Origin of the sequence: Paenibacillus vietnamensis (genome assembly GCF_020169515.1) — a bacterium.
GTDB lineage: Bacteria > Bacillota > Bacilli > Paenibacillales > Paenibacillaceae > Pristimantibacillus > Pristimantibacillus vietnamensis.
Genome location: NZ_JAHMHW010000003.1, coordinates 1 through 115,343 on the forward strand (window position 1 = coordinate 1; position 115,343 = coordinate 115,343).

Annotated in this window: 60 protein-coding genes (1 of these 60 running past the window's edge); 8 read left to right on the forward strand and 52 right to left on the reverse strand. The window is 48.4% G+C overall.

Annotated features, from left to right (window positions below; translation table 11 throughout):
- The 11 genes from KP806_RS08325 to KP806_RS08375 form a co-directional block, all read right to left on the reverse strand.
- Nucleotides 1-214 (reverse strand): polysaccharide deacetylase family protein (locus KP806_RS08325; RefSeq protein ID WP_224723126.1); only part of this gene is annotated, 214 nt, incomplete at its 3' end.
- Nucleotides 215-371: 157 nt separating this feature from the next.
- A complete protein-coding gene (locus tag KP806_RS08330; RefSeq protein WP_397376377.1) occupies nucleotides 372-3,281 on the reverse strand; it encodes a WD40/YVTN/BNR-like repeat-containing protein in 2,910 nt (969 codons plus the stop codon).
- Between the two features lie 437 nt (nucleotides 3,282-3,718).
- Entirely contained in the window at nucleotides 3,719-4,690 is a 972-nt protein-coding gene (locus KP806_RS08335; RefSeq protein WP_224723128.1) for a polysaccharide deacetylase family protein, read from the reverse strand.
- Between the two features lie 428 nt (nucleotides 4,691-5,118).
- Nucleotides 5,119-7,863: an RICIN domain-containing protein gene (locus KP806_RS08340; RefSeq protein ID WP_318153516.1), complete on the reverse strand. Its 2,745-nt coding sequence runs from the start codon at nucleotides 7,861-7,863 to the stop codon at nucleotides 5,119-5,121.
- Between the two features lie 567 nt (nucleotides 7,864-8,430).
- Nucleotides 8,431-10,131 (reverse strand): ABC transporter substrate-binding protein, encoded by a 1,701-nt coding sequence (locus tag KP806_RS08345; RefSeq protein WP_224723129.1) that lies wholly within the window; start codon nucleotides 10,129-10,131, stop codon nucleotides 8,431-8,433.
- Nucleotides 10,132-10,199: 68 nt separating this feature from the next.
- Nucleotides 10,200-11,093 (reverse strand): carbohydrate ABC transporter permease, encoded by an 894-nt coding sequence (locus KP806_RS08350; RefSeq protein ID WP_224723130.1) that lies wholly within the window; start codon nucleotides 11,091-11,093, stop codon nucleotides 10,200-10,202.
- Between the two features lie 12 nt (nucleotides 11,094-11,105).
- Nucleotides 11,106-12,065: an ABC transporter permease gene (locus tag KP806_RS08355; RefSeq protein ID WP_224723131.1), complete on the reverse strand. Its 960-nt coding sequence runs from the start codon at nucleotides 12,063-12,065 to the stop codon at nucleotides 11,106-11,108.
- Between the two features lie 367 nt (nucleotides 12,066-12,432).
- On the reverse strand, nucleotides 12,433-13,437 hold the full coding sequence (locus tag KP806_RS08360) for an S-layer homology domain-containing protein (protein ID WP_224723132.1): 1,005 nt from the start codon (nucleotides 13,435-13,437) through the stop codon (nucleotides 12,433-12,435).
- Nucleotides 13,377-17,540, reverse strand: a complete 4,164-nt coding sequence (locus KP806_RS08365) for a glycoside hydrolase family 9 protein (protein WP_224723133.1) — start codon at nucleotides 17,538-17,540, stop codon at nucleotides 13,377-13,379. The genes KP806_RS08360 and KP806_RS08365 overlap by 61 nt, the downstream gene beginning before the upstream one ends.
- 245 nt (nucleotides 17,541-17,785) lie before the next feature.
- Nucleotides 17,786-20,806: a glycoside hydrolase family 9 protein gene (locus KP806_RS08370; protein ID WP_224723134.1), complete on the reverse strand. Its 3,021-nt coding sequence runs from the start codon at nucleotides 20,804-20,806 to the stop codon at nucleotides 17,786-17,788.
- Between the two features lie 265 nt (nucleotides 20,807-21,071).
- Nucleotides 21,072-21,944 carry an AraC family transcriptional regulator gene (locus KP806_RS08375; protein ID WP_224723136.1) on the reverse strand — a complete coding sequence of 291 codons (873 nt, stop codon included), beginning with the start codon at nucleotides 21,942-21,944 and terminating at the stop codon, nucleotides 21,072-21,074.
- 309 nt (nucleotides 21,945-22,253) lie between these two features.
- On the opposite strand from KP806_RS08375, the gene KP806_RS08380 reads away from it, so the two are divergent.
- Genes KP806_RS08380 through KP806_RS08390 form a run of 3 tightly spaced genes read left to right on the forward strand, consistent with a single transcriptional unit; the run spans nucleotide 22,254 to nucleotide 27,094 of the window.
- Nucleotides 22,254-24,029 (forward strand): sensor histidine kinase, encoded by a 1,776-nt coding sequence (locus KP806_RS08380; RefSeq protein WP_224723137.1) that lies wholly within the window; start codon nucleotides 22,254-22,256, stop codon nucleotides 24,027-24,029.
- Nucleotides 24,022-25,434 carry a response regulator transcription factor gene (locus tag KP806_RS08385; RefSeq protein WP_224723138.1) on the forward strand — a complete coding sequence of 471 codons (1,413 nt, stop codon included), beginning with the start codon at nucleotides 24,022-24,024 and terminating at the stop codon, nucleotides 25,432-25,434. Before KP806_RS08380 ends, KP806_RS08385 begins: the two co-directional genes overlap by 8 nt.
- A gap of 25 nt (nucleotides 25,435-25,459) precedes the next feature.
- Entirely contained in the window at nucleotides 25,460-27,094 is a 1,635-nt protein-coding gene (locus KP806_RS08390; protein ID WP_224723139.1) for an extracellular solute-binding protein, read from the forward strand.
- 173 nt (nucleotides 27,095-27,267) lie between these two features.
- On the opposite strand, the gene KP806_RS08395 is transcribed toward KP806_RS08390, so the two are convergent.
- The 27 genes from KP806_RS08395 to KP806_RS08525 all read right to left on the reverse strand — a co-directional run bounded on the left by KP806_RS08395 (nucleotide 27,268) and on the right by KP806_RS08525 (nucleotide 82,398).
- Entirely contained in the window at nucleotides 27,268-29,013 is a 1,746-nt protein-coding gene (locus tag KP806_RS08395) for an extracellular solute-binding protein (protein ID WP_224723140.1), read from the reverse strand.
- 129 nt (nucleotides 29,014-29,142) lie between these two features.
- Nucleotides 29,143-30,027: a carbohydrate ABC transporter permease gene (locus KP806_RS08400; RefSeq protein ID WP_224723141.1), complete on the reverse strand. Its 885-nt coding sequence runs from the start codon at nucleotides 30,025-30,027 to the stop codon at nucleotides 29,143-29,145.
- Between the two features lie 24 nt (nucleotides 30,028-30,051).
- A complete protein-coding gene (locus tag KP806_RS08405) occupies nucleotides 30,052-31,038 on the reverse strand; it encodes an ABC transporter permease (RefSeq protein ID WP_224723142.1) in 987 nt (328 codons plus the stop codon).
- Nucleotides 31,039-31,495: 457 nt separating this feature from the next.
- Nucleotides 31,496-32,413, reverse strand: coding sequence for a glycoside hydrolase family protein (locus tag KP806_RS08410; RefSeq protein ID WP_224723143.1), 918 nt, complete (start codon nucleotides 32,411-32,413; stop codon nucleotides 31,496-31,498).
- Entirely contained in the window at nucleotides 32,410-33,972 is a 1,563-nt protein-coding gene (locus tag KP806_RS08415) for a glycoside hydrolase family 43 protein (protein ID WP_224723144.1), read from the reverse strand. Before KP806_RS08415 ends, KP806_RS08410 begins: the two co-directional genes overlap by 4 nt.
- 251 nt (nucleotides 33,973-34,223) lie before the next feature.
- Nucleotides 34,224-38,378, reverse strand: coding sequence for a LamG-like jellyroll fold domain-containing protein (locus tag KP806_RS08420; RefSeq protein ID WP_224723145.1), 4,155 nt, complete (start codon nucleotides 38,376-38,378; stop codon nucleotides 34,224-34,226).
- A 157-nt stretch (nucleotides 38,379-38,535) separates the two neighbouring features.
- Nucleotides 38,536-45,507 (reverse strand): LamG-like jellyroll fold domain-containing protein, encoded by a 6,972-nt coding sequence (locus KP806_RS08425; protein ID WP_224723146.1) that lies wholly within the window; start codon nucleotides 45,505-45,507, stop codon nucleotides 38,536-38,538.
- Between the two features lie 178 nt (nucleotides 45,508-45,685).
- Nucleotides 45,686-47,314 (reverse strand): ABC transporter substrate-binding protein, encoded by a 1,629-nt coding sequence (locus tag KP806_RS08430; RefSeq protein WP_224723147.1) that lies wholly within the window; start codon nucleotides 47,312-47,314, stop codon nucleotides 45,686-45,688.
- A 55-nt stretch (nucleotides 47,315-47,369) separates the two neighbouring features.
- Nucleotides 47,370-48,251 carry a carbohydrate ABC transporter permease gene (locus KP806_RS08435; protein ID WP_224723148.1) on the reverse strand — a complete coding sequence of 294 codons (882 nt, stop codon included), beginning with the start codon at nucleotides 48,249-48,251 and terminating at the stop codon, nucleotides 47,370-47,372.
- 16 nt (nucleotides 48,252-48,267) lie between these two features.
- Complete coding sequence (locus KP806_RS08440; RefSeq protein ID WP_224723149.1) at nucleotides 48,268-49,248, reverse strand: ABC transporter permease; 981 nt, start codon at nucleotides 49,246-49,248, stop codon at nucleotides 48,268-48,270.
- Between the two features lie 238 nt (nucleotides 49,249-49,486).
- Nucleotides 49,487-56,287: an OmpL47-type beta-barrel domain-containing protein gene (locus KP806_RS08445; protein ID WP_224723150.1), complete on the reverse strand. Its 6,801-nt coding sequence runs from the start codon at nucleotides 56,285-56,287 to the stop codon at nucleotides 49,487-49,489.
- A gap of 152 nt (nucleotides 56,288-56,439) precedes the next feature.
- Nucleotides 56,440-58,065 carry a DUF3502 domain-containing protein gene (locus tag KP806_RS08450; protein ID WP_224723151.1) on the reverse strand — a complete coding sequence of 542 codons (1,626 nt, stop codon included), beginning with the start codon at nucleotides 58,063-58,065 and terminating at the stop codon, nucleotides 56,440-56,442.
- A 274-nt stretch (nucleotides 58,066-58,339) separates the two neighbouring features.
- Entirely contained in the window at nucleotides 58,340-60,643 is a 2,304-nt protein-coding gene (locus KP806_RS08455) for a helix-turn-helix domain-containing protein (protein ID WP_224723152.1), read from the reverse strand.
- A 251-nt stretch (nucleotides 60,644-60,894) separates the two neighbouring features.
- Nucleotides 60,895-62,340, reverse strand: a complete 1,446-nt coding sequence (locus KP806_RS08460) for a glycosyl hydrolase family 28 protein (RefSeq protein ID WP_224723153.1) — start codon at nucleotides 62,338-62,340, stop codon at nucleotides 60,895-60,897.
- Nucleotides 62,341-62,550: 210 nt separating this feature from the next.
- A complete protein-coding gene (locus KP806_RS08465; RefSeq protein ID WP_224723154.1) occupies nucleotides 62,551-64,233 on the reverse strand; it encodes an ABC transporter substrate-binding protein in 1,683 nt (560 codons plus the stop codon).
- A 28-nt stretch (nucleotides 64,234-64,261) separates the two neighbouring features.
- Nucleotides 64,262-65,839, reverse strand: coding sequence for a response regulator transcription factor (locus tag KP806_RS08470; RefSeq protein WP_224723155.1), 1,578 nt, complete (start codon nucleotides 65,837-65,839; stop codon nucleotides 64,262-64,264).
- Nucleotides 65,832-67,640 (reverse strand): sensor histidine kinase, encoded by a 1,809-nt coding sequence (locus KP806_RS08475; protein ID WP_224723156.1) that lies wholly within the window; start codon nucleotides 67,638-67,640, stop codon nucleotides 65,832-65,834. The genes KP806_RS08470 and KP806_RS08475 overlap by 8 nt, the downstream gene beginning before the upstream one ends.
- Before the next feature lie 680 nt (nucleotides 67,641-68,320).
- Nucleotides 68,321-69,598, reverse strand: a complete 1,278-nt coding sequence (locus tag KP806_RS08480; RefSeq protein WP_224723517.1) for an alpha-L-fucosidase — start codon at nucleotides 69,596-69,598, stop codon at nucleotides 68,321-68,323.
- A 43-nt stretch (nucleotides 69,599-69,641) separates the two neighbouring features.
- Nucleotides 69,642-70,586, reverse strand: coding sequence for a carbohydrate ABC transporter permease (locus tag KP806_RS08485; RefSeq protein WP_224723157.1), 945 nt, complete (start codon nucleotides 70,584-70,586; stop codon nucleotides 69,642-69,644).
- 13 nt (nucleotides 70,587-70,599) lie between these two features.
- Nucleotides 70,600-71,511 carry a carbohydrate ABC transporter permease gene (locus KP806_RS08490; protein WP_224723158.1) on the reverse strand — a complete coding sequence of 304 codons (912 nt, stop codon included), beginning with the start codon at nucleotides 71,509-71,511 and terminating at the stop codon, nucleotides 70,600-70,602.
- The gene (locus KP806_RS08495) at nucleotides 71,508-74,066 is read right to left on the reverse strand and encodes a DUF5696 domain-containing protein (protein WP_224723159.1); all 2,559 of its coding nucleotides are present in this window, start codon (nucleotides 74,064-74,066) and stop codon (nucleotides 71,508-71,510) included. Before KP806_RS08495 ends, KP806_RS08490 begins: the two co-directional genes overlap by 4 nt.
- Nucleotides 74,067-74,086: 20 nt before the next feature.
- Nucleotides 74,087-74,722, reverse strand: coding sequence for a YIP1 family protein (locus KP806_RS08500; RefSeq protein WP_397376369.1), 636 nt, complete (start codon nucleotides 74,720-74,722; stop codon nucleotides 74,087-74,089).
- Nucleotides 74,703-76,172, reverse strand: a complete 1,470-nt coding sequence (locus KP806_RS08505; protein ID WP_224723160.1) for an NHL repeat-containing protein — start codon at nucleotides 76,170-76,172, stop codon at nucleotides 74,703-74,705. The genes KP806_RS08500 and KP806_RS08505 overlap by 20 nt, the downstream gene beginning before the upstream one ends.
- Before the next feature lie 15 nt (nucleotides 76,173-76,187).
- Nucleotides 76,188-77,057 (reverse strand): carbohydrate ABC transporter permease, encoded by an 870-nt coding sequence (locus KP806_RS08510; RefSeq protein ID WP_224723161.1) that lies wholly within the window; start codon nucleotides 77,055-77,057, stop codon nucleotides 76,188-76,190.
- 8 nt (nucleotides 77,058-77,065) lie between these two features.
- Nucleotides 77,066-78,022 carry a carbohydrate ABC transporter permease gene (locus tag KP806_RS08515; RefSeq protein WP_224723162.1) on the reverse strand — a complete coding sequence of 319 codons (957 nt, stop codon included), beginning with the start codon at nucleotides 78,020-78,022 and terminating at the stop codon, nucleotides 77,066-77,068.
- A gap of 17 nt (nucleotides 78,023-78,039) precedes the next feature.
- A complete protein-coding gene (locus KP806_RS08520) occupies nucleotides 78,040-80,937 on the reverse strand; it encodes an extracellular solute-binding protein (protein WP_224723163.1) in 2,898 nt (965 codons plus the stop codon).
- Nucleotides 80,938-81,021: 84 nt separating this feature from the next.
- Entirely contained in the window at nucleotides 81,022-82,398 is a 1,377-nt protein-coding gene (locus KP806_RS08525) for an ABC transporter substrate-binding protein (protein WP_224723164.1), read from the reverse strand.
- 554 nt (nucleotides 82,399-82,952) lie between these two features.
- On the opposite strand from KP806_RS08525, the gene KP806_RS08530 reads away from it, so the two are divergent.
- Together KP806_RS08530 and KP806_RS08535 are read left to right on the forward strand one after the other, a co-directional pair.
- Complete coding sequence (locus KP806_RS08530) at nucleotides 82,953-83,813, forward strand: helix-turn-helix domain-containing protein (RefSeq protein WP_224723519.1); 861 nt, start codon at nucleotides 82,953-82,955, stop codon at nucleotides 83,811-83,813.
- Nucleotides 83,814-84,262: 449 nt separating this feature from the next.
- Nucleotides 84,263-85,159, forward strand: coding sequence for a phosphotransferase (locus KP806_RS08535; RefSeq protein WP_224723165.1), 897 nt, complete (start codon nucleotides 84,263-84,265; stop codon nucleotides 85,157-85,159).
- Between the two features lie 125 nt (nucleotides 85,160-85,284).
- Here the strand turns inward: KP806_RS08535 and KP806_RS08540 are convergent, their stop codons facing one another.
- Nucleotides 85,285-88,200: a glycoside hydrolase family 3 protein gene (locus KP806_RS08540; RefSeq protein ID WP_224723166.1), complete on the reverse strand. Its 2,916-nt coding sequence runs from the start codon at nucleotides 88,198-88,200 to the stop codon at nucleotides 85,285-85,287.
- A 763-nt stretch (nucleotides 88,201-88,963) separates the two neighbouring features.
- Here KP806_RS08540 and KP806_RS08545 point away from each other — a divergent pair.
- The 3 genes from KP806_RS08545 (at nucleotide 88,964) to KP806_RS08555 (ending at nucleotide 92,496) form a co-directional block, all read left to right on the forward strand.
- Nucleotides 88,964-90,619, forward strand: coding sequence for a type 2 periplasmic-binding domain-containing protein (locus KP806_RS08545; protein WP_224723167.1), 1,656 nt, complete (start codon nucleotides 88,964-88,966; stop codon nucleotides 90,617-90,619).
- Between the two features lie 83 nt (nucleotides 90,620-90,702).
- Nucleotides 90,703-91,593: an ABC transporter permease gene (locus KP806_RS08550; protein ID WP_224723168.1), complete on the forward strand. Its 891-nt coding sequence runs from the start codon at nucleotides 90,703-90,705 to the stop codon at nucleotides 91,591-91,593.
- Between the two features lie 12 nt (nucleotides 91,594-91,605).
- A complete protein-coding gene (locus tag KP806_RS08555) occupies nucleotides 91,606-92,496 on the forward strand; it encodes a carbohydrate ABC transporter permease (RefSeq protein WP_224723169.1) in 891 nt (296 codons plus the stop codon).
- Nucleotides 92,497-92,602: 106 nt separating this feature from the next.
- Here the strand turns inward: KP806_RS08555 and KP806_RS08560 are convergent, their stop codons facing one another.
- The 13 genes from KP806_RS08560 to KP806_RS08620 all read right to left on the reverse strand — a co-directional run.
- Nucleotides 92,603-94,357 carry a cache domain-containing sensor histidine kinase gene (locus KP806_RS08560; protein WP_224723170.1) on the reverse strand — a complete coding sequence of 585 codons (1,755 nt, stop codon included), beginning with the start codon at nucleotides 94,355-94,357 and terminating at the stop codon, nucleotides 92,603-92,605.
- A gap of 39 nt (nucleotides 94,358-94,396) precedes the next feature.
- Nucleotides 94,397-96,001: a response regulator transcription factor gene (locus tag KP806_RS08565; RefSeq protein WP_224723171.1), complete on the reverse strand. Its 1,605-nt coding sequence runs from the start codon at nucleotides 95,999-96,001 to the stop codon at nucleotides 94,397-94,399.
- 521 nt (nucleotides 96,002-96,522) lie between these two features.
- On the reverse strand, nucleotides 96,523-98,778 hold the full coding sequence (locus KP806_RS08570) for a glycoside hydrolase family protein (RefSeq protein ID WP_224723172.1): 2,256 nt from the start codon (nucleotides 98,776-98,778) through the stop codon (nucleotides 96,523-96,525).
- Nucleotides 98,779-98,781: 3 nt separating this feature from the next.
- On the reverse strand, nucleotides 98,782-100,311 hold the full coding sequence (locus KP806_RS08575) for a carboxylesterase/lipase family protein (RefSeq protein WP_224723173.1): 1,530 nt from the start codon (nucleotides 100,309-100,311) through the stop codon (nucleotides 98,782-98,784).
- Nucleotides 100,312-101,191: 880 nt separating this feature from the next.
- Nucleotides 101,192-102,142, reverse strand: a complete 951-nt coding sequence (locus KP806_RS08580) for an aminoglycoside phosphotransferase family protein (protein WP_224723174.1) — start codon at nucleotides 102,140-102,142, stop codon at nucleotides 101,192-101,194.
- Nucleotides 102,143-102,332: 190 nt separating this feature from the next.
- Complete coding sequence (locus KP806_RS08585) at nucleotides 102,333-103,220, reverse strand: aminoglycoside phosphotransferase family protein (RefSeq protein WP_224723175.1); 888 nt, start codon at nucleotides 103,218-103,220, stop codon at nucleotides 102,333-102,335.
- Nucleotides 103,221-103,618: 398 nt separating this feature from the next.
- Nucleotides 103,619-105,034, reverse strand: coding sequence for a family 43 glycosylhydrolase (locus KP806_RS08590; RefSeq protein WP_224723176.1), 1,416 nt, complete (start codon nucleotides 105,032-105,034; stop codon nucleotides 103,619-103,621).
- Nucleotides 105,035-105,076: 42 nt separating this feature from the next.
- Nucleotides 105,077-105,913: a carbohydrate ABC transporter permease gene (locus tag KP806_RS08595; RefSeq protein ID WP_263575644.1), complete on the reverse strand. Its 837-nt coding sequence runs from the start codon at nucleotides 105,911-105,913 to the stop codon at nucleotides 105,077-105,079.
- Nucleotides 105,914-106,003: 90 nt separating this feature from the next.
- The gene (locus KP806_RS08600; RefSeq protein ID WP_397376370.1) at nucleotides 106,004-106,963 is read right to left on the reverse strand and encodes an ABC transporter permease; all 960 of its coding nucleotides are present in this window, start codon (nucleotides 106,961-106,963) and stop codon (nucleotides 106,004-106,006) included.
- A gap of 110 nt (nucleotides 106,964-107,073) precedes the next feature.
- A complete protein-coding gene (locus KP806_RS08605) occupies nucleotides 107,074-108,777 on the reverse strand; it encodes an ABC transporter substrate-binding protein (protein ID WP_224723178.1) in 1,704 nt (567 codons plus the stop codon).
- A gap of 125 nt (nucleotides 108,778-108,902) precedes the next feature.
- Nucleotides 108,903-110,648, reverse strand: a complete 1,746-nt coding sequence (locus KP806_RS08610) for a sensor histidine kinase (RefSeq protein WP_224723179.1) — start codon at nucleotides 110,646-110,648, stop codon at nucleotides 108,903-108,905.
- A gap of 14 nt (nucleotides 110,649-110,662) precedes the next feature.
- Nucleotides 110,663-112,225, reverse strand: a complete 1,563-nt coding sequence (locus KP806_RS08615; protein ID WP_224723180.1) for a response regulator transcription factor — start codon at nucleotides 112,223-112,225, stop codon at nucleotides 110,663-110,665.
- Nucleotides 112,226-112,757: 532 nt separating this feature from the next.
- A protein-coding gene (locus KP806_RS08620; protein WP_224723181.1) for an Ig-like domain-containing protein crosses the window boundary here: on the reverse strand, nucleotides 112,758-115,343 show its 3' portion. It continues 1,125 nt past the right edge of the window; the window shows 2,586 of its 3,711 coding nt (coding positions 1,126-3,711); its start codon lies off the right edge, out of view; its stop codon occupies nucleotides 112,758-112,760.

The window sequence follows — 115,343 nt, forward strand, 5'->3', positions numbered from 1 at the left end:
CGTGGCCGCGAAATAAGTCCGCCGCTTCTTCGGCACTGATGTATCCTTCCTGGCCGAATTTGCCGGAATTCAGATGGAACGTTCCTTTGAGGCCATATCGGTTAAAAGCCTGCACCAGCCTCCTGTCTTGCTCGCGGCCATCGTCAAAACTAAGAACGACCGCCTTGCTAAGCCCTCCCGGAAACCGGTCGAATCGAATGCTCACGTTTCCCAATATAACTCCTCCTCGAGTGAGTACTGCATTACAACGATAATAACATACGACTAATAGTAGACCTTGATTTTCAAGACATGAAATAGCATGATATAGACATTGCACCTGAAATACCTCCTAACCATTCCGGTCGGAGGTATCCCGTTTCTGAAGAAGCTTACTTCTCTCCTTGATTATGAGGAACCGTAACGGTTGCAGATGCTTCCGTTACATTTCCCGCTTGATCTATCGCTCTATAAGTAACGCTGTAGACAAGAGGTTTTTTACCCTTCGCTTTTTTGGCCAGCAGCTTGAATTCCGCATCGAAAGTGCCGAATTCGGCTTCCTGTACCATGGTTTCGTAGCGGTCGACGGCTATGCTCGGCGTAATGGACAGCAATTCCACCTGTGACAGCTCAACATCCGTTTCAACGGTTGCCGTTACTTTAACCAGCTTGTTGTTGGCAGGCCACAAGGTTTCCTTATCCAGAACAACCTTCAGGGTAGGAGCAGTCGTATCAATGATCAAGCCTCTATACGCCCATTCCGACCAGGCGCCCCGATTATCCTTTACACGAACCCTAATCGACCAATTTCCGTCCGCCAGTCCATTCAACGTGTATGAACCGGATTCGCCCGCCAGTTCGCCGCTGTCCGCATCAACCGTCTCGAAGCCGTTGCTGGAGGCTTGAACCTGATAAGCGGCCTGAACGTCCGCATCGTCGGCGTCAAGGAACGTCCAGTCAAGCTGCGGACTGTTCAGATTGATCGCCTGTCCATCCTGATACGAGGTGATTGAGACGGTCGGATCCGAATTAGGCGTTGGCTCTGTCGCACCCTGTTTAATATCGCCGCGCACGATACCCATACCATTCGTTCCGATATAGACCCGGCCGTACACTTGTCCATCGCCCGTAATCGTCCCTCTTGCATTCGCGAATTGGTGCTGGTCGTCATTCATGCGGATCCAGCTCGCTCCTTCGTCCTCCGAACGGTAGAACCCGAACTTGCCGCCGTTTACTCTCAGACCGGCATAGATCGTTTTATACGTTTTGCCTGGCGCTTCTTTGCCGAAACCGACGGATACCGCCGCATCAACGCCCGCCAGCTTCTGGAAGCTCGCTCCCGAATCCGTCGAACGGAATAGTCCATTCTCGCTGGCAAGCCAGATATCGCCTTCAGCCGTAGGAGCAGCCTTGAACTTGCCGCTCAGATTTTGCGGCAATCCGGAAGCAGCCGTAGCGGTGAAGTTGGCGCCGCCGTCCGTGCTGACATAGAACGTCCCTTCATGGAACCCGTAGAATTTGTCCGGATTGATACGGTCCGAAGAGACGACGGAGCCTTGCGGAATGCCTGTTGATGGTATCCACGTCTGGCCAAGGTCGGTAGAGTAGCTTACCGGCCGGTCGCCGTTGCCATCCGGAGCCCATACGATCGTATCTCCGTTCGCGCTGACCGCGACCCATTCTCCGCTCGTATTGTCGCCGTCCGCCGACTCCCAGGCATTGGCTGCCGGCGTCCAGGTGACGCCGTTGTCTGTCGATACGCCCATCCGCGCGTCATGGTTCGATGCATGGCCGACGCGCACGATCAAGTTGGGATTCGTCTCTGCGTAGTCCAGATCGGTGCTTGATACGATATAAGGATTTGTGATCATTTGCGGCGCCTTATTCAGGTCTTCATGACGGAATCCACCGATATCGCCCATCGAGCTGATGAGCGGCGCCCCGGATGGAGGACTGATCAAGCCCAGAATCGCGGTCTCTTCAATTCCGTCCGCCATGACGGAGATCCCGATTTTCTCGCCCTTGTCGAAATCGGTAACGTTCTCGGAGCCGTACAGCGTCGCTCCGGTGCCGTACATGATCCGGTCGGAGTTGAACGGATCAATCTCCAGGTCGCCGATCATCCAGCCAAGAGTTGGCGAGGTTACCGGATCGGTCTCCGGATCACGCTGAACGCCCCAGTCAAGCCATGGCGCGATCGAATAATCGATGGTATACCGGTTGTCGCGCTTCGGATATTCGGTGAACTGCCACAGGTTCTTCCATGTTTGCCCGCCGTCTGTACTGCGATAAATGAATTGGTCCGGCCACCATTTGTTCATTGAGGCAACCATCAGCGTATCGGGATTTTGAGGGTCAACGGCGAGACCGCCGTACGGAAGTTCCGTATTGCCGGCTTCACTCGGGGTAATGTCCGTCCACTCGCCCGTCATCGTATTCAGCTTCCATACTGCGCCGGTGCCGGCGTCGTACGGTCCAATAGCCGAGTTGTACGTTACGTACAGCATACCGTTCGAACCCAGCGTTCCGTGGTGGGGCAGGTAGCCCTGATTCGGCTGGCCCGCTACCGGCTGCCAGGTCACGCCGCCGTCGACCGACTTATAAATGCTCGTCTGCGTATCCGCCAAGCCGACATAAATCGTCTGCGTTGCGTTGCCCGCAGAGCCCGTTGAAGGATCGAAAGTGATCCATACGGGGCCGACATTGCCGCCGTAGCTATCATTCACGTTGCCGACCGAAGTGAAGCTCTCCACCTTATTCCATGTCGCTCCATAGTCCTCGCTCTTCCACAATCCGTTCCCGTTGCGGGCTCCCAGATAGAGGATCCGGTTATCGTTCGGGTCGATAGCCAGACGTTCGCCCATGGAACGGCCGGGCATGTTGCCGCCGAATTTGAACGGCATTTCCGTCATCTCCCACGTTTGCCCGCGATCCTGGGAACGCAGGATGTAGCCGTTCGTATGCACCCAATCGTTCGAGTAGGTGCCGGCCGCAATATAGACGCGGTCCGGATCGACAGGGTCGGTAGCTATACTCTCTACGCCCGACAGGTTCCAGTCTTCCAGACTCAGCCATTCCAGCAGCTGAATCCATGTCTTGTTCTCTGGGTCCCAGCGATACGCGCCCCCCATGTCTGTGCGGGCATAGATGAGATCCTTCTCCTTCTCGTTGAAAATAATGCCCGGAATGAATCCGCCGCCGACGATCTTCACCCTGCCCCAATCATAGGCTTGCGTTGTCACCGGCACGGTGTCCGATTGTGGCTCATTCGTCAATTCAAGTGACTCTGCGCCAAAGGAGATCGTATAATTGCCATCTGCATCAGGTTGAATGGCTTGACCATTTTGCACAAGCTGGTAACCATCCCCGTCCTGCACCTTCACCTTTAGATTGACATTATCAGGGTAGTAGGCTGGAACATCCCAAGTATAACTGGTTCCTGTTGGAGTCGCATTTGGTGTAAGTTTTTCGATTGTTTTCTGCGCTCTCCAGTAGCTGCTCACCGTTCCGTATGGAGCGATCCAGATGCTGGATCGATTGGCATCCAAATAGTCAAACAATAAATTCATCTCATTCAGTGGCAAGGAAGTATTAGCACCAACATCATGTATCGTAAATACTGTCCAGGCACCTTGGCTTATTGCATTATCTACCATGTTCTTGTAGTCCGAATCGAATTTCCCTTCTCCCCATGAAAAATGGGAAGAGATATTCATCCAATTGGGTTTGTGGGATGGTTTCATAAAGTAAGTTCCGTCACCCCATCCCCCTCTTGCCGAAATGTGCGATCCCTCAGGTATTTGACGAGATATGGATCATTATTCGTGTAAGGATAAGCATAAGCTTTAACCGGTGTGTCCAGTTCTTGTTCTAACACGGTTTGAGCGCCGACTGTTTCATCGTAGCCTAAAGTATCGTCATACGTTTTTTCATGTGCTTGGGTTGGATTGGCACTTGGCAGATAGTGATGTTTGGAATGATTTCCAATTTCATGGCCATCCAAAGGGAGCTTTTTCCAATCATCTTTTCGGCTGCCCGTTACTGCAGTTTCCGTTACAAAAAACGTAGCATCCAAATCTTTTGCATCTAAAGCCGGGACCGCATAATCAAGCTGCGAATCACTTCCATCATCAAAGGTAAGAGATATTGCTGATTGTGCTCCATTCCAAGGCAAGACTGTTATTTGCGGTCCAGTGTACGGTTCGATGTATGTGAACTTAACGTTATTAATGTAGAATGCAGTATTTTCAGTACTTGTATTACAGGTAAATGTAATGGAGTTCCATTGTGTAAAATCAACCCCGGTCATATCAGAAAGAGGAATGGTAACGTGCTCCCAGGATCCATCGTACGGGGTTTGTATGTTTGCGGAATAATTATTAGTCCCATCGCTAACATTTATGACAAGAGCTTCGTCGCCAGCTTCTCCTTTTACCCAAAATTCCAAAGTATTGTAACTGGATACATCATGTTTGGCCCAATCCGTGTAAAAGGCCCCGTTCCAGCCACTTCCTGAAAGGACGAATTTCTGGGAGGCAACACCGGTGCTTCCAGGTACAACAGTGGAATCACTGCTTGCAGTTAGATTATTACTAGTACTGAAATTCACAACATACGGGGCTAATGACTCTGCTGATGCAGTCTGAGACACAATCGGTAATTGAGGGTAAAGAATTAAGAGAGCCAAGAATAATAAAAAAATTCTTTTCATTTGATGTTATTCCTTTCGTTTGTGCATCATTTGTTTGGTGAATCCACGCGACTTTTTTCTTGATTTCATCAAGCTAGTCTCCTTCTTCAATCGTTCGTTTTCTACTTGCGTTCATGCCGCTTGCGCTTGTTGAAACCAAATAAATGAAAACGTTTTCATTTTTAGATAATCACTCCTCTTTATCTCCGGTTGTTTTCTTACATAAATAATTTATCAATACGTTGAATAGTGAACCTTAATTTTTTGGACATGGTGTAGCATGATTTAGCCTTTCCGCTCACCTACAACCTGTAGTCGAGCACGGCGCCGCTCCAAGAATGCAGTCCGCATTCGGCTAGCAACCTTCCAGTGGATTTCCGTTGAAACAAATAGAAGGACCCTGTCAGCCATATATCAGGCCGACAAGGTCCTTCGCTAGCCGGTCACCGTTACTTCCGGATCAACTGCCATTTTTGTGCAGAACCGCCGGTATCGGTCCAAATCTGCACGTTGGTCCCGTTCGCCGTACCCGCTCCATTGACATCCAACGCCTTTCCGCTGTTCGAATCGATCAGCTTGAACGTGCCGTCGGCGTTTGCGATGATTCTCCACTTCTGATTCGCCCCGCCAAAGTATGTCCACTGCTGCACGTTAGTTCCGTTGGCGGTGCCGCTTCCGCTCACGTCCAGCGCTTTGCCGCTGTGTACAGCGATCAATCGGTACGTGTTGTCTCCGTTATCCGTGATCGTCCACTGTTGATTAGTTGTGCTGTTGTCCGTCCAGATATGCGCATTCGCGCCGTCTGCAGTGCTATTAGCAGCTACATCCAGCGCTTTGCCGCTGTTCGGATTGATCAGCGTATACGTTGCGCCCGAAATGATTGGATTACTCACCGACGTGTCGCCATATACGATGCCTCGTCCGTTTGTCCCGACATAGACGCGTCCGTATAGGTTCGGATCGCCTGTAATGGAAATCCCGGCTCGGCCGTATTGATGGTTGTTGTCGTTGATTCGCACCCACGTTGCGCCGCTGTCGATCGAGCGGAAGAAGCCTCTGACACCATCGATCTGAGCCGAAACATAGATCGCCGGATAACTCTGTCCAGGCGCCGCTTTTCCGAAGCCGACGCCATCGGCTTCCTGCACATTGGACAGCTTCGTGAACGATGCGCCCGAGTTCGTGGAGTGCCATAAGCCGTAGACGCCGCTATTGTCGCTGCCGCCTGCAAGCCAGATATCCCCTTCAACCCCCGGCAGTGCTTTGAAGTTAAGCCCGCCTTCGGCTGGAAGGCCGGTTGCGGCCGTCTGCGTGAACGTAGCGCCTCCGTCCGTGCTTACATAGAACTTCCCTGCCGATACCGCATAAAATTTGTTCGGGTTCACGCGATCCGCCGCTACCTTGGCGCCGTTGGGAACGACAGTGCTCTTGGTCCAGGAGCTTCCGTTCGTCTTGGAATAGTATACGCCGACATCCGATGTGCTCCATACAAGAGAGCTGTTATTGGCCGCAACCGCGATCATGCCGCCGCCAGTCGTTCCGGTCGGCTCCGAGCTCGGGTTGAACCAGTTCACGCCGCCGTCGGTCGACAACGCAATCGACTTGGCGTTGCTGTTTACGGAATGATTGGCTGAGCCTACTCGTGCAATAAAGCTGTTGTTCAATTGGGCAAAATCCAGGCTTGACGTGCTGTCCGGATTTTTCAGTATTTTCGCCGGCGCGGCCGTCAGGTCGCTGTGGCGGTAGCCCGATACGTCGCCGAGAGCGCTAATAAGAGGAGCGCCGGACCCTGGGCTGATCAGGTCGATAACGGCCGTTTCTTCGATATTTTTGGCCATGACGGAAATGTTGAATGTTCCGCCGGTATCCCAGTTCGTAAGATTGTTCGTGCCGTAAAGCGTAGCGCCTGTGCCGTACATCATACGGTTGGAGTTGAACGGATCAATCTCCAGATCGCCGATCATCCATCCGAGCTTCGGCGACGTTTCAGGCAGCGCAGCCGTAACCCCCCAATCCAGCCACGGCGCAGCCGAGATATCCATCGTATACTTGTTAACGCGGTTCGGATAACCGCCGTTGTAATCCCAGGCTCTCGACCAGGTTGCGCCGCTGTCCTTGCTGCGGTAGATGATCGCATCCGGATACCATGAATTAAGCGTCGCTACCATAACCGTACCCGGATTTTGGGCATCGACGGCCAGACCGCCGTAACCGAACGAGTTATCCGGGCTGCTGGACGGAACCGGGCTAATGTTCGTCCAGACGCCTGTCGCCGTATTGAACTTCCAAAGATCGCCCTTGGTGCCATCATACGGTCCAATGCCGTTGCTATAGGATATATACATGTTGCCGTCGGATGCCAGAACGCCATGATGCGGCAGGTAGCCGGTAGGCTGCCCAGGCACGGCCGACCACGTTGCGCCGCCGTCCGTACTGCGATAGACGCTGTTTCCGGTATCGGCAACCCCGACATAGATGGTCTGGGTTGCGTTTCCGGCTGTCCCGGTTCTCGAATCGAACGTGATCCAAGCCAGCCCCATGATATCGCCTTGGTAGTCGTGGCCCGGCACTTGAACATATGTTCCCGTATTCGTAAAGGAAGTCACTTTATTCCACGTTACGCCATAGTCCGTGCTTTTCCACAATCCGTTGCCGCTGCGGGCGCCGAAGAAGAGGATGCTGTTTTTGTTCGGGTCGATCGCCAAGCGTTCGCCCATCGAACGGCCCGGCATGTTGCCGCCGACCTTAAATGGCAGCTGCGTTTCCTGCCAAGTATTCCCTTTGTCGGTAGACCGCATGATGTAACCGTTGCTGGTTTCCCAGCCGTTGGTGTATGTACCGGCCGCAATATAAAGCCGGTTCGGTTCAACCGGATCCGTAGCAAGAGCGTCTACGCCCGTTTTGCCCCAATCGTCCCAACCGACATGGTCAAGCAGCGGAATCCAGCTTGAATCGGTCTGGTTCCAGCGGTAAACGCCGCCGATATCCGTCCGAGCGTAGATCAGGTTTTGTTCCTTTGCATTAAAAATAATTCCGGATATGAAGCCGCCGCCCGCACCCGTATTGACACTTTTCCATGTGTATGCCTCGCTGCTTGCCGCTTCAGCCGAGGGGTTTGTCCCGGCAAAAGCAGAGCCGATACAAATAAAGGCAAGAAGCATCATCCACATTCTCTTAAACATTCTTTGGTTCATTTGAATCCTCCCCGGTTTTAGTTAGGTTTAAATACAGCCGTTGCTGCGCTTCCGATCGAATCCGCTACGAATGCCTTGCCGGGAATTGTCGTCAACCAAGGGCCGTAATTACCGTCAAATCGGCGGTCGGCATCAGAAGTGAAGCGGACTTACATAAGGAAATGATTTGTTTGGTTAATCTACGCGACTTTCTCCTTCCTTTCATCAAGCTAGTCTCCTTCTTTAATCGTTTTCTTCTTGCGCTCATGACATTTGCCCTTGTTCATGATCCATGAAAACGTTTTCAACTATTAGCAACCACTCCTCCCTATCTAAGGTGTTTTCTTACATAACTACTTTATCAACAGGTTGAATAGTGAACCTTGATTTTTCGGACATGGTATAGCATGATTTGGTCTGGTTAAATTTGGAATTATTTCAGTGAAGACGAAAAAAGTACCAAGGCTTCATAAGGAAGCGGACCGGTATGAACGAATGCCCGTACCAGATCTTTGGAAGTTTATATTTATAACGAGAGAAGAGAGCCCACAACATGAGCTCTCTCCCTTCCTTGCACTTATACAAATCTTATTTCGACCAAAGCTCAACGCGGTCCTTAATCAATTTCGTTAACTCGGCATTCATTTTTGCTACGCCTGCATCCTCTAGATCTTTCAAGAAGGCGTCGTATACTTTATCAAAATCTTCCGGCTTCGCCAGAATCGCTTCCGGTATCCGTTTCTTCATAATATCCTGCGCTTTCTGGAAAATAACGTTCTCCTGGGAGCTCGCCTCGAACTGAAGCGTCCATGCCGCGCCGTATTTGCGTTCAGGGAACGCATCATCAGAAGGCCACAGATCCTTGTACGTCGTTGCGCCGTAAGCTGCCAGCGTCTTTTTGTCTTCTTCCGAGTAAGTTGTTTGAATCTGCTCAGGGAATGTCGTCGTGTAGTAGTTTCCGGACGGATCCTTCACGCCGTCCCCGTAACGGGCGGATAGGTTATAGTTGCCGATACCCGTTGTTTTCGTAAATGTGTTGTTATCGTTTGTTTTCTGCTCCAGCAGATCAGCAGGAATGACACGTTTGCCGTCTACCACATTGTAATGCTTGCCTTCAATCCCCCAGTTTAGAAGCACTTGGCCTTCATCGGAAGCAAGGTAGTCCAGGAATTTGATCAGACGAACCGGATCTTGAGCATCTTTTGTAATCCCAATTCCGAGAGCTGGAAGGTAACCAGTACCATGGAAGGAATGATCCTGATACGTTTCGTTCAATGTTACAGGGAAACGAGCGTATGTCGAAGAGAACTTGCCTTTGGCTTTCAAAGCGTTCTCCGCTTGGCCGTAATCCCATTGCTGGTCGATAAGACCCAGAACGCGGCCGGAAGCGATTTTTGCTTTGTACTGATCGTATTTTTGAATGAAGCTTTCCGGGTCTAGCAAGCCGATATCGTTCATGTGATTCAGCCAACGGAAGTATTCTCTTTCTTCAGGACGCTGGTAGTGCATGATTGCTTCATAAGTATCTTCGTTAATGAAGAACTCGCCATTGTCCGGAGCGCCGGTTGCAATGAACGCCGGGTTTGTTACGGAAATCAGAATTTGCCATTCCCCGCCGTTAAGAGACAAACCGATATTCGGTTGGCCGTCAGCAGTTGTCGGGTTTTTCTCAATATAAGCTTTGATTGCAGCTTCGTAATCCTTAACGGTTTTGATTTCCGGGTAGCCGGCTGCTTCAAGCACTTGGTGCTGCAATTGGAATCCGCTGCCTGAATCAAAGTACGTATGACCTACCCCGGTCAGCGAAAGCGTATAAATCGCGTCATCATCCTTGCTATAACTAAGACGGTTATAATATTCGCCGTAAACTTTTTTAATGTTGGGAGCATGCTCTTCGATCAATGGACGAAGGTCAAGCAAAGCGCCTGCATCAACCATTTTGTTTGTGCTGCCACCTGGCACAACCAGATCCGGATACTCATCACTTGCTATCATAAGTGCGAACATGTCATCGCTGGAACCGCCGACAGGGAATTCCGGTTTAATCGTAATGCCTGTTTTTTCTTTAATAAATTTGCCGATATCGGATTGCATGTCATCCCAGTTCGGGTTGTTACCGGTTGCCAAGCGAATCGTAATGGGCTCAGCTGGCTGCTCGTTTGTTGCATTTGTTGTTTCTGGCGTCGTTGTGTTTTTACCGCCTTCCGTATTCGAACTGCTGCATGCTGTGACGAATACGAATACGAGTGCCAACATCAGACTAAGTGCCATTTGCATCTTTCTTTTCATTGCGTAAAAGCCTCCCTTTTTGATGTGCGTGATTAGCATGTATATAACAGGAAACCTGCTATTACCAATTAGCTTTTTACTGCGCCAAGTGTCATTCCTTTGACAAAATATTTTTGAAGGAATGGATATACGAGCAAGATTGGTACGGTAACGACGATCGTAATCGCCATCTTAATGGATTCAGGCGATACCGCCGCCATCGCTTGCTGTGCGTTCGGGTCGCGGTAATCGCTGCCCGTCTGCGTAGATAACAGCACCTTCATCAGCTCGTACTGCAGCGTCGTATTTTCCGGATTCCTGTTATTGAACAAGTACGTATCAAACCAGGCATTCCAGTGTCCGACAGCAATGAACAATGCGATTGTCGCCAATACGGGTTGACAAAGCGGAAGAATAATTCTCCAAAATATAGTCCAATCATTTGCGCCGTCAATTTTCGCTGATTCTTGAAGCGCAAACGGAAGTCCGTCGATATACGAGCGGACAACGAACACGTTCCAAACGCTGAGCAGTGCAGGAATGATGTAAACGTAAAAGGTTCCGATCAAGCCTAAGTATTTCATCAACAGGAAGCCCGGAATGAGTCCGCCTGAGAAATACATCGTGAGAGCGAACACAACCGACATCCATCTTCTGGCCTGAAAATCAGGACGGCTTAACGTGTAAGCCATCATGGACGCTGCCACAACCCCGATTGCCGTACCGACTACCGTCCGAATGACGGAATTTTTAAAGCCGGTTACCAAGCCCTCATAGCCGAAAATCGTTTCATAATTTCTTAAGGTAAATTCTCGCGGGTAAATCGTCAGACCGCCTCGTATGGTATCCACCGAATCGTTAAATGAAATCGCGAGTACATTTAAAAATGGATATAAGGTTACAATAGTCACCATCGTCATGAATACATAGATGAAAATATCAAATATTTTATCGCCAATTTTTTTATGAACAGCTCCTTGCATATGCCGCGCCTCCTATATGACTGATTCTTTAGTGACTCTCTTATATATTCCGTTGGCGATAAACACTAATAGGATGCTGACTACGGAATTAAATATACCGATTGTCGTACCGTACGAATATCGGCTCATTTGAATACCGTACTTGAGCGCATACAGATCTAATACTTCAGAATAATCAGTTACCAGAGGGTTGCCGAGCAAGAACTGCTTTTCGAATCCAATACCGATTAAGTGTCCAATCGACAAGATGAAGAGCACCATGAAGGTTGTACGAATACCAGGCAGCGTGATATGCCACATCTTGCGGAATCGGCCTGCGCCGTCAACCGTTGACGCTTCGTAAAGCTCGGGATCGATGCCTGCCATCGCTGCCAGGAAAATAATCGAGTTCCAGCCCATTTCCTTCCACAAATCTGAAACGGTTACAATTCCCCAGAACAGATTGCCTTTAGCCATAAACTGAATAGGCTGGTCGATAATGTTAAGCCACATGAGCAATTGGTTCACCGCTCCGCCGTCTGTCGAAAGCATCTTATACACGAGTCCGGCTACGACAACCCATGAAACAAAGTGAGGCAAATACGAAATCGTTTGAACCGACCGTTTGAAAAGCTGACCTTTCATCTCATTTATCAATAATGCAAATATAACAGGAACCGTGAAGCCTACAATTAGTCCCATCGTACTCATGACCAGCGTATTTCGCAAAACAATATAAAATCTTTCATCTTGGAATAATTCTATGAAATTATCAAAGCCGACCCATTTCTGATCGAAAATGGAATCTTTCGGCTTGTAATTTTGAAAAGCGGTAAGCCAGCCCCATACAGGTACATAACTGAAAATAAAAATCCATATGACGAATGGAAGTGACATCATGTACAAATAACGCTGCTGGAATGCTTTGAACCAGAACCGGTTCCTATTGAGCGTTATCCTTGCTTTCTGCGGACCTTCTGTTAGCGGTTTCATCAATGCTCCTCCTAGCTTCGCATGCTTCCTCTTTAGATGTGATCGTCTACACTCTCTTATCTGTACACTTATCATAAACGATAGAGACCATTCTATTGTATCCGCTAAAATCGACCTAAAATCATATCAAAACATGCGTTTTCAAAAGCTTTCACGTACGGGCGCAATTTACGCATACGGCTCTTCATAACATCATTCATAGGATGGCTAGCCGTGGATAGCAAGGGAGAACGGGACGTTTCCTCCCTACGCAATAAGGGGCTATCCCAAAAGTAGAGTTAGCCTACTTTTGGGACAGCCCCTTCGTCTAACAAGAAATACCTCCGAACCATTCCGGTCGGAGGTATAACGTTTAGGGAAATGCAGCCTAGTTCATTAATCTGTGTATCATAACTGCAGCTTGCGCGCGTGTCAGCAGCTGCTTTGGATGAAGCGAGCCGTCATTCCCGCGGATCACGCCCGTTGCCGCCAATGCTGCGACGCTATCCGCAGCATAGGATGAAATGTCCTGACTATCGCGGAATTGCGCATTTGCCGCATCGCCCGGCGGCAATTCAATACCTGCTGCAGCCATTGCCCGTTGCGCCATTACGATCGCATCCTGGCGCGATATCGAATCATTCGGGCGGAACCGATTGTTCAGGTCGCCTTTCACGATCCCAAGCGCTTTCGCCATCGCAAGCGCTTCGCTGTAATACGACTCCGTATTCGTATCTACGAATGCCTCCGCTGTTGCCTGTTGGCCCTCTGCAGCGTTATCCAGCTCCAGGGCGCGCATCAGCATCAGCAAATAATCCGAGCGCTTAATATCAAGTTGAGGCTTGAAATGGTTATCGTCCATTCCATTAATAATTTCCCTTGCGGCCATTGCTTCAATATCGGATTGCGCCCATGCCACCCCTTCAATGTCCGCGAAGGTCTTGTTTACGAACGCCAATGCGAATACGCTAAAATGTGTAGTCGAAAATGTCACTTGACCGGTTGCCGGATCATATTTCCCATTCTTGATTGCATGGGCTTCGCCTTTCTCATCGATGTACCACACGACGATCTTATCCGGATGCTTAAGCTCCTCGGCGGGAGGCGTATACGGTGTTGTTATCGTAACCGGGGCTTCCTGATTTTTCCATGAAAGATTCTCCCCGTTGGACTGCACATTCAGCTCAAGGGCAAGCCGATCGCCGATTTTCTTTTGCATTTTGGCATTCAAGGCGCTTACGTCCGCTTTGCCAATGCTTACCGAAACCGTTTCGGTGTTAACGTCGGTTTTAGAGAGCATGCCGCTTGGAATCGTCATTTTGCCTACCGATGTTACAACTTCGTAGGTGATTTTCGATTTTGAATCCTGCAGCGCGCCGGTTGGGAGCTCCAACGCATAGCTTTTTGCATCACTTCAGAAATCTCGATCACGACGGTTTTTGCGCCATTTGTGCCCGATGCTGCGGCTTGCTCCTTCGCTTTATTCAAGCTGTCGGCATCGACCGTCGAGACAGCCGCATCCTTGCTTTCGTCCATGCGGGCTTTGACGAGGATAGCATTATCGGTAACGACTGGCTTGTCATTCTGTTGGTCGCCGGAACCAGCGCCCGGGCCTGGACCTGGACCTGGATCTGTGACAGTGCCTGTGCCTGTAACGCTTGTGCCGTTCTTGGTAATCGAGTACGTGACCACCTTGCCGCTCCAGAAGTGGAACGTCAAGTTCACAACTCCGTCATTCGTTTCCGAGAAGAATTTCGATGCAAGCCTGATACTTCCATTGGCGTAGTTAGGGCTGTATGCATCATAAATTTCTTTATACGAAGTCCAATTATGCGGACCGGCATTGCCGCCTTCGGCGTATTTAGCCTCCATCGTAGCGATTCGATCGCCGTTGAAGGCTGCAGGAATATCAAAGCCTTGTGGGGTTATTGTACCGGAAACGCTGGACAATGTCGGTGTATTATAATATATGACGTACGAGTTCCAAGCGGGACCCGAACTGAAATGAGCCGACAATACCGCTTTTTGGCCGAACTCGCCTGTAGCAAAACCAGATAGATAGCTTGCTTTAAGGGTTAACACGTTTCCGTCAACGGTATAGTCCGTGCCGGGAACCAGTGTTTGATCGCCATTCTTAAGCAAGACAAAGCTGTTCCCGTTCAGGTTCAAAGTGATCGATTGGTCGCCGACTTCCTCGTCGCTCTTGATGAATATCTGATCGAAAGACGTCGTTGAAGTACGGCCTGCCAGGCTGTGCATGATGATGTTGTATAGCTCCTGGTCTCTCCACTCATTGGTTGTACGGTTAAAGTACGAGCCGTTATCCCACCACATCGTCGCAATGCCCTTCGCCTGCGTAGCGTGGAGGAAGTATTCGAAATACTTGAGCATCTCTCCGCGCTCGACGGTTTCTCTGTTCTTATCGTGACCGAGTATTCCATATTCGCCTATGACAACGGGAATACCCTTTGATACGAAAGTATTATAGACATTGTTGACCATTGTATCGATATCGTTTTTCGTTTCGGCATTAAACGTTGTGAAGCCCGCGATGTTTACGGCAAACGGCCAGAAGCCGTAATAATGAACGGTAGTGATTATATTCGGGTCGTTCAAATTTTCTATCGTGGCTGCAAGAGAATCCACATAAACCTGGCCGTGATTCGTATACAACGTCGGAAGTACAAGCGGACGAAGCCCATTATTGCCGCCGGACTCTCTTACAATGTGGAAGAAGGCCTTATTGACTTCATTAAGCCACTCCAACTCCGTCTCTTCATCAACGTCATAATATTCCGGCTCATTGGCGCTCTCGAACATTAATTTGGTGTCATGATTCTTGAAGCGGTCGGCGATTTGCGTCCATGCGGCTTCGAATTGTTCCATCACCGCATCATGCTGCGCAGCCATCGTCGGCCTCATCCACTGCCATACGTCGTGAATATTGAGCATAACATAAAGACCCTCATCGAGCGCCATGTCGACCACTTCTTCAACGCGATCCAGGAACGCCGGATCAATCGTATAGTCAGGGCCGGCACTCATCCGCTGATTCCACGCAACAGGAATACGAATGCTCTTGAAGCCTTGCGCTTTAATTTCCTGGAGGAATTCCCTGGTTACGCGCGGATTGCCCCAGGCAGACTCGAAATCAGTTCCGATTGCCTCTAACGTGTTCCCCAGATTCCATCCGGGCTGCATCGCATTGACATAGGACTGCATTGGCGTTTCATCAGATTCAGACAACAACGCTACCAAGTACGTCAGAGGCGAGTTGTAATTCAAGGCTTGCTCATTGGTTTCCCAGTCGATAGAGGAACCGTTGTAAGCCTTGCCGCTGAAGGTATAACGACCGTTGTTGTTCGGACCGCCAGGCATGTAACCGTTCGGCATATCCAAGAGATTGTCGCCATTGTAAACTTCATGGATGGTTCTTGTCACACGGCGCTCCCCGTGACCGGTAATATAGCTCATCTGCAGCGGGTTTATCCCAAGCAGATAGTTCAGATTGCCGCTTGCTACCTTTCGGTCATCTTCATTATACAATCCCAGAAGGCGGCTGCCGATCGCGAGACCAACTGGAATGCCAGCATTATTGGAGTTCGCTCCCCAATAAAATCCATCCAGGGTGGAATTCCCCCACACCGATTTATTCCTATTGGCATTGATGATAATGTCACGCCATTGTCCAAATTTATCAGTGAACCATGTCTTGACTGCTGCGTTCGGTTGCTCCCCTGTCATGTAATGGTAGAATCCCATCCTATGCAAGGAGCCGATATTGTGCGAGAACGTTTCGCTCTCGAAAATAGGAGCGAATTTCAAGTAATTGGCGACGACGTAATCGTTATACACTTGCTCTCCGGTTGCCCGGTACAGCGTCGCTGCCGCATAGAAGCGGTCGTTCTCATCGCTGCTAGAGTTGTACGGGCCATCCGGCTGCGGGATGAACTCCGGATGCTCCTCCAGATACTCCCATCCGCGGATAGCGGCGGCCTTCATTGTCTCGGCATAATCCATCAACTCAGGGAAATCCTTCATGACGATATACGCATGAGCCAGAGCCCCAACTGCAGCGCCGGTGTGGAACGTCGGTATGAGTCTATTATCTGCAGTTCCATCCATGATATAGCGATCAGGTAAATGCTCCCGATTGACGAAAGCATAGAAGCCTCCTGTGGCCTCGTCCTGCATTTTAAGAATAAAATCCGTTTCAACCTTGATCTCGTCCAGCAGATCCGGGATGCCGTTTCCACTTTCCGGAATATTCATCGAATGATCCAGGAATTGGCTCGGAAAGCTCTCGTATGCCCAGAGGAGATCAGAGATGGCTGTCGCTCCTACTGTGACATATTTACCCATGTCGCCAGCATCCCACCATCCGCCAGAAACATCCTTCGTGACCGACGGATTGGATGAGAACGGAAGGTTCTGATCTTCCTTTCGATCGCCGGTCCTGGCGAAAATCCCTGCGTGTTCCGCTAATAGATCTTCATTGGCGCGCTGGAAGTAGAAGAACTTCTGCACATCTTTCAATAGAGTGCTATAAATGCTGCCATCGCCGATCCGGAAGGCAACGGAAGGTTCATCGACCCCATCCACAGTCAGCACATATTCGCCCGGTTCGTTCAGGCCGGAGAAGTCCGCCTTCAGCACCTTCTCCCCGGAGGAGGCATCATACGCTGAGACCAAGGATAGTTCGCCAGAGTGAGCGACGCTCATATCCGATGCCTTTTTCACCTGAAAAGGTGTGCCAGGTATAGCGGCCAGCTCATCGTAATAACCGCTCACCAGAGCGTATTTCTCGCCATCAACAATATAACCGACCTGATTCACTTTGATCGGAGCATAGCTTGCCGCCTTATCCGGCGATTTGATGGCAATATTGCTGATCCAGAACGATTTCGGATTTTCATCTCCGGTGAAGTTCAGCATCTGCACACTGGAACTACTGAAAATGCTGTTGGAATCAAAGATATCCTTTAGCGGAACAGAATAATGTTTCCATTCTGTTGTAAGTTCCTCTCCTACCGGAATCGATGCAGTCACAGAGGTTTGATGCGGATGCTCATCGTTATCCATAAAAAACTCTCCGTCGACCAGCCGCTCCGTAACGACATCAACAAATCCCACGGAGAAGGTTTCGCCGCCAACCGCTCCGACCGCATCGAACTCTAATGTGCCATTTTCGTACGGGCTTATATCCAACGTCTGCCAACCGTTTAAGATATAATTGACTCCCCAAGAGCTATCGACAGTGATTTTCCTCGCTGCCTTGCTCTGGTAGGTTACATCGGTTACCGTACTGCCGTAATTCCATGCGAAATCATTGATCGCGAGTTCCTTCAGCTTGTTCCAGTCCGCGCCTCCGGGAGGGAGAAACGGATCGTTGTCATCAGCTGCAACGGGAAACGCGTAGGTCAACAGAAGCGAAATGGACACCAATAAAGAAATAATTGATTTGGTGAATCCACGCGACTTTTTCCTTGTTTTCATCAAGCTAGTCTCCTTTTTTAACTGTTTTAATTTGTGAAAGCGTATCCATTTAGTCTTCAAAATGATTATATGACACAGCTTGATTATAAACCTTGATTTTCAGGTCAAAAAAACAGTAAGAAAACGACATATAAGGGCCCCTGCGTATTTTTGGTAAAAAACCACGACGGCACAATTATCTAGCAGGATGCCAGCGTTATCTATAAATATGATGGTTGCCGTTACAACCGCTAAGATCCAATAGATTACTGCAAAATAATAGAGTCTACATTCCAGCCCGAATCTCCGGCATCATGCTGGAGCTTCAATGTCGCGCCTGCAGGGATATTAACCGGTACGGTCACGCTAGTGTAGGCACCATTCCACCGGCCATTCCCGGTGAAGTTGATGGTCTTTGTCTTAACCACATTCACGTACATACTATACGTACCCGAGTTAATGGAAGCATATTTCACAGTAAGGCTGGTTGCAGCAGGAACATTGTTGAACTGAATGGCATTGCCATTCACATGAAGATACTCAACCGCTTGACCGCCTGACGCTGAGGAGTCATTGTAGACAGAAGCGAATCCCAGCCTAGTCGCCGTTTCCGCTTCAATTGGCGCAGGAGAAACCCGAATATGGTCAAGGTTAATGATTCCCGTATCGCCATTGTCATATTGATAAGCGATCGTATTGACGCCTGCATTTAATGTCACCGTTTCCGTTTGATTGCTCCATGTATCCCAGTTCGCAAGCAAAGGCAAGCTTGTCTGCTTGATTTTCGTTCCATTCACAATAAGACTCACTGAAGCCGGGTTGAAAGCGGCATTGCCGTAACGTGCGGTTACTTTGTAGTTCCCTGCAGCCGGAACGTTAACGGTAAAAGTCGCTTTCCCTCCAAAGTTCCAGAATCCATCCAGAAAGCCGCTGCCCGTGTATCCTGGATGATTGGTATTCACCTTAACCCCGCCAGACAGCTCCGCTTGTTCGGCTTCAAGCTGAATGGCTGTTCCATTCGAGTGGGACAACATCGCAACCAAGAAGGTTAGGGGCGAGTTGTAATTCAAGGCTTGCTCATTCGTTTCCCAGTCGATAGAAGAACTGTTGTAAGCCTTGCCGCTGAAGGTATAGCGTCCGTTGTTGTTCGGACCGCCAGGCATGTAACCGCTAGGCATCTCCAAGTTAAAGTCTCCGTTATAAATTTCATGAATCGTTTTTGCCACACGACGTTCTCCGTGCCCGGTAATATAGCTCAACTGAAGCGGATTAATTCCAAGCAGATAGTTCAGATTGTCAGCGGCTATCTTAAGATCATCCTCATTAAACAGACCGAGAAGGCGGCTGCCGATCGCGAGGCCAACCGGAACGCCGGCATTATTGGAGTTCGCTCCCCAATAAAAATCATCCTGGGTTGCATTCCCCCACACCGTTTTATTCCTATTGGCGTTGATGAGAATGTCACGCCATTGTACGAATTTATCGGTAAACCATGTCTTGACTGCGGCGTTCGGCTGATTCCCCATCATATAATGGTAGAATCCCATTCTATGCAAGGAGCCGATATTGTGCGAGAACGCTTCATCCTCGAAAATAGAACTGTACTCCAAATAATGAGCGACAACGTAATCGTTATACACTTGCCCTCCAGTTGCCCGGTACAGCGTCGCCGCCGCATAGAAGCGATCGTTCGCATCGCTGCTGGAGTTATAGGGACCATCCGGCTGCGGGATGAATTCCGGATGCTGCTCCAGATACTCCCATCCGCGTAGAGCCGCAGCCTTTAACGTATCGGCGTATGCCTCCAGCCCCGGAACATCCTTCATGACGATATACGCATGAGCCAGAGCGCCAACTGCAGCGCCGGTGTGGAACGTCGGTATGAGTCTATTATTTGCCGTTCCATCCTCGATATAGCGATCAGGTGAATGCTCTCGATTGACGAAAGCATAGAAGCCTCCTGTGGCCTCGTCCTGCATTTTAAGTATAAAATCCGTTTCAACCATGACCTCGTCAAGCAGATCCGGGATGCCGTTTCCGCTTTCCGGGATATTGAGCGAATGGTCCTGGAATTGGCCTGGAAAGCTCTCGTATGCCCAGAGGAGATCGGAGATGGCTGTCGCTCCCACTGTCACATATTTACCCAAGTCGCCGGCATCCCACCATCCGCCGGAAACATCCTTCGTGACCGACGGATTGGATGAGAACGGAAGGTTCTGATCTTCCTTTCGATCGCCGGTCCTGGCGAAAATCCCTGCGTGTTCCGCTAATAGATCTTCATTTGCGCGCTGGAAGTAGAAGAACTTCTGCACATCTTTCAAGAGAGTACTGTAAATGCTGCCATCGCCGATCTGGAAGGAAACAGAAGGCTCCGAGACCCCATCAACAGTCAGCATATATTCGCCTGATGCGGTTAAGCCGGAGAAGTCCGCCTTCAGCACCTTCTCCCCGGAGGGCGCATCATACGCTGAGACCAAGGATAGTTCGCCGGAGTAGGCAATGCTCCTATCCGATGCTTTTCTCACCTGAAAAGGAGTTCCGGGCATTGCGGTCAGCTCGTTGTAATAGCCGCTCACCAGCGCGTATTTCTCGCCGCCCAGAATATAACCGACCTGATTGACCTTGATCGGGGCGTAACTTGCCGCATTGTCCGGCGACTTGATGACGATGTTGCTGAGCCATAATGTCGCCGGGAAGTTATCCCCTTTAAATCTCAGCAATTGCACGCTGGATTCGTCGAAAATGCTATTGACATTCATGATGCTCTTCAACGGAATGGAATAATGCTTCCACCCAGTCGTAAGGCTCTCCGGAATGGAAATGTAAGTTTCCTCAGAGGTTTGATGCGGATGCTCATCATTATCCTTATAAAACTCTCCGCCTACCATCCTTTCCGTAACAACGTCCAAGAAGCCCACGGAGAAGGTTTCGCCACTGACCGCTCCGACCGCATCAAACTCCAATGTGCCATTTTCGTAATACGGACTCATATCCAAGGTTTGCCAACCGTTGAGAATATAGCTGGCCCCCCAGGATTCAGTGTTGGCAAACTTCTTCGCCGCCTTGCCCAAATAAGTTTCATCGGTTGTCTCGTTGCCGTGGCCATATCCATAATCATTGATCACGAGATCCTTTAGCTTGTTCCAATCCGCGCCACCGGGAGGCAGATAAGGATCCTCGTCGGCAGCTGTGGCGGGAAGCGCGCACAGCATCAGCACCAGTGAAACGGACATACATAAGGAAATGATTTGTTTGATGATGCGAAGCGGCTTTTTCTCTGTTCTCATCTTTATAGTCTCCTTTTTTAATCTTGGTTTCGTGAAAGCGCATACATTTATACTTGCAAGATTGATTATATTATACTACTTGATAGTAAACCTTAATTTTCATGTCAGGAAATAGTATGAATCGGACACGCAAGATCAAAAAATGAGAATAGCGGTGCAAGGATAGTCTCCCTAGCACCGCTATTATTAGTTTTTGACAGGTTTTCGATCAAGGCAGGCTGTCCTTTAAGTTTGTGATGCGGGAGTATTCACATCATATTTACTATTACAGTACCACCCTTCGTCCGTTTCTTTCGTGTTGATAAGATATCCGGCTCAATCTGTAAGCCTTGGGTGATTGCCCATAAGCACGAGTAAACTGACGGGTGAAATAATTACTGTCGTTAAACCCGCATTCGCCGGATATCTCCGAAATGGAGAGGTCAGTCTGAGTTAATAACGAACATGCGCGCTCCAATCGGATCGTCTGCAGATAAGAAATCGGCGTCATTTGATAATAGGTTTGGAAGATCCTGTTCAAGTGCCGGGCCGAAATGTCCGTTTGGGCTGCGATCTTCTCGATAGTAAGCGGCTCGTTATAATGATCTTCGATATAGGAGATCACATTCGTCAGATACATCTGATTTCTCGTCATCCCCTTCTCCGTAATGTCATACTGTCTGGACAAATTGACCACAAGCGACAAAAATTGAGAAATCAGCATTGCCTGGTACCCCTTAAGCTTCCTCTTATGTTCATCGATCATGGCTGAGATCAGCGATAAGACATATTTAAAGCTGGAAATGGATAAACTTAGCTTGCTGCTATAAGCATGCAAAATGCGATATTCACTTGAAGTCCGCAAATCCTGAGCGGCTGACGGCAGTATATCGTGACGGTACATAATATTGCAAATCTTAAAATTATTCGGATTCTTGTATGCATGGCCGGTCCCTTCATTCAAGACAATTACATCGCCCTTCTTAATGAAGAAGCTTTCGCTATTGACGATATGCGTGGCATTCCCTTCTAACACAATCACCATTTCAGTGAAGCCGTTATGCTTGTGTAGGTCTGTGTCCTCGTCGTGCCCGCCGTATTGGATAAAGAATGGGAAAGCCTCGTCCTTCGTAAACCATTCCAAATTAACGATCTTCATAATGTCACCCTCCCCTACCCAGACTCCCGTTAGGGAGTTCTTATAATTAGCCGATTATTATTCTTCTTTAGAATAGCGGAATAAACAATCTAGCTAGGAGTGAGGGTTGTTTCGACATTTAGAGCTTTGGATGGAGGTTATCAAACAAAATTCTTACCTTGAGCAACCGTTTTCTACCCTTTCAGCATCAAAGAAACCGAGTAAAGCTATCGTAGGAATATCCTTTTCATTGAATACGCACTCCATCTAATGTTATAATTTAATACGCTTACAATGAAGCATTCTCCTATGATTCCCGAAAGTGAGTAGATGCATAAGATGCCCGGATATCCCGTCAAACACGGTCGCATAGCCGTACGATCACTGCGGCGTACCCTTGTCATCTACCTGATGCTCGGCTGCCTTCTTCCGCTCGTTCTTGTCGGTATCCTTACCTACTCTTCCATATATTCTATTCTCTCGAACAAGATCAAAGGCGGAATCAGCGCTACCCTGATGCAGGAGGCCGCCAACCTCGAAAACGCTGTCATCAACCTGGATTTAGCATCCAAGCAGTTTGCGCTGGACGATCAGATCTCGAACGAGGTATCGGACTATCTGTCATTGAAGGATAACCAGCTTTATAACAAAGCCCAAATTATGGCCTCCATTAAGGAGAAGATGAATCTGGCCACCTTCACCAACCCTTATCTGGGCTTGACCGCCTATCTGGAGCTTGGGGAGCCCGGGAATGCCGAGTCGGTTCTCTTCACCAATCTGAACATCGGCAAGACCTTCAGCAGCAGTACACTGCCTGAATTCATCCGTTACAACGGGGCGGATTATTTCGGCCCCCATCCGACCCAATACGGCAGCAGGAGCAGCTTGGTCCTATCTGCTATGCGCGCCGTCAGCGATCCAGGCAACCGTCCCTTGTTCATCTATATGGAGACCCATTACAGTCTTATAGATAATATTTTGAACAAGCAATCTTACGGCATGAAGGTATCGCATGTCCTTGTCAACGGGAACAATCAGACAGTCTATGTTGAGGACCCGGAGCTGCCTCAGAATATAAGAGATGCCATCAGTCAAAATAAAATCGGTGACTACCAGTTCCTCTCGTCCCGCCATTTGTTCCGCTACGCCAGCAGCCAAGGCTGGCAGCTTATTGGAGTTGTCCATAATTCCACCTTCAACAGCGAAATTGTGGACTGGCTTAGGAACATGATCCTTGTGGCTCTGTCCACCCTGGTCTTCGCTGTGCTGTTGGCCTGGCTTATCTGGAGACACATAAACCGGCCACTGCGTAAGGTCAATGTGGAGATCGTCCGCATGGTCGAGAACCGCTCCAGTCAGGTCTCGTACACGAATGTCCAGGAGTTCAACTTCGTCCTCGAGAACTTCCAGGAGATGAAGGATCAGATCAACCGAATGATTCACACGGTGGAAACCAACGAGAAGGAGAAGGGCCGGTTCGAGGTGGAAAAGCTGCTTAGTCAGATCAATCCCCACTTTCTTCACAATACCTTGAATACGGTCCAATGGCTGGCCCGGATGAATGGCCAGCAGGACATCGACAAGCTGGTCACTCTCTTGATCAAGGTCCTTCACTACAACCTCGGCAAAAAAAGCCTGATCGTTACTGTAGCCGACGAAATCGACGCGTTGCGCAACTATATGGATCTGCAGCGCATACGGTATGATTGTGAATTCCATTACTCGCTGGACTCGGATGACGAAGCCCTTCATGTGGCGGTTCCCCGGTTCCTCCTGCAGCCGTTGGTGGAGAACGCTATCTATCATGGGACCGGTGACCAGGGCGGAAAGGTCGCTGTCACGATCCGGATCAAAGACGATAGTTGGGTGACGCTCCGGGTGGAGGACAACGGAACGGGGATGGATCAGGAGACGGCGGATCGGCTCCTTACGGATGATGAAGCGGGCAGGAAGCGGGGATTGGGCATCGGACTGTCCTATGTGCATCGGATGTTGAAGCGTTATTATGGCGATCAGATGAAGCTTGGCATAGTGAGCGAGCAGAATGTCGGAACGGTCATTACCATTCAGATACCCATAAGAAGGATGGAGGAATTCGATGATTAAAGCCGTTATAGTGGATGACGAGAAGCTGGTTCGCAAAGGGTTAATCTCCATGATCAACTGGTCGGCCTTAGGCATTGCCATCGTTGGGGAAGCAGCAGACGGTCCCTCCGCATTGAAGCTACTCCGGTCCACGCCGGTCGACCTGCTGTTCACGGATATCACAATGCCCGGAATGTCCGGCCTGGAGTTGATCCGGCAGACCCGGCTGCAATTCCCCCATGTTCGCTCAGTCGTACTGACCTGTCATCATGAATTCGATTATATTCAAGAAGCTCTGCGGCTCGGTGTGATCGATTACATCGTGAAGACGCTATTGGAAATGGAAAATGCGGACGACACCATCGCCCGAATCATCGAACGGTACCGTTGGGAGGAAGCCATTCGGGCGAGCACTTCAAACGGTTCCGCCGGAAGGATCATGCCGGCCTCCTCCGCCCTGGTCTTCCGTCCCTTGCTGCCGGAATCAGAGAAGAGTGAGTTGTTCGCTCTGTCTCCCGTACGGAACAATCCGTTCTTCGAGTGGGAGGAGGGTGGCATAGTGCCGCTGGTCCATCCCATGCCATCGGACGGATTGGTTAGGGAGCTGACCCGTACGATAAGAGCACGGTGGGAGATTACGCTGATTACGGGTCTCCAAGATGTTCCCCTGGAAGAGGTCAAGGAGACGGTGCGGCTGCATCTGAAGAACGCCCTGTTCTATCACAGCCAGTCCGGAACATTGGCCCAATTGGCCTACGGGAAGCTGATCGACTCTTCCCCCTCCCGTTCCGGGAATGACTCGGCTTCGGAGGAGGAGTGGCTGAACCGGCATCAGGACCTGCGCTGGGCCTTCTGCACAGAGGATTGGAGCCGCCTGATCGGCGAGGTGGAGGAACGCCGTCCTGGAGCAGACCTGCTGTTGGCGTTCGGCGAAGCCCTGTGCAGAGATTGGAAAGGCAGCTTATTCGACCAGACGGAAGCGGAGCATCTGCTCGAAGCCTCCCGCTCGTGTCGGAATTGGTCGGATTGGATGGTCTGGCTTAGACGGATCTCGGATCTTGCGAAGCGACGGATGCTGGATATGTCCCTATCCAAAGAGGTCATCCTATGCTTGATCCGGGCCATGATCTATATGAGACTCCATGCATACGATAAGATAAACCAGGCCGATGTAGCCGAACATGTGAACATGAGCCGCAGCTACTTCAGCCAATGCTTCTCCCGTTTCACCGGACAGCCTTTCAAGGACGTGCTGCGCATGATGCGGATGAAACGGGCCAAGGATTATCTGTTGGAGAGCGATACCCCGGTCTATGAGATCGCCATGTCCGTCGGCTTCGAGGATGACAAGTACTTCAGCAAGCTGTTCAGGGATCTGTTCGGCAAGTACCCCACTGAGTTTCGGATGGACGGGAAACCATTCTGAATAAGTTGTCGGGAGGAGAGTTCAAGTGAAAAGGCGTTGGTTTATTCTTATTTGCTTGCTTACCCTATTCATAAACGCATGTACAAACCACGCCGGGAATCCTCAGGATTCCTCCATTGACGCTGCGGCGGGGGAGCTTGCCTTCAGCAGAATGGTTGAACCGGTCACCCTGCGGGTTGGCATGCCGATCCCGGCGACCCTCAATAACCCGGTTGTCCGGTATATCGAAGAGTTGTCCAACGTCAAGGTCGTTCCCTCTTGGGAAGCGGAAGGGGCGGATTCCTATAATCAAATGGTCGAGCTGGCCATTGCCAGCAAAGATCTGCCGGACGCCATGATCGTAAACCGGAGCCAGCTTCGCAAGTTGATGGAGATGGACATGATCCAGGACCTGGACGCTGTCTATGAAACCTACGCTTCCAAGCTGGTTAAGGACATCTATGCTTCGGCGAACAATACCGCCCTGCAGGCATCCAGCATCGACGGCAAGCTCTATGGGCTGCCCAATGCGACCTTTGAATCCGATTCTCATTCCTTGCTCTGGGTACGCCAGGATTGGCTTGACAAGCTGCACCTTCCGACTCCCCGGACCTTGACCGATGTGGAGCAAATCGCCCAGGCTTTCATCAACATGGATCCTGACGGAGACGGGAAGGATAATACGATAGGACTGTGCGGCTATCGGAATATCGTCTACGGCAAGCATCCTGCGGTGTGCGGCTTTGACTCCATCTTCCACGCGTTCGGGGCTTTCCCGAAAAATTGGATCAAGGACTCCACAGGACGGATCCTCTATGGTTCCATCATGCCGGAGAACAAAAAGGCACTTTCCATGCTGGCGGATTGGTATAGGCAGGGACTCATCGATAATCGATTCGCCCTCAACAAGAATACCCATGAACCGATCGAATCGCACAAGACTGGACTGTTTTTCGGACCATGGTGGGCGCCTTATTGGCCATTGGGAGACTTCAACAGCATTGATCCGAGCGCCGATTGGAAAGCCTATCCGGTTCCCCTGAATGAGGATGGCAATTTCGTAACCCATATCGCTCCTGTCATGAACAGCTATCTGGTCGTGCGCAAGGGATACCCGCATCCTGAAGCCGTCGTCAAGGTTCTGAACATCGAAACCCGGCTGAATCGGAAGCAGGATCCCAATAAAGAAAAAGTAAAAAAACTGGAGGACGAGCTCCTCCGTGACGGGATTCAGTTGCGCAATTACTTCCCGATTGATCACCTCTTGGACTTCACTGATGCCATCGAGAAGCGATACATGGATGTCGAAAGTGTCCTCCAGGGTAAGAAGGATCCTGCTTCACTCGATGTAGAGTCGAAGCTCGTCTACGAAAGTATCGTTCAGGAGAGGGCTCACCCCAAGAGCAGCGTCTACAATAGTATAACAGCCTTGGCCTTCCAAACCGGCGTGAAGGCGCTGGTCACTACCCCAATGGTCAAAGTCCGGGGCGTATTCTACGACACGACAGATTCCATGCCCAATTACTGGGGTGAATTGGAGAAATTAGAAAACGATACCTTCCTCAAGATTGTCATGGGCGAGCTTCCGGTGGAAGCCTTCGACGATTACGTCAAGACCTGGTTGGATTCCGGCGGCGGCACGATCACCGACGAGGTGAAGTACGATGTAACGGGGAAGTAAGGAGAAGCTGCAAAAAGTAACAGCTCAGTGGCATATTCCCTCCTTAAGCGCTCCCCCACCCTCTTGCCGCAGCTTTTCGGGAACCGTAACTATTTGTATTTCAGGCGTCTGGCTTAGATAAAAAAAATTCCGCGAGCTTATGACGCTCGCGGAATTTGATCTTTACCGGACCATTACTTTTTCAAGGCCGCACCAACGGTTTTCTCGTAGTTATCGACCTGGAACTTAATGACATCATCGTAGCCCAAGCCTTTGGCTTTCGTTACCATAGCCTCTTTTAAGCTGGCAAACTCGTTATCGTCCTTCGCGAACATCATCTTCCAGGAATATTCCTTGATGACTTTGCCCACTTCAGCTTTCTTCTGCTTAATGTCGGACGGCTCCTCTGCTTTAGCTTGTTCGCTAAAGTATGGAGGCTGAACGGCTACTTTGTTGTTCTTGACCACGTAGTCTTTCATTGTCACTGCACCCATAGCTTCCCGCCAGCTCTTCGTGACCGGATCCGGTTTATTGTTCAGATAGGAGCTCCACATCGTGTAATCATACGGCTCCCCGGTTTCCGGATTGATCATGGACGTGGTGAGCGTACTGTTGTTGATTTTGTTTCCTCCGTCCGAGAACTTTCCGCCGCCGTATTCGGCAGGCATATCGACGGAGTTGGAAACCGCTTGGTATCCGAATTCTGTCAGGGTCGGCTTGCCATCTACGATATCCCAGGTCAAGCCTTTCGGACCTGCGGTGGCTTCCTGAACGCCCTCCGGCGAGTACAGCCAGTTCATGAATTGCATCACGCGCTCCGGATGTTTGGTTTTTGCCCCAATGACCCAGTGCCATGTGCCGCCATAAGGGTTATATCCGGAGGAAAAGACCTTCTCCTCGGTGAACGGCACGAACGCGAAGCCTTTGCCTGCGCTTAGGCGATCCTCGGTGTTGTAGCCATCAGTAAGCCAAGGGAATTGCGCGAAGAGAACTTGTCCGTCAGTGTACTTATTGACCACATCAGGAAACTTCTGCGTCAAAGAATCGGGATCAAGCAGCCCCATCTTATTCGCTTCAAAGAAAAATTTCAAACCTCTCATGTAGTAGCTGTCTTCGTCGAGCACGCCTTGCCATTTCGCTTCATCGGCCTTTGTCATCATCAGTTCGGCGATATTGAAGCCATCCCCTTCATTAAAGCCATAAAATTGGCCCATAGCCTTCACGTTTACTGACATCACGCCATCCCAGTCCGACCACAGCGAGAACCCATACACAGGCTTGCCGGAGTCGCTCTTCGGACTAAGCTCTTGCATTTGTTTGATAACGGCAAGGTAGTCTTCCAGCGTCTTGATTTCCGGGCTTCCCAGTTGTTGATATAAGTCCCAACGAAGCATCGGACCATACGTCATTTTGGCGCCTTCGCTCGGGCCGTCTCCGCTGCCGATGTTATTGCCGACAGCGTAAACAGCCGTGCCGCCGCCGTATTGCTTGCTGTTCGCTTCCAGCGATTCGCCGGCATATTCCTTAAGGGCCGGGCCGTATTTGTCCAGCAGGCCGTCCTTGTTCCAATCCAGCAGCAAGCCGGCTTTGATCGCATCCTTTATATCGATGGCGACCGCGATGTCGCCCAAGTCGCCAGCGGCCATCATCGTAGAAGCTTTTTGCTGTCCGCCGGATATAATGTTTAATTTGATGTTGAATTTATCTTTGACTAGCTTCGCAAACCAACCCGGCTGCTCACCTGCGTAGTTGGCCAGGTTCGAGAATACGTTCAGCGTGATCTCCGATTGCTGCGAAGGATCGGTACTTACTTCCGTTCCTGCGTTATTGCCTTTGTTGCTGCCCGAGTTGCTTCCCGCGGAGCCGCTGCATGCGGATAAGAATACAAACATGGCGATAATCGCGAAAGCAGCGGTTGTCCATTTCTTTCTTTTTGTCATGTGGTTGTTACCCTCCTTGTCATGTACCTGCAAAAACCTTCTCTTTCATTTTTCTAAGAATGCTGACTCCCATTTGATAAACTTCATGCGTACACCGACCCGCCTCACCCCCTTGCCAGCTCTTCCTATTTAACCCTTTACAGCCCCGATCATGATGCCTTTGACAAAGAATCGCTGGAAGAACGGGTAGACGAGCAGGATCGGAATGACGACAACCATTGAAATGGTCGTCCGAATCGACGTGGCCGTCTGTATATTGGCCAAGTTGGTATCGGAAGCCCCGGACTGCATAAGAGTGGCCAGCGATGTCGCTCCGTTGAAATAGCGGTACAGGATAAATTGCAGCGTAAACAGGTTCGAATCCGTGACCAGGAACAACGTGTCCTGGAACGAGTTCCACTGTCCGATAGCCGTGAAGATGGCGATCGTGGCTAGAATCGGCGTAATCAACGGCATGACGATCTTCCAGAAGATCGTCATATTGCCAGCTCCGTCGAGCTGAGCTGATTCCTGCAGGGAAATGGGCGTTGACTCGACAAACGTTTTGACCAGGATGATGAAAAACGGCGAGACGATCCCCGGCACCACGTAGGCAAGGAAATTGTTGAAGAGGCCAAGCTTAAGCATGATCAGGAACCATGGGATCAAGCCGGCATTAAAGTACATCGTGGCGATGAGGAATCGGTACCAGAACTTGCGCCCCCACATGGTTGGCTTCGAAAACAAGTAACCAAGAAATCCCGAAGCGGCCACGGTCAGCAACGTGCCGATCACCGTGCGTGCAAAGGATACAAACGTGGCTTGGCCCAGCCCGGGAATCTTGAACACTTCGATATAGTTGTTGAAATGAATCTCTTGGGGGTAGAACATAACGAGTCCTCTGCTGCTCAAGTCGTTGCTGCTGATGGTATTGATGAACAAATAATAGAACGGAAAGAAACAAGCTAAAGTAAATAAGGCAAACAGCGTATAGTTGATGATGTCAAAAATTGTAATCCTGTTATTAACCCCCATGTCGGTTCTCCTTCCTCGGTTGAATCAGATAACGCCTTCGCCGCGAACCAGCTTCGACAGGCTGTTGGCTGCAAACAACAAGATCAAGCTGACAATCGATTTCAGAATGCTGACTGCTGTCGCGAACCCGAAGTTGTTGTTCACAACACCAACGTTGTACACGTAAAGATCAAGCACCTCGATTTTGCTCATGTTCATCGCGTTCGAGAATACAAAATATTGCTCAAATCCATTATTGATAAAACCCGCGATCCCGAGTATGAGCAGCACGAAGAAGGTCGGCATAATCCCTGGAACCGTCACGTGCCACATCAGGCGGAAGCGGCCTGCTCCATCCACTCTCGCCGCTTCATACAATTCCGGATCGATGCCCGTAATCGCGGCAATGTACAAGATCGCTCCCCAGCCGAGGCCTTTCCATACCCCCCACAACGTCATAGACAGCCAAGTGTGGTTGTCCGATGCGAGAATATTGAGCGGCCGTTCGATCAGGCCCATGTTCATGAGCAGATTGTTCAGGAAGCCATTGTCAACCGAAAACAACATGAAGGCGAAGGAGTACACCAGCACCCAGCTGATAAAGTTTGGCAATGTCGTAAGCGTCTGGACGATTTTCTTAAAGGAAGGGCTCTTGATTTCCATCAAGAAAATCGCGAAGATAACCGGAAGAACCGAAGTCAGGATGCCAAGTGTGCTGATCGCGAACGTGTTTCGTAAGACCCTGAGAACTTCCTCCATTTGGTACGGATTTGACACCAACGAAGTAAACCATTGCAGGCCGACAAACTCGGTCTGGGACAATGGAATGCCAGGTCTGTAGTCATAGAAGGCGTAGATCCAGCCGTAAAGCGGCAAATAAGCGAACAAAAAGACGAGTACCAGAAATGGCAAAGCCATCAGGAACAATGTATATTTTTCTTTAAACCGAAACTGCTTCACCGCAGCTGTCGTATAAGCTTGGCCATTCAGCTTCGCTCCCATATTGCTCCCCCCGCTTAGTTGATTTGACATCTCAACAACAACTCCCTCGATATTTTTTTGTGTCCTCATCGAATGACAAAAAAGGATCGCTGTCTGGCTGCGCGATACGGATCTGACCACGCCAAAATGTAATCGCTTTCTTTTTTAAAGAATCAAATTCAGCGTCCGTTGTCGGCCATCATGCTAAACCCCGTATTCGCCGTGCTGACAATTCTACTCACACTCCCGATTTCTTATATTTCTCCTTCAATACGGATTATATATGATGTTATAACCCTAATCCTTGAATTTCGGGACAAAAAAATAGCATTAAACCGACTGCCTTCTACTCATCGACTTGGTACACTCCATATAATTCGTACGCAACGGGCAAAAGCCGCCTTACTACCAATCAAGTAGTCAGGCGGCTTTTGAAGAAAATGAACTTTATATTTGCTTCACTCTGAGTACCTCCATGTTAAAATCCCTTGCTATGAAAGTAGCATAATCAAGCTTCCGCTCCAAGCTTCAACTCAAACTCCATGTCACGGTCGCAGACCAGCACGCCGTTCACAACCTCCAGCTTGGCCGCCTGAATGGAGGAGCGGCGCCATCCATAATTGTTCGAATCCTCATGATGCCCACTCACACGGCCGGGATGAGTAAAATAAAAGATATACCCTTCTTCTCCATGCACGACCACATCCGCGTGAAGGCCGATCGTCCCGTCATCCTCCCGTTTGCCAGGCTGGTCGAGAATGAGGCCGTTTCGCTCCCATGTCATAAGATCATCGGAACGAAAAACACCTTGTCCTCTCCACTCGTCTACGATCATCCAATAATAGCCGCCCAGGCGGAAAACATTCGGCCCTTCGTGGCCTCTTTCGGTGATCACCGGACCAATAGGCTGCCACTCATACAGATCCTTGCTATCGGCAGCGTAAGTATGATTCCGCTGCTTAAACCACATTCGGAACGTGCCGTTCGGCAGCTGATACACACAGGCATCGATCACGTTCTCCTCACTAATGCCAAGCGTGGACTGGAACTCCCAACGAATAAGGTCGGGGCTTGTATGATGCCTGATACGAGCCTTGCCCGTCCAATCATCCGGTACGCCGTGGACGTAAGTGACATACATATGGTACAGCCCATCATGCCATATGATTTCCGGCGCCCAGAACGTATTTCTGCCCCATTCTGATTCGAGACCTTCCAGGATCCCCCGGTATAACCAGGTTGATCCGCCATCCGATGAAGAAGCAACACCGAGATCGGTGCCATGCACCCACCCGAATTTCGGCCCATCTTGCGTTGCGCGGCGGTTCGTATAGATCATCCACCACTCCTTGGCCTGCCGATTCCAAATAACTACAGGGTCCGCCGCTCCGTCATAGATCGGATCCCTAAATAATGGCGATTTCATTCCTTCTCCACTCCTCGCACCTCATGACCAAATTGGTCTACATCGATATAACCCTGCTCACTCTCGCAGTTAAAGCAGTATACCCCGATCCGATCTCCCCTGTAATTGCCCCATCCCAGCTGATACGCTTCTCCAAAGCTCGTGAATTGTACCCCATCGACACTATATTCGAACCGGCTGATTCCGTCTATGTTCCATACAGACCTTAACCAAATGGCGGTGCCCGTTATTTTTGGACCCCATACAATCGTTCCCGAGCTGTTGAACTTCAGGACCCTTGTCCCGTTCAGTTGTTGAACGCCAATCGTGCAATAGGTTTTCGCAAAATGGCAAAGGCCCGCTTCTTGTCCTTCCGCCATGCCATTGATCTCTATTTTCACCGTTGCCGCATTCTGAACGGTTCTAAACGATCTTTGCGAAAGGACGTTGCAGACGGTAAAAAAATTGTCCTTATCGATAGGTTGGCACGCATACAGACGCAAATAGCCGGGCCGTTCCGTTAACGACCACTTATCGGCTCTTGGCTGATGGTTCCATTCCCAATAAGGCTCAAGATCAGCTCTATCAAAATCGTCGTATGTGGAAAGAACCGTTGCGGGATACCCGTTAATAGGCTTCCTGCCTCCCCATACCATCTCTCCGACTCCGTCGCCGTCCGTATCTTCTCCGATGATCGGCCATCCGTCTACCCATGTTACAGGCAGCAAGTGAAGCGGTCTGCCTTCGTGTCCGCCCGTTCCTTGATGGCTTATGAAGTACCAATCCTCGGAAACCGTCTGGACAAGTCCTCCCTGATTCGGCTCCCGGTCTATTTCCTTTCCGTGTGTATGGATAATTTCCTTTTCCTCATAAGGACCATAAATATGCTCTGCCCTTAACATCATGACAACTCGGGCTTCACCGCCTTCCTGAGCGCGCACCTCGCTGTGGAAGAAATAGTAGGTTCCATTTATTTTGTAGAGCTTATTGGCTTCGCTCCCTTTGTATTGATGGATAATCCTATCGCTGTCATGCAACAGCTCTTTGCCGTCTTCACTAAGTTTCATTAAATGGATATGATAGTTATCGGCAAAATGAGTGGCAATCAGGTAGCCTTGTCCGTCATCGTCCCAGAATGGACAGCAATCGTCCCAGCCGGCGACCTCCCACACCCGATGAAGCGGCTCCCAAGGTCCAGCCGGATCGGATGCCGTGCTCATAAACAATCCTTCATCGGGCGTGAAGAAATATACCCAATATTTATTTTTATGGAATCGGATGGCGCCTGCCCAGACTCCTCTGCCGTAACGATTCATGCGGTCGTAATTGTATTCCGGGCCGATGCTTGTCAAATCTTGAACAACATGTCCGATCATGGCCCAATTCACGAGATCCTTGGAATGCAGCACCGCCATCCCCGGAGAGCAATGCAAGGTAGAGGAGATGGCGTAATAGTCATCCCCGACCCGAATGACATCCGGGTCGCTATAATCGCCGGGCAAAACAGGATTGACATAGGTACCGTCTCCCTGATCTCCCCAAGCTCCTTTCTTCGATAACAGATTGTAGTGATCCTCCATAAATAAAGTCTCCTTTCCATTCCTGGCTTCACATTATGCATAATATAATACTTTCTTCTTTTGACTTTAATATCATGTTTATGAGTGTTCAAGTTCGCATTATTTGAAAATGTCGATTTGATGCATTTTGAACCTGTCCAGACAATACAAATAGGGGTGCACAGCACCCCTATTCGCTATAGGATTAAGAAGTCAATGCAGGAGAAGGTAAGACGGGCTTACCTGCAAGCTCCCCTTCTCTTTCCCGCCTGTTACAAACCCGCCAGGGCAGCAATCTCGCCAGCAGAGAGAGCATGGTTATAGACCCGGAAGTCATCCACTCGCCCGTCTAGATACGGGTCGGAGGTATATTGGGAACGGCCGATCCAATTCTGAGTCGAAGCGCCCAGATCGGACGGTTTAATGTTCATCGACGTATTGCTCCCCACTTGGGCACCGTCAACATAGAGAGTGCCTGTGGATCCATTTAATGTGACGGCCACATGATGCCAGCCTCCCGTTGGCAAAGTCGACTGCCCATCAATGATTTGTTCGCTCGACCCGTTGTTCTTGATCGCAAAGCGGATTTTTCCATTCGCTCCGTTTTTTGGCGTGAGGAACATATTGGTCGAAGTTCCGGATCCGAAATCAAAAATCCGCGACCAGTTGTTAACGCTATCCAGATTCACCCAGGCCGCTATAGTGATGGTGTCGGCGCCGGAGACAACACCAGCTGGAAGAGCAATATAGCTGTTTGTTCCGTTAAGTTCCACTGCATTGCCGGCTTTGCCTGTCGTCCAGGCTGCGCCGCCATTCATCGTTCCATGTTTGAAATCACCTGATGCGTCTGCCACTGCAGTCCCGCCGGATTGATCAAATTTATACCAGGCGATCAGGTCGGGTGCTACCATCGCGGAGATCTCGTCGGCAGGAAGAGCTTGATCATAAATCCGGAAGTCATCCACTCGTCCGTCAAGATAGGGATCCGGGTACTGGGAACGGCCGATCCAATTCTGAGTGGTGGCGCCCAGATCGGACGGTTTGATGGTCATCGACGTATTGCTGCCCGCTTGAGCTCCATCAACATAGAGAGTGCCGGTCGAACCGGTTAACGTGATGGCCACATGATGCCAGCCTCCCGTCGGCAGCGCCGATTGGCCTTCAATGATTTGCTCACTCGAATTATTATTCTTGATCGCAAAGCGGATTTTGCCATTGGCTCCGTTTTTCGGCGAAAGGTACATGTAGGTAGAAGTTCCGGATCCGAAATCAAAAATGCGCGTCCAGTTGCTCGCCGTATCCAGATTCACCCAAGCGGCAATGGTAATCGTGTCGGTCCCGGAAATACTAACTTCAGGAAGCGCAATATAGCCGTTTGTTCCGTTAAGATCCGCCGCTCCTCCGAATTGACCTGCCGTCCAGGCTGCACCGCCATTGACTGTCGCGTTATTGCCGTTTCCGGATGCGTCTGCGGCTGTACTTCCGCTTGTTTCGTCGAATTTATACCATGATATGAGGCCCGCGACCGGCATACCATCGGTTGTTGCGGAAGCAATGGCCGACATGTCCGATTCTCCTATTGCATTCACTGCCGTTACCTTGATATGGTAGGCAGTAATCGGCTTTAATCCCAGGCTGGTATACGAGGTTCCTGTAATCACATGACTATTAACCTTTGTATAGACGGCATTCTCCGCCAAAGAATCGGCGATGTAAACATGATAACCCGTTGCTCCCGTTACTGCCGGCCAGCTTACGTTAATCGATCTATGGTCTGCTGTCGCAGCCGTCACACCTGTCGGTGCTGCCGTTACGGTTTCCAGGGTTTGTCCGTTCATTACACTCGTAACTTCAGATGAACTTATCGCGCGGTGATAGATTCTGAAATCATCCACTCGTCCGTCGAGATACGGGTCGGCGTATTGGGAGCGTCCGATCCAATTCTGCGTCGTTGCGCCCAAATCGGACGGTTTAATAGTCATCGACGTATTGCTTCCCACCCCAGCTCCATCAACATAAAGAGTGCCGGTCGAACCGTTTAACGTGACGGCCACATGATGCCAACCACCCGTTGCCAGCGCCGATTGGCCTTCAATGATTTGCTCGCTCGAATTATTGTTTTTGATCGCAAAGCGGATTTTGCCATTGGCTCCATTTTTCGGCGAAAGGTACATATAGGTAGAGGTCCCCGAACCAAAATCGAAAATGCGCGTCCAGTTGCTCGCCGTATCCAGATTCACCCACGCCGCAACGGTGATCGTGTCGGCACCTTCGACAACGCCGGCGGGAAGCGCAATATGGTCGTTTGTCCCGTCAAGAGCTACTGCGTTGCCTGTTTGCCCGGTTGTCCAGGCTGCGCCGCCATTTACTGTCCCGGTTTTGCCAAATCCAGATGCGTCTGCGGCCGAAGCTCCGCTCGTTTCGTCAAATTTATACCAGGCTTTTAAATGGGGGTCGACGATGACTTTTACGGTTGCATGATAAGCTTGCCCGTTATAGGTCGCCGTAATCGTAGCTGTGCCTGTGCTAATCCCGGTCACCAACCCTGCCGAATTGACGGCTGCCACAGCCGGGTCGGATGAAGCAAAGCTCGCTTGGCTGGTAAGAACCTGAATGCTTCGGTCCGGATGAATGACCCTTAGTACGGATTGATGCGTATGATTGACATTTAGCTCATAACTGCTTACATCGAAAGCCGGAACCCCGGTTCCTCCGGTTGCGGCCGATACAACGGCAAACGTTGATCCTCCGGATACACGGACCTTATAATAGTAAATCGTATTTGGAGTCAAGCTTGTATCGCTATAAGACATTGTTGTTATTGGAGCACTGTTTATCTGGGTATACGTTCCATTTTCTTCTGTGGATCTAAAGATGTTGTAACCGAGCGCGTCCGGTACAGCCGTCCATCTTAAGTTGATCGTATCCGAACCTGCCCCCGTTGCCGTCAATCCTGTAATATTATCCAGAATGATCCGGTTGCTGAGGCCATCGGCCTTGGCTGCATCAGGCGTGTACAGCAGCGACGCCAGCGGATAATCCTTTCCTGCAACCTCCGGCATTCTTGTTTCGTACGCATAGGCCAGGTATTTGAATTTTTCCTGGGTCATATCCTGCCCTTCGATATATTTATAATAGTTATATAACACACTTAGGAACGGGTCGATTCTGCCTCTTAAATACGGGTCAATCTTGTCAAAAATTTGACCGGCATAGGTTTGGTTTGCCACTGCCGGTGTCCATAGCACATCATAACCCAAATGATACTTCAGAGCATATGTTGTCCCTGCCAACAGGCGGTCATCGAGGAATTTAAATGGATTCACCGCATTAGCGGCCGTAGACATTGTTCCGTCTACCGGGTCAACCTTCGTACCCTGGGCGTAGATGGTCTGCGCCAATGTAGACAATCCGGCGATATTGGCATAAGAATGTCCTGCATCGCGGCCCATTTCCATTAACTGCACATGATAATCCGACGGATCCAATGGTTCTCCTGTCATTTCATTTGTCGTCATCCATCGCATTTCATGCTTGATCGAACCGTTTCTTCCTCCATCATCGCCTTGTGCATTCACTGTTGTTGCTTCTACAGCCTCCGCATACAGCTCCAGGTCATTCGTAAAGATCGCCCGCGCCATCGTTCCCATAACCGTAAACTGATGCTGGTTCATGAAGAAAGAATGAGCGTTATAAGTAATCGAGCAAAGATCCATCATATTGATAAAATTCTGAGTATCGGTTGACGTCCATTTCAGACTTCCCGTCGGCGTATCGGAATATCGCATAATCTCGGCAGCCGCCGCGAGCAAATAAGTCATCGTCGCAAATCGGAAGCTCGTATGAGGAGCAACAGACTGGATACCGGAATAAGCTCTGATGATATACATCGCACTGGAACGGTACGTCTCATCGCCGGTAATATACCACATAACCGCTTGTTTAAAAGCGACTAAGGCATCCGTATTCGCACGCGTTCCCACATAATCGCTTGGGTTTGCCCAATATTTCCCGTTTTCATCGGTAAAGGCCCATGGCCCGCGGATATTAACGAAAAGATCATTTCCGGCTTCATATAAGATTCTTGGATTCGGTTTGGATTGCGGGTCGGCGGCAAACGCCTCGAACGCCGTATTCCACGGCTCGTCCCCTGCTCTTACATGATCGCGCATATTGTCCAGATCAGCCAGCGACATGGCAATGCCCGGGTGATGGATCGTCGCCGATACCGTGTTCCCGTTTGCATCTGTATAGGAAGCATTCACATCGGCATTGACTGCTTGCGGTTTGTAAGATGTAATCAGCGGAGAAACAGCCGCTTCCGCTGTTTCCTTCCCTCCAAAACCAGTAAAAGTCATAACTAATGTAAAACAAAGAATACTGGAAACAACCTTCTTTGTAAGCGCCATCACTTGCGATAAGCCCATTTCATTTGCCTCCTTTTTTTACATTCATAGACTGTTTTTCTGATAACCTCCCACTTAGCTCTTACAGCTTAATGATGAGAGGCCCCTAACCTCAAAATCGAGATTGGGGCCTCTGGTCATGCTTTCGCCAGATGACACCCGAGAAATTTCGTTTGAGCTAGATCACGATCTGAGCCCAGCGGATCAGAATATCCGCTTGCTCTTGCGTGAAATATTTCCCGGTTTGGTCCGTTACCTGTTTGATATAGTCGGCCATCATGCTCTTCGCCGCGTCGGTTTTGCCGCTGGCGGCTGCAGCTTTGGCCTGATCGAGCTTTTGATTGTACGACTTAGCAACAGTTCCCCAACCCTTATAGCCGGTCATTTGCATAAAGGTGTTCGTCACGGACTTCAAGCTGTCAAACGTAACCTTCACCGTAAACGTATGGGAAGCTGTCGTTTGATTACCCGCCATGTCCTCCGCCGTGACCGTTGCCGTATTCTCATCCGCCGGCAGCGTATATGCCTTCGCTTGCACCAGCGGTTCCGCACACGGCGCACCGTATACGCTCGAGACAACATCGGTTGCGCTGCATGTAATGGTCACCATTTGGTCGATCGTGTACGACGCCTCGCCCGTTATCTGAACGACAGGAACGCTGCGGTCGATCTTGATCTCCAGCGTTTGCGCCTCTTCCGGTTCGACGGAACGGCGGTACATAACCTTATTCGTTCCCTCTCGGTCCAGGGTGACAGACTCGTTATACTCTGCCCAAGTGACCCCGCCGTCCAGGCTGTATTCTGCGATTGCCGCAGGAGACAGCGTGATCGTGACAGGGGAATTATACCAGCCGTTCTTGCCGTTTGGAGCTGCCGGATCTACGGATGCCGTTACATCCTTCCACTGCAGCCCTTTGAGAGCCTCAAACAGACTCGCGATTGCCGCATCGATCTCGGCCTGGGTTGCAGCTGCATTATTGTAGACCGATTGTGCATTCGATACTTCCGCTTGAAGCACTTGTACGCTCTCCTCTGTGTAGAGCTCGGCATTGACCTTCGCTGCTTCATCAAGCAGGATCGGAATTAACGTTTTGTCAATCCAGTTCGCTGTGTTATTCATGGCGGCTTTGACCTCGTCCGCGCTCAGGACGTAATTGTAGACGCGGAACTCGTCGATCATGCCGTTGAACAACGGATCGTTAAACTGGCTCTTGCCGATGTAATTTGCGCCCGGCTTGAAATCGCTCGGCTTGATCGTGAAATTGGTATTCGTTGCCTTTAATTCGCCGTTCACATAAAGCTTCGCCGTTTTGCTCCCAAGCGTAACCGCCACATGCACCCATTGGTTGCTTGCAAGCTTCGAGGTTTGAACGATCTGTTCGCCGCCGCCATTCTTGGCCGCGAATCGCAGCGTATTGTTGCCGGAGCTTGGCGAAAGGAACATATACTGATTCGTGTTGTTACCGAAGTCGAATATTCGTTGCCAGTTGCCGCCGCCTCTCCAATTAACCCAAGTTGCCAAGGTGATTTCACTGTAACCGGATAGGGCGTGTTCCGCCGGCAATGTCATGTAGCTGTCCGTACCATTCAAGTTGACAGCCTGACCAGTCTTGCCCTCGGAGTAACCAACGTTTCCATGAGCCGTTCCGTCATGTTTGCCGAATGTATTCTCCCCGTTGCCCTCGAATGAATATAGCGACAACGGCACTTGATTTAGCGAAGCTTCCGCCTGTGCAAGCTCGGCAGCAAGCTGCTCCTTGTCTGCTTCCGGCTTCGCCAATTCCGCTTCGATCCGCGTCACTTCCTTCATGTACAGGTAGTGGCTGCCCTGCGTATACCCTTTAGGCGGAATCACATTCAGCTTAACATTGAAATCTACGGTTTGGCTGGCCTCGAAGCTACCATTGCTGACCGTAAAGATCACCGGGTGGCTGCCGTAATCGGCCTGTCCCGGCGTCCAGGAGAGCACGCCGGTCGCTGCGTCGAAGGATGCGCCCGCAGGCAGATTCTCCGCATTGTACGTCAGTTTCGCGCCCGAAGGTTCGGATGCCTGCACCTGATAGGCGAGCGGCATCTTCGCAGTCACTTCAACAACCGGTTCAGCAGTGATTACCGGTAATCCTTTCACCGCAATCTTAACGGTTCTGGTAGTAGACAGTTCTCCGGATTTGACGGTAAAGGTCACTGGATGAACGCCGCCCTGTTCTTTGGCCGGCGTCCACGCGAATGTGCGCGTTTCCGCGTTGAAGGAAGCTCCTTCAGGCAGATCGGCCGCTCCATATTCGACACCTTCGATGCCGTTCATTTCTTTAACAGTAAATGTCAGTTGCTGCTCTGCAATGACGAGTTTGTCGCCGATCGGAGCAAGCACCGGCAGCCCTTCGATAAACTCCAGCCCTTCGAGCGCTTCCAGCAGGCTCGCCGCGGCCGCATCGATCTCCTCCTGGGCCGTATCGGCATTACCTGCCACCGACTCGGCATTCGTACGCGCCGCTTGGAAAGCATCGAAGCTTTCGGTTGTGTAATATTCGGCTACAATTTCAGCCGCATTAGCCAGCAAATGCTCCAGCAGCGTCTTGTCAATGCCGATCTCTAGAAACTCGATTTCTTCAAAGTTTACGAAGCCATTATGATCGTCATAGATGCGGATATAACGATATGGCGTCTTGTCCGGATTAAGGCCGGAATACCACTCATAAATCGACGCATTCGGAATCTTGTACAGATCGGTCCAATTCACTCCGTCATTCGAGCCCTTAAAGACGGTGCCGTTGACACGGCCCACATGCGTTCTTCTTGGCAGGTAGCGGAACGTATCCACCACTTTTTCGTTTCCTGCGCCAAAGTCCACGTCAACCCAGCTCTCTTTAGACCTGGTGTGGGCAATTGTATCGGGATTTCCATCAAATAAATACCATGCGTTCTGTTCTTCGGAGATGTTATCATTCTGCCAAAACTTCTCAGAGGCCCTGGCCATCGATGGTTGCATCTGAATCTTTGTCAGCAAAGTCCGAACCGAAACGAGCAGCTTCTTCGCATCGTAGATGTCGTCAATCAGCTGCGCCTCGTCAAATTCAGGCTTCATCATCTCCGCTTTAATACGATCCAATTCCTTATGGTACAGGTAGAAGCTCGCCTTTGTATAGTCGTAGGCCGGCATGCTCTCCGCATCCTCCAGCACCGTCGAAATCGGTTCCGCATCAACGGAAACAGTGGCCGAGAACGGCTGCGGGGAGCCGTCGTCATGAACGGCCAGCACCTTGTAATGCGCACTGCCATACCGTAAGACGTCCTGGAATGGCTTCGCTCTTGTACCTGTGAGAACCTCCTCCCAGGGGGAGCCGTCTTCCAGCTCGGTCGTGCCTGCCTTGAATACCGGATCGGTTAAGCTCGCCGCTTCATCATAGGTGCGGTATACGTTGAACCAGGAGGCTTGCTTCGGTTTCGTCCAATGCAAAGTGATTTGATCTTTATCTTTTTCGACAAACGGAATCACACTCTCTCTCGGCATAGCCGATACGGTTACTTCGCTGAATGCTGCCTCTAGAGTCGATACGAGTCCCGTATAATAAGCATATGGGAATAAACTTTCCGTCTTCGCGACATATTCCCAATCGACTCCATCTTTCGATACAAAAGCATGGGCGATCTGTGAGTTATGATGCCACAACAGCTTGATATAAGGATAATCATTGACATGATAACCTTTAAGTCCATGATTGAACGGACTTACAGGTTTACCGCCATTCCATACCACAAAGGATACTCGATTACGATCTTGCAATACCAGGTTCCCTTGGTCATCCGCGCCAAAATACAGATAACGGGAATTTTCAGAAAGCTCTTCCCTTAACATAATACCGCTGAGAGCGCCGCTATTCTGATCGATCCTGGCACTGATCGAGCTGTTTCCAACGGCTGTCTGATGGACAAAGTGGAAGGAGTCATTAATATTCCTTTTATAGATATTAAAATCGTCCCCTACTCCGAGACCTTTTCCATCCACATTCTGAATGGTAATCCCATCGCCGCTAACCGTTGCGCTGCCTTGGGTGGTGCCTATTAAATCCTGCTGCCATGGAGAAGCCAGATTTTTGGATGAGCCATCGCTCAGGTCAGCTTTTGCGCGCCATGACTCCCAACCTGATCCATGTTCATTCACGGCTGCCACTTTATAGTAATATTCTTTCCCGCCCACCACATCGGTATCTTTATAGTGATTGCCCGTTAACCCTTCTGCAATCACGGCATACGGACCCTGTTCGGTTTCAGAACGTTTGATGGTATACGTTTTTCCTCCGGCAGTCGTTTTCCATATAACATCTACACTACCATTTCCTTCAACCGCTTTGGCAAAATCAACATGATTTGGTTTTGGAGCCGGATCAAATTTGTTTGATAATTTGAGAATCATTCCTCTTTCAGGTCCAATGGTTACTTTGCCATTGAGTACCGGAATAGTTGTTTTAGATACAAAATCGAAGATCTCATTTCCTGTATAATCGGAAGGCAGCTCCACCTCAAAGGAACGTTCATTTCCGTATTCAGCACGAGTGGTATTCGTGAGGATGAAATACTCCCCATATCTTGCAGCCATTAAATCCGTCAAAGTTGAATAGGGATGATCGACTTCAAAATTGTCCCGGACTACTGTACCAACCCCTGGCTGATACGCAATGGGCAATATTTCACCTGCCAGGGCTTGAGGCGCGAATCCTTTGACTGGCGGTTCTCCTCGCTGGAAATAGACATCCATATCATGCGATCTGATGTAGTAATCTTCATATTGCAATTGATTATTGTGAGCGATCTGCACTAGTCGCACATACTCAGGTGTGACAATATGAAGATTTCCAGTTCCCGGAAATGCCGCGTTATTCTTCGATAGCGACCCGAACATTCTAAAGTCCCCATCTCGCATGGAGATGAAATTATTATCTACATCGATCCATGCAAACTGTTCATAGTCCTCCGGATTCACACCTAATGCGGCAATCTCTTGTTCTGTATAATAATCAAAATCGGTCTGAGGAAGGACAACCCCGGCCTTAACATCATTAAATTTTGCATAGTCCTTCCGGGTGTTGAAAATATAGTCATAGGTTTCACGCAGATTGAAATCCCTCGAATTCAAATCGCCCAGTAAGCGATTATCCATCTTCATCTGCTGTACGGCCCCTACCGTATATCTGGCATAGTCCCAATACTTCTCCCATTCCGGACCGCTATAGCGTTCTTCATGATCCGCCATATATTTTTCCAAATAAGCATAGGACGTGCCATATCCGAGCATTCTGGCGCCATAAGCAGGAGTTCTGGAAGGCATTCCCCCATTTCGAGCATCTATAGGAGCATTCATCGCGATAAGTCTTTTGCCCTCATCATCCAGGTCTTGAATTCGAGTCCATAATCGACCATAAAAGCTGTTAAGAGCTTGTTTCAGAAGTTCATCATTGACTTCTTCATCCCCAGGCTGATCCAAGGTTCGATAGAAGTATTCCAAAATATAATTGGCTACTTCCCCATAAATACCTACATAGTGATTTTCTCTTCCCAATCCGCCTTGGGTGAAATTTGTATGCTGATCTCCATAAGGCTTGCGTCGTACAACATGACCATCTTCATCCAATTTGCTTTTTGCAAGCCCTTTGCCGACAATATGTACATAATCATCGGTAAAGACAGCTGAACCATCATGAGCAAACAAAGAATGATAGAGATCTAGTTCTTCCCCATTAGGACCTACCAGTACTTCTTCTCCCAACCAGGGTCTTATTCCAAATATTTCATATAAAATTTGATGACTGCGCTCTTTCCCTTCATAGAATTCCGACCCTACCATCCTGAGCCCTTCATGAGCTTTCCATGCGCCTTCGTACGTATAGAACACCTGATTCGTAATATACGATTGTCTGGAACGGGCGAAATCAAAATTCGCTTTCAACACCCGTTCCCAAGCCATTCTTCGGGTTAATGGTTCACCGTTCCACCCTGCGCTGGCAAGAGAAAATTCTCCTTCAACCGTTCCTGTAGCAAAGGGTTGATCCAGAAAGGCATTGTAAGCTTCTTCCCCTAACACTTCTTCGTCAAAGATCAGGTTTTCCGCAAGATACAACGCCTCGCCTAATTCGCCATAAAAGCCGCCCCAATCCCCCTGGTGTCCTCCGCGAAGCACCAGTCTTGTATTTCCATAATAGTTTTTCGTATGAACGTCAATGGCTTGAAACATACGCATTAACGCTTCACGTTTCGCTTCCGGGGTTTTCATGGGAGATATGTCATCTTTCAAGACCATGGCATAATACCGAAGAGCATTTGTGTATTTCGCGATATTTAACGTGTTGTTCGGATTATTGCCAAGATGGTTATAATGATTCATAAAGGTGGTAATGGGTTCTTGGTTTAACTGTGCAATCTTTGCTTCAATTTCCTCAAAGGAATCACCGGATTTCAGTACGGTCTCCGGTCCCTGACCTTCTTTAAATTTATACCCTTGCACTTCATCTTCTACATCAATATAAGCCTGGGTATGGGTGTAACCGGTATAGTACCCCCTTGACGGTTGTTCTACCTTCCCCCATGGAATCGTTGTATTGATTGTGATTTCAACGATTTCCTTCCCTCTCGTTGACTCCAGAGGTAGCACAATGGTGCTGTATATAAATTGATTCGGTGCTCGTTCGCCGCCTAACAGAGGTGAATAATCTCCCCCTTTGAAATACCCGATCTGTTCGCCATTGATCACAATTTGTGCTCGAGAAGGCATCGTCTCATTTCCTGCAAACTTCGCCGTAAAGTAATTTTGCAAATACGGGTCCACTTTCATGGAAAAGGTTAAAAAACCTCCAGTTTCTGAAGCAGGCATACGCGGCTCAGATACTCTGGCATCTTCCCCTAAAAAGCCGGTGATCACGCTCGTAAATTCGCCTCTGAAATTGTGAGCGCTTTCGGAATCAGCATTACCGAAATCGATTTTGTCCAAAATACCTTTAGCAGGTTCAGACTGTGCGGGTTCAGGTTGCGTATCTTCATTAGCAGCGTATACACGATTGTTCGTCACGGGAACGAGCAATTGCAATAGCATGACTGCCGCCAGACAGACGGCCAGGGCACGCGCCGCCCAGGCTGCTTTCTTGTTCTGCAAAACCATAGGTAATGTCCTCTCCTTAAATAAATTTTTTACTGTTGCTTCTTGTCCCAATCTTGCTTCGTATAAGCTCGAATTGTCTCACCCCCTTTCGGATAAAAGTACATTAGGAACACCTAAAGATTTGATTTAGCTAAATCTCTAGATGTTCCTAATTTATCGTGATGTAAATTCCGATATTTTAATTCTTTTGAGCAAGGAATGCGTTGATTTGATTCTTCAATTCTTCTTTAATTTTTTCTACACCTGAAGCCTTCAAATCCTTATTCATATTCGCCAAATTCTCTTCAACATCGCCAAAACCGGATAATAAGAATGGAAGATACTTGTCCATAACGGTGTTGACTTTGGCAAATTCATTTTTTACAGGCTCTTGATCAAATGTAAATCCTGCCAATACATGCTTCTGATACGTATCCGGCTTATATTGATATGCATAATATTGTTGAAGCTGCTCCGGCAATCCTGCAGGAATTCTGATCAATGTCGGATTCCAGGTCAACTGGTAACCAGGGAACGCGTAATTTTTAGCCGGATCGACTCCATCCGGAATCTTCCACTCCTTATCTCCTACAGCCTCCCAGTTTTTACCTTCGATACCGTACGTAAATAAGTCATTGTTCTCCTGGCTGGAGAAAATCCAATCCAGGAATTCCATGGTTCTGTCAATTTTCTTAGAATTGGCAGGTATTGCTATGAAGTTCCACGCCTTGCCATCCGTAGATTGCGTTCCAGGCGCCATTTCCTGATTGTTCTTCATGATCGGCCAGAAACCGATTTCCGAATTCGGATCTTTTGCCTTTTGCTCGGCTTCTTTCCCCTTGAAACTACCTAAAGTAATGTATCCTGCAGCTTCTGGCTTCCCTGTTCCAGTCGTGTTTGTCAAGGTATCTGCCGGTATAAATTTGTTAAATCGCTTCGCTTGATTAAACTGGTTCATCAGATACTTTAGACCGTATTCGGGATGAAAGTTTGCCCATTCGGATGCCGGATCGCCATAAGCTGCCACACCCGCAACGGATTTTCCGTCATCGGCAATTTGAACGTAAACGAAGTTTCTCTTCGGATTTCCGATTCCGGTAAATGGAAATACTTTCCCCTCCAGCTGTTGGGCATTGATATCGGTAAATAGTTTGAAGAAAGCCATATTTCCATAATTTCCAAACGGGATCATGTCTTTTTCGTTTTCTTTCACTTTTTCAAGGAAGTTATACAAATCGTCATAGCTGCCGATCTCATCCATTCCATACTTCTTTAACAAATCTTTTCTGTACCATACACCTTCCATGTCCATGAAAGAGTTAGTAACCGGAATAGCATAGGTTTTGCCAAAGATCTTATTATCATTGATATACTCTTCTGAGAAAGCCTTTTGAAGTCCAGGATATTTGGGGTTATTAAAGTATTCGCTTAAATCTGCCAATACGCCGTCTTTGGCAAATTTATTCAATTCCCACGGGACAAAAAGGTCGACGTCTTCTCCCGATGTCATCCATAATTGATGTTTTGTTCCATAGTCGGCAACCGGTGTGAATGTAACATTCAAGGTCGTATTAAGTGTATCCTTCGTCCGTTTCTCAAACTCCCTAAAGGCCGGATCGACATCGCGATAATGACCGTTTTCATTCCCGAAGAAACGAATATTAAGCGTAACCGGATCCTTCTGTGTTGCGGGTTCAGTACCTTCTGTCGCATTGCTGGTAGGCGCAGTGCTTTCAGCCGGCTTGTTTGGCGCCTGGCTGCTGCATCCAACGAATAAAGTAGCAAGCATCGTTACAGCAAGCAGTACAACAGAAAACTTTTTGTTCATGTTACTTCCTCCCTTTTATTATTCAATCATCTATACTAAACCGCTTTTTGCGGGTTTAGCCCTTTACAGCTCCAACTACTAATCCCTTAACAAAGTACTTTTGCACAAATGGATAAACAAATATAATAGGACCTGTAGTGACTACGGCTGTAGCCATTTTGACCGTATTTTTTGGGGCAACATAGTTAACCACAGCTCCTTGCATATAATCCATTTGATACATAAAGTCCACTTCTCTCAATACCTTCATGATCAGATATTGCAAGGAGTACAGATCTTTATCGTTAATATATAGGGTGGCTTCAAACCATTTGTTCCAGAAACCGAGTCCATAAAACAATCCGATTGTTGCCAGTGCAGGTTTTGCCAATGGAAGGATGATTTTAAATAAAATATAGATGTCATTCGCTCCATCTATTTTGGCGGACTCCGCGAGCGAATCCGGTATTTGATTGAAGAAATTTCTTAACAGAAACATATTAAACGGATTAATCAACGCCGGTACAATATAAACCAGGATATTATCGCTTAAACCTAAATATTTGGAGATAAGAAGATACGAAGGTATCAAACCTCCGTTAAACAGCATCGTAAAAAAGACGAAAAAAGCAAATTTGTTTCTGTGAGTAAACGTTTTGACGGAAAGGGCATAAGCCATAGCGCTGGTAAGGATCAGGCAAAGGAATGTACCCACAACCGTGAAAATGATCGTTGTCTTGTAAGCGGTGAATATGGTGTTATCCTGAAATATGACCTCGTAAGCAAATAACGAGAAATCTTTTGGAATAAGAGAAAAACCGGTCAATTGTACAGCTTTTTCGCCTGACAGGGAGCTTGATATAATAAGGATAAAAGGCACAATGCAAAATATTGAAAATATGGCCATGAAAACATAAGAAAATGTATCTATTGCTTTATTCTCCACGCTGCTTTTCATTTTCAATCTCCTTCCTTTAAAAAATGGCAGAATCCGAATCATATTTCCTGGCAAAATAATTCGCTACAAATACGATGACTAAACCTACAAGGGATTGATAAAATCCGATTGCAGCAGTCATGCTTATTTCATTCATTTGCCTGAGCATTCGGAATACATAAGTGTCAATGACATCGGTCGTGTGATACAAATTAGGGTTGTCGCCTACAATCGCATAAATCATTCCCAGATCCCCGTGGAATATGCCTCCGATGCCAAATAAGGTCAAAAGAACAGCTGTTGATCTAAGCTGCGGCACGGTAATCTTTGTAATACACTGCAACCGGCTGGCTCCGTCAATTTTGGCAGCTTCATACATACTCTGGTCCATGCCTGCTATAGCAGCCAAATAGATCACGGAGCCGAAACCCGCATCTTTCCATATTTTTAAAACAACCAGTATGCCGACCCATAAATCCGGATTGGAATAAAAACTGATTTCCTGTCCTTCTTGAATGAAACCAAACGTTTTTAAAATGGCATTAATAAATCCTACATCCGTCGACAATAATGCAAAAACAAACATCGACACTAATGTCCAGGAAATAAAATGCGGCAGAATGACAACAGATTGTGTCACTTTCTTATAACGCTTGGATCTGATTTCTGATAAAACAATGGCAATCAGGATCGCAAAAAACAACCCGGTAAAAAGAAACAAGATGTTTAAATACACGGTGTTCCAGGTTACGACCAGCCAATCCTTTGAGGAGAAGAAATACTCGAAATTTTTCAGACCCACAAATTCACTTTTAAAAAGTCCTTTCATCACATTAAAGTCTTGAAAAGCTACGATGATTCCTACCATCGGCAGGTATGAGAAAATCACAAAAAATAAAACACCTGGTAAAACCAATAGGTACAAATAGAAATTTTGTTTCACATCTGATAGGAAGCTCTTTTTTTTCTTCTTCATCACGACACTGTCTGCTTTATTATTGCTCAAAGCTACACTCACATTTATCATTCTCCTTTATGCAACGATTGCAGGCCTTGCCCTTATGACTTTAATACCAAGCTTATGAGTGTTCAAGTTCTCGTTTCGTCAAAATACCGGTTTGATGGTTTTTGAACCTGTTCAAAAACACACGGCAACGTATCCCGATGCTTTTTGAACTTACTCCCACCCGCTGCCAAGCGCAAAAAAAGAGAAGCAGACATGTATCCTGCTTCTCCTCCGATAAAATAAGTTCTAATTAATGCTTGCCTGATTGATCATGAGTCACCGTTACGGTTGCCGTTACTACCGTTTTGTTGCCCGCTTTGTCGGTAACTGTGTACGTGATGGTGTAGATGCTTCCTCTTTCCGCACGTACGCTGAATGAAGTGGCGGCTGTGCCGAAATCGGCCTGAATGTCGCCGCCTCTGCCGCTATCCGGCAGATTGCTCGTGATGGAGGTCAACACCACCGATTCGATCCCTGAACCGTCGTCGCTCGAAAGCAAAGTGGCATTGATCGGTACCATCTTATGATTCGGCGGCCAGATCATCGTCTTGTCCAACTGGACGGATAATGCAGGGGCTGTCTTATCCACTTTGAACTCAATCGTTTTGAGCTGTTCTACATTGCCGGCTGCATCCTTACTGCGGTAGCTGAGCTTATAAACTCCATCACCAAAGGAAGGAATGGAACCGGTGTATACCATCCACTCGCCGTCATTGACCTGATACTCCGTTATTACAGCTCCCCCGGCTGGATCGGCGGATACCGATAAGCTTACGGTAACATCCGTAGTGTACCAGCTGTTCTTGCCGGTAGGCTGGGCAGGGCTTAACGCTGCCGTGGTGACAGGTGCATTGTTCCAAATGTTGCCTACAACCGTGCTGGTTACATTCGATACATTGCCTACAGCGTCCGTTCCTCTTGCGTATACCGTATCATTCTCCTGAACAACAACGGGCTCCGTATAAGCTTCCCACTGGCCGCTATCGCCAACTTTATACTCTTTCACCACCGCATCGTCCGGATAGGTGATCGTTACGGTTACACCTTGATTGGTCAGAGCTTCGGTATCTACAGCCAAGATTGCATCAGCAGGCGGCATACGGTCGATATTGCCAACCGCATATTGGGTGATGTTTGAGACATTGCCCGCAGCATCCGTACTTCTTGCATACACCGTACTGTTTTCGGAGATCGCTACAGGAGCGCCGTAAGCGGTCCAAACGCCGGTCTCGCCAACCTTATACTCCTTCACTGCAGCATCGACCGGATAAGTGACCGTTACGGTTACATCCTGGTTCGTCGGCGCTGTAATATCGGTGGACAATACGGCGTCCGCAGGCGGCGTCCTGTCGATATTGCTGACCGTATAGCTGATCACATTCGATACATTGCCCACAAAGTCCTTACTCTGTGCATACACAATAACATTGTCGGATACGGTGACAGGTGATTCGTACGCTGTCCATGTGCCGTTCTCGCCAATTTTGTACTCCTTGACCGTCGCGTTGTCCGGGTAGCTGATCGTCAAGGTAACATTGCCGCTGGTCGGGTCTGTCATGTCAGCTGTGAAAATAGCGTCCGAAGGTGCTGTCTTATAGATGTTGCTGACCGTGTAGCTCGCAACTTCGGAGATGTTGCCTGCGGCATCCGCACTTCTTGCATACACCGTTGTGTTGTCGGATACCGTTACAGGAGCAGTGTAAACGGTCCATTCACCGTTATCGCCCACTTTGTACTCCTTCACCGCCGCGTCAAGCGGATAGTAGATCGTCACTGAGACATCTTGGTTGGTCGGCGCTGTAATATCTGCATACAAACCGGCCGCATCAGGCGAAGTCGTATCGTCGATGTTTACAGTAAGAGTATGGCGCTGCTCCTCATTGCCTGCCCAGTCCACGCTCCAATAAACGATCGTATGCTCTCCATCGGTGGTTAACGTAACCGTATTACCTTCTTGCTGCGTGCCGCCGTCAACGGTGTAATAAGTTGCCGCAACACCTGAGCTGTTATCTGCGGCATTGAGGTTTATCGTTGTACCTATGACAACCGAACCCTGAGGAGCATCATCCGTTGTGACCGGAGGCGTCACGTCTGCCGGTTTCACGACCCCATGGAATCTGACTTCTGCCATATTCCCATACCAAGTGTTTGCATTATAAATTTTAATATAACGATAAGGAACTTTACTGCTTACTTCAAAGGTTTGCCAATTCGGTGTAGATACCGCCGGAGTGGTGAGAGTCGTCCATGTCGTATTATCATTAGAGCCTTGGACTACTGCCCCGCGAATTCTGTCATACAAAGTTCTTCCGAGCAATTCTACACTCGAAAGCGTAGCTTGATTGCCTGCTTTAAATTCAAAGATAATGTAGCTTCCCGCTCCGGAGTTGTTGCCAATACGGAAGTCGGAACCCGTGCCAACATTGCTGTCAAACAAGTAATTCACCTGCTGCAAGGTTTGCGCGGCAGTTCTTCCTGAAGTGGAATCAATCAAATTTGCGATGCTGGTGACATTTTTAATCACATCCGACTCATCTACAACGTAAAGAGAAGTGTTGTCTGTTGTTTGAGTAGCCGGATAACCTTCCGTTCCATCTTGTTTATTGTAATTAATGTTGAATTTAACAGGGCCTGCTTCCACTCCTTGATTTAAGGTCGCCGTAGCCGTCCAGTTGATATTGTCAGTCGAAGATACAACTGCGTCCTGGCCTTGAATCGCGACTTTTACGTCTTTAATTGGATCTTTGGCTACAATCGCTAGTTTTACTGTGTTGCCGTGCACGATCCTGTTCACAATACTTTGAGGCGAACTGATCGAAGCCGATTGGATTCTGATCAGCGATTCATATTTTCCATGGAATCTCACCTCGGCCATATTGCCAAACCACGCATTGCCATTGTAAATTCGGATATAACGATACGGGACATTACCGCTGACCGGCAACGTCTGCCAATCCGGTGTAGAAACTGCTGCATTCGTGAGTGTCGTCCAGGTCGTATTATCGTTGGAGCCCTGAACCACTGCACCGTTTATTCGAGCAACTTGATCTTGTCTTGCTAGCAGTTCCACATTCGAAAGCGTAACTTGATTGCCTTCCTTAAAGTCAAAGGTGATATAGCTTCCGGAGCCGGAGTTGTTGCTTCCAATACGGAAGTCGGAACTCGAATTTGCATTGTTGTCAAACAGATAATTCACCTGTTGCAGGGTCGTTGCTGCAGTTCTTCCTGAAGTAGAGTCAATTAAATTGGCGATACTTGTTACATTGCCAATCAAATCAGACTCATCAACAAGGAACAGTGTCGAGTTATCTGTAGTACTGTGAATAGGGAATCCGACCGCTCCATCCTGCTGGTTGTAAGTAATGGCGAAATTTACTGTGCCTGTTGCTGTGCCTTGATTCAAGGTCGCTTCTGCTGTCCAGTTGATATGGTCAGTAGAAGTAACCGTCGCGGCCAAGCCTTGAATCGTGACATTGACGTTATGGATCGCTTCTTTGGATGTGAAGGCCAATTTGACCGTGTTGCCCGGAACAATCCTATTTTTGACGCTCTGAGCCGAACTGATCGAAGACGACGCGATCTGGCTCAGGGACTTCACAGCGCCATGGAGTCTTACTTCCGCCATATTGCCGTACCACGTATTCGCATTGTAAATCCGGATATAACGGTACCCTTTCGTATCGCTAACCTTCAACATCTGCCAATCCGCAGTAGATGCCGCTGCTTTGGTGAGAGTCGTCCACGTCGTATTATCGTTGGAGCCCTGAACCACTGTACCGCCTAGTCGAGCAACTTGATCTTGTCTTGCAAGCAGCTCTACATTCGAAAGCGTCGCTTGATTGCCTTCCCTGAAGTCAAAGGTCATGTAGCTTCCCGCTCCAGAGCCGTTCAACCGGAACTCGGAAGCCGTACTTGAATTGTTGTCAAATAGATAACTCGCTTGTTTTAAAGTATCTGCCGCGCTATAACCAATCAAATTGGCGAGGCTGGCCGCATTCGTAATCAAATCCGAATCATCGGCAGCGAACAGCTTGGAACCATCGGTTGTGCCATATAGGGTATCTCCGTTCGTTCCGTTCTGTTTGGTATAATCGACACTAACTTTCACATCGCCGATTTGATCTTGGCCGGTCAAAATTGCCGTAGCCGTCCAGTTGATATGGTCGGTCGTACTGACCGTGGCATCCTGACCTTGAATGTTGACCTTTACGTCTTGGATCGCTTCTTTGGCCTTGATGGATACTTTAATTGTATGGCCTAATGCAACCCTGCCGTTAAGAGCCTGATCCGAACTTAAGGAAACCGATTGAAGCTTGTTGCCGATTTCATGACGCGTTCCATAGATGTCAAAATCGCGCATTTCCAGGAGATTAACCACATTCCCGCGAAGAACATCGGGCAGCGGTTTGATCATTTCCAATTTGATATAACGGTATTTCTCATTTTGGTAGGCAGGATCCGCATCAAGGGTATGATAAGCTTGCGTATACTGGGTGACTCCCGGTGTCAGACGTGTCCAGTTCACCTTATCATTGGATCCGTATACCGTGGAGTTGGCGAGACGATCTACGAAGATATTGCTCTTGAACCCAAACTTCGTAACTGAAACCTTATAATCGGGACCGAAATCCAGCAAATGATACAAATGCGGCGGCGACCCCTGCGCCAGACCAAACCAAGCGCCGCTTTCCCAATCACCATCATTTACATAAATGGCATCTTTACCAAAGGTGGACCATGCTACAACCTTGGACCAAGGCATACCGAAATCAGTCAAAGGCGTCACTAATGCCAGACCATCGACTGCAGCCCTTAGCGCTTGCAATTGCTTATCGAAATCCACTTCGGACGCTGTGTTAATCAGACTCAACGTATCGTTATGAATCGTGTGGAAATGGTTAAGCGTTGCTTCCACGTAAACTTGGTTTTGATTATAGGACGAAGTGATAGCTTGTACTGCGGAAGCACGGTCGCTGCTTACGATAATGTTGACATTTTTGGCCGAAACGGCAGTGCCGTCCGTAGCCGCAACGATAACGGAATAATTCCCCGCCTCTGTAGGATGCCAGGAAAATGCGCCTGTATGGGCATCGATCGGAAGCCCTTGGGAATTATTCTGGAGCTCATACGCAATTACATCCGTGCTGCTTGCATCCGTAGCAGACAAATCTACATTCACGGTCGCTCCTACATAGGTATAGATCTTCAAATCCGAGCTTCCAGCTTTGAATACCGGCGGTGTCAGATTCGTATCTGCCGCCGCATCAACGGAGTCTATATCGACGGTAACACCGTTGGTACCTTTAACCGTCATAAAGACCATATCGCCAAAGCCCCCGGCCAGCACTACATATTTCCACTCCCCCTTTGTATCGGGAAGGGTGAAGATCGAACCGTTCCAATCAAAAGTGGCTACGCCATTGGTTCGAATCTTGAATCCGAAGGGTCCCGAACCGGCAGCGCCTGCAAAGCTGAGAACAGCTATTTGACTTCCTTCTTGCGTTGCATTAAATCGGATGAATCGGGTATCGCCCTCTTGCATAGTAGCCGAATTGTTGTCAAGATTCGTGTACCGGTCTTCCAGATGCAGAGTTTTTCCGTTTGTTTGATCCTGAGGAATAAATTTTGCCGCATCAGCCTCAGCCTCTTGAGGCAAATAGAGCCAGAAGTCATTGCCTGCATCCTTATTGCGCCAGCCATCGGGAGTTGACGGGAGTTTCTTGGTAAAGGCTTCATAATAATACGGTGCAATTTGGGACACATCTTCATGTTTTACATACGTATAGTAGGAATAAAAATCCCAGAAGTTAGCAGTTGAAAACCTTCCCCAGTAACCATGTGCAATTGTATTATAAGTATCTCTTATATATCCACCCATACCAATGTTATCAGGGTCGCCGCCGGTAATGGCGTATGCCTGCGGTGTCCATGGCGTATCATAACCGAGCATGAACTGCCAAAAATAGTCGGCTGCCGCCAAAAGTCGATGATTCAGGAACTCCATGATATCGACTGCATTGTCCGCAGTAGACGGGGTTCCGGCTACCGGGTCTACTTTGGTTCCCTGGGCGTGAATCAACCGGGTAATGATGGCCGCGTTGGTTAAATCGCCGCCACCATGTGCTTGGTCCCTGCCCATCTCCATATGCTGAACGTGAGGTTCTACCGGCGTTCCTTCCCCGACTATCGTTCCCGGCTTTTGTTCCTCCGTTACCCACCGGAACAGCGCCTTAATCGATCCGTTGAAGCCTTGGTCATTAGCTGTACGGTTAACGGTAAACCATTCAATAGCCTCATTGTATCGCTCGCGGTTGCCGGTAAAGATGTACCCGGATATAGCTCCAATGAGCGGATAATTATGCTGGTTCATAAAATGGTGTTGGCTATGCAGCAATGTTTCCGTTATCGGAATGATAAGATTATTGGTTAATTTAGCTGTATCTTGATCTGTCCAAGCCAGTGATTCTGTTTGCGTGCTTGTATACCTCATGATCTCCGCTGCCATGAGCATTCGGTTAAGAGGTATTCCTGCGTGAATATGAGCATCTGAATAGTACTTGTATTTCGCAGGATCCATCTGTTCCCAAATACGGATAATCATCATTGCATTGGCACGGTATACTTCATCGCCGGTCACATAATACATAACCGCCTGTGCATATGCCTTTATGCTATCTGCAATAAACCTTCCTTGAATACCCTGACTGTCGAAATAATCAGCGCTTGGCGTCTTGCCATCGCCGCTGTTGCTTGACGTAACCGTCTTCGAAGCTTCAGCAGCCGGGAGCAGCATGGTATTAAAATAGTACGTCCAAGGCTGCGCTCCTGCTCTGACCTTCGATCTAAGGTTTGCAAGAAGCTCCTTGGTCAGTCCGACACCGGGATGAGTAAATCCGGCTTCATCGGTTACTGGAGTAATCTCCGGCAGATAATCTGTAAAAATCGATGTTGTTTCCGCCTTAACGGTTACCGGCAAAGCGATTAGAAGCATCTGTGCTATCATTACAATGGCTGTAACAAGGGATAACACTCTTCTTCCCTTCTGTTTCATCTGTAATCACCCTTTCATGTTGCTAGGAAATTAAAGCGTTTTCAAATTTGTTTGATTATATAAGATTCGCATAGCCGGCATCTATCTAGGTTAGAAACATCTATAGATTTGATTTGCCTAAATCTATAGATGTTCCTGATTTTACTTAAATTTTATTTTTGAGCGAGGAAGGTATTAATTTGATTCTTCAATTCCTCTTTAATCTTATCTACACCTGAATCCTTCAAATCCTTATTCATCTTCGCCAAATTATCTTCAACTTCGCCAAAACCGGACAATAAGAATGGAAGATACTTATCCATAACGGTGTTGCATTTGGCCATTTCATTTTTTACAGGCTCCGGATCAAATGTAAATCCTGCCAATACATGCTTCTGATACGTATCCGGCTTAAATTGATATTCATAATATTGTCGGATCTGCTCCGGCAATCCCGCAGGAATTCTGGTTAATGTCGGATTCCAGGTCAACTGGTAACCAGGGAACGAGTAATTTTTAGCCGGATCGACTCCATCCGGAATCTTCCACTCCTTATCCCCCACAGCTTCCCAGTTTTTACCTTCGATACCGTAAGTGAATAAGTCATTGTTCTCCTGGCTGGAGAAAACCCAATCCAGGAATTCCATGGTTCTGTCAATTTTTTTGGAAGAAGCAGGTATAGCCATGAAATTCCATGCCTTGCCATCTGTAGATTGCGTCCCAGGCGCCATTTCCTGATTGTTCTTGAAGATCGGCCAGAAACCAATCTCCGCATTCGGATCTTTTGCCTTTTCTCCGGCTTCAATTCCCTTGAAACCATTTATTGTACCGTATCCGGCAGCGGCTGACTTTCCTGTTCCAGTCGTGTTTGTCAAGGTATCTGCCGGAATAAATTGGTTAAATCGCTTCGCTTGATTAAACTGGTTCATCAGATAATTCAGACCGTATTCGGGATGAAAGTTTGCCCATTCGGATGCCGGATCGCCATAAGCTGCCACACCTGCAACGGATTTCCCATCATCGGCGATTTGAACGTAAACGAAATTTTTCTTCGGATTACCTTGGCCGGTAAATGGAAATACTTTCCCCTCCAGCTGTTGTGCATTGATATCGGTAAATAGTTTGAAGAAAGCCGTATTTCCATAGTTCCCAAACGGGACCATGTCTTTTTCGTTTTCTTTCACTTTTTCAAGGTAGTTGTACAAATCGTCATAACTGCTGATATCGTTCATTCCATACTTCTTTAACAAATCTTTTCTGTACCATACACCTTCCATATCCATGAAAGAGTTTGTAACCGGAATAGCATAGGTTTTGCCAAAGATCTTATTATCATTGATATACTCTTCTGAGAAAGCCTTTTGAAGTCCGGGATATTTGGGATTGTTAAAGTATTCGCCTAAATCTGCCAATACACCGTCTTTGGCGAATTTAGCCAAATCCCACGGGATAAAGAGGTCGATGTCTTCTCCCGATGTCATCCATAATTGATGTTTTGTCATATAGTCGGCAGCCGGTGTCCATACCACATTCAATTTCGTATTAAGCGTATCCTGCGTCCGTTTCTCAAACTCTCTAAAAGCCGGATCGACATCGCGATAATGCCCGTTCTCATTCCCGAAGAAACGAATATTAAGCGTTACCGGATCCTTCTTTGTTGCGGGTTCAGTACCTTCTGTCGCATTGTTGTTAGGCGCAGTGCTTTCTGCTGGCTCGCTTGTTTGCTTGCTGCTGCATCCAACAAATAATGTAGCAAGCATCATTACAGCAAGCAGGGTTACTAAAAACTTTTTGTTCATTTTCTTTCTCCCCTTTTTACCTAAATATATTTCTCGGCTCTCGTCGTGGTAACACTGAAAGCCCTTTCTCTTTTGACTTTAATACCCCATTTATGAGTGTTCAAGTTCTCGTTTAATCAAACTGCCGATTTGATGGTTTTTGAACCTGTTCAAAAACACACTGCAACGGATCCCGATGCCATTTGAACTCAGCGGTTTACAGGATAAAAAACCGACAGCTTAGATGACTGCTTCAACAAGTCAATTCCGCTGTCGGCTCTTTATCTCTTACACTTTACCCATTCGAACTTTGCTTGCTTTGACTCCCATTATCAAGGACACTCATTCTATAATTCTCCGGGGTTCTGCCAAAGTGTTTTTTAAATACGGTAAAGAAGTGCTTGCTATTCTCTGGATAGCCAACCAATTCAGCAATCCTGCTGACAGGATCATCCGTTTCAATTAGAAGTCTCTGCGCTTCTGACATCCTGCATTGTGTAATATAATCCGACAACGATATACCCGTTATCTCTTTAAATATAGACCTGACATAATTAGGAGACAGCTCTACATGCTTTGCTACTGTATCCGTTGATATATTCATACTGCCATAATGCTTTCCGACATAATCTTTAATTTTATTCGCAATAAGGGTTTTTACATTTTCTTTAGAATCATTGCCTTTTGTCTCTACAAATTTGGAACAGAGTGAATAGAGATACGTTTTTATTTCCTCCAACGTTTCGCAAGTCTGGATCTCAGAAACAAGCACCTTTATGCTGTATTCTCCATTCTCAATACTAGTCTTGGCTAAACCGCTTAGTGTCCTTGTAAGCAACACGGCTAACTGCAACACCGTTATTTGTATTTCATCCGCACTAGATAAAGCAAGCCTTTCAAAAAACTCATTAAGGCTTGTGTCAATTTTTCTTAAATTGCGCTCTTTTATGGCTTCGATCATTTTCTTCTCAATATCATAAGGATATTCATGGAGATCATTATGATTTCGTTCAGCTATATCGCTAAATTCTATGACTGCTTTTCTACCGAATATGATTCGGTAATTCGAAGCTGCCAGCGCATTCTGGAAGGATTTGTTTACCCCCTCAACTCCTTCTACAATATCACCTATACCCGCAGATACCGATATCTTCAGATATTTGTCTACTTTATCTTGTATTTCCGTTGTCGTATCGATTAGTTTACTCACAATCTCGTCACTTCTATTCTTTACATTTAAAATAATACTTACATAATCATGTCCGTTATCAATACCCTCTACCTTAAATCGTTTTTCCCTAAAGAATTCAATTGCAATGTTAAGAATTGCAAATTTCACTAATCTTACGTCTTTCGACCATTTACCTGAAAGAACATTTTCAAGTGCATCCATTTTAAGTACAAGGGTCAAAAAGAATGGATCGTCAAAACTTATCCCGCATTCCATCATATAATCTTTGTCGTAGATTTTTTTGTCCATTTCCCCATCAACTAATTTCCCTAAAAATGTCTTCTTCTTGTCATTCAACAATCTGGTTGAATCCAGTCTGTATTTATGAAGCAATTTTCTAAAGGGATTATAGATACTTGATGTAAAAAATACAGCTAAAATGATCCCTGCAAGTATGAAAATAATCGTTACAATCAATAATGTCTTTTGCATAGAATATGCCGACGATAATAGCTTGCTATATTCGCCAATGCCTATAAATATCAAGCCTAAATGCTTTGCTTTCACATAACTGACAAGTGATTCCTTATCATTAATCTTCGTTATAAAACTGCCTTTTTCATTGTTAGACTGCATGATTTGTTTCGCATAGCTTTCATTGGCAAGATTTTTATTGATCATAGAAGTGTCATCATGAGATAATACATTACCGTCTTTATACATGATCAATACTTGATTAAGATCTCCGGCACTTCCACTGGTAACCATCTGCTGTAGGATTCTTTCATTTAAATTAATGACTAACGACGATTCAACTTCACCATTATTTGAAGAGTTTGCAAGAACCAAGGTCAAGAAATTTTCGCTTATATTTTTATTATTTATTACATAATCCACTTTTCTTGTGAAATATTCATCAGAAACGTTACGTTTTGAATTCCTCAGAATATGGATTATATCTTGATCCAAAAAATCAGTTGTCGACTGAATCCCTTCTCCAACCTCAGATATATTGAATATTACCCTGTCAGCCTTTGAATTATAAATATAAATGGAGCGAATAAGCGGATTTGACTTCACATATTGCCTTAATTTCTTTAATACATCTTGATCGGCAAATGCATCTATTTTATCAGCATACAAACCGTAATTAAGATCACTATCCAGACTATCATTAAATAAATGATAAAAGTTATAATAAACATTTATGAGCATTAGATCTGCAATATAATAAGATTGCGATATAAAATTTTCAGAGGTTTGGCTAACTTGCTCTATACTTTTATTGCTGTAGGTACGAAAGATGACAAAGGAAAAAACGGATAATAGCACGATAACAATAACTAAATAGGATGATAAGATTTTTATCAATAAAGTATTTCTTCTATAGAGACGTTTTAGCCTTCCCCCTACACGTTCTGTTTTCAATTTGCAGACCCCCTCGAAGTATATTCTCTCTGTCTCGTCGATATATGGGGAGAACGTCCTGGGAACAGCGATTTTGTATAACGCGCCATACAAAAGGCAGTCCCCCAGTTTGCCCAAGTTTCAACCGCTATTATTATAACTCAAGTATAACAGTTAAAATTCATTCGCTCCATTTTTTCGGCTCCAGAACATATTGGTTGAAGTTCCGGAGCCGAAATCAAAAGGGTAAAAGCGTCATTGGGGTCTGTGGATCAAGATTCTTTACGGAACTGAATGCCATGGGCGTGATCGTTGATGTCGAAATGCCCCTGCTCCGCATCCAGAATCAACTCGCCGTTTATCCTCAGATTGGTGAAGGTGACACCTTCCACACTCCGTTCACGGTCGAACCCGTAAATTCGGTTTTTGTTTTCATTTCTTCCATTATAGGTCACATTACGGAAATGAATGTTCTCAATTCGTTTACCGGAAACGGGGTTATATTTCTCGTTCCATACCACACGGATGTCCAGCAGCTGGCCCAGCTCAAAATCCTCTACACGGATGTTGTCAAATGTGACGTTCCGCACTGTGTTATTATCGCCGACATTTATATTCATGGCTCCCCAATAACCGGGCTGGGGCTCATGATGCTCCAAAATATCGATATTGCTGAATTGGATATCCTCAATCAAGTCGCCTCCCCGTCGGTAGTCCCCATGTCCGCCAATATTCATCGCATGGGCTACGTCAGCCCAAAGGACGGAGTCTTTGACACTTACGCAGCGTGAATCCCCTTTATAATCCCAACGGCTGCCGTAAACGGCAATGCAATCGTCGGACGTCCGCAGGAACACATCCTCGATCTCGATATGCGAGCTGGACATCATGTCGATGCCGTCGCACCACCCCCGCGTGCTGAAGGATTTGAAGTTGCGGATACGGATATGCTCGGACTTGCCGATATATATGCTGTAGTGAGGCGGGTCCAGCAGCACGATTCCTTCCACCGTGATATGGTTCGAATAAGTGATCCGCACACCTCGGAAAGCGGAAAACCGGTGGAAATCGGATAAATACAACACGCCTCTGCCACGAATCGTGACATCCTGCACATGGTCGCAGACAAGTGAGCCGACGACAATGGCGCCCCCGGCGATATAGACGGTTTTCCCGGACGGAATGCGGAAGATCGTCTCCTCCAGATAGTGCATCCCCGGCCCAAAATAGATGACTTCCGGCGCTGTACCTCCTGGCTCCTTCGGACTGTCGGCCAACTGATAAATATCCTCCATCCTATGAATAGCCGGCTTCAGGAACAGCACAGTCGAGTCTTCCGGCTTCGGCGGATTGTCCTCCGGGGCATTGGCGAAAAGATGCAAATTGCTAAACCGGTCCCCGTTTACTTCAATGGACAGCTTGCACGGTTCATTTAAACGGAAGGTTATTGCCGCTCCCTCTATCTTGAACGGAATTTGTTTCGAAAGAGGCCGGATGACGACTTGCTGTACGACTTCCTTCCGGCTCTCGACCCTTACCTCCACCGTTCCTTCCATATCGAAAAAGGCCATGGAGGCCTGTCTGACATTGTGCATATCCACCTTCGCTTCATACACGAAGAGCGGCTGCCAGCTCTCCCCCGGAATGCGGACGCTAACCTCAAAATCATCCCGGCCTACCGCCCCTTCGGGCGCCTCCCAAATTTTTAAAAAGCTCAACGAAGTTCTCCTCCTTGAAAATTGTTCCTTTCATCTTAATAGCATATTTGGGACTGTTCAAGTTCACGTTTTATCAAAATGCCGATTTGATGATTTTTGAACCTGTTCAAAAAAACACTGGAGCATATCCCGATGCTATTTGAACTGTTGACAGGATAATCCGTTTCAATGAGAAGTCTCTGCTTCGCCCCGCCGCTAAGTGAATGCAGCTTATTCATTCCAAAGCTTCACGCGATCCTTCACCAGCTTCGTAAACTCTTCGTTCAGCTTCTCGACGCCCGCTTTCTCCAGCTCCTTCATGAAGTCGTCCCATATGGCGTCGAATTGTTCCGGCTCTGCCAGAATCGCTTGGGTAATGCGCCTCTTCATAATATCCTGGCACTTTTGGAAGATGACATTCGCTTCAGATCCGGTCTCCATGTTGATGTTCCATGCCGCTCCCCACGGTCTGATCGGGAATTCTTCCTCGGACGGCCACAGATCCTTGTAGCTTTTGATATGGTAAGCCGCCAGTGTCTCCCTATCCGCCTGGGTGTATTCCTTCTCGATTTGTTCCGGGAAGACAGTGGTGTAATAGTTGCCCGTTGGGTCCTTCACGCCGTCACCGTAGCTCGGTCCAAATCGGTACATATCTATGCCGGTCGTTTTTCTAAAGTTCCAGTTGTCATTGACTTTCCTATTCAGAATATTTTCCGGAATGACGCGTTTGCCGTTTTCCACCTTGTAATGCTTGCCTTCGATTCCCCAGTTGAGTAGTACTTGTCCTTCATCGGACGCCAGAAAATTGAGAAACTTGATGATGCGAACCGGATCTTTGGCGCTCTTCGTGATCGAGATGCCGATCCCCGCCAAATATCCGTAGCTCTGGAAGTCATGCCTTTTGTAGGTTTCATTCAAGGTAACCGGGAAGTTGGCGTAGGTTTGGTCGAACTTGCCTTCCTTCCTCAATTCCGCTACTTCTCCGGCGAAATCCCAATCCATATCGATGATTCCCAGAACGCGTCCGCTGGCAATCTTCGCCTTGTACTGATCATACTTCTGGACGAAGCTCTCCGTTTCCAGCAAGCCGATGTCGTGCATATGGTTCAGCCATCGGAAGTATTCCTTCTCTTCCAGGCGCAGGTAATGGAGCTTCGCCTCATAAGTATCCGGATCGATATAAAATTCGCCTTCATCCGGCTCCCCAGTCGTTGCGACAGCCGGGTTGGTTACGCTAATCAAAAATTGCCATTCCCCTCCGTTCAGGGACAAGGGAATGATCGGTTGACCGTCGGCCGTGGTCTTGTGTTTGTCATAATAAGCTTTGAGAGCATTCTCGTAATCCTGTACCGTCTTGATCTGTGGATAGTTCAGCTCCTTCAGCACGGCGTGCTGCAGCCTGAAGCCGCCTCCTGCGCTGAAGTAGGTTTGGTTTACAGGTGCTGTCGGCAGGACGTATATACCATGGTCGTCATTACTCCAGCGCAAACGTTTCATGTATTCGCCATAGACCTTTTTGATATTCGGCGCATGCTCTTCAATGAGCGGCGTCAAGTCGATCAATGCTCCGGCATCCTTCAGCTTGCCCGCGCTGACTTTGGCCAAAACCATGTCCGGATACTCGTTTCTTGCCACCATTAACTCGAACATTTCCGTGTCAGTGATGTTTATCGGGAATTGCGCTTTGATCGAGATGCCGGTTTTTTCCGTTATGAGCTTGCCGACTTCGCTTTGCATGTCGTCCCATAAAGTGTTGAGGTCGCCAGATGCTAAAGTGATTGTCATGGGTGTGAGTTCTTTGCTCGACGATGCATCAGGACTGCTTGAGCTATCGGAGTCCAAGCTGCAACCGGCGGCAACAAGAAGTGCTCCGAACATGATAAGACATGCCGCTTTTTTATTTCTGGCTTTCATGAAATGCCGCCCCCTGCTCTAAAAAAAACTATGATGTTTCCAATGAAACGGCCTCAGCTTTGGGAGGAGCTCCTTTGATTGAAGATGGGGAAGCTCCTACATATTTCTTGAATTTGCTATGGAAATAACCCACATTGGGATAACCTACGAGCTCCGAAACCTCATAGACCTTGTGTCCTTCCTTAAGAAGGCGGCTCGCTTGCTGAATTCGGACCTTGTCCAAGTAGGTATGGAACGAGTCACCCGTATGCTGCTTGAACATTCTGCCCAAATATCCTTTGTTGTAATTGTACAGCTCAGCCATCGTCTCCAGCTTTAGATTTTCATAATAATGCCGCTGAACAAAATCCATCACTTGCTTGATCACCGGCAGACTGCCGTTCACCCCCAGCTTTCCTGCCAGTTCGGCGAGCTGGGAATGAGCGGCGTTCATCGCCCTATCGTAGTGGGTGTGCTGATTAAGCTCAGAAAGCAGAGGCGCATAGTCCTGGATATTGACGCTCTGATGGAGGACTGACAATTTGCTTAGCGCAACGGACAACACTTTGGTCAAGCCAGACTTGATCGCGGTTTCGGAAGAATCGTAAGCCGCAAGCGCCCTCCCCGCTTCCTCAAGCGTCTCCGCCACTCCTTCGCGTCTGCCGAGATCCAGCATATAGAACAACTTGGTTGCGAGCGCCTCCAAATTCGGCGGAGCATGACGGTTCGGCTCCGTCGCAGAATGGCTCAAGACTGGTTCCGTCACTAAGTGGATCTGTCCTTCGGCAAGCAGAAAACGGTTTTTCAACAATCCCAAAGCACTCTCGTACGATTGACGGATATCCGCAAGTTCATAGACAATTCGTCCAGCGGCGGCAGTGAAGCACAGTTGAGGCCCACACGACTCTTTCAGAAGCCGGGTCCATTCGCTTTTGGTGTCGGGCCGGTTCAGATCTACCTTCGGCAGGAATCCGATATACGGGCCGGTCTGAAACCCGTACCCGAGGCTCGCCTGCTCCGCGGCTTCCAGCCATTTCTTCTTGACGCATTCCAGATACGCAGGTCCTGCGTTAGAGTTGTCCTCCGCTTCAACCAACAGAATCTGCCTGGATTTCCCTGCGAAGCTGGTTAAGGGTACCAGTTCGCTTTCCAGCTCCTGAGCGTCTGCCGGATCAGCCGCGATCAACTTGAGGATCAGTTCCTCCCGCAGCGCGTCGGCATGGAATTCGGATAATTTTGCGCGACCTGACAACTGATCCAGTTTGGTTCTGATGCGCAGCAGTTCCTCCCTTAGCTCCTCTACATCGATCGGTTTGAGCACATAGCCGCTCACATCCATCTCGATGGCTTGCTTGGCGTAGGCAAAGTCGGCGTATCCGCTCAGGATAAGAAATTGGCACTCCCTATCCGTCTTGCGAATTTCGCGGATCGCTTGAAGACCATCCATGCGCGGCATCCGGATATCAATGACGATCAGTTCAGGAGAAAGCTCCTGATGGAGGTCAACCGCCTTTCTTCCGTTTGAGACGTCTCCCACCACGCAGAAGCCAAGCGCTCCCCAATCGACAATTTTCAGAAGCCCCTGCCGGATTGCCGGTTCGTCGTCGACCACTAGCACTTTATACATGCAAATTCCCTCCCAACGGTATGGAAAATGTTATGCGCGTACCGGATCCCGGCGGGCATTCCAGCTTTAGCCCGAATCCTTCTCCGTAAGTCAGAATAAGGCGCTGATGCACGTTGCGGAGTCCTATCCGATGCTCCTCGGCATCTTCCATATCCTGAAATGAACGCTCAATTTCCCGCAATTTGTTTTCCGGTATGCCGCACCCGTTATCCTCTACCGTAATCACTACCCGATCCGACTCTACACGAGTATCGATGATGACATTGCCCCTTTCTTCGACCTCCTCCAGCCCGTGTACCACAGCATTTTCTACTAGAGGTTGAATAATGAGCGGAGGAATCTCCACTCTCTTTGCCAAATGATCCAGATGGAGCTTGTAGGTCAAACGTTCGTCGTCGAAACGGAATTTCTGAAGTTCCAAATAGCAGCGCACAATATCAAGCTCTTCCTGGAGCGTGATCTTGCGGTCACCGATTTCAATGCTGCGCCTCATCAGTTTCCCCAAGAGATGCACGACATTGGAAATTTCTGCATCCCCCTTCAAAAACGCTTTCATTCGGATGGACTCCAGCGCATTGAACAGAAAGTGCGGGTTGATTTGACTCGCCATCATCTTCAGTTTGATGTCTCGCTGCCGAAGCTCCAGCAAGTTTTTCTGTATATGGGACTCTCTCACTTCTTCCATCAGGCTCCGGATGCTGGCAAGCATATGGTTGAACTGTTTGGATAACGCGCCTATTTCATCGTTTCCATCCACATCCGACTTCACGTGAAGATTACCCATGGATACTTTGTTCAACACTTTATTAAGCAGAAGCAGTCTGCGGGACAAAAAGGATGAGGTGAAGTAAATTAGTACGAATGCGATGGTCAAACTGGCCGCAATGATAGTGAACCCCAGCCTGCTGACCCGATTTGCGTCGTTCACGATGCTGTCGATCGTAAAGACCGAAACGACTTTGAGCCCGTTCCGGCTATATGGCGGAACCACCTCCTCCACCACAATCTTCGAGGGCTTCCCCTCATAATTAAACTCATAAGCGCCAGCCGGTTTATCGCTTAGATCCTTGGCGAAATTCATGCTGTCGATATTCCGGCCGACCCATTGCGGCTGTTTAGCAGCGACAATTAAGCCCTTCGCATCAAAAATCATCGTATCGAACGGTTCCTCGCTTAAAATCCCATTAAGTTCATCCTGGTCCATATTGATGACCAGTACTCCGTAGGAACGATGCAGCGGAAAATCAATCCTGCGAATGAGGCTGAGATAAGGGCGATTTTCCTTCGTCTCGTCCGTGATGTAAAGCCAACTGATGGACGAACTGGATTTATCCAACGCTTCCTGATACCAGTCCGAGTTCTTGACAGACTCATCCGCGTTTAGAAAGTCCCAGTTGCTCATCTTCATCGGCAGATCTGTATAGAAGCGGATGTTATAAATTTCCTTATATAACTGCACGTAATCCCGGAAATAGCGAAAATCCCAATAGGCTGTAACCATGTCGAATTTCGTCTCATATCGGGAATTTACCAAATTGGATAACCTGTCGTCGACTTGCATTTTATTCGATATTTCAATCGGCATCCGAACAATGTCCGTTACATGCTTCTTGATCTTATCCACGTTGTTCATAGTTTGCTGTGTAGCCTGGTCTAGTACGTTCTGGCGGTAGGAAGCCGTCAAGATAATGCCTACGAGAAGAACCGGGATGAACACCACGATCACGATGGAAATGATCATTTTGTTCTTGAGACGGATATTGTTCGTTTTCCTAACCGCGGCGAGGAGCTTGCTTCCCATTTCATACTCCTTTCGGATGCTTAAGTAAATCCTTGGCAGCGCTTACAACACGAATCTTACGAATGAGACTAAACTATAATCCTTGTCAAAATTATACCTTAAAAATACTCTTTTAAAAATAACATTTCAATCGCCAATGTTTAGTGGTCCACGATCATAACGTCCATTAAAAAAATTGTACAAGGAATATTCCTGGTAGATGATGTTCGCGAAAAACTAATGAGTTTGCCAGCTTAAAAGAGGCTATGGTATCGAAGGCCTAGGCTACGACGTTGTAATTAAGTTCCGGGTCGATAATTACGAAAAAGCGGTTGGCGCGGCTCTTGAAAAAGTAATGGACCAGGAAATAGCTTTCGTAAAAATCAAATACCGTGAGCATAACTGGCTCACGGTTTTTTTCATCAGCCGCAGTCTGGTTGAACTGGTTTTACCAATGACAAGCAATTCCCGTTTTTTATTCAATATGGCGGGCATGAAGAGGATTTTGCGCTTCATATTTGTCATTAATGAGGGTAACCCATACCAACGTAAACCCTCATGATTTTATAATTTGCAATACGGACTTTCCCCCAAGGCCTATAGACAGAATAAGCGATGACTCATACCTTGGTACGAATTGAAGAAAAGCCGGCTTACGTGTTTCATGCAGCCGGCTTTGTTATTTATTTATATCCCGCGCTTCATTCTTGAATTTCCAGCCTGACTACGGTATCGAGCGGCTCCCATTTCTCCTTCGGAACTCGAATTTCTATCCCCTGTTCGTTCTGCACGAAAGGAATCTCGCTGCCGTCGAGCAACCGGCAACGCGCGATTCGCTGTTCAAACGGCAGCAGCCCGATGTTTTCGAATGCCTGCATGTCTTGCACATGTAAATAAAGATCATTTCCTCTTTGGGTCATCCCGTAGATATGATCAACCGGCTCGATCGGTCCCGCTGTCGTCCCATAGATGGCTTCGCCGTTCTTCCGCATAAACGCGCCGATTTGCTTGAGCCGTTCGACCTGGCTTGAGGGGATCTCCCCTTCCGGATTCGGAGTAACATTCAATAGCACATTTCCTCCGCGGACGAAACAATCTATCATAATCTTGATGATTTCTTCCAGCGGCATCACCTGTTCCTTTGGATCATAGGACCAATGTGTGCCGATGGAAAAACATTTCTCCCAATCGATCGGAAGGATGTTCCCGGTGATCGCGTGCGTGCCTTCGTCGCATTGAAAATCGCCGGTCCATCCGGACCGCGGATTGATCACGCAAGTCGGCTGATGACGCCGAACCATCCCGTTCAGCTCCACCGGCTCCCAGAACCAGGCCGCATCGGCATCCGTTCCTGCATGCGCCAGCCATCCCCCATCATACCATAGAATGTCGATTTGCCCGTACCGGGTGGTCAGCTCCTCGATCTGAGCGTAGCATTGCTTCTTCATCAGCGCCGCATTATCGGCAAGCTTCACTGGCTCGAAGTAGCCCGGAAACCGCCAATCCATTGGCGAATAATACAAGCCGACGCGCAGTCCGGCGTTCCGGAAGGCGTCCGTGTATTCTTTCACGAAATCGCGATTGGCCGCTGCGTGCATGCTGTCGAAGCGTCCGTAGCTGCCAGGGCTGTCCCACAGCGCGAATCCATCGTGATGCCGGGTGACCATGACTGAATAGCGCATGCCCGCTTCACGGGCAAGTTGTGCCATTCGCTCCGGGTTCCAATGCAGCGGGTTGAACCTCTCAGCCAGCTTCGCGTATTCGTCAGCTGGGATCTTCTCGTTGAACATGGCCCATTCGCCGCGTCCCAGAATCGAATAAAGTCCCCAGTGGAAGAACAGACCGAGCTTCGCAACGCGCCACCATTGCATATCCTCTTCGCTCAACTTTAGCCCCGGCGCTTTAACGCCGTCCAGGCTTTTGAGCCGGATGCTGCTCTTCAACATGGACGCAAGCTCCGCCCCGCTTCGTTCTTTCATTACCAAGTCGGTACTCCTCCTTTTTAACGAATGATCGAAATGTTTAGCCGACAATGCCTGTGCGCTCGATCCCTTCAACGAAATACCTTTGCACAAAGAAATAAATGATAATTAGCGGCAATATAGCCAACAGAATGCCTGTATCCTGCACCATGCTTAAATAGAAAGGATCTGCCTGGGAGGAACCTCCGCTAACAAGACTGTTCAGGTTGTATGGCAAGGCAGACAGCTGCACAGACATGACCTTGCCTGATGACAGATACGTTGTCGTAAAGAAGCTGTCGTTCCATTGCCACACGAACGAAAAGAGCAGCACGGTGATAATCGCCGGGATCGCGTTTGGGAGCATAATTCGGGAAAACGTCCTTCCGACCCCTGCGCCATCGATATAGGCGGCTTCCTCGACCTCTTTCGGAATTCCCCGGAAAAATTGTCTGAATATAAAAATATAAAGTCCCGCCTTCAGCGAGTTGGCTGTCAAGGCTGTCAGTATGAACGGCCAGTAGGTATTCAGCAAATTGGCGGATTTGCCCGTAAGCAATGGAATGAGCCCCATCAGCGTAAAATCCTTCAGATTGAGATAAAGGGGGATGAGAATCGTCGAAGGCGGAACCAATATGGTCAGAATGACTCCGGCAAACAGCAGATTGCTTCCTTTAAATTTCAGCCTTGCAAATCCGTAGCCAGCCAAAGCGCATGTTATCGCGGTAAGAATTGTAGTGGAGATCGACAGCGCAAAGGTATTGACCAAGGTTTCCCAGTAATCCATAATCTTGATCGCTTGCTTGAAATTATCCCAAGTAAAGTGGATGGGAATCCACACCACGATCGGCGAATATAGATCCTCCTTATCTTTAATCGCTGTCGAAACTTTTTGCAAAATCGGATACAAAATCAAAAACGACAGCCCTGCAATCAATACAAGACGGACGAATGACCAAATCCATTTTTTCCAGGACTCTACCGATAACAGTCGGGAATTGTGCACTCGTACATCCCCCCTAATCATAATAAAAAACTTTCCTCGATATCAGATAGGTGCTTACCAGCAAGATTAGAGCAACGGCCAGAAAGTAAATCGTTGCCATTGCCGAGCTAAGACCGAAGTTAAAAGCGGAAAAACCGGTATCCAGAATCAAGTCCGTTATTTCGTTGGTGGAAACCGAATCTACAATGGTATAAATCACATTGACCAGAATAAGCGGACTGACCATCGGAAACGTAATCTTCCAGAAGGCCTCATAGCCGGTTGCCCCTTCCATCTTGGAGGCTTCGTACAGCTGCGGCGAGATGGTCTGGATTCCCGCGAGGAAGATCAGAATCTGAACGCCCGATTGGCTGACAATCTGATAGATACGGTCAACGGAACCTGTGAGGTAATTGACGATCCATTCGCTAACCCCGGCTTGCAGCATCAGCTTCTCCAATTCAAAGCTCTGTAACGAACGAACGACCTTAGCCCCTGAACTTGCATCGCTTATCGCTTGCACCAAACTTGTGCTCTCCAGATTCATAATAACGCCGGAAACCAGTATGACGGGAAGGAAGAAGATCGCCCGGGCAGCGGATCTTCCGATGAATTTCTGGTTCAGCAGCACCGCCAGAAATAAACTGAAAATGACGATCAGCGGAATATTGACCACGATATTCACGATCGATTCAGTCAAAGCGCGGTTGAAGCTTGTGTTTATCGTTAAGGCTTCCACGTAGTTTTTGAATCCAATGTATTTAACCGTGATCCCTTCCGAATTGGCCGTTATCGAGCTGAAGCTGAATCGCAATGAACTCAACAAAGGGACAAAGAAAAAGAGAAAAAATCCAAGCACCCATGGTAAAACGTAAAGCAAACCCCATAGTGCCTTTTTTTCCGTGTAAGACCTTTTCAACATCCGAGGTTTAAGTATGGATTTCATTTTTGTACACCACCCGTTACATAGCCTCCAGCTTCGACGTTTAGGCCATCCGCCTGTACCATTGATCGATTGTAGTTCACAATGACATAGATACCGTTCTCATAAACGGTTTTGAAGACGCCGTCGCTTAACTTCTCGTGCGAGATTATCTTCCGGTTCTGCACTTTGCCCAAAACTTCATTCACATTCCCATAGATCTGTGCAGCCTGATCCAGCCATTGCTCGTAATGAACGGCGTACAAGTCATCGTAATCCGTATCCTTTACTTTATAATTCGGTTCATGAATCCATTTGAAGTAAACGCCGGAGCCATATTCCAGACACTTCAATATATACTGGTTCATGTCGGTGTAATTCGACAGATTATAAGGCATGCCCGTATAATCGATATATCCGCGAACGACCATTTGATAGAATGGAATTTCTTCGTCTTCAATCTTGAATCCGCTATTCGTCATCGGCGCATTCGTAATATCCGTAACGTATGGAAACGCATAGGCATTGCCGCCATTCGCCATAATCTCTAGATTCTGTTCGCGAATCTTGGTCAGCGCCTGTTCCGATATCGTTTCGGATTCCGTTCGGTCGATCTGATCGTTTGTCCGATAGTCGGTGTTCAACCGGCTGCCCAGATCCTGCAGCGATATCCCTTCAAGACGATAGTCGTCCAGTTCGTTCAGCATGGAATCCACAACATTCAAAATATAACGCGGCGATACGACATAGGACGGAGCTTTGCTGCGGTCGCGCTGATTCAAGACCGGTTCAATCGGGTAGATCTTGGCAGGATCTCCCCTTAATGTTCTGGAAGCCTCCTTTGTTACATCAAAACCATCGCTTGTACGCGCCTCTGCGATGTAGACGTCCGGGAAAAAGGAAAGGTGCTTGTCCCGAGCGAAGGAAATAAATTCCTGAAGCGCTTTGCTCCCTCCTACCGCTCTATCGACCGAAACCTGATCCGGAACCTGATGATCAAGTCCTTTATTAAACCAACCTGAATACTGAAGCTTAATATTGCGAATATTGCGGTTCTGCACCTGATTTACGATATCCTCTGCCTGTTTAAAGGTTGTCAGAGGTTCGAGCGCTTTATAGGGAATCCCCGCCGCATGCTTATTTTTGGCGATGCTTCCTATCAGCTGCAAATAAAACGGCGCATCCCATCCGGAATTTGATTCGCTTGCCGACTTCGGTTCGGGAAGTCCATGCGTTTTGATCAAATACTGTTGATAGTACTGCGCCATCCCGGAATAAGTAGCTTCATCCCCGCTCAGAAAAGCGTAACGGATCGTAAAGTCCGATTTTGTCGGATTCTCTTGATACCTGGGCAAGGAACGTTCCTGTCCGTTCGCGTCCAGGGAAACCTCGTCCTTATTGACCACATAAAAGCTTGGATAAATGTAATTATAGCTATTCAGCCTGCCGCTTACATCAGCATGAACGCTTGCAACGGAATCGCCTTCTTCAATAATGCCGAGAAAGGCTCCATCCCTGCGGATCATTCCGAATACCGGCAATCTGGCTTTTTCTTCCCAGACGCCGTCATTGGCATTATCCATCGTTAGATCGGATCCATAGATCCTTTGTTCGTATGACGAATAATTAATTTTTCCATTGTTGAAATGAATGAGCGCTCCGGATCCGTCCGGTACAAATAAGGAACCTTCTGACTCTTCTCCTTCTGCGCCGAAGAAACCAAGAACCGATATCGTGTTGATCGGATACTCATCTGAGTAATGAATGCCGGATGCCGGCACTTTGACCACGAGACTATCGCCATCCAAGGTATACTCGATCGAGGCAAGGAATATACGCGGTTCGGGTTTGGTTTGCTCCAGCTGCAGCGCCTCGAGATCCTTCCGGAAATCTTCATCCGTATAGCCGGCATCTTCGAATGCCTGGAGAGTCCGTTTCAGTTGAATCCCGGCCAGAGATTCATTTCGCACATACACAGAAGGGTCAGTGTCCTCTTTGTAGGCAATCATCAGCGCACGCTGTCCCGTTTTATCCACTTTCCCCTTAAGTTCCTCTAAGCGCGCTTTCGTCAGCTTGCTTGGAATATCGTCAGCCGTTTTTTCGTCCGTTCCGAATTGATAAGTCACTCTGATGCCATTTGCAATGTTTTCGAATTTGACTTGCTTATGAATAACGCTATCCGTATAGGAGTTGACCGAGCTGAGCTGGCCGAACGCGTTATGGAAATCGAGTTTCAATTGAGCGGATAATAAATCCTTGTTAATTCCTGTCGCCAGTTGATCGGAATCTCGCTCCGGCGGGTTGCTGTACCATACTTCTCCGCTGCTTTTATCGAGGACGGCAATAACGCCCGACTGATCGTCTGCGAATAATTGCAGACGATTATTGGCTGCAACACCTTTCATATCCGCGACTCGAGGATCCGTGAAGGAAACGGCCAAAGCCGCTCCCTTAACAAATTCTTCTGCAACAGTACGATTTGCCGCCGTTTGTTTGTCAGAACCGGAGCCCGCACACCCGGCAGTCATTATTCCGATCAGGAACAACGAAGTCAGCAAGGCATATCTTTTCAAATTCATGGCTGCGCATGCCTCCTTCCTTAGCTTCTCAGGTCAATTTCTTGGTAAATAATTGTTACAAATGATGAGATTTGCTGAATCAGGCTGAAGAACAGCAAGCACAAGAACGCCAGAAACCCCATGGCGACAACCGATAACAGAAGGGTGCCTATAGTTTTTGAAGGCGTAAATTGATGAACCGTCATATTCCCGACAAACAACAGATACATGGACCAAATGACGGCGACGCTGTTCGAGAAATAGTAGAAGCTCGTCTCCTGGATCGAAATGACGTTGCTTAACCAAATCCACGGAAATGGGATAATGACCATAGGAATGAAGGCAAAGCATGTTGATGTGAAAATTTCGACAAATTTCCCTTCCCCGTCCATCAAGGTCGTGAGCGACCAATTGGCCACGCACCAGAACAACACCGGAAGCAGCACGTATAGAACCTCCATCAAGCTGTTCATGTCAGCGGGATTGTATATATGAACGAGGAATCCGCTATACTGGCTGCTCATGATATTGGTGACAACCATGAGGAACAAGATCAAGAAGGAAACGATCAGATTGGTTTTCTTGTTCCATTCGTACTTCAAATCCCAATAGCCGTTAAAAGGGTGTAAAATCAGATAGAATGGGTATTTAAGCATTTCACTGTTCAATTGCGGCACGTTTCCTTCCCCCTTTCCATTGCCGGAGCTTCCTGAACGCGATCGTGCCGAGCGCCATCAAGACAATGCCAGTCATGATCGCAGGGAAGTATTCGCGCAGCACTTCCTTGCGATAGAGCAGGAATGCCTTTGAATAGTTCGGCTGATCCTTGCTTCGCTTAAAATATTGCATCGCCTCTGCGTATTCGCCTTTCCGAAGCAGCGCTTTGCCGATCCCGGCATAGGCGAATTCCAGGTTGGCGTTCATATTGATCGACTTCTGGAATAATGCGAAGGCCGCTTCTTCATCGCCCTTGTAGTAGCTTCGAACAGCTTCGTTGAGGGTCCGGCCGTATTCCGTTGTCTCGAATAAAGTGATTTCCCCGAGCGCCTTATCCAGGACGAGAAAATGATCCCCTACTCGCTCGATGGCTGACGGCGTGTTGAATTGTCCCAGCCGATTGCCCAGACCGCCGAATACATACATGAAATGTCCGTCGCCGTTGTATGTGAATATCCGTCCGCGCCTGGAATCAAGCACCGAATAGATTTCACTGTCCGCGACATCGATGTCAATCAATCTCGAAGAGTCCATCTGAGACGTGGCAGCGATGTCACCGCGCGGGCTGAAATAACCCGTTCGCCTCAAAATATCGTTCCCCTGGGCATTTAATTTCTTGATCGTATCGCCAAACCTGTCGCCGTTTGTCGCATAAATAAATCCTTCATCGTTAATATCCAGGTTCGTGAATTCCGTAGGCGTAAACATGACCATCCGGCTCCGCTGGGCGCGGGTAGACAGCCGTTTCCATAACAATTCGGCCGGATCGATCCTTACGCGGTTCGCGCCGATGAACGTCGAAAATTCGCCATTTGCGTTAAATTCCATAAACCCGTCAAATACGCCGGCGGCCATGACATAAATCCGCTGGGCCTTATCGACAACGACACGAGCAGGTTGGAACTGAAACTTATCTTGAAATAGCTCGGACTCAGGATTCTCGATCACCTTCACAAGCTTACCATTCGAATCGAGGTGGACAATTCTTTTATTTCCCGTATCAGCGACGTATATATGCTTGTCTTCGGTTACAAACAGGCCCTGCGGGCTCATAAACTTAGCGGGCTCCTCGCTCCCCTCGAAGGAATCGATGATTCGAACCGGCTTGAAGCTCGCATCCATCACCACGATTCGATTATTGCCGGAGTCCAGCACATAAATTTGCTTGTCTGCCGTAACGTGCATATCGTTCGGTTCCTTGAATGGTCCGACTCCCAGACTGTCGCCATTCAAGATAGCCGTTGCCCGATAGGCGGCAGGCGAGGCGACAGTATCTCCCCAGTAGGAATAATTATAGGATGCGGGAGTTTCATCGGCATGAACGATCGCGCTTCCCATTCCCATGCTTAGCAAACAGATGAGCGTCGTGATGACAAATGTCCTTGCTTTATAGATGATGCTGCTCAACATCGCGTCTCATCCTTTCTACTCTTTCATCCCGGAGGTCGCCATCGTCTGCATGACGCTGCTCTGCGAGATGATAAAGAGCGTAATCGGAACGATCATCAAGAGAAGGGCGACCGCCGCTCCAACGCCTGCGCGGGCGATTCCGCCTGCCGAGATTTGGCCAAGCGCGTAATGGAGCGTCTTCAGGTTCTCGCTATAAATGAAGTTGCCTCCGTCGGTCCCCCATAATGCGGGGAACTGCAAAATCATTAGCGTCAGCCATGCGGGCTTCACGTTCGGCATGACGATGCTCCAATAAATCCGGTATTCGTTCGCTCCGTCGATTTTGGCCGCTTCCAGCAGCGCATCCGGAATCTGTTCCATGAATTGCTTCATGAGGAACAGTCCGAGAGGGAAGGCGAGAGACGGCACGATAACCGAGGCATGCGTATTGATCCATCCGAGCCAGGACATGACCACATAGTTCGGAATCGCAGTAACATGTCCCGAGAACATCAGAGACAAAATGACGATAGAGAACAGAGTCCCCGATCCCCAGAATCGGTATTTCGCCAGAGGATAGGCCGCCGCAGACGCCAGCAATATATGGCCAGCCGTCCCGGCGATCGTGATAAACAGGGTGTTGGCAATATAGCGGGACAGCGGCACCCATGAGTTTCCCATCAGGGCGAACAGGTCAAAGAAGTTGTCCAGCGTCGGATTATTGACCAGAAACCGCGGCGGGAAAATAAACAGTTCGTCAAGCGGCTTGAATGCATTGCTGACCGCATAGATGAGCGGAAGCGCCATAAACGCGCCGAAAACGGCAAGCAGCGCGAACAGTAAAAAACTGACGGCAAAGGATCGGTTTAACTGCCTGGGGGCCCGGAATACAGCTAGCATCCTCATAACCAATTTTATTCACCTACCTTTCGCAACAGTTTTTGCGTCAACTTATTGGAGCCGATCATAATGCAGAAGAGCAGTGTCGCGATAGCAGATGCATAACCCATCTCGAAGCGGATTGTGCCGAAGTCCATCAAGTGCGTTACGATGGTATGCCCCGCGTAGTTAACGCTTGGAAATCCGGCTAGCGCGATCGATATGTCGGCGACCGCAAGCGAGCCTGTAATCTGCATAACGGCTCCGAACATCAACTGTGGCCGCATGGAAGGCAGTGTGATGAACCATAGCTCCTGCCAGCGGTTCTTGATGCCATCTACGGCTCCTGCTTCGATCAGCGAACGGTCGATCGTCTGAAGACCGGCGATGAAGGCCAGGAAGCTGGTCCCCAGGCTAAGCCACAACTGGACGATGATGATAATAGCCAGAATATATTGTTCGTTCGAAAGCCATTGAATCGGTTCGAGAATAAAACCGAATCTCATGAGGAACCCGTTCAAATAACCGTAGCTGTCTCCAGAGAATACGATCAGCCAAATAAAGAATACGTTCCCCGAAATGGACGGCGCATAAAACACAAGGGTCATAAACGCTCTGACCTTGGGCGACAGTTCATTGATAATCCAGGCAAACAGGAAACACGCGATATAGCTGACTGGACCGGTCACGACTGCGAACATGAACGTATTCTTCAGGGCGATCATGAACACATCGTCGCCCAGGAACAATCGGGAGTAATTCTGCCAACCTACGAATCTCGGAAACTCCAGCATGTTAAAATAAAAGAAACTGAGTGCCAGCGAGATGACGACTGGAATGACTGTAAACGTGAAGAAGATCAGCATGTACGGACTCATCAGCAAATAGTAATGCTTGTTTTTTCGAAGCTCTCGGGCAACATTGGCGAGTCGTGACGGCTTCTTTGCCTGGATGAGGCTCGACGCGGCATGACGGTTTGCTTCTGCTTGCATCGGCTTCCACCCCCTAACTAATTCTGCAGATTGAATTCCTGCCGCTTGAGTGCGATTTCGTCATTCATGTACAAAATATAATCCGAGAGGGCTTCGCGCGGATTCTCACTCTCGTTCACGACGCGACGGAAGGCGTTATCCAGATGCCTGCCGGTGAAATACCCGCCCGGCACTTGAGGGATACCCCTCACCCATTGCCATTGGCGTTCAAGATTGTTGAAATCCTTGACCGGCCATGGCAGCTGCTCCAACGCTTCGATGTTGGCTGTCGGATATCGCGCAGCCTCGCCGAGCAACCCTTCCAGCTCTCGTCCGTAAGCGATTTGGGTATCCTTGTCCGTCCACCACTTCATGAATGACCACGCCGCGTCCTTGTCGCGGGCATTATCCAGCATCATGACCGCGGTCGTATGGCTGGCGACCTCATGACTTACGGAGCCGTCCTCGCGCTCGGTGCCGGGTACGATGGTAAAGTCCCACAACCCTTTGATCTCCGGCGCCAGAACCGTCAGCATATTGTACGTTGTATAATCGGCAATACCGATAGGCATCTCGCCAGTCCGGAACCGATTAGCGAAATCCGCTTGCAGCGGAAATTTGTAGTTCGTATAAAATTGCGTCCAACGCTTGAAAACCTGCATGGAAATCTCGGAGTCGAGTGCGCTCTTCCTGTCATTGTCCCGGTAGAATTCGCCGCCGTTCTGGTAGAGCAGCATGGCGAATGCCGCATTCGGAACCAGAGTTGCATTGTTCGTAGCCGATTCGATCGGCAAGTAAAACTCCATGTTGTGCTTCTGCAGCACCGAAATCATATTATACACATCCTGCCATGTCTTCGGAGGCTCCAAGTCCAGCTCTTTGAGAATATCCTTGCGATAGAAGAGCATCGGGAAAGTCTGCTGCTCCGGCAGCGCATATACCCCTTCGTCATAGGTGTAAGGAGTTATGGCGCTATCGCGGAACCTTGCGGCGACTTCCTCGAAATCCGGGAAAGCAGTCAAATCGGCGGCGGCGTTCCTCATCGCATAATTGACAGGGACATCTTCGCCGGCCTGCAAGGCAACATCAGGTCCTTCACCAGCCAGGACAGCCGGAAGCAGGATGCTGCCCGGAACGAGCCGTAAATTTACCGAGATGTTCGTCTCGGGCGTAAACGTGTCGTCAATCAACGCTTTCAATACCTGCGCCTGGTCCCTTCCCGTCGTTACCCAAACCGTAACGGAACGCCCGCTTTCTTCCGTGCTGCCGATACTATCGTAGTCTTCGGTATAAGAGGCGGCGTAAGCGCCTAGCTCGTGCTTGACCTTCTCGAGCAAAGTCGCTTTCGCTCTCGGAAGCTTGCTGTCCGGAGACGCGACGATAAGATAATCGAGCGTAAGCGGCTGTTCGCGCACGGTCAGAATCCACGTGCCAAGTCCGCCGACATTCACCTTGAAGGAGTTCAGTCGGTTCGCGATCGTTTCTGGCTTCTCCGCCATTTCGTTCAACTGCCTTACCATCGTATGAAGAATGGCGACTTTATCGCTTCTCTCCCCTGTCGATTGTTCGAGATACTCCGCCACGGCCTGGATATTGCCAGCTTGTTCCCGAAAAGCATCGATCATGCCGGGAATCCGCTTCTCCAATTGATAATCGCGGTTAGGGTCCGGCGTATTTGAGATCATTAACAAAATTTTTCGATACATTTCGTTAAGCTTCAGCACGCTCGACTCGATCGTCTCTATAAGCGGAGCGAGCTCGCCGAGCGAGACCGCCATACGAATGGTATGTTTCCCTTTCGTCAGATGGAACAGGTAAGGCTCAGCCCCTCCCAGCACATCTGTCTGCCATTCCATATTGAAGTCGAATCGCGTCCGCTTCATTTCCTGGAATGGATATTTGCCATCGATCATGATGCTGCGCGTCGCATAGACGCCCCGCAGCTGATCCTGTTTGCGCTTCAGCGCAATCTGGTACAACCCATCGTCTTCCACTTCGAATTCCCATTCCATCCACTGCCCCGGCAGCTTCCAGTTAAGGCCCCCAATCGCGTTGACCCGAATTTTCGAAGCGCTGTACGGCGTGACCGCAGGGCTTGACCGATCGGAAAGCGGATAAAGCGTAGGGGAAGATTTTAAGGTCGCATCCTCAGCCTGAATCACTATGAATTGACCCTCGGCGGCTGCAGCTCCCTCGGCTTCATATTCGGCTTTCCGTTCTTCATAGGTTTTTGTCTCCGGTTCCTGGTATAACTCGATATAGTCGATAGCCATCGGTTCCCTCAAGGAAGTCAATGAAACGGTCTGAACCCCTTCGCTGAAATAAAACAAATAGGGCTCGTCATTGTAACCTTCGCTGTCCTCGAAGGATGCGATTTGCCAAGCAGGTTTCTCTATCTGCCTCGGGCGCAAATCGTTTCCGCGATTGTCCCGCTCGATTTCGTCTTCGCGATTGCCCCAATATCGATCGAACAATAAAATTTCGGCTTCTTTAAAAGGCACTTCCTGATTGATCGCGAACTCCCTCTCGATAGCGGAGCTTTTCCCCTCCATAGGAAAATAATGAATTCGAACATGGTATAGACCCGGTTGATCGACCTGGACCCTCCAACTAATCGTGCCCGACTCGGGCGTCAACACAGCTTGACCTTGCAGGCCTTGAAATCCATCCGAAAGCTCAAAGCCGTCCCCTTCGAGTGCGGCATATTGCTCGCCTTCGATTCGGATTTCCGCCGCCGGTCTGTCTGCGTCTGAGTAGCGTTTCATATAGGCGCCATATCCGTCATTTGCATCAGAATCCGTTACCGCTGCAAAATCGCTAATAGCCTGAACATCGCCGTTGCCTTTTTGGTTTGATGAGTAGAGAGCCCATATGGACAAACCTAAAACAATAAAAACAAGTATCCACTTCACTAATTTCTGGCGTCTGACGCTCAATTCTGCTCCCCTCCCGCGGCAAGAGTGAAATTCAAACAGTCCACATTGTTAAAAGAGATGCGGACTGTTTGATCACTTCAATCGTTATTTCTTATAGACTTCATCGATTGCCGCCTGGAAAGGCGTTTTATAAGTCTCGATGACAGTAGATACGGATTGGCCTTTGTTAATCTCGTCAGCGAACTCATAATAAGGCATACTTGGGAAAGTGCTCATATTGTCAAGATAAAATCTGTTCGTCCCTAATCGAACATTATTGATATCGTCTTCGTTGGTAAACATCGACTCGTACCAGCCTTGGAGAGGGAAATCGTAAATCGTTTCGTAATCTTCGATCTTCTCCCAGATATATATAAGCTGCTCAGGATTTGGAACCGCTTTCGGAATAACCATAGCCCCTGGGTTGGTATCAGGCGTATAGAAGACAGAGCCATTCGGACCTTTAGGGAATGGAATAAAGCCGATATCGAAGTCCTTCATGTCGTTCTTTAAGCCGCTGGCCTCATAAACTCCGCTAAAATACAACAATGTGTTGCCTTGACGGAAAAATTGGCTTGGCTCCGTCCAATCGCCGCCCTCTGAAGGTCTGACAATTTTTTCGGTTGACAGTCTGGACATGAAATTCAATGCCTCGACGGTTTTGGGATCATCCAGATTCTGCTTATCCTCTTTCGTCAAGCTCGCTTCGTTAGAAGCAAGCGCCGCATCCAGAACCCCGGCACCTGCCAATCCCCATGTATCGAGCTTTCCATCGTTATTCGTATCCTTATTAGCCTCTTTGACCACTTGAATGAACGTTTCCCAGTTCCAATTATCTTCATCAACATATTCTTGAAGCGGCTTCATACCGAGATTGTTCATCAACGTACGATTGTAGAAGAATCCGGTCGCCCCCCCTGGATACCCGCCAAAACCATAACCTTTCCCGTTATAGTTCATGATTCTGTTTGTTACATCCGGGTCGAATACCTTGTCATTTTTGGTATACTCGTCAACCGGCCACAACAGATCTTGACTTGCAAGTGCAGGAATGGTGTACGATCTGCTTACAGCGATAATATCGCCTACCGGTTCGCCGGCAAGGAGCGATGCCGTAACCTTCTTCTGGTACTCGGCGCCATCGATGACGACATATTCGACCTCGAAGTTATGTTTTTTCTTTAAAGCCTCCAGGTTCTTTTTCCTTTGGATATTATCCGGGTTGTCTTCCCCGATTTCCAAACTCCAGAAGTTTACTATTTTAATGACTCTGCCGCCCATATCGAAATCCATCTCCGGCGTTTCCTTGGAATCTCCCGCGCCTTCTTCAGCGTCATTCGTCGCAGCCGGATCGTTTGATGGCTCTTCGGTAGCTGCATTGGTGCTTCCAGGATTGTTACCGCCATTGCTTCCGCTGCTGCAAGCCGCTAATGAAAATATCAACATCAGACTAACAAGCAACATAATCAGTTTTTTGTTCATTTTCATCCCCCTGAAATTGTAATGTAATTGCTATCACTTTGATGCAATGTTAATGATACAGTTTAAAGCTGAACCAACTACACCATTCCCCATGTGCTGCTAACCCTTCCGCACCTATCACCTCCTGGCCGCTTCAACTTCACCGAATGCAGTTGAAAGCGGTATCAAATCCAATGCACATCGCGCATAGAACGAAATCCACATCGTGTTCCTCCTTGTTCCTTTAAAATCATATTGTAAAAAATTAATGCAAACCTTCATTTTCTAGACATGGGTATAGCATGATTTAGTCATTTTCCAGTTATCCTGAATCCGTGATATCAAATAGCCATATCTGTACATGAAAATCTGTACCGGAAGTCTTAAATAACGATTTTTAATATGGTTTTTCGTACATTTTTGGCTGTATGATCAGCCATCTTACATGGTTACAATAGAAATGTTACCGCATACATTTAACACAGAAAAAGGGGTGTTGTTGGATGTCAAACGGGCGAGGAAGTACGTTGAAATCGAACTGCATGAACAAGCTGCCGTCAATTAAAGGCGATATCCTGGATAGCGTTTATTTGGACTGGTTTACCAATGACGAGCAATTTCCGTTTTTTATTCAATATGGCGGGCACGAAGAGAATACGCCTCTTCATAAGCATGATGACTTCACCGAACTCGTGATTGTATTGAACGGGAACGCTACGCATATTGTTAATTCTGAAACTTATTTTATTAAAAAGGGGAACGTATTTGTCATTAACGGTCCTACCTATCATGCTTACCAAAATCCTCATGAATTTAAAATTTGCAATATTATGTTTCGTCCCGAAATACTTCGGAGCGCCGGTCCGGATTTAAGGGCCTCCAAAGGCTTTCAGTCACTTTTTGTTTTAGAACCGTTTTATCGCAATATTCATTCTTTTCAAAGCGGGCTTAGTTTGTCGATTCCAAGCACGGAACACGTCGCATCGATTATCTCCGACATGATCCATGAATTTAACAAAAAGCATCAGGGCTATCAGACGATGCTCATTTCCCGGTTTATGGAGCTTGTCGTCTATTTGTCCAGACAATATGACAATCAGGAGAATGGCACAGACAGCAATCTGATGCATTTGGCGAATGCAATCTCCTATATTGAAGATCATTATCTTGAGCCTCTTACTCTGGAGGATATCGCGGCTAGATCCAATATTTCGGTTCGGCATCTGAATCGGATTTTTCAATCTTATTATCAAACGACTCCTATTTCATACCTGCAGCGACTTCGTTTGGAGCGCGCGCGTGTGCTGCTCAGGCAAAGCGGAATCCCTATCACAAAAATCTCATACGAATGCGGATTTAACGATAGCAATTATTTCACACGTCAGTTTTCCAAAGCCTACGGACTATCCCCCAAGGCCTTTAGACTGAGTCAGTGATTTGATTTTTATATTAGGTTTACGTTACAAATTACATGAGGCGCCCCGGAATATGTTGTCAATAAAAACATATACCGGGGCGTCCTTTTAGGCTCAGCTGGAATATTAAGTTTAAAGCACATGCCTTGATATCACATCTGCCGTCAGGTCGTGTGGCAACCCATTCATAGATCGGACCTCTACTGAAGGCAAGTAGGTAGTCATAAACCTGCCCCCTCCCAATAATAACGGGTCAACCCAATGTAGGTCCTCTCGTTCATTTGATGAGGAACGCGATGACGATGCGATTCAAAAAATTCTCTTCCTACCCGATTGGCCGTAAAATGCTCCTGATTCTCCTTAAGATCCATCGGATAAAGTTTGCCGGCAAGCAGCAACTCTTGTTTGTAACGGGTAACCGGTCTGAATAGTTTATAGTATCGAAAAAACGCTTAGGGGGATTGGAATATTTGAACTTAGAAGAACAAGTGCGTATGATTCCTTCATTTCTGAACAAGACAGTTAAGTTCGAGCAGCTTAACGGCGGTCTTTCTAACGAAACCTATAAGTTAACTTGCGAAGGAAAGTGTTATGTGCTACGTGTTTTTGGGCAGCAAACCGATTATCTTAATTTTTCCCGGAACTCCGAGATTGAGGTAATGCAATCCTTTCATAAAGTTATACATAGTCCTTCGGTCCTTTATGTGGATCCAAATAAAACCTATGTGTTGCTTGAGTATATCGAGGGGAAATCGCTAACCGGGGAGGACTTACGCGATGCTGCGTTGATCAAACGGATTATTGAGCGTTTGAAAAACATTCACGACTCGGTTGATATCTCTGCCGAAGCGTCAAGACCATGTACGCCTTATCAGTTGGTCGAAAGTTATTTGCGTGGAGCTGAGAAGTTACAGGTCAAACAGCCGGAAGGCTTAACCCAGGTACTAATACAAATGGAACAGATCAACTACCGCCGCAGTCTCGATAAAAAGTATAATCAGCGGTTTTGCCACAATGACTACTACCTCTGTAATCTCCTCTGGTCTCCCCCACGCAAGGAATTGTATGTCTTAGATTGGGAGTTATGCGGTGTTGGTGACATCTTTTTCGATCTCGCAGCGATACCATTTACAAATCGTTTTACCGTACAGCAGGAGAAGAATTGGTTGCAATTGTACTTCGGCTACTATGAAGAGGAGCAATATGCGATCTTACAAGATATGAAGTATATGAATATGCTGCGGGAATGCTCCTGGGGGCTGCTCCATAGTGGACTTGCTATGAAGCAGGTAAATAATAGCTTTGATTATTACAAGCACGCTAAGCATGTGATCGAGCGGCTGCTGCAAGGATTTAATCAGTTTTAGAGCTCCCCTTACAGTAAGTTCCTTCTATTAGGAACTTACTGTAGAGGATTCGTTACTATCCGAATCATATTTAATTCCCTATCTAGGCCCGAAAAAAGCGGATTTCCCCGGAACCTTTCTTTCATTTAATGGGCCATCATTCGGAACCAACCGAGAGACACTGGCCCATCCAGAACTAGGTAGACGTCGCGCCGACCGGAGGCGCCCGTCAGCCCGCAAGAAAGGCTTCGCCAGTCCTGTTCTCCGCCAGCCGAAATCTTGCACTTACCTGCGATTGGACCGTCCGGACCATCCAGACGAACTTCAACCGCTGCATTCTCCGAGGCGGCGGCACGAAGCTCGACCGCGGAGATGCCTGCACCGAGTTCAGCGTCATGGAACGCAAGCCACCCCCTATCGCCGTTTACGGCTGCGGCGCTTCCGCCTTCGATGCATTCACCTAGATGAATGCCTTGATACGAATCGTAATTTGCAGCCCGAGTTACCTTCGTAAGGTCACGCGGCGGAATCGTCTCCCCGGCGACTGTAAGGCGACCTTCAAGCCGTAAATCTGCAGAGGAAGCGCCGAGCATGACCGAATACGTTCCGCTTTCCAGGCAGAATCGGTCGCGCGTTACATCCCAGATGGCCAGCGATTCGAGCTGCAGCTGGAACGTCACCTCCGCAGACTCTCCCGGAGCCAGAGCGATGCGTTTGAAGTCCGCCAGCTGAAGGCGCGGGCGCTTGACCCGCGAGGCCTCTGCACGTACATAAAGCTGCACGACCTCTTCACCCTCAAAGTCGCTTATGTTCGTCACACGGCAGGAAACCATGGCTGCCGTGTCGTTCCCGGCCACAACGCGGTTCGGCGACAACTGCAAGGCTTCGTAACGGAATTCGCTGTACGAAAGACCGTGTCCAAACGGATATAGCGGTTCGCCTTCAAAATATTGATACGTTCGGCCGCCATAGATAATGTCGTAGTCCATGAATGGCGGAAGCTGATCGACGGACTTGTACCAGGTCATGTTCACGCGGCCTGCGGGATTGATATCGCCAAACAGAACATCCGCAACAGCGCGGCCGAGCTCTTGACCCGCATGGGACGTGTAGATAATCGCCTTCGCCTTCTCCTGTAAAGCGTTCAAGGCGAACGGGTAGCTGCCGACGACCACAACAATCGTGTTCGGGTTCTCCTCAATTACCGCAAGCGCCAGCTTTTCCTGCGATTCCGACAGCGTGATATTGGGCCGGTCCATCGTCTCCTTGCCGTTGATCAGGGGATGATTGCCGACAAACACGATCGCCGCATCGGCGCCGCGAGCCGATTCTACAGCCGCGTCCAAGCCGCTCGACACGCGTTCAAACTCGAACGTGTCGGCATGCGTTCCAACAACCGAAATCCCCGCCTCCGCAGCGCCTCCGACGTTAATATCGTTCGCGGTCTCAGCCGCCAGACCGTCTCCGACAAGCAGTACACCTGTCTCATCATCAACCGTTACAGGCGTTCCGTTCCAGGTCGAGAAGGTAAGTAGGGAACTGCCCTGATCTACAGGTCGTATCTGGAACACTTCTTTCGTAAACCACTCCCAAATCCGATGAGCCGACGCTTGCAGGTTCTTGTCGTCCGTTGTCATATAGAGGTTATTACGCAGCGCAATTAATGTATGGCTGCCACAGCCCCAGTCCGATATCTCGAAAATGTCGCCTTCTTCAGCCCTCTCCGCTTGGGCGGCGAGTGTGGCCTTTGATTCGTCGCTGAGCCGGACATACTGCCCGCTACGAGCAGCCTTCATGCGCACACGATCAGTGCCGGCGGAGTATGACGTTTCAGCGCCTTTCCCTTCCGCCGCAAGCCTCTCGCGGATTCCCTGCAGCGGGGTAACCGCATAAGGCAATGTGCCGCTGTACCAGTCGCGGTAAACGACATCGGCGAGCGGGCCGATGACGGCAACCTTGCTCAGCTTGTCAGCCTGCAGCGGCAGCGTCTGCCCTTCATTCTTAAGCAGTACGACAGCTTTCTGCGCCGCCTCCCTTGCCAACTCCGCGTGCTCTGGATGGAGAATCGCCGATTCATCGATCGCAGCATACGGATTCCGTTCCGACGGGTCGAACTCCCCGAGCCGGAAACGGACGCGAAACGTGTTCCGAAGAGCGGTATCAAGATCATTTTCTGTCAATAGCCCGTCTTTTAGCGCCTCGCGAATCGCTGCCGTCACCACTGCTGCTTCGTCCGTAATGCTGTCGATTCCTCCGTCCCGGATCGACCGGGCCACCGCTTCCTTCAGCGTCTCCACGTAATGATGATCCCTCACCGTGCCCGTTACGTCGAAAGCATCGCTGACGACAAAGCCGTTCATTCCCCACTCGCGCTTAACGATGTCGATCACGTACCGGCTAAGGTTCGCCGGCACTCCGTTGATCGCATTGTATGCCGTCATCATGGACAAGGCTCCGCCTTCTTTGAACGGGATCTCGAACGCCTTCAAGTAATACTCGCGCAGGTTGCGCGGATCGAGGCTGACAGATGTATCGCCTCTTCCTGCCTCATTATTGTTGCCGATAAAATGCTTCAGCGTGGCAACCGCCTTCAAGTAAAAAGGATGATCCCCCTGAATGCCTTGCGAGAGTGCGGCGGCTAGTCTGCCGGCCAAAACCGGGTCCTCGCCATACGCTTCTTCCGTCCGGCCCCACCTGGGGTCGCGCTCCATGTCGACCGTCGGCGCCCACAGCGTCAAGCCGTTAAGATTCGGATTCTGCTTGTAAAAGCCGCGAGCTTCGTCCCCAATTGCGCCGCCGATTCTCTTAAGCAACTCGCTATCCCACGTACAAGCGAGACCGATCGGCTGAGGATAACTCGTCGCTTCCCCAAGCCAAGCCATGCCGTGTGCCGCCTCCGTGCCATGCTTGTACGCCTGTACGCCCAGGCGATCTATTGCGATCTGGTACTGTGGCATAAGCCCGATTTTCTCATCCAATGTCAGTTGGGCGATCAGGTCGTTCACACGCTCCTCGAGAGGCAAATCGGGATTCCAATAAAGGCAGGTCTTTTCTATTGTCATGTTCTCACGCTCCTTGGACTTACTATAAATGATACTTATTCCACCATCATCGACCTGCTCGGATACTTTCTACCCGAACCAGGCCAGCAGCCAGCATTCCCCTACTCCAATCTGCGCCGGGCTGCTTGCCTGCATTTGCCCGATTTTTCTTTGAATAACAAACTTGCTCTGACGGTGTGACAGACAATCCACATTACTCCTCTGCTGTAAGCATTCATCTAGTATTTTAGTTCAAGAATGACAAACTTACCTCGATTTTTTGGTCTTAAAATAGCATTATAAGGACACTTTATTTCGCGAACCCTGGTGATAACTGGTTCTCTTTTCGTACGGATGTGGTCAAGAAACAAAAAGTGTTGTGTTTCCACTGCAACAGAAAACTAGACCGTCTCAATCTCCAGCGAATCGGTCAGCAGCTTCTCGTCATCCACAATTATCAAGCTTAACATTACAGCATTCCTCCCATATCGTAATTCGTTGCGGAAGTTGGTGACAAGAAAGCAGACTTTTCAGCCCTTTCGTTTCCTAGTAGGATGTTTTGAGGGCGTTTTTTTTTCGCGACAGACCTCAACGGAAAGTAAAAAAAGAACACAACACAGTAAAATTAATGCACACGCTTCAATTCATTTTTCAGCGGTAAAAACAACAAAGAGTAAAAAATGTAGAGCCTACTCGTCAATAACGTTCATATCGAATTGATTTGCGATCGTTTACTATTAAGGTATAAGTCATCCTTGACTACAAGCCAAATGGGGGTAATAGTATGGCAAAGAAAATGACAAGATTTATTCTCTTTTTATGCATCACGTCCGCTTTACTAACAGCGTGCAGCAACGCGGTCAACAGCAATAATAACTCGGCAGGCACAGGTTCTAGCGGCAATAAAGCAACGGCTGCCAATGAGGTAGATCCAGCCAATCCAGCATTTAGCGCTTACAAAGAACCAGTAACGATTCATACCGTGACATCAGAATACTCTTCCGCAAAATATCCGAAGGGTGACGATATTACCAATAACGTGTGGACCAGAAGGTATAAAGAAAAATTCAATGTCGAGGTCGTAACGGACTGGGTCAGTGACGAATACGACACGAAGCTGAACTTGGCCATCTCGTCAAACGACCTTCCAGACGTGTTCAGAGTCAATGCCTCCCAATTACAGCAATTAATCGAAGCGGATATGGTCATGGACCTCTCGGAGGTGTTCGATACATATGCTTCGGAGCGCCTCAAAGGCTACATGGAGGCCGATCCGGACAGCTCCGAATCAGGCAAGAAAGACGGCAAGCTGTACGGTATCCCCCAATTGCATTGGGGATTAATCGACCAGCCAGACTTCGTCTGGATACGGAACGACTGGAAGGAAGAGCTGGGAATTGAAGATCCGAAATCCGTGGATGACATTAAGAATATCGCGTTGAAATTTATGGAGAAGCACGGCGGTTACGGCATCGCAGTCGACCAAACGCTGGATTATCTAAATCTGCTTGCCGTCGCCTGGAACGCCCATCCGGATATGTGGATCGAGGATGGGAGCGGAAAACTCGTATACGGCTCCGTCCAGCCTGAAATGAAGGATGCGCTGGCCGAGTGGGCCGAGTGGTACAAGCAGGGCATTATCGATCCCGAGTTCCCGATTAAGGACTTCAGCGCGATGAACGCCGATGTCGTCGCCGGCAAGGTCGGCGTGCAGCCATACTTCCAGTGGTGGGGCTATAACCCCGGTGTGGATACGGTGTCGAACCTGGGTAAGGACGCCATCTTTTATCCCTACGCTATTCCGTCGGTGGACGGTGGGGAAGCGAAGCAGTCGATCTTCTTCGCGAACGGCAACTATACCGTCGTCAAAAAGGGCTTTAAGCACCCGGAGGCCGTCTTCAAGCTTCTTAATGACTACGCCTATATCGTCGACGAAGGTGTCGGTAAAGAGTCCAAGGAAACGCTATCCGCCCTGCTGGACAACGATATCGCGCACGTCGTCGGCGCCTTCCGAGTTCTCAATCCGAACTCTGACTATGAGCAATTCGAGGCTGTAACGGCAACGTTGCAGTCGAAAGATATTAGCGACCTGACGACCGCGGGTATGCTGCAGAAGTATAACAACAGTGTCAAGTTCATGACGGATGCAACACCAGGTGCCGTTGGCGATTTCTTGCAGCAAGGAGCACCGAAGTCCGCTTACGGTCTTGCCAAACAAACACTGGACAACCAGAATTACATCAAAACTGCACTGTGGGGAGCTACTCCGGAGGCACTCGCCAGCTACGGCACGACCTTGGACGACATCCTGACAGAGGGCTTCACCAAGATTATCATGGGTAACGAAAACATCGATTATTTCGATACGGTCATCAAGAACTGGCAAACAGCCGGCGGAGATGCGGCCACCGAAGCAGTGAACGAAGCGTACGGGAAGTAAGCATTCTCTTTATGCAGGGGGCGAGGCTATTCTCTCCCCCTTTTATGTTATGGAAATTAATTCCTATAAACGGAGGGACACGGATGTTGAACAAATTAAGACAGCAGAGCCATTACCATCTCATGCTGATTCCGAGCATCGTCTTGGTCTTCATCTTTAGCTACATCCCCTTATATGGCCTGGTCATTGCGTTCCAGAAATATAATCCCGGCCTTGGCTTCAACTCGCCTTGGGTCGGGTGGGATAATTTCGCTCATGTATTTAATCAACCTAACTTCGTACGGACGATCTGGAATACGCTTTACATGTCCGTCTTTAAAATCATCGGCGGTATCTTTGTACCTGTCTTATTCGCCTTGTTGCTAAACGAGATTGCGCATCGAGCTGTCAAACGCACGTTCCAGACACTCGTATATATTCCGAATTTCCTGTCATGGGTTATCATGGCCGGCATTCTGCTTGACATTCTGAGCTCCGATGGCATCGTCAACACGTTCCTGGGCATATTCGGAATCCAGCCTATTTCATTCCTGGGCAGTCCTTCCCTCTTCCCATGGACCATGATCGTAAGCGATATCTGGAAGGGCTTCGGCTTCGGTACTGTTGTCTACTTAGCCGCCTTGACCAGCATCGATCCAGGACTTTACGAGGCCGCGATGATCGACGGCGCTAAACGCTGGAAGCAAACGATCTACATTACGCTGCCGCTTCTGATGCCGACAATTGTCCTGATGACGGTCCTATCGCTCGGCAATGTGCTCAACGCGGGTTTCGATCAGATTTATAACCTATATTCCCCTGTTGTGTATCAGAGCGGCGATATTATCGATACCTATGTCTACCGCCTTGGAATCCAGCAGGCCCAATATTCGATCGGAGCCGCCGTCGGATTGTTCAAGTCCGTCATCTCCTGCATCATGGTCGCCTTGTCCTATATCCTGGCCTATAGAGTCGCCGGCTACCGAATCTTCTAAGGAGGTATCTTCATGATTCATGACAAAAGTATCGAAAGACGCTTGTTCCATTTTTTTAACTACACGATTCTGATGTTAACCTCATTGCTTTGCATTCTGCCTTTCATCAACCTGCTGGCCGTATCCTTCAGCAGCAGCGCAGCCGTATCGGCAGGCAATGTAGCGTTCTGGCCGGTCAATTTTACGACGAAGGCCTATGAATTCGCGTTGGATGGAGGCGAGTTTTTCCCCTCCCTGTGGATAGCCGTAAAACGGGTCGTGCTCGGGACGGCTGTGAATCTCATCTTAATGGTGCTGACCGCTTACCCGCTTTCCAAGTCGAAGCAAAAGCTGTCTGGGCGCAATGTATATATGGGCTTCTTCATATTTACGATGCTGTTTAACGGAGGACTGATCCCAACATACCTCGTCGTAGTCAAAACAGGTCTGATCGATTCCATCTGGTCGCTAATCCTGCCAGGGGCGCTCCCTGTCTTCAGCATGGTTATTCTCATGAATTTTATTAAAGGCTTACCGGAGGAAATCGAAGAATCCGCAGTCATCGACGGTGCCAGTCCCTTGCAGATTCTGGTCCGCGTCCTGCTCCCGCTCCTGAAACCGGCACTCGCAACGGTCGGCTTGTTTAGTATCGTCGGTCATTGGAACTCGTGGTTCGACGGCATCATCTATATGAATGATCCCGCGAATTATCCGCTGCAGAGTTACCTGCAGACACTTCTGCTAAGCTTTGAGCAGATCATGCTTAAGTCGGGAACTGACTATACCCAGCTGCTCTCAATGATGAACGCCCGAACCGGACGCGCGGCCCAAATGTTTTTGGGTGCCATCCCGATATTACTGGTCTATCCGTTCCTGCAGAAGTACTTTACCAAGGGCTTGGTGCTCGGCAGTGTCAAAGGATAAACAAAAGGCTTGCAGCGTTGGCTGCAAGCCTTTTGTTATCATTCACTTCATCTTTCGAAGCCGCCACACCATACTCCGGAAATCGTGCGCCCTCCTCACCGGCACGTTATGCCCCTTCCTGCAGCTCCGAGATAACGGGCAACAGTATGGTAAAGACCGCACCTTCACCCAGCTTGCTCTCCGCTCGAATCCCGTAAGACTGGCCGAAATGAAGCTGGATGCGCCGCTGTACATTATACATGCCGATTCCCTTCGTTCCTCCCGCTTCCAGCCCGCTTTCCACCAGGCTCCGAATCGTTTCCTCATCCATGCCTACGCCGTTATCGCGAACCTCAATGGCAATGTCGCTGCCTTGGCGTTGTATCCGGATCGCAATTTCGCCATCCTCTTCACGCTCCGCAAGACCGTGGAAGATCGCATTTTCGATAATAGGCTGCAAAATCATCTTGGGCATACGATAGTCTAGCAGCCTGTCGTCAATCTCGTATTTCATCTGTATGCAGTCGTAGTACCTGACGTTCTGAATCGTCACGTAATTCGCGATATTGTTCAGCTCTTCCCGAATGGTTACTAAGGTTCCATCGAACCTGGCCGCATACCGGAGCATCGAGATCAACGCCTCGGTCATGTCAACAATCTTGTCGGCCCTCTGCATGGACGCGATCCATTTAACCGAACCGAGCGTATTGTAAAGGAAATGAGGATTGATCTGGGAATGAAGCGCACGCATTTCGGCGGCTGCCTTGTCGATCTCCTCCTGCTGGACTCTCTCGACCAGTCTTTTCAATTCGTACGACATTTTGTTGAACCTCGTGGACAGGTGTCCGATCTCATCCCGGGACCGTATATGCTCGACTTGTTCGAAACGCCCCTTCTCCACTAAGCTAATATTGTTAATCAGCCTCCTGATGGGACGGGTAATGACATTGGACAGAAAGATCGATATAATCGCAGCAAAGAGGGACATTACAATCGCTAATGTAACAAGGTTGCGGCTCAATATCTCCCCCTCCGCAGTAAGCTCCTCCAAGGGCATGTACAAGTATGTGGTCCATTGTTGCTGGCTAAGCGGACTGGTCACGACGACATTCGTCGATTCGTCAGGGCGGACGTTATCGCGGAACAAGGTACCGATCAACCGCTTGTTCACGTTATAAACGATTTTGTCATCACCGTCGACGATCATGAACCTCGAACGAAGCGCTTCTTGCAAGTTGCTATTCACAATCTCGATGAATTTGATGTCAATGCTCACAACCATGATCCCCAAGAGTCTTCCTGTCGTCACATCGTAGATTTTCCGAGCGTGCGAGACAGCCAATCCTTTGTTCTTAAGCTGCTTGTCGATTCGGGTCGTCAGCGTAACGGTTCTCTCCTTCGTGTGCATAAACCGTTTGAACCACAATTCATTAGCCGCTTTATAGTGGGTATCGATAGGTTGATTAGGGCTGACGAACAGATCAGACCCGCCGTTCAAATTATACAGATAGATAGAGAACACGCGATCCTTCATCATGATGTAATTCATGAGAATATTGTAGGCAGCATTCTCGTTCTGCTCACTGCCGTCCCGAAGGAAATCCTGGATCGGATAACTCCCGTCGAGCGTTGCGGACATGCTGCTGCTCAGCCCATTGCTGGCAATGAGTGATATCTTCTCGATCTCCTTTAAATATTCGTCGATGCGGATATTCGTTTGTTTGGCCAGATCGTTCAGCAGTTTTGTGTAATTATGCTCCAATAACCTTTCGGAGGAATAGTAGGAATTAATGGTCATCACGAGAACCGGAAGAATGATCACCGTCAGACAAATAATCATCATTTTCGTTTTAATACGAACGGATTGGATACGTCGCCACATCCTTTACCTCTATCCTCGGATCAACTCCGAACGGGGCTGCTACTCCCGATATTCCTCTGGGGTGAAGCCCGTTATTTTCTTGAAGATTTTGCTGAAATACGTGTAATTATGATAACCGACCTTATCAGCCACCTCGAACACTCTTAGCTTCCCGCCCTTCAGGTAAGCCTTTGCATGTTCAATCCGGACGCGGGTCAAGCATGAGATAAAGTTCTCCCCTCGCTCTAGCTTGAAGATGCGGCTGAGATAGGACGGATTAACATTGATTTGGCTGGCTACGCTCTGCAACGAAATATCCTCTGCATAATTCTTGCTGATAATATCGGCCGCGATGTCCGCATATGTGCGCTCCTCCATGAAGCGAGCGTCGTATTCCAAACAAGAGCTGATGTAAGCTGACACGCTGCGATGAATATCCTCCCAGCTCTCCCCTTTCAGTACCGATTCATAAGGCGACTTCTCGGCGAAAGGGGGTCGGGGTCGCTTCGCAGCCCATGACAACCGCGCATGGACGGATTCCATCAGCAGGATATATTTCTCGCGAACGCTGCTCTCGTCAGCCCGCAGCGCCTCCAACGCGGAACGGATTCCGGACAGAAATTGCTCCGCCTTCTTGGCATCCTTGCTTGCCCACACTGTGACAAAATCATGCTCCTGCTCTGGACTCAGCTGTACGTCGACCGCCTGCCGATCGTGCTCCTTGACTGCATCGTCGTAAAACAATACCTTGCCGGCGCCTGTATAGAAACGGTTACGCAGCGCAAAATCAGCCTCATAATATGCCGCTTTAATGAACTTGTAGCCTGGCACGACCGTGCTTATGCCAACAGTAAAGGTCAAATTCATGAAATCTTTTATCGAAGCCAGAAGCTTGCCGCACAGCTTCTCGATATCGGCACGGACAGATTCGCCGCCAGAAACCGAATTGACGATGATCAAATATTCCGAAGAACTCCAGATAACGATCTCTTTGTTCCACTTGGACGGTATGACCTCATCCATAATGTTCAAGATCGAGAATCGGAGCAGCTTTTCATCCGTCTCTACATATTTCTTCTTCACCTCTTCGAAATGACTGACTTTAAATTTCATGACGGTCAGTTCATCCGGTTTGACCTGAATACGAAGTTCATCCGCCTTCGCTTTCGCATCACTTTCGTTTACGAAACCGCTTATCAGGTCCTTAAAAAGACTTTCCTTCAGATGGCTCAAGCTTTGCAAAACGTCGTGTGCCATTGCGGGATGCTTCTCTTGGTTTTCGCGCTCTGCCTGCAGCTTCTGTTTTATGGAGATGAGCAGCTCGGAGAGCGAAGCCACCGTAATCTCACTCTTAATCAAGTAATCCGTCGCACCTAGCTTTAGAGCCTCCTTCACATAATGCAGCTCGTCAAAGTTGCTCAGGATGACATACTTGCAGGATTTCAATGCGCCGGATGCTTCCCGGATGAACTGCAGCCCGTCCATGACAGGCATCTTGATATCCGTAATGATCAAATCAGGTGAGGTTGCAATCGCAATCTCCAGCCCTTCTTTCCCGTTCCCTGCTTCTCCGACGACTTGGAAGCCATGCCCCTCCCAATCGAGCATGGAACGGATTCCCACCCGCATTAACAACTCGTCATCCACAATCATCAATTTATACATAAGCATCCCTCGATTGTCCGTTACTTCAGAACGGCTACTATTGTACGTATGAGAGCAGTCAATATGGTTAATCGTAACTTTTAATCAATTTTAACAATCTGCCAAAAAACAAGCAATAAGATGAAAGCTAACCATTTAATAGCTGAAACCATGTGAACGTCTGCAATTGACTTTGATGGCATGACGAAAATCCTTGCCGTCTTGCCTCCAGCAAAAGTCAGGCCACCATCACTGACTGGTTCAGACGGGAAAAAAAATGTATTGCCGTCGCTCGCGGTGCCAATTACGGTATATCTGCCGCTTGCTGCGGGACTGCGAAAAGGCTACCGAGTGATTTTATCGGCAGCCTTCTCATGATGTGTTAAAATAACGCACTCCTTCTTTCTCCCAATACGAAGGCACCTTAATGTATGGCCAGTCGGTTGCGTCGTAGTCGGGATCAAAGCTTTCGTGCGCATTCCAAAAAATTCGGGAATAGCGAAAGGGCATCTTCGCTCATAAAGGATTTGTATGGTTATTCTTTAGCGCGGCAATTTGATTTCCTCTGATTCCTGATCATATATTGCTCCCTTGTTTCCTATCGGAATTTCAGCAAATGTATCATAGATACGGTTTCTCTTGGTCCTCTCCTCCGGGCTGAGTCTTTGGGCGTCTGCAATTTCATAGCCGCCAAAGGTATCATACAGCCTAGAAGAGGGGTCGATTTCCACATAAGTGCACCAGGGCAGCCAGTGATAGTGGCTTTGCAGGATTTGACTTGTAAAGTTGCCTGCTTCATGTCCCAGGCCGGGCATGATATATCCGATGCTGCCGTCCACATCATTGGACTGTCGGGTGTTCTTATGGATAAACTCTGCAAAATCGCGATAATGCTCATCACCTGTAATGACATACAGTCTGTAATAGGTATATGAACAGGCGGCCATATACACATCGGCTCCCCCGCCAAGGGTGATAATGCTCTGTCCGCTGATGGAATACTTATTGAATGGATGTTTCGGCCAAGGGGTAGTCACAGGGAATGTCCACGCATAGGTCCAGGTTTCGGTATAATCGGCAGCGCCAATCGCGCCTTCCAGCCACTTGTCCTCACCGGTCAGATCATACAGGGCAAGGAAGCCAAACAAGGCATAGATCCCGGCCTCTTTATCCATGATGTCCGTGTTGTCGCAGGTGCCGCCCCGGTATTCCATGTTCAAGTAGGCATTATCGTAAGACCAATCCCCGGCCTTGATCGCAGCGGCTTTATATCTTTCATCGCCCGACACCAGATAGAACTGTACCAGAAAACGAATCACGCTGGGCGTATTGGCCTTGGAATCCATCCGGATAGAGCTGTCGGTATTGTATGCACGGTAAAAACTGCCGTCTTCATTCTGAAAATTCACAATCCAATCGGCGGTTTTTCTGCAGAATTCCAGCCAGGCCGGTCGCTCGTAGCCTATCTTGCGCATATAGAGATACGCGTCTAGAATTGCCTCAATCCCATCGGCAAGCATACGGATATAATGAGGATACGGCTCGAACTCCTTGATGCCGGGATGATAGCACATGTGCGGCAAGCCGGATTCGGTCATTGCCGTCCTCACCCAGAAATCAATGATGTTCACGCCTTTTTCGAAGGCTTCGGGTACGATTTCTTTATCTCCGTAACGCAGCAACTGATAACCGATTCCCGGCTGCTGTCCGACAAAGCCAAACTGGAAGGACACACTGGATATATCCATGTCGGGCAGTTGGCAGGAGAAAGGCAACCCGTACGAATCTCCGTATTGTTGCGTATATCTGGTGAACATTCTCATGCAGTTGTGGAAATGGAGCTCATTATCAACGTCGAATAACTTGTCGCGCATCCGGTCGTAGGTTACCCGCCAGATGTCTTTCATCATCATCTGAAAGCTGCTATAGTGTCCAAAATTCACAGCTACAGCGTAGTTTTGTTCAAAACCGACCTCCACCGGGTGGCTGACGCGCTGGAAGGATTTGAATTGATCTTTGAAATCAAGCCCAGCATATTTTCTTGTTGCGGGCATCTGACCATCACAGCCTGGGTATACATAATCAATAGACAATCCGTCGAGCTTCGTCTCGAATTCCTTACGTACGGCAAAACCATAATACAGATAATTCATAGTTCTGCTTTCCGGCTTACTCATGCCAACGGCACCAATGGTAAATTTGGGGTCTACATGATTTGCAGCCTGTGCAATATCCAGAGACCGCATGGTCACGTCTGACGTCCAACGCGATATTGCCGCCATTTCTCCTGATGCGATGTTTTGCATGGTAAACAAAGGCAAGGCACAACCGGTCTCCAGTCGCCAGAAATACTCGCAATCCAGGTCTTTGCCAAAGGCGTTCTTAGACGCATATTCGTTTTGCTTATACCATACACCGGGCGCGAAACAGTTATAGTCATGCGGATCGTCCGATTCCGTCATTACAAAGGAGAGCTTGGTGGAAAAACCAAGGTCATCTCCCGTCTTCAGCACCTTGACGTTCCTGCTTACCTTGAACCCGGCGCCGGTTGCTTCATAAGTATCTGCAAAGGAAAATTCAGAGCCGGAGGGCACAGTTAATTTGCCTTTGGCTGTGATTGTATCGCCGGAAACGGCAATCTCGCTGTAAGCTTTGTCGTAAAACTCGCTAAGGGCAACAACGGTCTTTACCATTACAAACATCGGGCGTTTATTAAAATATAAAAGTTTTCCATTCTTTAGCACCTCAACGCCGCCATCTTTAAAGAGCAAGGTATAGTCGCCGTTTACCAGTTTCACAGATTATTCCCCCTTCTTATTCTTGAAATATTCCTTCACAAGGAACTGCATGACATCACTCGGTTGTTCTCTGACAAACTCGGAATTATCTTTGAATACCATGCTGTATGGTTCCTCAAGAGTAAAGGGCTCCCATCGCGGCAGTTCCTCACCTGTTGAATCCTTCCCGTTCGGATCACCGGAACAGATAAAGTTAGCCCAGTAGTTGCACATCTGGCGGGCAAGATCATAATGTTTACCTACGAAGGGTCTCCAGCATTTAGCCAGGGTTTCAAAGAAAAACCAGAGATCCACCGAGTGGAATGTGCCAGGGTCATCCCAGCCCGGTATTTCCGCATCAAAATTATAATGATACAACGGGATATTAGCTCCGGTATCCGCATTGGCTTGTGAGGCAATCCGAATTGCATATTCAATGGAACTTACTGCAGCTTTCTTCACCGCTTCATCTATGTTGTCCGACTGAGCTTGGCAAAGTGCTAGAAACTCATCGGCATCATCGCCGAACATCTCAACAGCCATTTGCCGAAATTCTTCAAGTGTCTTGACTTTCGGAACACTGAAAAACTCGGAAGAAGTGTGGCCCCAAAGCACAGGTATCTTCCAGCGCTTGTTTTCAAGGAATAGATCAAATGCGTTGCCTACGCTGAACACCTGGTCAACAACGGTACCCCAGAACGCCTTATATTCCAGCATCTTGTCACGGAGATATTCCGCTTCAAGCTTACGGGCTTCTGCAAGGGAGGAAACTCCAAGAAACTCAAAGAATTTCACGCCCTCTTGTTCGGCTTCCGTCAGATTGCGCCGGACTCTAGGCATGCTGCTTCCCGGGTAAAGCGGTGTAAAGACACCGCTCTGAATAATTGCTCTCTGAAAGAGGCCTTCGTTCTGAGGCGAAGTGAGCTGGCTCATGACGCTTCCGCCGCCGGCAGATTGTCCGCCAATCGTAATGTTGTCGGGATCGCCGCCAAAAGCCGCGATATTGCGTTTGACCCATTGCGTTGCGGCCTGCTGATCAAGGTGGCCGAAGTTTGCGGGAGCCTCCGCAGCTTCCGCCGTTATTTCAGGATGGCATAAAAATCCAAACACATTCAGACGGTAGTTTATCGTTACCACTACGATCCCCCTGCGTGCGATGCGTTCGCCGTCAAACTCCATCTCGGCCGTATGGCCGACCTGCAGCCCACCGCCGAAGTACCATACAAAAACTGGAAGGTTTTCATCGGGACTGTTTGCCGGAGTCCATACATTCAGGTAGAGGCAGTCCTCGTCCATGGAGATGTCCGGATCCACAGCCCATTCTCTAGTATAGATGTTATTTATATCGATCTTTTGCCTTACCTGCATCGAGACCGGCGCGAAATCGTAAGCTTTCAAAACATCTTCCCAATCTTTTGCAGGCTGTGGGGCACGCCAGCGGTTTTCACCTACGGGCGGCGCGGCGAATGGGATACCTTTAAAACTTGTTATCCGAGGATCTGCTGCCGGCAATCCCTTAACCATACCGTTTTCAACTTTTACTACTCTAAGCATGTGACAACTCCCTTCATAATATTGGAACCTGTAAATGTGATACTTCTGTCTTCAGTCATTCCTCTGATAGAGACGGTACGGCGATTTATTCGTATGAAGAGTGCTAAAGGAATGTTCGGCGTGCTTGCGATGTCGAATGCATTCACAAAAAACGATCCGGACGGCAATGGAGAAGATGATACAAATGGGCTCGGTATGAGTCGAAAGGACCGCTGCCCCTGCGACATAATATCCTTCAGAACTGAGATGTATAATTCTCGTATAATTCGGTCATTCACAATCATCTGATTCCGACAACTGCGATGTCTTCGCTTTCATTATAATCATCCCAAACTTCTGACTACAATGTACATGTTTTTATATCGTTACCCGAATTTTACATCTTGAAAGCGTTTAACTTTCATTGCTCTGAGAAGCGTTGAAATATGCTTTATTACTCGATTCGGGAAAAAGCGTTGCTCATCGTTAAGCTTCTATGTGAAATTATTGCAGGGATTCAATTAACGCTACATTTGTGCAGCCAAACGGAAAAAACCGATTAACCATAAGCGCGCCTACCGGCCTGATGAGGGTACAGGGGGTCCAATCGTATCCGAAGAAAGCCGGAAAGCGTATTTAAGCGCAATTCTCGACCTTCATGATAATTCAATCGTCTCCTAGGTATTAGGGCGTTCCAATACAATCCGCTAAAATTAAACGGCCTCAGTCCAATAGAATACAGGACTAAAGCCGCCTAATTATTTTTATTATTTGTACTGTTTACTTGACGGGATGCAGTTCAGTATGCAAACTCCTCCATGATATGTTGAACTATCATGCCCGTTCAATCATTTCTTCACCCTTGGTTAGATAGAGATGCAAAAACATCGCGCAATCTCCGCTAATCCATAATCATGCCTACTACTTGTTTCGCGAATGCAGCATAGGGTTCGATCAGATCAGGATTTCGATCAATAGCCCACCTGAGGTTATCGAAAGCTCTTAATAGCAGAAAATGCCTTATATCAGAAAGATCTTTTCCACTTATTCCGTATCCGTCTATAAACGCTTTGAATTCTTCAACATTTGGGCTTTCCTCTAGTCCTAGGATTTGGTAATGCATCAATTGAGCAATAGTTGCATGCGGTACCACGTTTACTTCTGCATTCCAATCCAGCAATATAACTTGGTTTGCCTGATTGACAATCGTATTCTTTAAAGAGATATCTCCATGGTTTAAGCCGAAGCGGAACGGTTCACTCTTCAAATCTTCAAACAGTTTTCTTACTCTTTGCGATTCCATTTGAGTGATGACTCCAAGCTCAATCAAGCGGTCATGCTCAGTCAAACTATTTATATTATACTGCACATATCCTTGCCAACTGCCGTCTGATCCGGCATGAGAAGGTGACTGAAACTCACCATGGACTGGATCAATCAGATTCCCTCCATATCCTTTCACTTGAATAGAATGAATAAGCTTGGCATATTCGCCCAGTCTCCTCCAAACATTCAACTTGGGAACAGAACTGTCTACCCCATTATCTCCCTCAACAAAGGCTTGAATCATATATGCGGTTTCATCAACTATACCAATGGACAACACCTCAGGTCCCGGAATGCCAACTGCGGCTGCTTGCTCAATACACCATTTTTCTTTGATAAAGTTTGGAAATGTATCTTTATCGTTCATGCGGACAACAACTTTATTGCTCTCTGTTTCGACTACGTAAACCTGATTTGTCATGCCTTTACCTATGATTTGATATGTAGTTTTTACTTGTTCCTGAAGAAAATCACCTGTAATTCGTTCTGCTTGTTTAACTAAAGAGTCTTCCATAATTTCTTTCATCCCCCTCAAAGTGCCGTGCTTCGAATAGTTTACCACATACATTTTTGGGGAATATGTTTATAACTAAACAATACTACCCGTCCCTCGGAGCGAAGCTGCCGATCAACTCAGCGGCAGCTTCACTAAACACTTGTAATTCATTAGCTTAACTAAGCTAATTGAACAGAACTGTTATCATAATCAGTATTCGCTATTCATTCAGTAAAACATCGATAACCTTCTTCGCTTCTCTTACAGGGATGGATTTCTTATCTACTTCCCATGCCCATGTTATTAGCGCTTTCCATAATGCCCAACCTCTGGCCCTGTTTTCCGTTTCAGCGTCAAGGCCAATAGATTGAAGAAACACTTTCCTGCTTTTGTCATCAAAAAAGGTCCATGCCATGGTTAATTCTACTGCAGGATCGCCAACTGCCATTACGCCGAAGTCAATCACACTTGATAATTTGCCGTTTTTTACAAGAAGATTTCCTGGACTAATGTCACCATGAATCCAAACAGGCTTTTTTGTCCATTCGGATGCGGTTGCTTGATGCCATATTTTTAGGCACTTTTCTGCATCTACTGCCCCTCTCAGTGTTTCGAGCGCACTTAAAGTCCACTCGTTGAATTTCCACACTGTTAGGGGACAACCTCTAAAATAGTTATGCTCCCCGCCTGCAGGACCATTCGATGCGTCGATTTGATGAAGCTCCTTAATAAACCTAGAAAGATCAACAGCAAATTCATTAATATCTGAGATATTGTCATGCCTTAAGGTTTCTCCATCAATCCACCTATTAACTGACCAATAAAAGGGATAGCCTTCGTCGGGTATTCCTTTTGCCAGAGGAACAGTAACAGGCAGCGAAAGATGAGGTCTTAGCTTTGGCAGCCATTCAGCTTCTTTCTCAACCTGCGGAGCATGACCTTCGTCTCTTGGCAGCCTCACGCTCATCTCATCGCCAAAATGAAATGTAAAGTTATCATATCCGCCTTTTTCAACAGGTCTGACAGGCAAGTCAGCCCATTGAGGAAATTGCTTTCTAATTAACCTTCGTACTAGATCGGTATTTATTTTGTACGCACTAAAAGACATATAGCACTTCCCTCCGTGTTTGAAATGGAACTGAAGGGATTCGTGCAAACTATTATCCCTTCCGCACCTCGAAAATAAATGTATCGTTAACGGATTTAATGGTTCCCACGAAAATCACTCTCTTTCTTAAAGGGATAAGTTATTATACAGTGATGTATCAACAGCAATCTAGGTAATGAATAATTTAAATCAATTAATCTCCCTCTATGAAAAATAGTTCCAATTCATAGTAAGACGGAATGGGGTCAAGCGAACCGACGCGAGGAGCCTTGGAAGATCATGTTGCATTGGCTATGCCCCACATGCTATACAGAGTGAAAATGGCAGCCTGACGTGAGGTCAGGCTGCCATTCGTTACCTAGGTTACAACACAACGCCTATAGCAGTCGGTCTATCGGCTATTCAAGCGTGAACGACGCCAGACTTGCGTTGCCGGTGCCCCTATACGTGAAGTATAAAGCTTGAACGCCGTCCGGAACTGCGATGTCTGCCGCATACGTCGTCCATACGTTCGTGAAATCGACCGGAATCGATCCAAGCGTTGGTCCGTCCCATGCCGTCTTGACCTCGATGCTGCCTTGGGCATATCCGCGAACCTGAATCTTCACGTGCTTCACGCCCTCGCATTGAAAGTACTTAAACCCCGCCGTTGCGGAATCCCGCATATTCGCAATATAACCGATCTCTTCGTCCCCGTCTTTGCCGTCTTGGGTGATCTTCGGGAATCGGCCGTCCATCCATGCGCCGTGCGTGCCCGTGTAGCTCTCATCCGTCTCCGTGAACAGGTGGCAGGCTAAATAGGCCGGGTACTGGCCACGGCCGACAAGCGGGCCGCCGTTCGGACCGCTCGTCGTAATCTCCGCTTGCGGTATGGTACCGTCCTCCAGGAACGAGATCGGTTCGATGCAGCCCTGGCGGCTGAAGCTCGTACCGTTCGTATGACGGTGATAGAAGATGTACCATTGACCGTTTGCTTCCACCAATCCGCCGTGATTGTTGCCGCCATAGTTCATTGGCTTGCTCGCCGGCTTGTACGAATCGATATGCATGTCGTTGTTGCTTACGATGACTCCACGGTATTCGAAGCCCTTCGTCGGATGCTTGCTGGTCGCGTAGCACAGCTCGTGCATGACGACGGAGGAATAGACGAAATAATACGTATCGCCACGTTTACGGATGGATGGCGCTTCGAAGAACGCATGCCCTTCGTAGCCGGATCCTTGGCTATATGGCTCGCTGGGTACGATGAACACCGGTTCATCGACGATCGTCAGCATATCCGGACCGATTACGGTGGCCATCGCGCCCTTGCGCGACTTGTCGCCGACCGAGCAGAACCCGGTATACAGGTAAGTGAGGTCTCCTTCCGTCAGCACTCCCGGATCGAATTGCGGCTGATCGCCTGCCCGTTCGCCCAGGCGCGTCCCGTCGGCGTACTGCACGTATCCGTAAAATTCATATCTGCCGGCGGGCGTATCGCAGACGGCGACCGAGACGACGGATACCTTATCCAGGACATAGAACAGATAATAACGTCCGTCCGGACCTTGGGTGACGTCCGGGGCATAGAGACACATTCGACCATCCGGGTTCAGCGGATCGTCCGTCTTCTCGTAGATGACGCCTTCAGATCGCCAGTCCGCCAGATCGTTCACGGGCGCCGACCAGCAGACATAATCGTTCAGACAGAAGACATGCCCGTTATAACGGTCATGCGAGCCGTATACGTAGACTCTGTCCTCGAACACATGGGGCTCGCCGTCGGGGATATACTCCCAGGACGGCAAGTAAGGATTTACGCCTTGTTTCTTCATAAGATTGATTTCCACTCCTCCGGTACATATCTGCCTTTTCGACTATCCCTTTACTCCGCCGACGATCATGCCCTTGACAAAATACTTCTGCAGAAACGGATAGACCATAATAATCGGCACGCTTGCAACGATCGTCATCGTAGCCCGAACCGATGTCGGCGTTACGATTTGCGTGCTTCCCTGAGCATCGGCATACTGGTCAGCGGCTGAGGAGCCTGTGTTGGACGTGGACAAGATCTTCACCAGCTCGTATTGCAGCGTACTGAGGTCATGCCTTGAAGAATTGTACAGGAATACGTCAAACCAGGAGTTCCATTGATAGACTGCCACGAACAGGGATACGGTCGCTAGAGCAGGCATGGTCAGCGGAAGCACGATACGGATAAAGGTGGTGAGGTCGCCCGCGCCGTCGATTTTGGCCGATTCCATGATGCCTTCCGGCAAGCCTTCGATGAAGGATCGAATGACGATCATATTGAACACGCCGATGATGCCCGGAATAATGTAGACCCAGAAGCTGTTCAGCATGCTGAGCTCTTTAACGAGCAGATAGTTCGGAATCAAGCCGCCGCTGAAATACATCGTAAATATGAAGGTAATGGCAATGAATTTCTTCAATTTATATTCGGGACGGCTGATCGCATAGGCCAGCATCGATGTGCAAAATACGGAAACGATCGTCCCGACGATCGTCCGTGCCGCGGAAATGAAGGTCGCGTAGAACACGTTCGATTCACTAAACACATACTCATAGTTTCGGAGCGTCCATTCACGCGGCCAAAAATAGATGTCGCCGCGAATGGAGTCGTTAGCGTCGTTGAACGACAAGGCGAACATATTAATGAAAGGATACAAAGTGACGAAGATCAAAATAATCATGAAGATATAATTGCACGCATCGAATATTCGATCGCCAATCGAAGAGAATCGAGTCGAATTCGTTTTAAACACTGTATCACCGCCTTCCATCTAGTACAATCTGCTTTCGCCAAGCCGTTTAGCGAGGTTGTTGGCAACGATAAGGAAGATGAAGCTGACCACGGTTTTGAACATGCCGGCTGCCGTCGCCAATCCATAGTTATTCATTTGTATCCCGTACTTCAACACGAATATATCAAGATTTTCCGAATATTCAACATTCATGCCATTGCCAAGCAAGTACTGCGGCTCGAAACCGGACTCCAGGATATGGCCCAGGTTCATGATGAGCAATATGACAATGACGGGCTTCATGCCTGGAAGCGTAATATGCCACATTTGTTGTAAGCGTGACGCGCCGTCAATCCGGGCTGCTTCGTACTGAGTAGGATCAATGGTCGTAATGGCAGCCAAGTAGATAATCGTATTAAAACCGACGTTCTTCCAAATTTCCGTCACGCCGAGAATTCCCCAGAAATATTCGCCGACTCCGAGCCACAATACGGGCTTATCGATTATATTGAACTGGAGGAGCAATACATTGATAATCCCCTCCGGAGCAAGCGCCGTTTGGACGATATTCGCGGCAACGACCCACGAAATGAAATGCGGCAAATAACTGATCGTCTGCACCGTCCGCTTGAAGTAAACCCTGCGGAGCTCATTCAAGAGAAGCGCTAATACAATAGCTGTTACGAATCCAAGTACAAGATTAACAGTGCTCATCACAAGCGTATTGCGCAAGACCAGGTAAAACTGTTGTTCCTGAAACAAATACTTAAAGTTATTCAATCCAACCCAAGCCTGGTCGAAAATATCTCTACCCAGCCGGTATTTTTGAAAAGCAATCGTCCAGCCCCAGAGCGGAACATATTTAAATACGAGGACCCACGCAAGAAAAGGCAACGACATCAGCATTAACATTTTCTGTTTGGACAATGCTTTGAAATAGGCTTTTAGGCGCGAATCGTCAGAAGGCGATCCTGTCAGCTGCACGGTATGTTTCTCCACTCGATCCGTCTCCCTTCCGGCAAAATCTTATCTGTCACTAGCATAATTAGATGGGAAAAGTGAATGGCATCACTTTTCCCGGTTTACGATAAGTACTCAGAAGCTGCTTTTTACCACTTTCCTGCGACCCGATCCTTCACCTTGGCGGTCATGAAGGCTTCGAAGCCGGCTGCATCCAGTTTGCCGAACTCTTTGAGATAATCATTCCAGACGGATTCGAACTGTCCTTCGGAGGCAAGTACCAGCTTCGGATAATACTTCTGCTGAAGATCGCCAGCTTTCTGATTGAAGATATCTTCAGGAGAACCTTGCTGCTTCTCAATACTCCAAGCCGGATACCATGGTCTTTCCACAGGTTTCGCGAAGAGACCGGAGAATGTTTTGATTCCGTAAGCATCAAGCAGTGATCGGTCGCCATCCGTATAATTGATGTCCGCTACCTCAGGCTGATTAAATGGCACATGCGCATTGCCGTCCTCGTACACGGAGTTGTTGCCGTAACGCGGCCATTCATAATCGAAGTAAGCCCAGCCGTACTTACGTTTGAAGTCGTTATCGTTGCGATTAGCCAATTGCTCTTGGCTCATAACGAAACGACCTTCTTCGTTCACAGAGTAGGTGACGCCTTCTTCACCCCATTGGACAAGCTTCTGGTTCTCATCCGTCAGCAGGTTATCCCAATATTTGATAATGCGAACCGGATCTTTGGCGCTAACGCTAATGCCGAGACCTCGGTTGTTGACGAAGGAAGGGGGATCCATGTAGGCATCCGTAATGCTCTCGTCAAAGACGATTGGAAGGGATACATAACGCAGATCGTCATTACCGGCTGTCTTGAGGTTGTTGATTGCATCACCGATCTGCCAGGTGTAGCCGCTGAAACCGAGCACGCGGCCCGAAGTCAGCTTGGCCTTAAATTGGTCCCCGTTAGCGGTGAAGCTTTCCGGATCAAACAAGCCTTTTAAGTTCAACTCGTTTAACGACTGCAGCCATCGCTTCTCGTAATCGCTTCCCTGGTACAACTTGGCTTCATGCGTCTTCATATCAACCAAGACATTACCGTCGTTCGGATAACCGGCTAGATGCATAGGGGCATTGGTTATCGTATAGAACTGACCCGGTTCGCCGGCGAATGTAGCGTAGCCGATCGCATCTTTTCCATCTACGGTAGGATATTTAGCCTGATATTTCTCGATCAGTTCAAAATATTGATCAAGTGTCTTGATTTTCGGGAAGCCGAATTCCTTCAGCACTCTGCGTTGAATCCAGATGTTGCTGCCCGCATCCGGATCCGTCAAGTAGCCGCCGATGTTGGCTGTGAAAGGCAGAATATAGATGTTGCCGTCTTCATTTTTGATCTTGTCCATATAAGGGCCATACACGCGCTTGATGTTAGGACCATACTTCTCAATCAAATCATTGAGCGGGATCAATGCTTCTGCATCCAAGAGCTTCGCAAGTTCCCCTACCGGCGAAATGACATCGGGATATGCGCCGCCGGCAATCATGACGCCTGCCTTAGTGCCGGGGTCTCCGGCTACAAACTCCATTTTCCAATCGACACCTGTTTGTTCCTGAAGGATTTTGCCGATCGTTGTTTCGCTTGCAAGCACGTCTTTATTCGTCCCGAATGCGAAATAACTGAAGGTGACCGGGGCTTTACTGTCCTCTCCGGTCTTTCCGTCGGTCGCGGAGCTGTTGTTCGTGTTGTTCGTCTTTCCTCCCTCGCCATTATTCGACGAGCAGCCGGCAAGGAGGAGTGATACAGTCGTTAGCACGGCCAGGCTGGTATGAAGCCACTTTTTTTTTCGCACTTCAAATCCCCTTTCTCTTTCTCAAGTTGTGTAAGCAGTTTCATTGTAGAAGAAAAAGAAAATAATTGTTATATAGCAAACCTTAGGTTGGTCTTTGAATAGTTAAGAACTTGCCCGGATGAATTTTATTCTTTTCGTGTAATTGGCAGACGCAGCGTGATTCGCGCTCCTTTATTTGGAGCGCTGGCAATTGCGAAGTTGAACGATTCTCCGTAATAGATTTTTAGACGCGTAATGACATTTTTCATGCCGATGGAATCGCCCATGGCATCATCCTCGTGAATGTAACGGTGAAGCTCGTCGATTTTCTCTTGCGCGATGCCGCCCCCATTGTCCGTTATGAGGAAGACAATCTGTTCCTGCTCTTGCGCGATCTGAATCGTAATATATCCGATGCCGGGTATGTTCTCGATCCCGTGAATACTTGCATTTTCCACGAACGGCAAAAAGGCCATCTTAGGAATTTCAATCCCCATAACGGATTGATCGACCTCGATATGATATTCCAGCTTGCTGTCGAAACGATATTTTTGAATTTCCAGGAAGCATTCGATCAACTCCAACTCCTCGCGAATCGTAACGAAGCTTCGTCTCCATATAATGGATTTTCGAAAGATTGTCGCCATGTTCTGAATGGTCTTGGCCGTCAGCGATTCGCCGTTCATTAGACTTCGCATCCGGATGGTTTCCAGCGCATTAAATAAAAAATGAGGATTGATCTGACTATGGAGCGCGTGTAATTGGGCTTGCCGCTGCCGCAGTTCCAGTTCTTTTTTCTGGATCTCGGAAACATACACATCATTGATCAAGTTTTCGATCCGCGAGCCCATCCGATTGAATTCCACCGCTAGTTGGCCTACTTCATCCCGTTCCTGATAATAGGGGACTCGTTCAAAGTTATTGCCGCGTACAGATTTCATGTGTTTCAAAATATCTTGGATACGCGTATGGATCGAGCGGGAGAAAATTAAGATTACGATCGTAGGCACGAAGAAATTAATCCCTGCAAACCAAAGGATAAACCGGCCGGATTGCCTGACATCATACAGAATGTTCTCTTCGTCTAGGACGCCGTATACTTTCCAGTCCCCCAAATAACGACTAGACTGATATCGCTTGCCGATGACGATTGCCTTATTCGGCTTTGGTATCTCATCGAGATGGAGCGTCCGATCCGCGGTGATCAGACCGCTTGGCTGACCGCTTGCCAGTCGGCCGTAACGCGCCTCATTGGATGGATCCAGCAAGTAAATATCGCCTTCAAAGCCGGATAGATCGAAAATTTGCTGGATATAATTTTTATTCAAGTCGATTTTGACCACATTTTCATAAATCCCGTATCGGCGGTCCGACAGCTTCTGAATGACGCTGATGCTGTCGTACGTCACATACAGATGCGGATACGTGTTATTGTAATTTGCCATTTGGCGATACCAATCCGCGTCCCGTATTTCATCCTCGAGCTTGATAATATGACTCGAAGTTAGAATCGTCGGATTGTCGCTCATAATCGTCACGGAGCTGATGGTTTTATACTCCTTTTCCGCACGATTGAACAGATTCGATACGTTATTTAGCGATTCTACATAGCGATCGTATGATGTATGGTCGATATTCAGATGATCGCCCAGCTGATGGTCAATCGAATACAAATAAGAGATGCCCGCAGCATCGTCAATCAAGGCTCCTAATTCGGACTGCAATAAGGTAATCGCTTGTTCCGCATCAGCCGTCTTCTGTTTTTTAACATTAAGAGTTGTCACGTGGTAAAACGTCACGTTGGTCAGCACGATCGGCAGGAACACGCATATCACATAGATGACAATCAGCTTGTTTCGGAGCTTCAAATGGTGTAATCGGAAGTTTAGCAAGACGGGCCTCCTTTTTATTGATCGATCATTTTATTACGATAATCCGACGGCGTCATTTTCTCCAACTTTTCAAATTGGGTCGCGAAGTAATCCGCGTTCTGGAAGCCGACCAGCTCTGCGATTTCGTACATGCGTTTTTTCGTTTGCCGCAGCAGCCGTTTCGCCTCCTCGATTCGAAGCGTCAGTAGGTATTCATTAAAATACATCCCGTAATTTTTGCGAAACAGTTGTCCAAGATAGATCGGGTTCATATGGAATTCGGCAGCAATGCCCTTCAAATAGATGTTTTCCCGGAAGTGGCCATCGATATATTTTTTAACTTTTTCAATATTGCTTTTGCCTTTTTCCCCTCGTTGCTTGGCGATATATTCAGCGGCTTCCTCTATGAAGTTCATGAAAACATACCTAAGCTGGTCCAAGTTACGGTATTTCGTCTGCCAATTCAGCAGTTCTGTAAGCCATGCCAGCTCCTCTTCTTTGCCTTCCAGTTGCCGAATAATGTTGATTGTGGTAATCATGCTTCGCCTTACGGTATTCGCAACTGCGCCGGGAGTGAAATACCGCTCCTTAAAGGCAATGAAAATCGCATCAATAGCGTTTCTATACCCTTCCTTATGATTGGCTTCAACCTCATAGATCAGCTTACTGTGCAGTTCTTCATCGACATCATAATAATATAAGGGCAGTTCTAACAGCTCCGCCGCCATAAATATGCCGTTAAAACCTGCGGCAAAACGATATTTTAAGCATTCATCGGCGCTAGTGCGGGAGTGAACGATCTTTTTCAATTGATCGACCTTATGACCGATAAACAAAGCGATTTCCGTCGATAAATGGTTCTCCAAGCTTTGAAGCAACTTCATGTAGCCCATCCGCTCAGAGCCGAATTGCTCGTCTTGCCACAATGGCGGCACGATAAAACCGTATTGATTGTACGCGCGTACATGAATGAGTAGAGGCAGTCCTTCGAGATGGAAATATCGCTGGATCATATTTTGCAATAGCGGCATATAGTCAATTTCCCTATGAGGGAGCATGTCCTGTATTTCTACAATGACATAAGTATAGTAGGAAGTCAGAGGAAGTCCAAGCGTGTGTGCAATTTGCGTCATCACCTGCTCGTCGGGTTCGGCCTGGACCAAGCTTTCCATAATGATCTCGACAAGCGGCTTTTCTCTTGTCATCGATAAAAGTTGTTTCTGATTCAGCGTAGTAGCTATTCTTTTTAGGGTCGCTACAATCTCCTGTTCATCAACCGGCTTCAGAATATAGTCGGACACATTGTAACGGAAGGCTTGCTGGGCATACGAGAAATCAGGGTACCCGCTTAAAATGATAAATAACGGCTGATGGCCTCCCTCTTCATTCACCTGTCGGATTAGCTCCAGACCGTCAAGCACGGGCATTCGTATATCTACAATGACCAGATCCGGAGATAGATGTTTGATAAGGGTTAACGCCTGCGCTCCATTTTCCGCTTCGCCGCAGATTTCAAATTGCAGCGACGACCAATCGATTAGATTAATTAAGCCTTTACGTACAAAAATCTCATCATCGACAATCAGTACCTTATGCATGAGCCTTCCTCCTCCGAGACCTTTACTTTGTCGTTTATAATGCAATCAGTGAGGGAACGAATCTTACCCACCGCATATGCTCAGGCTATAAGCCCTGAGCTTCAACGTTAGTTCTGCCAAATTCAAGCATGCCAGCGGCTGCGATAATGTAGAAGTTCGCTTAACGTTGAGTCCGTTTACCGAAAAAAAACACTTCGAGGACATTCGCAGCATATCGAGTCGTCCGGTTGGAGAGCCCACGCCTCGTTATGTTCCACAAACCTCGCCAGAAGTGTTGGAGCGCTCTCTTTCGGTCTATGACTCACTCATGGAAGAGGCGGTGCTCCAACGATTCTGCAAGAGAGATTGGAGGCGGCGATCCGTCACTTTGGCCGGGTTCGCATACCGGAAATCATCCATCAGCACGCCGAAGAAGCGTCTACAGCGAATATACCGTATCTGGAGTTCTTAGACAAGCTTCTTGCCGAAGAACTCCTTGCAGCATGAAGGGCTATCTCCCGATCCGATTGGATTCGGAAGATAGCCCTTTCGACTACCGACCCGTTATAAGAAGTGCATCCCGAAGTAAATAGTCTGCCGCTTCTTCGGCGATATGCTTCCCGCGCTGCGCTTTCACTTCGTTGATAAACGCCTCAAGCTCGCCAGCCTCCAGCTTCTTCAGCAAGCTGTTGGAAATACCGCGCGAACCGATCGACCCGTTGTCCGCAAAAACAGTCACTAGCTCCTTGAGGGTTTCCCGATCGACATCAATCGAGAAAGTCAACGTTACTGTGGCGGTATTCCCCGCCAAATCGGTTGAAGTTACGGCAAGCACGTGTGAACCCGGCGCCAGCGTATATAGCGGCACTGGCGTACCCGGCACATATGGATTCGCATCCAGCGTGACCGCCGTCTTGCTGCTGTCAACGCCTGACAGATTGTCGGTCAGGTTAACCTGTACCGAGAACTCGCCGGCATTGCCGAGCGTACTTCCGTCTGTGAGTCCGACTACGGTGATTGTCGGCGCGGTGGAATCAATCATCACCACGCTAGTGCCGGTCACCCCGGACCCGTCGCCTGTGGTGGCTGTTACCCGGACGGTACCATCGGCAACTGCCGTAAGCAGGCCCGTGCCGTCGATCGTCGCGGCGCCGGTCGCCGTGCCGTCAAGTTCGGAGACCGTCCATGCGACGCTTCGAACGTTCGCATTGTCCGGTTTCACGGCTGCGGTCATCTGCAGCGTGCCTCCGATCTGATTGATGACGGACGCGCCGTTCTCCCCGCTGACGGTAATTTCCGTTACGGGAAACTCAACGACCACCACACGAGCGTGCGACTGACTTAATACTTCGCCGTCTTCCGCCAGTACATAAATAATGTATGGACCGGGCAGCATGGGCGCTTTCATCTCGAGCGCGTCGCCGGAGGCCACGGTTTCATCGTCTCCTCCATCAAAATGTCCGCCGCTCGACGAAGAAATCCAAATCTTTTTAGTCGCGTCGTCCAAATTGTACGCAAACCTGACTGTCCCGCCGGGGGCTACGGACACGTCAGCCGGTAGCAACTTATTTGCCGCCGATACTGTGGTGGTAAAGTTAATGGTTATTTCGCCCTCCGAAGTGTTGCCTACCAAGGTCCAGCTTGCTTCGGTGCTGATTTCGTGCCCATTCTCTACGGGCTTGCCGTTAAGCGTAAAGGTGTAATCATCACTCAAAGTCAGTTTAAGAGGCTGTGCCGCTGAAACATCATAGCTCTTCCCATCTTCCACATTGGTTGCCGGCAGGCTCGCGTCGACGTATACCGTATACTTGGAAGTGGCCGTTTCTCTGCCGTCCCCATATACGATATATAGTTTGTATTGTCCTGCGGCAGCAGGAGTGTTGATTGTCTTTGCGTTGCCGGGAGCTTTGGTCATCGTAATGCCTTGTTTAAAGACAGTTGTGTTCGCGGGCGCGAGCCATACCGTATCTTCAGCTTTGAGCAGCCCCCTGCGGCTCACTTTTTCACCGCCTTTACCCACGATGACGTTGGAAGCCAGCTCAAACTCGGTATCGGCAATGAGGCTTCTTGGGATCATATGCGTGTATTCGTTGGCAAGACCCGAATTCAGAACGATTTCGTTGCCCTTAACCGGCCAAATGCGGGCTTCGCTTTTGTAGTTGTCGTAAGTAATCCTAGGGGCACCATTCTGGTTGTTATTCCCGTCCACGTAACCTTCGACGGCAATCATATCGCTTTTGCGCTTCCAGTTGTTAAACTCAAAAAGACGGCTCTGTCCGGGGGCATGGGAGAGCTTTGACTGCACGACGTTGCCTATCATCTTTATGAACGTGCTGCCTTCGTCGGGATGGAACCCGTTCGTCCAGTTGTTGGAGGTCGTGGGTTTGCCGCTTGGATTCGGGTTAAGGAAGTTGTAGTTCATTTCGGTGTAATTCGTCCAGTTGTCAGGATGCCAGTTACTAGTATTGTCGGTGACAGGGTTGTTTGTCAGATTATTGATGGTGTCCCATGTCCCTCCGCCCGGCAAATTACCTGGATCGCCCTGCCGTCCCAGTGAATAAATGGCTCCGGAGTCGTTAACTACCGTGCAAATTTCCTCTATCCGGTTATAGTTTATTTTGTTATTCCTGGAGGTCGAAGTGATTACTGGAGACCTTGCGATACTCGTTTCATGCGTACCATGGTAAGGGCCGCCGGTCTTGTTCGTACCTTGGGCGGTAAAGCCGAACCCATCGTACTCGTCCCAGCCCCAGCCGATGCTCATGGCGCCGTAAGTGGTGTCATAAATGTAGTTGTGCAGTACCTGCATGTTCGTTGTGTAGAAAGAGGCTAGTGCGTTGGCGCCCGGGAATCCGTAGCAAGTCCTGTACAAAAAGTTATTGGTAATATAAATATTCTCCGGCACGGCTTCCGTACCCGCCGTAAATTTTTCCTTAGTAACGCCGGCCCAGTTCCTTATTGGCGTGCCAGAGACCGAAACACTAGATTCATGCTTAATCGGCTCATCGTTTTCATAGATATGCTGCGGATGTCCGATATTAATGCCGGAAGCGAGCGTATCTACGATATAGTTGCCCGTGACTTCGATATTCTTGACGTCGTTTTCCACATGGATGCCATTAAATCCGGTAAGCCCGAT

What these genes read in the sequence shown, in the direction of transcription:
- KP806_RS08395 (WP_224723140.1), bottom strand. Translation starts at nt 29,013, where the DNA reads ATGACAAAAAGAAAGAAATGGACAACCGCTGCTTTCGCGATTATCGCC.
- KP806_RS08545 (WP_224723167.1), top strand. Translation starts at nt 88,964, where the DNA reads ATGGCAAAGAAAATGACAAGATTTATTCTCTTTTTATGCATCACGTCC.
- KP806_RS08355 (WP_224723131.1), bottom strand. Translation starts at nt 12,065, where the DNA reads ATGAAACCGCTAACAGAAGGTCCGCAGAAAGCAAGGATAACGCTCAAT.
- KP806_RS08495 (WP_224723159.1), bottom strand. Translation starts at nt 74,066, where the DNA reads ATGAATTTGAAAAGATATGCCTTGCTGACTTCGTTGTTCCTGATCGGA.
- KP806_RS08450 (WP_224723151.1), bottom strand. Translation starts at nt 58,065, where the DNA reads ATGAACAAAAAGTTTTTAGTAACCCTGCTTGCTGTAATGATGCTTGCT.
- KP806_RS08345 (WP_224723129.1), bottom strand. Translation starts at nt 10,131, where the DNA reads ATGAAAAGAAAGATGCAAATGGCACTTAGTCTGATGTTGGCACTCGTA.
- KP806_RS08590 (WP_224723176.1), bottom strand. Translation starts at nt 105,034, where the DNA reads ATGAAGAAACAAGGCGTAAATCCTTACTTGCCGTCCTGGGAGTATATC.
- KP806_RS08615 (WP_224723180.1), bottom strand. Translation starts at nt 112,225, where the DNA reads ATGCATAAGGTACTGATTGTCGATGATGAGATTTTTGTACGTAAAGGC.
- KP806_RS08410 (WP_224723143.1), bottom strand. Translation starts at nt 32,413, where the DNA reads ATGAAATCGCCATTATTTAGGGATCCGATCTATGACGGAGCGGCGGAC.
- KP806_RS08415 (WP_224723144.1), bottom strand. Translation starts at nt 33,972, where the DNA reads ATGGAGGATCACTACAATCTGTTATCGAAGAAAGGAGCTTGGGGAGAT.
- KP806_RS08445 (WP_224723150.1), bottom strand. Translation starts at nt 56,287, where the DNA reads ATGAAACAGAAGGGAAGAAGAGTGTTATCCCTTGTTACAGCCATTGTA.
- KP806_RS08525 (WP_224723164.1), bottom strand. Translation starts at nt 82,398, where the DNA reads ATGAACAAAAAACTGATTATGTTGCTTGTTAGTCTGATGTTGATATTT.
- KP806_RS08335 (WP_224723128.1), bottom strand. Translation starts at nt 4,690, where the DNA reads ATGAAAAGAATTTTTTTATTATTCTTGGCTCTCTTAATTCTTTACCCT.
- KP806_RS08575 (WP_224723173.1), bottom strand. Translation starts at nt 100,311, where the DNA reads ATGCTTAGAGTAGTAAAAGTTGAAAACGGTATGGTTAAGGGATTGCCG.
- KP806_RS08400 (WP_224723141.1), bottom strand. Translation starts at nt 30,027, where the DNA reads ATGGGGGTTAATAACAGGATTACAATTTTTGACATCATCAACTATACG.
- KP806_RS08385 (WP_224723138.1), top strand. Translation starts at nt 24,022, where the DNA reads ATGATTAAAGCCGTTATAGTGGATGACGAGAAGCTGGTTCGCAAAGGG.
- KP806_RS08480 (WP_224723517.1), bottom strand. Translation starts at nt 69,598, where the DNA reads ATGAAAGAACGAAGCGGGGCGGAGCTTGCGTCCATGTTGAAGAGCAGC.
- KP806_RS08350 (WP_224723130.1), bottom strand. Translation starts at nt 11,093, where the DNA reads ATGCAAGGAGCTGTTCATAAAAAAATTGGCGATAAAATATTTGATATT.
- KP806_RS08340 (WP_318153516.1), bottom strand. Translation starts at nt 7,863, where the DNA reads ATGAACCAAAGAATGTTTAAGAGAATGTGGATGATGCTTCTTGCCTTT.
- KP806_RS08515 (WP_224723162.1), bottom strand. Translation starts at nt 78,022, where the DNA reads ATGCAAGCAGAAGCAAACCGTCATGCCGCGTCGAGCCTCATCCAGGCA.
- KP806_RS08365 (WP_224723133.1), bottom strand. Translation starts at nt 17,540, where the DNA reads ATGAAAACAAGGAAAAAGTCGCGTGGATTCACCAAATCAATTATTTCT.
- KP806_RS08420 (WP_224723145.1), bottom strand. Translation starts at nt 38,378, where the DNA reads ATGGGCTTATCGCAAGTGATGGCGCTTACAAAGAAGGTTGTTTCCAGT.
- KP806_RS08425 (WP_224723146.1), bottom strand. Translation starts at nt 45,507, where the DNA reads ATGGTTTTGCAGAACAAGAAAGCAGCCTGGGCGGCGCGTGCCCTGGCC.
- KP806_RS08560 (WP_224723170.1), bottom strand. Translation starts at nt 94,357, where the DNA reads ATGTGGCGACGTATCCAATCCGTTCGTATTAAAACGAAAATGATGATT.
- KP806_RS08380 (WP_224723137.1), top strand. Translation starts at nt 22,254, where the DNA reads ATGCATAAGATGCCCGGATATCCCGTCAAACACGGTCGCATAGCCGTA.
- KP806_RS08565 (WP_224723171.1), bottom strand. Translation starts at nt 96,001, where the DNA reads ATGTATAAATTGATGATTGTGGATGACGAGTTGTTAATGCGGGTGGGA.
- KP806_RS08595 (WP_263575644.1), bottom strand. Translation starts at nt 105,913, where the DNA reads ATGATTATTTTGATCTTCGTCACTTTGTATCCTTTCATTAATATGTTC.
- KP806_RS08370 (WP_224723134.1), bottom strand. Translation starts at nt 20,806, where the DNA reads ATGAGAACAGAGAAAAAGCCGCTTCGCATCATCAAACAAATCATTTCC.
- KP806_RS08540 (WP_224723166.1), bottom strand. Translation starts at nt 88,200, where the DNA reads ATGACAATAGAAAAGACCTGCCTTTATTGGAATCCCGATTTGCCTCTC.
- KP806_RS08585 (WP_224723175.1), bottom strand. Translation starts at nt 103,220, where the DNA reads ATGTCTTTTAGTGCGTACAAAATAAATACCGATCTAGTACGAAGGTTA.
- KP806_RS08435 (WP_224723148.1), bottom strand. Translation starts at nt 48,251, where the DNA reads ATGAAAAGCAGCGTGGAGAATAAAGCAATAGATACATTTTCTTATGTT.
- KP806_RS08375 (WP_224723136.1), bottom strand. Translation starts at nt 21,944, where the DNA reads ATGAAGATCGTTAATTTGGAATGGTTTACGAAGGACGAGGCTTTCCCA.
- KP806_RS08430 (WP_224723147.1), bottom strand. Translation starts at nt 47,314, where the DNA reads ATGAACAAAAAGTTTTCTGTTGTACTGCTTGCTGTAACGATGCTTGCT.
- KP806_RS08550 (WP_224723168.1), top strand. Translation starts at nt 90,703, where the DNA reads ATGTTGAACAAATTAAGACAGCAGAGCCATTACCATCTCATGCTGATT.
- KP806_RS08465 (WP_224723154.1), bottom strand. Translation starts at nt 64,233, where the DNA reads ATGAAAGCCAGAAATAAAAAAGCGGCATGTCTTATCATGTTCGGAGCA.
- KP806_RS08490 (WP_224723158.1), bottom strand. Translation starts at nt 71,511, where the DNA reads ATGAAATCCATACTTAAACCTCGGATGTTGAAAAGGTCTTACACGGAA.
- KP806_RS08580 (WP_224723174.1), bottom strand. Translation starts at nt 102,142, where the DNA reads ATGAAAGAAATTATGGAAGACTCTTTAGTTAAACAAGCAGAACGAATT.
- KP806_RS08475 (WP_224723156.1), bottom strand. Translation starts at nt 67,640, where the DNA reads ATGGGAAGCAAGCTCCTCGCCGCGGTTAGGAAAACGAACAATATCCGT.
- KP806_RS08510 (WP_224723161.1), bottom strand. Translation starts at nt 77,057, where the DNA reads ATGAGGATGCTAGCTGTATTCCGGGCCCCCAGGCAGTTAAACCGATCC.
- KP806_RS08555 (WP_224723169.1), top strand. Translation starts at nt 91,606, where the DNA reads ATGATTCATGACAAAAGTATCGAAAGACGCTTGTTCCATTTTTTTAAC.
- KP806_RS08470 (WP_224723155.1), bottom strand. Translation starts at nt 65,839, where the DNA reads ATGTATAAAGTGCTAGTGGTCGACGACGAACCGGCAATCCGGCAGGGG.
- KP806_RS08505 (WP_224723160.1), bottom strand. Translation starts at nt 76,172, where the DNA reads ATGTTGAGCAGCATCATCTATAAAGCAAGGACATTTGTCATCACGACG.
- KP806_RS08405 (WP_224723142.1), bottom strand. Translation starts at nt 31,038, where the DNA reads ATGTCAAATCAACTAAGCGGGGGGAGCAATATGGGAGCGAAGCTGAAT.